The following is a 92,187-nucleotide window of genomic DNA, read 5'->3' as shown; positions in this document are numbered from 1 at the left end:
GTTTGTGACGCGTCAAGAGCCATAAGGCTTGAACAGAGTGAAAGCCAGCGTCTTTAGGCGCTGGCTAGCTTTATGGGCTTATAGCCCTGGTTCAAACCACCCGTTTGACGGGTGGTTTTGATTTAAGTCAATAGACTGAGCAAAACGCCCTTTAAATGAGTTATAGCTTCTAGGCTCCTGACTGCAACACTTTTACCAGCTAATGATGTTATTACCATAGGATAGTATGACTTTTTCCAATCATTAGCATAGACGAAGAAACTTCGGTCGTCTTATAATGCTCTTATGAAAGCTAGGAAAGGAGTGCCTATGAAAAGAATTTATTTGATGAGACATGGTGAGACCCTTTTTAACACTCAACATCGAGTACAAGGTTGGTGTGATTCTCCCTTGACGGCGCTTGGGATTGAGCAAGCTCAAATGGCGGCAAAATGGTTTAATAGGAGGGAGATTGCCTGTGATGCTCTCTATGCCTCTACTCAGGAGCGAGCACGAGACACGGCTGCTATAGTAGGCCAGAGGGAGGATGTGATTCTCCTGAAAGGTTTGAAAGAGATGAATTTCGGCCAATTCGAGGCCCAGCCTGAGATCTTATTACCCAAGTTCCGAGCAGGAGCCAAGTCTTTTGAGGATTTATTGGTTCCATATGGTGGAGAGGATATTCTATCCGTTGGCAAACGTGTTTTTGAGGCCCTACAAGAAATACTTAATAATGATGGTCATACGGTCTTAGCAGTGAGTCACGGGGCTGCGATGTGGGGATTGATGCAGTACCTAGAGATTTCTTTGCCAGATGGGATATGGTTTGGTAATTGTGCCATTACTGACTTTGTAGTAGAGGGGGACCGTTTTCAGCTGCAAGCCATTATAGATCCGATTTCTGATAAGGAGGTAATCATTTGAAGATATTATATCTAATGCGGCATGGGCAAACACGCTTTAACGTGCAAAAGAGAATACAAGGAGCGTCTGACTCTCCCTTGACGGAATTAGGAATAGAGCAGGCAAAGACAGCAAGACGGTATTTTCAAGGAGCAGGCATGACCTTCGATATGGTATTCTCATCTACCCAAGAGAGAGCCAGCGATACAGCAGAGCTTGTTTCAGGACAGCCCAATATCATTCGTCTAAAGGGACTCAAAGAGATGGATTTTGGTGTTATGGAAGCGCAGCCAGAATACCTTAATCCCCCTCTACATAAGGATGGAACAGGCTATCGTGATGCATTTGTTCATTATGGTGGAGAAGATACTATGGCTGTGCGCAAGCGCATGGTTACGACAGTGACAGAACTCATGGAAGCGCAAGAAGATGGATCAACCATTTTATGTGTCAGCCATGGAGCGGCTATCTCTCAATTCTTTAGAGGGGTTCTGGATGCCCCTCCCTCAATCAAGGGAATGAAAAATTGTGCCATTCTCAAGTTTACCTATGAAAAGGCTAAGTTTGATATGGACTATGTTTATAATCCGGTAGAGGACCAGTTTCTTTACCGAAAGCCCTAGTATCGGTTAGTAGACTGGAGGAGATACTGATCGCTAACCTTCTCTACCTGAATTAGTAATCAATAGAAGGCAGGATTTTTGTCCTAGTCTTTTTTAATAGTCTCAGATCATTTAGAAAACGAACAGAGCTTTCACTTGTATTTAATACTAACTAGTGATATTATAAGTCTAATTAGGAATAAAAAGTTAGTGAAAGCAGCAGTAGCCACTATTTTTTATAGAAAGAGGTAGTCAGATGGGATTATTAAAAAATGGCCATTGGATTGATCAATGGTATGATACGGAGTCTACAGGTGGTCAATTTGTACGTACTAAAACTCAGTTTAGGAATTGGGTGACGGTAGATGGTAGAGCTGGCGTCACAGGTCAATCAGGCTTTAAGGCAGAGTCTGGACGTTATCACCTCTATGTATCTCTGGCTTGCCCGTGGGCCAGTCGAACCCTCATTATGCGTAAGCTAAAAGGATTGGAGCAACATATCAGCCTTTCGGTTGTCCATCCTTTGATGTTGGAAAAGGGCTGGACTTTTCAGGAAGGAGAAGGGGTGATTGCTGATAGTATCAACCATGCTGATTTTCTTTATCAGGTCTACTTGGCTGCTAAACCTGATTATTCAGGGCGCGTGACAGTACCAGTTTTATGGGATAAGAAGACTGAGACAATTGTCAGCAATGAATCAGCAGATATTATCCGCATGTTTAATAGTGCCTTTGATCACATCACTGGTAATACGGAGAATTATTATCCAGCTGACTTGCAGGATCAAATTGATGACATGAATCAATTTATTTATCCTAATATCAATAATGGCGTTTATAAAGCTGGTTTTGCGACGGCTCAGGAAGTTTACGTCTCAGAGGTAGCCAAGCTCTTTGACGCTCTTGATAAGTTGGAGCTCTTACTGGATGAGCAGGACTATCTAGTTGGTAATCAATTCACTGAAGCCGATATTCGTCTCTTTACGACCTTGGTTCGCTTTGACTCAGTTTACTACGGCCATTTCAAGTGTAATCTCAAGCGTCTAGTAGATTATCCTAATCTATGGGATTATACCAAGCGTATCTACCACCTTCCAGGTATCGCTGAGACAGTAAATTTCGATCATATCAAGAAGCATTATTATGGTAGTCACAAAACTATCAATCCAACTGGTATCGTACCATTGGGGCCTGTGATTGATTGGGAAGCCTAGGCTGTTTTATTGACTTTTACTGACCTATACTTTATCATGGGAATATGAAAAGTATTATTCCCAAAAAAGTGTCCAACTACGAGCTCTTCTATGATCTCGTATTTGTTTTTGCGGTGTCAGTTTTGACAGGAATGATGCATGGTGAGGGTGTTCATATAACTCTCCTTAGTTATTTACAGTTTATCATTGCCTTTATCATGTTGATTAAGCTGTGGTTCCATGAAACCATGTACCTTAATAAATATGGGGAACGCGATCTCATGGACATTGTCACCATCATTCTCAATATGTTTGTCATTGGTTATATGGCTAGAGAATTGACGCTGGAATGGCAAAAGACCTATATATCCTTCAATGTTCTCTTTCTCCTGAGCAATGTCTCGGTTCTCATGCAGTATATCCTGAGAGCCAAGCGGATAGGTGGTTTTAGCAAAACCATGATCTATCACATGAAAGACATTGGAGTAGATATGCTCGTTCAGACGATTTGGTTTATCTGGCTGAGCAGGGATTCTCAGATGAGCATTTTATGGTCCTATCTTTTCTATGGCTTGAGTTTCTTATATGTGTATCTGACACGGTCTAAAAAAGAGGAAGACAAGGCTAATTTTCCCCATTTAGTAGAGCGGCTTCAGCTGATTAGTATCATTTACTTTGGCGAAGCTATTATCGCTAGTATCAAGACCTTTGATCTTGATACTCATATGCTGGAAGCTATCCTGAGCTTTGCCATGATTGGGCTGATGTTCATCGCTTATATCACTCAAACAGCCGTCATCATAAATCATCATCAACAGCGCACAGGTCTGAGAATGGTCTATGTCCATATGGTCTTACTTCTCAGTGTCCTCTTTACCACATTGATGATTGAAATGGCAGAACTGCCGCATCATTTCCATGATGCTAAAAATCTAGCTATCTTAGGCTTAGCGATTTTCTACAGTACCTTACAATTCTTATCCTCCTATAATCGTCAGGCAATTTTACTAACACCTAGATGGCTAGGTATTCATCTATTTGTCCTGGGGTTAGCACTGCTTCCCATGATCATTTTTGCACATGCACCGGAGCAACTGTTAATGTTTGGAGTTCTAGCAGGACTAGGACAATTTGCAGTCGTCTGGTATCGCCTTCCATCTTGATAAAAGCTTGAGCTGTTTACTAGTTGTAATAAAAAAATAAGATTCGTTAGAATCTTATTTTTTTATTGATTAAAGCGGTCGGATTGATCCTGACGATAGCTAATCCAGAAATAGATTGGAGTAAAAATCAGCATCAGTCCAAGAAAGAGTGGCAGGGTATGCTGAGTCATAGGGGCTACCTGAATCAATCCATGTAAATAGTAAGAACTAATGAAAAAGCCAAAGATAGAATAGATAATCAGAGCGATCCGAGGCCAGCTCAGAGGCAGGCAGGCCTTAATAACCACCAATAACCCTGTAGCACCAAGAATGTAATAAGAGAGACTAGCCATTTCGCTAGGACTGATCACTCCTGCTAGGCGTAGGCTATGGAAGAGTAGAACACTGATCACCACCAAGAGTGCATTGGGTAACGATAGCCACAGTGATCGCTTGAGGAAATGTTTTTTAACTGGCTGAATATTGCGCTCAAAAGTCAGAACAAAGGGAGGTAAGCCCTCAATAAATTGCCCTTGCAATGTCATCTGTACTTGAATAAATGGAAAAATCAAAAAATATTCTGGTTTTCCGAGCAACATACTTGCGATACAAAATAGACCGATTAAAAAAGAATAGACAGCCTTAATGAGGAAAATAGGTGCGATATGTGCAATGTTATTGACCACACGACGCCCTTCAAAGAGGATTTCTGGGATGTCGTTGAAGTCAGAATCCAGCAGAACCAGATTGGCAATCTGGCGAGTCGCAGGATCCCCTTCAGCCATAACGATAGAGCAGTCAGCTTCTCTCAGAGCCAAAATATCATTAACCCCATCACCAGTCATAGCAGTCGTGTGTCCTTTAGATTTGAGCGTCTCAATCAAGAGCTTTTTTTGATGGGGAGAGACACGGCCAAAGATAGCAGTGTCCTCAGCTAGAGCAACCAAAGTATCATCACTAATCTTAGAGCAATCAACATAGCTGTCATAATCAACAAAACCAGCCTCCTGAGCGATATGAGAGACGGTGATAGGATTATCTCCAGAGATGATCTTGAGTAGTACATCTTGGGAGCGTAGGTAGTCAAGAGTTTCTGCAGCACCCTCCCGAATAGGATCGGTGATCTCAAGCAAGGCTAGGGGTTGGATATCTTCTGGAAGTCCCATATGAGTTTTGTCCAGTTGGTAGGGGCTGTATGACAAAATGAGGACTCGAGAACCGCGGGCCTGAGCTTCATCAATAGCTGGCAGACTGTGATCCAGCAGCATCTCAGGAGCCCCTAGAAAAAGTGAGCCTATACGATCAATCTGGACAGCTCCCCATTTACGGGCACTTGAAAAGGGAATAGAATCCTTTGCTTCATAGTCGTGTGCGATATCTCCGTAGAGATCACGGATGGCACGAGCTGTTGAATTATGATCGTCACTGGTCTGGGTATAAATAGCTAGTAGTTGCTCAAGAGTTTCTTGGTCAAACTGATCTGTCAGGGGTTGCATAGCTTCGACAGTCATCCGTCCTTGCGTGATGGTACCAGTCTTATCCAAGCAGAGGACATCCACCCGAGCTAGGGTCTCAACAGAATACATTTCTTGTACCAGAATATGGTTGAGTCCCAGTTTAATAACAGCAGTCAGTAAGGAAGTGATCGTCAAGAGGGCAATGCCCTTTGGAAGCATTCCTAGCAGAGCTGTTGATGTCGTGACTACTGAGTCCTGTAAAGGCAGCTTGGCCAGTACAAAAGTTTCGACAAAGAGCGCTAAACTAAAGGGAACAATAATCTTACCGGTGAAACCTGCAAGGCGATCCATATTGTAGAGAATGCGTGAAGTAATAGGCTTGTGAGTCTTAGCTTCCAGCATAAGCTGGCTAGCATAGTTCTCCGAGCCGACATGGGTGACCCTAGCATAGACTTGGCCGCTGACCAGATAGCTACCAGAAAGTAGCTGGCTATCCACATCCTTTAAAATAAGATCGCTTTCCCCTGTCAGCATAGCTTCGTTGACCTCAGCAAAGCCAGAGACAACAGTTGCATCACTTGGCACCTGCTCTCCAGCAGATAGGAGTAAAAGATCATCCACCACGATAGCTTCTGGATCAATAGACTGACTCTCACCATCTCTCACCACCTGTACCTGGTCTTTATTCATAAGATTGAGCTTATCAATAGTGCGTCTAGCCCGCCACTCTGTCAGGATACCCGAGGCGCTATTAAGGACGATAATAGCAAAGAAAAAAGTATTAGACCAAGCACCGACAACTGCCAAGGCCAAAAAAATAAGCAAATTGAGGAGATTAAAAGGGGTAAACACATTACGAATAAAAATCTCCCAGTTGCTGGAACTCGTTTTGACTTTGAAAGCGTTCACTTTCTGCTGATCGATACGTTGGTTGACCTCTTGTGTTGTCAGGCCTGAAAGTCTGTTTGTCATGTTTCCATACTAGCATAGTTTTGCCTTTCTTTCAAAATATTACTAAAACTTTTCAGTATTTTGTCCTAGACTATTTTTAGAGAGAAAAAGTGGCTTTTCCATGAAATTATTAGACTGGTGAGGTTGATAGGGTAAGCCATTGACAAATCCTCTCAATTTCCCCATAATAAGAAGACTGATCAGGTCCTTAAGAGCTTGATAGGCAAAGAAAAAATCAGGAAGTTATCATGTCAATTTTAGAAGTAAAAAATCTTAGTCACGGTTTTGGTGACCGTGCGATCTTTGAAAATGTTTCCTTTCGTCTCCTAAAGGGAGAGCATATCGGTTTAGTCGGAGCCAATGGTGAAGGTAAGTCGACATTTATGAATATTGTGACAGGTCACTTGCAGCCAGATGAAGGCAAGGTGGAGTGGTCCAAGTATGTTACTGTCGGTTATCTAGACCAGCATACCCTTCTTGAAGCAGGCATGACTGTTCGTGATGTCTTGCGAAGGGCTTTTGATGACCTATTTAAGACTGAGGAACGGATTAATGCTATCTACATGACCATGGCAGAAGATGGTGCAGATATTGATGGCCTGATGATGGAAGTCGGAGAGCTTCAGGATCGTCTTGAAAGCCGTGACTTCTATACGCTCGATGCTAAGATTGATGAAGTAGCCCGTGCCTTAGGAATTATGGACTTTGGCATGGATAGGGATGTGACGGAGCTATCAGGTGGTCAAAGAACCAAGGTGCTATTAGCCAAACTCCTCCTAGAAAAGCCAGATATCTTGTTGCTGGATGAACCAACCAACTATCTGGATGCTGAGCATATCGAGTGGCTCAAGCGCTATCTACAAAATTATGACAATGCTTTTGTGCTTATCAGCCACGATATTCCTTTCTTAAATGATGTCATCAACCTTGTCTACCATGTCGAAAATTTAGATCTGGTACGCTATGCTGGCGATTATGATAATTTTCAGTCGGTCTATGCCATGAAAAAAGCTCAGTTAGAAGCAGCCTATGAGCGTCAGCAAAAGGAAATTGCTGAGCTTCAGGACTTTGTCAATCGTAATAAAGCCCGTGTTGCTACCCGCAATATGGCTATGTCTCGTCAAAAGAAACTAGAGAAGATGGAAAAGATCGAACTCAAGGCTGAGAAACCAAAACCAAGTTTTGAGTTTAAAAATGCTCGCACGCCCAGTCGGTTTATCTTTCAAACCAAGGAGCTGCAGATCGGTTATGATCGTCCACTGACCAAGCCCCTTAACCTTAGTTTCGAGCGCTCTCAAAAAGTGGCTATCACTGGTGCCAATGGTATTGGAAAGACCACCCTCCTGAAGAGTTTGTTGGGGATCATTCAGCCCATCAGCGGCTCTGTAGAGATAGGTGAGTACATTGAGTTAGGCTATTTTGAGCAAGAAGTCCCAGGGGGCAATCGTCAAACCCCGCTGGAGGCAGTTTGGGATGCCTTTCCTGCTATGAATCAGGCGGAAGTCCGTGCGGCCTTAGCCAGATGTGGGCTGACCTCTAAGCATATCGAAAGCCAAATTCAGGTTTTGTCAGGTGGAGAACAGGCCAAGGTGCGCTTTTGCCTGCTCATGAACCGTGAGCATAATGTGCTTGTCCTAGATGAACCAACCAATCACTTAGACAAGGATGCTAAAGAAGAGCTCAAGCGAGCCCTTAAAGATTATAAGGGCTCTGTCCTTATGGTCTGTCATGAGCCAGACTTTTATGAGGGTTGGACCCAGGTCTGGGACTTTAATGAATTGCTGTAGTTAATAGAATAAGGCTGAGACAAACATTCTCAGCCTTATTTATTTGGTCAGTTTTACTTTCTAGGACAAGTGATTAATCGTGTTTGTTTTCGTCAAATTTTGCACCACGCACGCTCACTTGCATGTTGTTAAGAGTAGCACGTGAGTAAGGGCAGATCGTATGCGCTTTTTCAGCTAATTCTTGTGCTTGAATCGTCGTTTGTCCCTCGATAGCAACCGTGATAGCACCTTGAAGTTTGACATCCAGAGCTGTTCCCTTATTATTGAGCAGTTGGATAGTGACGCTTACTTGTGAACGCCCCTTGATCCCTTCTTGAGCCATAACGCCTTCTAGGGCACTGTTAAAGCAAGCACTGTAACCAAGTGCAAAGAGTTGCTCAGGATTTGTAGCATTTTCAGGCTTATTAGCAGCAGTTGGTGAAGCTACTTTAACCTTATAAGAACCGTCATCAATGTAACTCACACCGTTACGACCACCAGTATTGATTGCAGTTGTTGTATAGATCGTTTGATAATCAGACATCGTCATCCTCCATTTCTATGATAATTGAGACAGAGGTCTCAACGCTTGACAGTCTAAGATTTTAAAGACATTTTAGCAAGTATTTTGTCTGGAAATTGTTCTTGAATCTAAAAGTGCTGGACTAGCAATCTGACGCTGCAAAATTGTCCCATAGTCATATTTTTAGCAAGTATTTATTAGAGATTATTAAACAATAGCAAAGAATTTTGTATTCCTAACTATTAGGTGAGTTCTCTGGTTTTAAATTCTGATATAATAAGCATAATGGAAATAGAAGGCCTGGAGAGTAGCTATGCAGAATAAATTGACTATCAATGATATCGCTAAACTGGCAGGGGTCGCTAAGAGTACCGTATCTAGATATTTAAACGGTGGTAGTGTCAAAGAGTCAACGGCACAGCGCATCCAAAAAATAATGGATGAGTATGATTATGAACCGAACGTCTTTGCACGCTTGAGTGCTAAAAATAGTCATATTATTGGCTTAGTGGTACCCGGTTTTAATTCGGTGACAACGCCACGAATTGTTGAAGTGATTGTGGCTTATCTTAAGAAAAGTGACTATACACCTTTGATGATGCACACGGACCAATCTACTGATGAAGAAATTAAGAGTATTGTTCGTCTCAGTAAAATGAATGTCGATGGCATCATTGTTCTGTCAACTGGGATTACACCACTACATGAGGAGATTGTTAAAACCATTGCTCAACCTGTCTTATTTGTAGGGCAGAGTAATGCCCATCTTCATACGGTTATCAATGATGATTACGCAGCTGGCAGAGCAGTAGGTGAGCTGGTTGGGAAATCAGGAGCCAAGGCTGTTCTTTGTCTATGGGTTGACCCTCATGATATAGCCGTTGGGCAGGTGCGTAAGCAGGGAGTGATAGATGGCTTAAGTGCAAGAGGGGTTTCAGATGTGACATTTGTCTATACAACATTTGACTATGAGGAGGCGATAGACTCCTTGAAGAACTCCCTTGATCCCAAGTGTTTTCCGGATGCTATCATCTGTGCGACAGACCGTCTAGCTCAAGCGGCCTACAAGGTATTACCGGATTACCATATGACCATTGGTCAGGATATTTCCGTCCTAGGTTTTGGAGAGTACGAAACAAGCGCTCTGCTAAATCCGCCTCTAACCTCTGTTAAATTTGACTGGTATAGTACAGGCATTATCAGCGGTGAAAGTATTCTTCAAATGATTCAAGGAAAACCAGTGAGCAATATTCAAGTGATTCCCTTTGAACTATTTGAACGAGCCAGTCTTGTCCAAAAGGAAGGAGGGTGGGACTAAAAGTCCACTACTAATAATATTAACGGGTTTAGGCTTTTGTCTCAAACTCCTTAATTTTAACCACAAACAAAACCGGTTCCAAAAAAATCTAAAAATCTATTGCATTATTTTTATTTGATGGTATAATGAAAGCGTAAACAAAATGGAACCGGTTCCTAAAGTGAAATGGAGGCAATTATGGCTGATTACAAAAAGATGTGTCAAGATATTGAAAAATATGTCGGCGGTCGTCAAAACATTGTGGGTGTCGCCCACTGTGCCACACGTTTGCGTATTGTGCTAAAGGACAATAGCCTGGCGCAAATAGATAAGCTTGAAACAGTGGATCTCGTCAAAGGGGCCTTTGTTGCAGGTGATCAAATTCAGTTGATCATTGGACCTGGTTTGGTCAATGATGTCTATGAAGCTTTTTCTGACTATGTCGGCATCAAGGATATGAATATTTACGATCTAAAGGAAGAGAGTGCTAAGAAAAGTAATATCTTCCAATCGATTATTAAATCCCTTTCCGATGTCTTTGTTGCTATTATCCCTGCTATCTTAGCGGCAGCCTTATTGATGGGAATCACAGGTGTGCTTGGCAATTTTGATATGGTTAAAGAGAATGATACCCTCTATGCCATCAATAGACTGGCCAGCCTAGCAGCCAATGGTATCTTTGCGATTTTACCCATGGTTGTCTGTTATTCAGCCGTTAAACGCTTTGGTGGGAATCCTGTACTTGGTATGGTGGTCGGTGCTATTATGCTGGATTCAACGCTGGCAAATGCCTACTCAGCAGCACAGGGAACGGTTAAGGTGGAAACCATTCACTTATTTGGCCTTCCTATCAATATGATTGGTTTTCAAGGCGGTATTCTAGTCGCTTTGATGATTGGATTTGTGGTGGCTAAGCTCGATATTTTCTTTAATAAGAAAGTTCCAAACTCTATCAAGCTCTTGGTTGCCCCCTTGCTCACTGTCTTTATCTCAACGGTCTTGCTCTTTACCATCGTTGGCCCAGTAGGGCGCCTTTTATCGACTGGTTTGACGAGTGGATTGGTATGGGCAACGTCCCACCTAGGATTTGTAGGCTTTGCCTTGTTTGCAGGTGTTCAACAGCTCCTTGTTATCACTGGTCTGCATCATATCATCGGTGCAGTAGAAGCGCAGTTACTGGCTGACACTGGCCATAACTTTATCAATCCCTTGATGTCTGTGGCTCTGATCGGTCAATCTGGTGCGGTGATCGGCTATCTAGTAACCCATTGGAAAGATACCAAGGTTCGTGAATTAACCTTGCCAAGTTTTGCTTCTACCTTGTTTGGTATTAGTGAACCGGCAATCTTTGGGGTCAATCTTAGATACCGTTATCCACTAATCGGGGGCTGTATTGGAGGAGCGCTAGCAGGTGTCTATGTTTACTTCTCCAAATTGACAGCCCTAGGATTCGGGACAACAGCTGTACCAGGAATTGCCATTGCAGATCCTGCACATAATGGCTATATTAATTATATTATTGCCCACCTGATCGGCTTCGTGGCTGGTTTAGTAGCAACCCTATTGCTCAGTACCATTCACAAAGGCAAGGCGCAAGAAAATCATTAATTAGACTCAAAGACAATCAAAAATAAACTGGCATAAGGCAAGATAAGTCAAGGCCCAATAGTTTTGCTTGTCAAAGCCTATTAACTGAAATGACCAAAGGAATCTGACACTGCTTGTCTCAGATTCTTTGTGTCTATTTGGGAGAAAGACATGTATACCAAACAAGATTATCTAAACGAGTGCAAAGAGTATTCCTATATGAGGGAAAAGGTTAAGAAAGATCCTAATCGGCTTGCCTTCCATCTCATGCCACCAACTGGCTGGCTCAATGACCCCAATGGTTTATTTCAGCATCAAGGAAGAAACCATATCTATTTTCAATACACGCCTTTTAAGGCGAGCTGGGGGATCAAATCGTGGGGGCATTATACGACCAAGGATTGGATTCATTACGTAGAAGAAGAACCCTTCTTGTTTCCTAATACTGAGGATGACCGTGATGGTGCTTACAGTGGCTCAGCCTTCAAAAAAGATGATCAGGTGCATTTTTTCTACACGGGGAATGTCAAACTGCTTGATCAAGAGTATGACTACATCACCAATGGTCGTGAGCAAAATACTATTCATATTCAGAGCCCAGATGGCTATCAGATTGATGTCAAGGAGACAGTACTGAAAAATGAAGACTATCCTACTGATCTTAGTAAGCACGTGAGAGATCCTAAAATTTACCCAGTTGATGACAGCTATGTCATGGTACTCGGAGCAAGGACCCTAGCAGATACCGGCTGTGTGATCTGCTTTAAATCTCATAATTTAAGGGAGTGGTCTTATATTGGCCGCATTGAATCAGATAGCCCCTTGGGTTACATGTGGGAATGCCCTGATTTATTCGAACTGAGCGGTCAAAAGATCCTATCCTTCTGCCCCCAAGGTCTCCCTGCTCAGGAGGAAAAATTTCAAAACGTTTTTCAAAATGGCTATGTCCTGCTGGATGGCTGGCTAGGGGATTATGACTTGTCAGCCTTCAAAGAATTTGATTATGGCTTTGATTTCTATGCCCCTCAGACATTTTTAGATGATAAGGGACGACGTATTTTAATAGCTTGGATGGGAATGCCTGAGGAGTCAGGCTATAGCAACCAACCGACAGTAGAATACGGTTGGATCCATGCCCTAACCATGCCAAGAGAGTTGGTCTACAAGGATCATCATATCTACCAAAAACCTCTAGATGAGTTTAAGCAGCTTAGGCTGGATGAGCATCATTGGGAATTGACATCATTTTCAGGATGGCAGACAGAAGAATCTATTTTTGAAATGCAAGTAACATTTACTGAGAATCCTAAAAGTTTTTCCGTCCAACTGAGAGAAGATGTCAAACTATCTTACAAGGATAATCTTTTGCGGTTAAGTCTTGGCCAGTCTGGATATGGTCGAAATGAGAGAGTTGCAAGAATAGACAATCTGTCTGATTTGGTCATTTATTCAGATACATCCGCTATAGAGATCTTTGTGAATGAAGGATTGCTGACAATGACCAGCCGCCTTTACACGCAATCTTTGCAACACAGCATTGCTCTGGAGAGTGACAGCGATGGCCAAGTGAGTATCTATCCACTAGGCAATTTTAGTTATCAGTAGAGCTTATCCACAGTAAAATAAGAGCTTAGGAATGGTTATCCTAAGCTCTTATTGATTTAAAAGTAGCATAGTTTAGTCTGGAATATATTCAATAATATCCTCTACAGGTGCCTCCAGTGCGAGGCAAAGCGTATCTAGCGTTTTGGTGGTAATGGCCTCTCCCTTTTTCATTCGGTGAATAGTATTAGAGCTGATACCATATTTCACAATGAGTTCATATTCGGTCATTGATTTTTTGAACAAGGTCTTATAAAAAGGCCGATATGAAATCATGTGAATACCTCCCAACTATTGTGATAGGAGTAAGATAACACACTTAATATGTTGACTATAGTCAATTATTTGACTATAATTAAACTTAAAATCCAAACTTAATGATAGTAGAAAAGAGTTTGAGTGGTAGCATACTATACATAAGGAAGTTTATTTATGACGAACAAGGCTAAAAAAGAAAGGTTTAAACAGGAGCTTCTTTCTCATATGAAACGGGAGCGCCTGATACGAAGTTATCAGAAAAAAGCTGAAGAAGGAACCGACTTTATAGGGAGAACAGAGGAGATGTCCCTCAAATTTTTAGAGTTCGTGCGGAGTTTTTCACTCCATATCCTCCCAGAAATGAAAGCCCATAATGACATTGATTTGGCTAAGGAGTTACAGGGATCCTGGCAATCCCTAAAAGAGACTTATATCCTAGCCCATGAGGAAAGGCTAAAGGCGATCGCTTTTGAGGAAAGGGTAGCCACTGACCTAGCAGAAAATGCTCAAAAACAGGTTGATCTGATTAAGAATGCAGGGGTTAACCCCACAGAACTCGAGGAAATCTATCAAGAGCTGACTCAAGCTATCGAAGCTGAGCAAGGAGATACTTACGACGCACAAGGAGAGTCTGTTTGATAGGAAAGCCATTAATCAGGTTACTCACTAGACTTGCTTTGTGGTTCTAGTGAGCACTGGCATGCTGTGGCGAGTCATTAGGATAAAAATAATAAGGAGGTTTTATGGGGAAAAAGTCTAAAATGATATCATCAAGTTTAATAGTAGCAGCTGTTTTGGGAGGAATAGGAGGTACGTTTATAATAGCTAATGCCATTAATAATCATATCCAACTTTCTATCAGAGAGAAAATAGATCAGGAAATTAAAAAAGATGAGACAAGGCAAGCGGAAGAAGAAAAGGCTATAAGGAAAAAACAGTTGTCTTATCTTAAAGATCATGAGCAGGAAATTATAGATTTTGTGAAATTACAGAGCTCTAAAGTAGAGTCGGTTCAAGTAGATTGGACGGATGTACGATGGAGTGAAGGTGGGCTTTTTGAGTCAGAATATTATATTAATGTATATGGTCGTGTCAATAATATTGAGGATTCTGGCTGGGGAGTAGATATTCCGCTTAATGACGATGGAACCGTCAATATGGATGAAATGTTTCTCGGTAATCAAGTTAGAATAGGAGGTAATCCCATTTGAGTAATTGGAAATTAGAGAGGTTTGACAAAAGGGCAATAATGATGTTGTCTTTACCGGTGGTGACAGTTCACACCTAACGTTTTATAAGGAGGCTTTATGAGGAAAAGTGCTAAGGTTACATTAATCAGTTTAGCTACTATAGGAGTTTTAGGAATAGGAGGAGTGATAATGAGTTTAGATAAATATGATGAAGTCAAACGTTTTTTCAACAGTGATGAGCTAGTAGCATCTTCATCACAACAAGAACAAAATGATGAAGAAGCAGTTAAGCAGAAGCAAGTTGCTTATCTAAAGGAACATGAGCAGGAAATTATAGATTTTGTGAAATCACAGAGCTCTAAAGTAGAGTCGGTTCAAGTAGATTGGACGGATGTACGATGGAGTGACAGCGGACTTTTCGAGTCAGAATATTATATTAATGTATATGGTCGTGTCAATAATATTGAGGATTCTGGCTGGGGAGTAGATATTCCGCTTAATGACGATGGAACAGTCAATATGGATGAAATGTCCATGGGAGATTTTATAAGAATAGAAGGTGATCCTGTTTGAGTAATTGGAATTTAGAGGACTTCAATAATATCTACGCTTCCCTAGCAGAATCAGCCTATAGGGATAGACCGAATCGGTTTGTTTATGAACAACTTAGTGATGCGAATCGTAAACGATTAGATTCAGGAAAATCTGTCAGATTTAATTTTTCTCAAGAAGCTAGAGATAAAGATGGCAATCTTACAGAAGGTGGTCAGTACTATGACCCTAATGATCCCAACAACGATGGAATTGTCTATCTCCAGCCTGATCAAGACCATTTGCTGGAGGATGAGGATACGGGCTACAATGCCTATTACTTGTCTGAAAATGAGACCATCAATCAGGATACTCACCACACCTACTTTGTGGTGCGGGGGAATATGGATTATTGTGACCAGCGATAAGGGCAATGGTGGTATTGTCTTCATCGGTGGTGGCAGTTTCCACCTAACATTATTGAAGGAGGTTTTATGAAAAGAAGTACCAAAGTGACATTGGTAAGTTTAGCGACAGTAAGTATTTTAGGAATAGGAGTAGTAATGAGTTTAGATAAATATGATGAGGTCAAACGTTTTTTCAATAGTGATGAGCTAGTAGCATCCTCATCACGACAGGAAGCTAAGCAAGAACAAGATGACGAAGAAGCAGTTAAGAAAAAGCAAGTTGCTTATCTAAAGGAACATGAGCAAGATATGGTAGATTATGTTAAATCACAAAACCCAGAAATAACCACTGTAAAATTTGATTGGGATAGCATAGATGTTGAAACTGCTGGTAATGGAACTCCACAAGGTGGTGGTGAAGTGCTGTTGATTTTTGGTTATGCTAACGATAGTGATTTGACAAACTTTAGTTTAAACTTCTCAGTGGACAAAAACCATATGCCTATACTGGACTCTATAGGGTCTGATAATTTATATGATATTTGATTTCAAATTAGGAAGGAGTATCAATGACTAGCTGGAACTTAGAAAATTTTGACAGTATTTATGCGTCATTAGCACAAAGCGCTTATACTAGACGACCTATTTCATTTTCGGAAAGTGAACTAACTGAAAAACAAAAGAAGGCATTACAAGATGGGAAGTCAGTAAGATTTAACTTTTCTCAAGATGTTAAGAAAGATGGTCAAGTCACCCAAGGTGGTCAGTACTATGATCCTAACGATCCCAACGACGATGGAGTTGTCTATCTCCAGCCTGATCAAGACCGTTTGCTTGAGGATGAGGATACGGGCTACAATGCCTATTACCTGTCTGAAAATGAGACCATCAATCAAGATACCCACCACACCTACTTTGTGGTGCGTGGGAATATGGATTATTGTGACCAGCGGTAAGAGTAATAAATGGTATTGTTTTTATCGGTGGTGACAGCACAGCACCTAATATGAGTAAGGAGGCTTTATGAGGAAAAGTGCTAAGGTTACGTTAATCAGTTTAGCTACTATAGGAATTTTAGGAATAGGAGGAGTAGTAATGAGTTTAGATAAATATGATGAGGTCAAACGTTTTTTCAATAGTGATGAGCTAGTAGCATCCTCATCACAACAGGAAGCCAAGCAAGAACAAGATGATGAAGAAGCAGTTAAGCAGAAGCAATTAGCCTATCTTAAAGAGCATGAGCAGGAAATTGTAGATTTCGTCAAGGCACAGAGCTCTAAAGTAGAGTCTGTTCAAGTAGACTGGACGGATGTACGATGGAGTGATAGCGGACTTTTTGAAACAAGTACTTATATTGGTGTTTATGGCCGTGTCAATAATATTGAGGATTCTGGTTGGGGAGTAGATATCCCTGTTAAGGAAGATGGTACTGTTGATATGGATGGTATGTTTATGCTTCATGATGTAGAAGTAGGAGGTGAACCTGTTTGAGTAACTGGAATGTAGAGAGTTTCGATAATATCCATATCTCTTTAGCAGAATCGGCTTATAGAGATAGACCAGCGAACTTTGCATATGAACAACTCACAGGAGCCCAGAAAAAATCTCTCGATTCTGGAAAATCTGTTAGATTTGATTTTTCTCAAGACGCTAGAGATAAGGATGGTAATCTTACAGAAGGCGGTGGGACAGACCTACCCAATAAGGGTGTTGTCTACCTCCAGCCAGATGAAGGAAAACATACGGTTGAGGAGACGAAGACTGAGAAGGCTCCAGATCCCTATAATGGTTATCAAGAGCGTGAGAGGACCTATGTCACAAACACCTATCAAAAGAGTCTGATGAGCAATGAAAAGACAGGCTACAACGCTTACTATGTGTCTGATACGGAAACGATTAATGAGGACACGCAACAGACTTACTTTGTTGTACGAGGAAGTGATGGCTTTGGGAAACTTGATCCCAAGCACCCTGAAAAATTCAAACACGCAGAAGACTGGGTCAATAATGACGCCGCCTTTGCCCTTAAAGATGCGATTGTGCCTCAGGCCAAGGATGCAACTAAAGGTATGCAGGCCAAGATTGCAGAGTTAAATGAAAAGGCACCCAATGCTGAGATGAGTATCACCGGTCACTCCTTGGGGACCATGGTTTCCATTCAGGGTGCTGCCGGTCTGACGGATAAGGAATTGGAAAAAGTTGATGAAATCGTCCTCTTCAATGGTCCCGATGTGACGAAGAGCTTGGAAAAAGAAGGCTATAGTAAAGAACATATCCAGGCTTTGAGCGATAAGACCACCTACTATGTCAATCCGCTTGATCCTGTCAGTATGCTCAATCGCGATAAAGCCTATGAGGATCAGTTGGGAAAAGTTAATGTCATTGTCCCTATGGAATACACCAGCATGATGGATGGCCATTCCTCCCATGACTTCGGAGCTTATCAGATCGCTGGTAATGGGGAGATTTTAGTAGCTTCAAAAGATTATCACCCAGAGCTGCTGACAGCTGGTCAAGATCTAGCCAAGCTAGAGAAAAATGCGATCAAAGATCTCAAGGAGTACGTATCTGATGGTGTGATTGACATTGTGACTAAAATGACACCGGAAGAATTTAAAGAATTTTTAGGGGCTATTGGGAAATTAGATAGCAAAGACTTGAAGGATAAATCTGAAGCATTTGGGGAAATTGGGGCTAAATTTGGATTGACTTCAATTGATCTCATCAATGTTTATAGGCACCTCGATGAGATAAAAAAGATCATTGAGGATTTCAAAAAGGATTATGAGACATTTGTCCAAGAGACCAAAGAAAAATCCTTGAAATGGTCACGGGATAATATTGATAATATCCAAGCCAAGATCAAAGGGACAGCTGACTATGGTCAGCGGATCTTACTGCGCTCAGAGCTCCTCTATATGGCGACACAGGTAGCCGACGCTGATATTTCAGGCAAAGTGGCTGAGGCTATTGGTCTTATCGCAGGAGCTGAGGCGTCTGCGATCATTCTGATTAAAACCAATCGACTGCTCATCGCCAATATGGGGACGCACTTATCCGACGCAGAAAAAGAGACCTTGATGGAGCCTCTGACCATGGCAGAGCGCTGGGATAATGGCATTAAGGAGCTGGATATCTCCAGTGTTACCCAGTATCAAGCGAATATGTCTCAATTTTCTCAAGGCTTGATCAACTGTGCCCAGTCTCTGATAGCAGTAGATGCCCAAGGAGCTGACGATTTCAATAATTTACCCATGCCCTATCTGTAATGTAAAAAGTGTGAAAACGAAAGGAGTTTTATGAGTAAAGCTGATGAAGCAATAAAAGAGCAAGAACGTGAAGCGATTAGAGCAGCAGTTTCTGGTATCGTAGACAAACTGCATAAGGAAGGTGAAGCCTTACAAAAGAAACTTGATACCTTATCCCAGGAGATGCTGACCTATGCACAAACGACTTATGCGACTAATATCGCTGGCGCTTTAGAAGGTCAGGCAGCAGATGCAGCATCTGGTTACCTCTCCTCTATTCAGAAGCCGGATCTTAGAAATCCTATTAAGTAGGTGTGTCGTTATGGTAGATATGCGAAAATTACAAGCGATTGAGGATCGCTACGATGAGGATCAACGGGCACTGAATCGTAAAATGGAAGAAGCTCAAGATGATTATGACTACTTTCTCCATGAGAGTACTCATCTCAAAGAGCAAGTTTATGACATTTTAGAAGGCGATATTCCTGAGGACTCTATGCGTCATCTAAACCAGATGGAGGTCAATGAGGATTACCAACGCTCAGATTTTCATAGGACAATGGATGAGTTAGAAGAGCAGAAAGCTCAGCTACGCCGTGCTTACGATGATGACGTTGAGGCTGTCTATGAGGAAGCCAGGCAACAAGCTATTAAAGAAGAGATGGCTAAGGAAAAAGAGAAGAAATCTCCTTGGTGAGAGATAGCCTCCCACTGCGATTTTTATCGTCCCACAAACTGTGTGTTGACGAATCATCGCCTTGATCAAATCTCCTAAAAAAGCTAAGATAGAGAAAAAGAGGGACTGGCTTATTTTTTGCCGGTCTATAGGAGGTTTTATGTCAATTTTGGTCATCAATAGTAGCATGAATCGTGAGGGGTTGACAGTGGCTATGGTGCAAGAGCTTCTGGGAGATCGAGCGTTTGAAATACTCCATCTCAATGATTACCGTATAGATCAGCTGGGACAGATATCTGACCAGGATCAACTCGCTACCATCATGGAAAAAATGCATAGCCATGATACGATAATCTTTGCTACACCTATTTATTGGTTTGATATGACAGGATCTTTGAAGCTCTTTTTAGAGCGTCTAGCCGAAGAAAATGACTGGCAAAATCCCAGCTATCCCAACCATAAAGCAGCTGTACTGGCACAGGGCTACGCTCCGGGTGAAAAGGTTCTAAAATTTGTCGAACATATCATTAGTCAGGTGGCAGAACGCCTAGGAATGACTTACCTAGGTATGGTTTCTCAGGCAGAAGAGTATGACAAGTTGCGAGAAAAGCTATAGAAAGAGTGTCCCTTTTTGTCATCTCCTTACCTCTATGTGATTGAGAATTGCTCGGTCTATTTTATTTTCCTCTTTGTTTTTGCTTGACCTTTGATCGGCAAAAAAGCTAAGATAGGATAAGTATCTTATAAGTGAATAAAGGAAGTTTTAGAGGAGATTAGATTACGATGGCAAGAAGGAAGAAGCGAAAGACTAAGTTAAAAACTAAATTTAAAAAAATAGTGACCGCTAATCGTCTCCTTGCAGGGTTAGGACTTATCTTAGTCGCTTTTGTAGTGTGGGTCGGGGTTGAAAATTACCGTGCCCAGAAACGCTTAGATGCCTATGTCAAGGAGCTAAAAACCTATGATTCCACCGATTCGACCAAGGAGTTTATCAAAAGAGTTGCTCCAGTTGCTAAAGATATTGCCGATCACAATGATCTTTACGCTTCTGTCATGATTGCTCAGGCAGTACTGGAATCAGACAGTGGACGCTCGGAGTTGAGTCAAGCTCCTAATTATAATTACTTTGGGATCAAGGGCGACTACAGGGGACAATCAGTCACCATGAAAACCAGTGAGGATGATGGTACGGGCAAACTGTATCAGATCGATGCCCAATTTCGTTCTTATGGCAATCCTGTCAATGCTCTGGAGGATTATGCAGCGCTTCTTCAGCATGAGCGCTACAGCGGTGTGAGAAGATCCCATGCCAAAACCTATCAAGAGGCTACACAATCTCTGACTGGTACCTATGCCACAGATACCAGCTATGGCAGCAAACTCAATGCATTGATCAAGCAGTACAATCTAACCCAATACGATAGATAAGGAAGTATGCGACCTCGCTTAGGCGGTCGTTTTTTTATTGGGATCAATCTTGTAGTAGCCTTTAATCAATGAGAGAGAAAGGGCATTTAGCGTGGCCATTAACTAGCTGGCGGTAGTAAAGCCTAGAACTTGCATCTACAGAGCATCGTGCTATAATGGCAGCAGTTTTACTAAATATAGTAGGGAGAAAAGGAGATAAGTATGACAACAAAAGATATACTGATAGACACCCTCAATCGCTCTGAAGAACGCTTTCTCGACACGCTTGAGCAGATGTCTATAGAAGAAGCTAACCTAATGCCTCAAGATTTGATCAAATCTGTGAACTGGTTGATTTGGCATACAGCGCGTATGCTGGATTTTCAAATTACTGAGCTAAAAGGGGATCAACCGCTTTATTTTAGCGATTGGGAAGCTCGTTTTGATTTAGATCTGCCTAGTGATACCAGAGATTGGATGCATACACCGCAGGAAGCCAGAAAGGTGGTTATTAGGGATCGTCAGCTGCTCTTGGATTATTATCAGAAGGCTATGGACTTGGTGCGTGAATACCTGCTAGAGATTGATGAGACTGATCTAGAGGAGATTATTGATGAGAGTTATCAGCCTCCTGTGACACGTGGTGTGCGTCTGGCTTCAATCATTGATGATGCTATCATGCATTCAGGACAGGCTGTTTATACCAGACGTCTAGTATTGGGCAGATAATCCCCTTTCCTGTCCCACCAGTGATAAGCAAAAAATATAAGAGAAAAAGAGTAGGACAAACTACCAGACCCTTCAGGACTAACGAACGAATGATGGATAGCTGCCCTATTCTTTTTTCTTTGCATTCATTTTCTATTCATTTTTCTCTAGTATCCTAGTCATATACCAGTCGATAATGGTGTTAGAAAAGAGGTGTTTTCAATGTCACAAGATGACGTGAATCAAGAGAAAAATGTTGACCAGCAGCCATCTGATCAAGAAAAAGTGGCTGAATTGGTCTCGCAAAGTCAACAACCCCAAAAGAAAACCTGGTTGGACAAGATTGGCAACCGTCGTGTCTTAGTGCTAGCAGTCTTAGGAATACTGGGGCTAGGCGCCTTAGCCGGTGCTGGCGGCTATTATTTAGCGCATCGAGCAGATCAACTGGAAGATAGAATTGAAGAGACTGCAGAAATCCACCAGCTTGATCAGAAATCTCGTATCGCTCCAAGATCTAAGCAATCCGTATCAACTAAGATTGACATGGCTAAGGCAGCAGAGCTAGCCTTGAAAGAAGCTGGCTCTGGCTATATCACCGATATTGATCTAGAGTCAGACCGTCAGTCCCCTTATTATGAGGTGACTATTCGTCAGGGTCAAAAGGAGATCAGCTATCAGATCAATGCTAATACGAGTAAGATCCTAGCTAGTGAGACAGATTACGACAATGATAACGACGCTGAGGATACTACCAAACCCAAGGCTGAGATGTCCACCCTTTTGAAGGCTGTTAAGGAAAAATATGGGGACGCACAGGTCTTATCTGTTTCTCTGGAGCATAACTCGTCTAACCAGTTGGTATACGAGGTGGAAACTCTGGATGATACGACCCTCACTCAGTCCCAATTTGATGCTGATAAGGCTGAATTTATCAGCGATATTACTCAAAGCTCTGACTTTGATGCTGAGGACTAGTCTATCTGGTAAATCTAGAATAATACTAATGAGTCTGAACTTTTGCCTCAGGCTCTTTTGTGTGTAGGCAAGCCCCTATGGGCAAATCTGCTTTTCACAAAGGGTGTGAAAGTTCCCTGAGCTAAATCGTGTAATATTTTATGGTATAATTAAGAAAGTTAAGCAGAGGGAGAGGAAAATGAAATTACTTATCGTCGAAGATGATCAGGACCTAAGCAATAGTATGGTCAAGCTTTTAAAAGCCAAGGGCTACAGCTCTGATAGGGCCTTTGATGGTCAGCAAGCCTTGGAGTTTGTAGCGGTTACCCAGTACGACCTGATTATTTTAGATATGATGATGCCGGTTATGGATGGTATGTCCTTCTTACAAGAGCTGCGGCGGTCAAATGCGACTCTGCCAGTGCTGATGCTGACCGCTAGGGATGCACTATCCGATAAAATCGCTGGATTGGATGCTGGGGCTGATGACTATCTCGTTAAACCTTTTGAGTTTGATGAGCTCTTAGCCAGAATCCGAGCCATCCTGCGTCGGCGATCTTCTGATATAGCGACCAGCCGTATTCAGCTTGGAGCTGTCGAGATAGACTTGTCCAGCCAGCAAGTCTACCTCAATGAGGTTCCTGTGGATTTGACAGCTAAGGAATATCAGCTCTTTGCCTATCTCGCTCAAAATCAAGGCCAGCTACTGTCAAAAGAGCAGATTCGCGAGCATGTCTGGGATTTTGATTATATGGGAGAATCCAATATCATTGAGGTTTTAATCAAAAATTTGCGTCGCAAACTTGATACCGACCCCAAGGATTCCCTGATCAAGACAAAGAGGGGGGCAGGCTATGTCATTCCTAAGAAATAATAAGCTAAAATTCGGTGCCAATCATAGTATCGTCAAGCGTGTGACACTTTGGTACAGCTTTTTTATCCTGCTCTTGACGGTAGCTATCATGGTCGGCGCTTTCTTTGTCAGCACACGAATCTCTGAGAATGCTGGAGCACGTGAATTTGAAGAGAGTGTCAGGGAGATGGCTGATGCCTATGATCAAGAGTTTGAAACCTATGATGATGGCAATTATTTTGCAGTCTATGACAGGGATGGCAAGCTCCTAAAGGGAAGTTTCCCTGAGGGATTTGACCAGGGGAAGGCACAAAATCAAGGCCCAGAACCAAGGGAGCAAAAGGCTAAAGAGGTCTCCTATATGGTAAAAGACATCCCCATCAAGGGAACAGATAAGTGGATACGGGCTATGCATCCTAAACATCAGATGGATGAAGATCTGGTCACCATGCTGATCGTTCTCTTGATTGGTCTTCCTGTGATGATGTTTTTGGTTCTTGCAGGCGGCTACTTTATTCTGAAGAATGCCTTCAAGCCAGTCAAAGCTATCACCGATACAGCAGAGGCCATCACATCAGAAGCTGACTATAGCAAGCGGGTGCTTGCAGCAGATAAGGGGGATGAATTGACCGATCTAGCTGAGGTAATCAACACCATGCTGGGATCGATTGAGGACTCTTTTCAGCGTGAAAAGCAGCTGACTAATGACGTATCCCACGAATTGCGCACGCCTGTATCTGTCATTCTTTCTGAGAGCGAGTATGGCCAAAGGTATGCAAGCGACTTAGAGGAGTCCAAGGAATCTTTTGGAATTATTCGTCGTCAGGCCTTAGGCATGCGTGATATGGTTGGTAGAATCCTGAGTCTCGCACGCTCAGAAAAAGACGATGTCCTAGAGGTAGAGCAGCTCAATCTCTCAGCATTAGTCAAGCAGATGGTTCAGGACCGCCATAGGCTCTTTGCTGATGCAGCTGTCCATTTGGAGTCATACATCACTGCAGATCTCTATATAGCCGGGGATCCTATCATGATCACCCAATTAATAGACAACCTTCTATCAAATGCCATGAAATTTACCAAAGATGAAGTTGTGGTCACCCTTAATAAACGTGGCAGAAAGCTCTCTCTTGGTGTCGCTGATAATGGCCCAGGTATTCCACAAGATGTGCAAGATAAGATCTGGGATCGTTTTTATCAAGTGGATGGTGCCCGCCATCGCAGTGAATCATCGGGCATTGGTATCGGCTTGACCTTGGTCAAAAAAGTGGCTGATCTCCACCATGCAGATCTCAAACTCCAATCAGTCCCCGATAAAGGCTCGCTGTTTGAAGTCAATTTTGATGAAGTGCTAAGTCAGCCAAAAGATAATGTCTAATAAAGCTGAAAGCTAGATAACCGGGCTTTAGGAGCTCGGTTATTTTTTAGCTTATATTTTTACATAATTTTAATGACACAATAAATTTTAATTAGAATGATTCTAATAATTATTTGGAATGATTCCAATAAAAAGCCCTATTTTAGAATAATATTGACCTGTTCCGAGGGTTTTGTTAGAGTTCTTGTATGATTATAAGTTCAAAAGCCTATCCTAGCAAGAAAAAAGGAATGCTCTTTCTGTTATTGATTCTAGTAATTCTTTCTCTCTGGCTGGGCTCTAGTAACCAGTTCTCTTGGTCGGGATTGCTAAGTGGGAGAGGAGCGGCTCGTCAGATCTTTTTTGAATCTCGTCTACCTAGGACCCTAGCTGTCCTGCTAGCCTCTAGTGCTATGAGTATGGCTGGCCTGCTCATGCAAACGATGACTCAGAATCACTATGCAGCCCCCTCAACTGCAGGCACCGTTCAAGCTGCACAGTTGGGCATGCTAGTAGCTATCCTGATTTTTCCCAAAGCTAGTCTGGGCCAAAAGATGTTCTTTGCTTTTGGGATGGCTATGTTGGCAACACTCTTTTTCATTCGCTTTATTAGACGCTTGACGCTTAAAGAAAAGTGGCAGCTGCCCTTGGTAGGGATTATTTTTGGTGGTATTATCGGAGCTTTGGGGCAGGCTTTAGCCTATCGGTTTAACCTGGTACAGTCCATGACCTCGTGGACCCAAGGATCCTTTACTATGATCCAGCGCAACCAGTACGAATGGCTCTTTTTAAATCTACTTGTCTGGCTTTTGATTTGGTACCTAGCGGAGAATTTTTCGATCATGAGTTTGGGTGAGGATGCCAGTCGTATCTTAGGCCTGCCTTATGAGACCATGGAGACGCTGGGCTTGGTGTTAGTAGCTTTAGCGACAGCTACGACTATGATCACAGTCGGACAACTGCCCTTTATCGGAATAATCATTCCTAATCTTGTTCGACGCTATAAAGGCGATCATCTCAAACATAGTCTTTTTTGGGTCGCGACCAGTGGGACAGTCCTTGTTTTGGCTTGTGATATACTGGCACGTTTAGTGATCAGGCCCTATGAGGTATCCGTCTCCCTAATCCTAGGTATGATTGGAGCGATACTCTTTATCGCCCTGCTTTGGAAAGGAGATACTTATGATGAGCAGTAAGCAAAGAAGGATCATTCTTGGTCTCATGCTGATGCTATCGCTTGTGCTTAGTTTGGCCTATCTCTTTCCTGCAGGGAGCCTTGTCGGCTCCTATCTCCTTAAGCTGCGCTTGAAAAAACTTCTTACTTATCTTCTGGTTGCTATCATAGCTTGCTTTTCGACTATTAGCTTTCAGACAGTCATCGGCAATCGCTTTTTGACCCCAGCTGTTCTGGGTATGGAGAGTTTTTATGTCCTGATCCAATCGGCCTATCTCTTTTTCTATTGGCACTGGGTAGCTCAGGCTCAGCCCAGCAGTCCCCTAGTAGAATTTCTGGTCGTTTTGGGCTTGCAGCTAGTTTTATTTGCCCTTTTGCAGCCCATGATCAAATCTTTACTGTCTAAGGGATTTGGAAAAATACTACTGATTTGCATGGCACTGAGCACGCTTTTTCGCACCAGTGCGACCTATCTCCAAGTTCTCATGGATCCTAATGAGTACGATAAGCTGCAGAGTAAGCTCTTTGCTAGCCTGCAGCATGCGAATACGGATATTTTAGCCTTTGTATTTGTTTTAGTGAGTGGCGTCGTCGTCTTTCTTTTGACCAAGAGTCCACTTTTGAATGTACTTTATCTGGGCAAAACCAATGCCATTTTATTAGGCGTGGATGTTGAGAAGCTCCAGCGTCAAGTGCTGTGGGCAGTTGTGATTTTAACAGCTGCTTCGACAGCCATGGTTGGCCCTATGAGTTTCTTTGGCTTTATGGTGGTGAATTTGATTTACCAAGTCTTCAAGTACTATGAACACGGTTGGCTGTTTATGGCTGGCAGTCTCATAGGCTTTATGATTTTGTTGGTGGGACAAAGTTTGCTAGAGCGTCTACTGAATTATCAGGTGACCTTGTCCATGTTAATTGAGCTTATCGGTGGCGGTGTTTTTCTCTACTTACTTTATAAGGAGCGTTTACGATGATGCAACTTCAAGCGGTTAATAAATCTTATAGACAAGAGCAGGTTTTAAGGGATGTTGATCTCAGCATTGAGCAGGGGCAGTTTACGGCTTTTATCGGTCCCAATGGTGCTGGGAAATCAACCCTTTTAGCCATTATGAGCAGGCTCTTGGCTAAGGATAAGGGGGCAGTGCTGATCAAAGGCAGAGAGCTAGAAGATTGGCCGTCTCAAGCCTTGGCCAAAGAATTGACCATGCTCAAGCAAAAAATCACTATTCAAGCCAAGTTTAGCGTAGAGGAACTGATAGCCTTTGGACGCTTTCCCTATAGCAAGGGACGCCTAAAAGCAGAAGATCAAGCTGCTATTGATCAAGCGATTCATTATATGGAGCTTGGAGACCTGAGATCCCGTCCGATCGATACCCTGTCTGGTGGCCAGCTACAGCGGGTCTATATCGCAATGGTTTTAGCTCAAGATACGGATATTATCCTATTGGATGAACCTCTCAATAATTTAGACATTAAGCAGGAGCTTGGTATGATGACCATTCTACGGCGTTTGGTAGATGAGCTGGGCAAGACTGTGGTTATCGTTATCCATGATATCAATATGGCTAGTCAATTCGTCGATCAGATGGTGGCATTTAAGAATGGGACGGTCTTTTGCCGAGGAACCCCTAATCAGGTTATGACCGAGTCAATTCTTACCCAGCTCTACGATATCCCACTTAGCATTGTTGAAGTAAATGGTAAAAAACTTTGCCTCTATAGTTAATGAAAGGAATCAATCAATGAAAAAACTATTAAGCTTTACCGTCGTCCTCCTAGCTTCACTATTACTAGTAGCTTGTGGACAGGCTAAAAATCAAAAAAATAGCGACAGCCAAATGAAAATTACTGCTGCTAATGGAACGGTAACAGTACCAAAAAATCCTAAAAAGATCGTTGTTTTAGATCTTGGTATGGCAGATACTCTGCGTGAACTTGGCTATGAAAATCGCATCGTTGGGCTTCCTTCCCAGTCCCTGCCTGCTTACCTGAAAGACATGGGAAAAAACAAATCAATCACGTCCGTTGGTAACCTAAAAGAAGTCAATAGTGAAAAGATTGCAGAACTAGAACCTGATTTGATTATTGCCTCAGGACGTACTCAGGGACAACTAAAGGACTTTGAAGAGATTGCTCCGACTGTCTACTTTGAAAGTCAAGCCAATGATTACTGGGTCTCTGTCCAAAAGAATATCAAAACCCTGGCTAGTCTCTTTGGCGATAAAGCAGTGCAGACAGCTAAAACCAAGCTAAATAAAATTGATAAAACGGTGAAGAAGGTTCAATCAGCCAACAAGAACACGGATAAGACGACGCTCATGCTCATGCTCAATGAAGGTAGTCTAGCAGGATTAGGGAAGCAAGGACGTTATGGCTTTGTTTACCAAACCTTAGGCTTTCAGCCGACCAGCCTTGACATCAAAGAATCCCAAGGCGAATCAGGTAAAAAAGATGCTCAAAAGCGGGATTCTGGTAAACAAGGCGGCAGTCATGGTCAAGAGCTTAGTTTTGAGTCTATCTCTCAGGCTAATCCAGATACCATCTTTGTCGTGGATCGCACCCTAGCGATTGGGGGAGATGACACTAAAAATTCAGATGTTTTGGATCAATCACTGATTAAAAATACCAAGGCAGGTAAGAATAACCGGATTATCACCTTGACCTCTGATCTCTGGTACCTCTCAGGCGGCGGTTTGGAATCGACCAAGCTGATGTTTGATGAGCTAGCAGACTATGCCGGATAGATAAACGCTATAAAGCAATCATCGTAGAAGCTCTTCGTCCATTAGCTCAAATGCTCATGGACGTTTTTTGTAGGTCATTCATCTCTGACAGCGCTGGTAAGTAATTTTAGGATGAGTGTTACTAATAACTGACCATGATGGGAAGAAAAATTTTTTACTTCCTCTACACGTTTGATGAGCAGTCATCTGTATCTTAGTCTCTTATTGTTGTATCTTGGTCAATAGGAGCTTTTTTGTCATTGAAGCTATGCTATAATGAGGCAAAGGTGAACTATGAAAGTAACAATAAAACAAGATTTTTCTTATAAGGATCTGGAAATTACTCTGTCTTACAGCCAAAAAGATGAACGAATCACTCGCATTCTACGCTTTTTGGAGACAGTGGATAAACAGTTGCCCTGCCATTTGGATGGAGAGGAATACTTAGTCAATCTATCTGATATTTACTATATAGAGAGCGTTGACAAAAAGACCTTCATCTACCTCAATCAGGCTATCTATCAGTCCGAATCCCGTCTCTATCAGCTGAATGCTGAGCTGGAAGGATATGGCTTTGTCCAAATCAGCAAGTCCTGCCTGCTTAATATCGATCGTCTGGCAAGTATGCGTCCACTCTTTAACAGCCGCATGGAGGCGACTTTAGATAACGGAGAGAAACTGATCGTCAATCGCAGTTATTTACAGGCTGTTAAAGAAGCCTTAAGAGGAGGTGAGTCAAAATGAAAAAATGGTTGGTTAATGTCTTTGCCACGACGGGCGTATCCTTGCTTTTATTAACGCTAGCTGCCTTGTATTTGAAGGCAGAGTGGCTTTTGCTGGTGAGTATTTTTCAGGTCTTTTTTCTGAATGGTGTCATTCAGCTTATTATATTAGTGATCCGTCAGCTAGAGTGGCGTTCTTTTAGGCTACAAGTATTCGTGGAAATGATAACGATTGAAGGACTGATCATAGGACTGGGCTGGCTCTTTCACTGGAATCAGCCCTTGATGCTCATTCTCATTGGATTTGCTGTTTATATGATTTCACAAGTCTTGGATCTCTTTGATCTCAGTCAGGAAGCGCGTGAAATTAATGTATTGATCAAAAACCGTCGTTAATTGAATACGCCTACACTCCTATGAAAAAAGACACACCTTCCTTGAATCTTTAATGATTCATCGTTAGGTTTCCTATTTTTCTTTGGAGCGTTTAACGGCTTTGTATCTTAGTGTAAGGAGGATCTATGTTACCTAAAAGCAAAAAAATCGAGGTAGCAGTCTTGACTATTTACTTGCTCTGCTATGGTTTGCATCTCTTTGACTATTTTATTTTACGGACAGACCAAACCTTCTGGAACGAAGCCTTTGTGCACAAACTATTAGGAATCGCAGTCATCTATGCAGCTCTCAAATTTTTTCAGCTCACTTGGCAGGAGATAGGTTTTAGGCAAGGAGGTTTCCTCAAAAACACTTGGAATGGACTGCTTTTTGGCCTTGTCGTTTTTGTGCTGGCTTATGGTGCGGAAATCCTGTTGCTTGTGAGTCAGGGCACATTTCAAGGATTGGATGTCTATGTTAGTGCTTATGCTGTGGATAAGAACGTTGGCAGAGAAACCGGTCTAATCTTCTTTCTCATCTGCTTTGTAGGAAATGTCATCAATGTCATCATGGAGGAAGGAGCTTTTCGCGGGCTGTTTCAAAAACTTTTTGAGCAGAAATACAGTTTTATAACCGCAGCCGTCTGCTCCTCAACACTTTTTGGCCTGTGGCATTTAGTGGGGCCGCTGCGCAGTTACTTTGATGGAGATATGAATTTTTCAAGTTTTACACTGAATGCGCTGATGCTGGTTGTTACCTCTGCCATGGTAGGATTTAAGTTTGCACTCATGACCAGACTGTCAGGAAGTCTTTATATGGCTATGTCTCATCATTTTACCAATAACTTTTTGATCAATATCGTCCATACCCTATCTGATAGGGGTGCAGATGAGCTGATGTTTGTCAGAATCGCCATTGCACAAATCTTATCTTTTATTTTGGTCTTGCTATGGTATTTACTGGTTAGAAAAAACAGCAGAAAGGAAGTTTCACAGTGAAAATTTTAGTGGTTGGTTTAGGTGTTATTGGGACGAGCTATGCTTATTTGTTTAAAGAAGCAGGTCATGAGGTAGAACATCTTATTAGAAAAAATAGCAGAAGAGCTGGTATCCAAGAGTTAGACATTGAGCTTTTAGACGGCCGAGTTGAAAAAAATGGTGTTCAAAGCAGTGATGTTTATCAGGTAGAGCACTGTTCTAGTAAGGCCTATGATTTCATCTTTGTCAGTGTTCCGTCAGGCGGCCTTGCTTCTATCCTTGAAGGTTTAGAGGCAGATGGTATTTCTGGCACCTTAATTCTAGCCTGCGGCATTTGGGAAGACCGTGCTTATATTGACAATCTGGTGAAGGGGCGTCCTTATATTTTAGGGTATCCAGTTGCTGGCGGCAATATCAGGGACAATAAGCTGACGGCCTGTGTCTTTGATCATTTCATGTTAGAAAGAAAGGAAAAAGCAGCCCTTCCTAATTATGAGCAGTTAGTGCAGATTTTCATGGATTGCCAAATTAAACTGGAACAGCCCTATGATATGCTGGAATGGATTTGGCTGCACATGGCTATCAATGCTGGTGTCATCTCGGTAGCAGTCTGCCATGCCAATCATGAAAATCCAAGTAGAGCTGCTGAGACAATGATGAATTCTGCACAGATACTCTCCCAAGCTATTAAAGCTATCCGTGAGACATCTAAGATAGTAGAGAGTAGAGGTGTAGATTTGAGTCATTATCGCCAAGAACTTCTACCTTATCGCCTACCTACTTGGATGTCAGCACGACTCATGAAGCGTCTGTTTGCGAAAAACCGCCTGAGTAGAGAAATCATGACCCTGCATGACAATCTTCCGGACTTATTTTTTGTTTGTAACTGTCTGTATGACACTGGTAAGTCACACCATGTATCAGCACCAACATTTTATGCTTGCTATGCTGATGGCTGGGCGAAAGTGACTGCCCTTCCTTCTACAAATTAACCGATTCGTCTTAGCCAAAAAAGAAAGCAAGCATAGAGAAATCAATTCTTTTGAATGATTGATTTTTGTCTCACTTTCAACCTATCCCAAATGTGGGATAGTATCAGTTTTTCCTAGGATAGGCTTAGTTTTATGCAGTTTATCGTGTTATACTGTAGAAAAATTTAATGAAGGAGTATAAGATGACAAAGTATCAAGCTTTTCCAGAAGGATTTCTGTGGGGTGGTGCGACAGCAGCCAATCAATGTGAAGGGGCCTATAATGAAGGTGGGCGTGGTCTAGCTAACGTTGATGTAGTACCGATTGGTGAGGATCGTTTCCCTATTATTGCTGGGAAAAAGAAGATGGTTGATTTTGAAGAGGGCTATTTCTATCCAGCCAAGGAGTCTATTGATTTTTACCACCGTTATAAGGAAGATATTGCTCTCTTTGCTGAGATGGGCTTCAAGACTTTTCGTATGTCTATCGGTTGGAGTCGTATTTTCCCTAAGGGAGACGAACTTGAACCAAATGAGGAAGGGCTTCAATTTTACGAAAATGTTTTCAAGGAATGCCACAAATACGGGATTGAACCCTTGGTGACGATCACTCACTTTGACTGCCCGATGTATTTGATCGAGCACTATGGTGGTTGGCGTAATCGCAAGATGATTACCTTTTATGAGCGTCTCTGTCAAACCCTCTTTAAGCGTTACAAGGGCTTGGTCAAGTACTGGCTAACCTTCAATGAGATCAATATGATTCTTCATGCTCCATTTATGGGAGCGGGACTTTACTTTGAGGAAGGCGAAAATGAAGAGCAAGTCAAGTATCAAGCAGCCCACCATGAGCTGGTTGCATCTGCCCTAGCCACCAAGATCGCTCACGAAGTCGATCCTGAAAATAAGGTTGGCTGTATGCTAGCAGCAGGGCAATACTATCCCAACACTGCTAATCCCAAAGATTACTGGAAAGCCATGCAAGATGACCGTGAAAATTACTTCTTTATCGATGTCCAAGCACGAGGTGAGTATCCTAACTATGCTAAGAAGAAATTTGAGCGTCTGAGTCTGTCTATTGAGATGACTCAGGAAGATCTCGACCTCCTCAAGGCTCATACGGTTGATTTTATCTCATTTTCATACTATTCAAGCCGTGTGTCCTCTGCTGATCCTAATCTAGTAGACAAGACAGCAGGTAATATCTTTGCTTCCCTGAAAAATCCTTATCTAGAGTCTTCAGAGTGGGGTTGGCAAATCGATCCTCTAGGCCTCCGTATTACCCTTAATACCATTTGGGATCGTTATCAAAAACCCTTATTCATTGTAGAGAATGGTCTCGGAGCAGTCGATACACCAGATGAAAATGGCCATATCCAAGATGATTATCGTATCGACTATCTGCGTGAACATATTAAAACTATGGGTCAAGCCATCAACGAAGACGGTGTGGAACTTTGGGGCTACACGACTTGGGGTTGCATTGACCTAGTCTCTGCTGGTACAGGTGAAATGAAAAAGCGCTATGGCTTTATCTATGTCGATCGTGATAACAAGGGTCAGGGCACTCTCAAACGCTCTAAGAAAAAATCCTTCCGTTGGTACAAACAAGTCATAGCCAGCAATGGGACTGAACTAGACTGAAATGATTAGAAATAGAGGTTGTTAAAAGGCAACCTCTATTTATCTGTCAAAAGAGCAATACCTAAACTTAGCATCGTCATCTCTTAAGAATGAGCGAGAAAATACAATTAATTAACGAATAAGTATCTCAATACTATATAAAGTATCTAAAAACCAAATTTGGAAAATATAAAATTTGGAAATTTGCTGGGGGAATTCGGTGGAACTATGATAGAATATTAACTAGTAACAATGGAGGTACAAGTATGGCACAGCAAGCAGTAGCTGCCCAGCTATCAACACCAGTGAGGCCAGCAAGTTCTACCAATAGGCGTAAGCCCTTAGTCGTGGCTCTTGTGGTTTTATCTGCTCTATATTGGTTTATTTTCTTAGGCTTTGGTGCTTATCACTATATGAGCGGTCAGGTTGATGGTTACTGGCAGTTGCAGTCATCACAAAACTACGACTATGCAAGAAACAAATGGGAAAAAAATGGAGTCACCAAGGATTATAAACAGATCATGGTGATCAAAAAGCAAGTCAGCAACCTCTATACGGAGCAGGACGACGGTTACTACCCTGTTGGGAGGACACTAAGAAATGGGGATCGGTACAATGCCTTTAGTCATCGAGTCACCAATAATCTTCCTACCAACAAGATAGCCAGTGCGTTCTGGTATAGTGATGATATAGATGAGGATATGATTAGTTCATGGACGTTCGATATCGTTTCTCGTAAATCTTACTATGTCTATAGGGTTTCTGGAGATAAGCTGACAGTGACCGGCTACTATCAGGATGGCACCATTATAGGAAAGACAACCTATAAGAAGATTGACCAGACAAAAGATATCAAATTAAAGTATTAGAGGAGTGACTTATGGCAAAGAGACAGACAAGCACAGGTGCGAGAAGGTATCGTGTCTTGGGTGCACTCATGATAGCCTTAGGAGTAGTGGTCTTAGCGATTGTGATAGCCCTACGCTTCCTAGGCGGGCGTGTTGAAAATGGCTACTGGCAGGAGTTTGATGGCAAAGAGTACAACTATGTTACAGAGAAGTGGGAGAAATTCGACAGTTCCGATGATACCCTTTTCGTGATCAAGGATGGCAGTTTGACCCGTTATGGTCTAGATCAAGATGATAAGGATCAAAAGAAAAAGACTTACACAGCTACCCAGCCTCTAAAGCAAGACCAACGTATTAATCCTTTTACCAGAGAGATTGTCAATAGCTATGCCACTAAAGACTATGCTAAGGAACTAAGAGAGTATTTTGGTAAGCAAGACAGTGACGGGGCATATAATAAGATAAATGAATTGATCGATAACTACGGTACTGTCATAACAACCAAGTATCGCTTGGAAGAAGGGGATCTGATCATCGAGACTTTCGATAACCAAGGCAAAAAAAATTCACAGATCATCTACAAGAAGGTTCCATCAAAATATATCACCCTGAAAGATTATTAGAAATCAATACAGTATCCGAGTACTCATAATGGACTCGGATTTTTTATATATAATGAGCAGGGACACAGGGCGTAGGGAACATTTTTATCGAAAGGACAGAGAGACTATGCTATACTAGACCTATGAAGATTATTAAAGAGATCTATCAGCAACATGCTGAAATGCCCTATATTGCTCCCCAATTTGCAGAGGAGTTGACGAAAAAACCAATCCCTAAACGAAATATGGAGAGAACTTCAGAAGGACTTCTGCCGGGTCACATCATCATGCTGTGGCGGATCGGTTTTGGTACTTATCATACCCAGCACCCTCATCATAAGTATTTTTATACTAGCTATGGTATCGATGCTCAGAAAGAGTTGGAGTGGTTGATTGAGCAAGGCTATGTGCGTATTCAGTCTGCCTTTGAGTCTCTCAGATTTTTATCCGCTGGGGATCTCAAAGATTTTCTAAGAGCTAAAGGAGTCAAAGGACTTTCTAAAATGAAGCGCAGTGAGCTGGATCAAGCCATGCAGACAAGTTTCAAGGAGCAGGACTTAGCAAATTTATATGACCTAAGAGGCTACCAACTGACTGATCAAGGTCAAAAAATGTTAGCCAAACATCAGGAAATCGTCCAGCGTCATCCGCAAAAGAAGTTTTAATAAGCCCTGAATGCTAAGAAGATGGGGCTTTATGATCTGGCATATATATGCTATAATTAAAGCCATATTTCAGATGAAGTTCATCATTAAGAGGAGAGTAATAAAACAATGGATTTAACACGTGAGCAAGTCTTTGTCAATCAATACCACTACGATGCCCGCAATTTAGAATGGGAAAAAGAGCATGGTGAGCCAAAAACCAATGTTGAGGTAACCTTCCAACTAGTGGACAAAAATGCTGAAAAACAAGAGACTCATATCGTTTCTGTTTTGCAGTTTCGTATCGTTCGTGATGAGTTTGTCATTTCTGGTGTCGTGTCTCAGCTGGTCCACATCCAAAATCGCTTGGTCAATGAACCAAAAGAATTTTCACAGCAAGAGGTTCAAGATCTTGCAGGTCCTCTGTTGGATACCTTGCAACGTATGACTTATGAAGTGACTGAAATTGCCTTGGACCGTCCTGGTGTCATGCTGGAATTTTAGAATAAAGTGAGTAATTGGGACATTTCTTTTTTTCTGTATATCTTTTGGCAGAGGTCCAGCAAGTGGTGGATCTCTTTGTCTTAGATAGACTTAGTCACGAAAAAGTGCCCTTTTTTCGTGACTAGGTGCTGGGAAAACAGATTCCATAAGCAATCACTAGTCAAAGAAATAGTGACTGGTTCCCAATCATCAAGAAGGAGGATAATCGCATGCGTATCAAAGTTATTGTAGCTGGTTATAGGGGGCGTATGGGCTCGACAGCTGTAGAAATGGTCAAGAGTGATAGTGAGCTCGAACTGGCAGGATTGCTGGATCCCTTTGCCACAGAAACTGAGGTTGACGGTGTTCCTGTCTATACTGATAAGGCTGATTTGGCAGGACTGGATGCTCAGGTTTGGGTAGATTTTACCACACCAGCTGTAGCTTATGAAAATACCCGCTTTGCCCTTGAGAACGGTTTTGCCCCAGTAGTAGGAACGACAGGTTTTACAGAAGAACAAATCGCTGAGCTCGTGGCGCTTTCACAAAGCAAGGGCTTGGGTGGCTTGATTGCGCCTAACTTCGCAATCGGGGCTATTCTTCTCATGGAGTTTGCAGCCAAGGCCGCAAAATACTTCCCTAACCTAGAGATCATCGAGCTTCACCATGATCAGAAAAAAGATGCACCGAGCGGAACTGCTATTAAGACAGCAGAGTTGATACGTGAGGTTCGTGGATCTAAGCCACAAGGGGCTGCAGATGAGAGTGAGAGTCTCCCTGGCGCACGTGGAGCAGAGTTTGATGGCATGCGTATCCACTCCGTGCGCTTACCAGGATTGGTCGCTCACCAAGAGGTTATCTTTGGCGCTCAAGGTGAAGGTCTGACCCTGCGCCATGATTCCTATGACCGCTCCTCTTTCATGAGTGGTGTCAATCTTGGGATCAAAGAAGTTGTCAAACGCAAGGAACTTGTTTACGGGTTAGAGCAATTACTATGAAATTAAAACAGTTGCCTTCTGAGTTTCAGGAGGCTTTACCAGTATTAGAGAAGATAAAAAAAGCTGGCTTTGAAGCTTATTATGTGGGAGGCTCTGTCCGTGATGCCTTGCTGGAGCGCCCTATTCATGATGTAGACATCGCAACCAGCTCTTATCCCCAAGAGACCAAGAAAATTTTTGACCGGACGGTAGATATTGGGATCGAGCATGGCACAGTTCTCGTGCTTGAAAACGGTGGCGAGTATGAAGTGACCACCTTTCGAACAGAGGATGTCTATGTTGACTTTCGCAGGCCCTCCAGTGTCTCTTTTGTTCGTTCCCTAGAGGAAGATCTTAAGCGCCGAGATTTCACCATCAATGCCTTTGCCCTAGATGAGGATGCTCAGGTGATTGACCTTTTTGATGGTCTGGCAGATTTGAATCAGCGTGTCTTGCGAGCCGTAGGAGTAGCTGAGGAACGCTTTAGTGAGGATGCCCTGCGGATTATGCGGGGCCTACGTTTTGCAGCTGTCCTTGACTTTGATATTGAGGACAAGACTTTTGCTGCTATGGCTTCCCATGCCCCTCTTTTAGAGAAAATTTCGGTAGAGCGGATCTTTATTGAGTTTGACAAGCTACTCCTTGCTCCCTATTGGAAAAAGGGGATCGAGGCTCTGCTAGCAAGCAAGGCTTATCAGTATCTACCAGAGCTAGCAAACGCTAAGGCGGGCTTGACTAACTTTATTGAAAGCTACGGAGATCATATTACTTTTGCAAGCAGCGAACAAGCTTGGGCAGCTCTTCTCTTAGCACTGGGGACAACGCAGGCTGGTCAATTTCTCAAAAAATGGAAGACTTCGACTCAACTCCAGCGAACCGTCAGCCAGATCATAGCTATCTATCAGCTGCGCCTCAAAAACCAGCATGATAAGGAGAGTATCTATCATCACGGTAAAGATTTGGCACAAGTAGCAGAACGTTTGCGTGCCTTCCAAGGACTGTCGACAGATGAAGCACGTATCCAGCAGTTGGATCAAGAGTTGGCTATTCATGATAAGAGTGATATTTTGGTCAATGGCAGTGATCTGATGCAAGCATTAGATCTCAAGCCAGGCCCTATTTTAGGGAACCTGCTAACCGCCATCGAAGCCGCCATTGTCCAAGGAAAACTAAACAATGACAGACAAGCTATTTTGGACTTCGCTAGAGATTACGCTAAGTCACTGTAGATTAGAGAGGATGATAGTGTGAGTGATTTTATTGTCGAAAAATTGACCAAATCCGTTGGGGATAAGACAGTTTTTCGTGACATTTCCTTTATGATACATGATCTGGATCGGGTTGGTCTGATTGGTGTCAATGGAACAGGTAAGACCACCCTTTTAGATGTCATAGCTGATCGGACTGGCTTTGATGGGGACGTCTCCCCCTTTCATAAGGCCAGTGATTATCAGATTGCCTATCTCACCCAGGAGCCAAAGTTTGAAGAGACTAAGACCGTATTAGAAACTGTTTTGGATTCAGATAGACCTGAGGTTGCCTTGATTCGTCGCTATGAAACGCTGATGCTGAACTACAAAGAAGAGGATCAGCTTGAGCTTGAAAAGGTGATGGCTGAGTTAGATCGTCTGGACGCCTGGTCCATTGAGAGTGATATTAAAACGGTATTAACGAAATTAGGGATTAAGGATTTGACAAGACCAGTAAGTCAGCTCTCAGGCGGCTTACGTCGACGTGTTCAGCTGGCTCAAACTCTCTTGGCGGATGCTGATTTGCTCTTGTTAGACGAGCCCACTAACCACCTAGATATTGAGACCATTGCTTGGCTGACCAATTACCTCAAGACAGCTAAGAAGACTGTCTTTTTTATCACCCACGACCGTTACTTTTTGGACAATGTTGCTACCCGTATTTTTGAGTTGGATCGTGCCCGTTTGCTGGAATATCAGGGAAATTATCAGGACTATGTCCGTCTTAAAGCAGAGCAGGATGAGCGTGAAGCGGCTTCTCTCCATAAGAAAAAACAACTTTACAAGCAAGAGCTAGCTTGGATGCGAACCCAACCCCAAGCTAGGGCAACCAAGCAACAGGCCAGGATCAATCGCTTCCACGATCTCAAGACGGATATCAGCTCAACCTCTGGTGAACAAGGCCAAGTAGCTATTAATTTTGAGACCAGTCGGATCGGCAAAAAAGTTCTTAACTTCGATCATGTCAGCTTTGCCTACCCAGATAAAGAGATCTTAAAAGACTTTAATCTCTTAGTTCAAAACAAGGATCGTATTGGTATTATCGGAGACAATGGTGCTGGAAAGTCTACCCTACTAAACCTCATCAATGGGGATCTAGAGCCAACAGCCGGTCAGCTAGACAGAGGTGAAACGGTTCGTATTGGCTATTTTTCCCAGCAAATCAAGGGAATGGATGAGAGCAAACGGGTGATTAATTACCTGCAAGAAGTGGCAGAGGAAGTCAAAACGGCTGTAGGTACTACTAGCATCACAGAGCTGCTTGAGCAGTTTTTATTTCCACGTTCCACCCACGGCACCCAGATTGCCAAGCTCTCAGGAGGAGAGAAAAAGCGTCTCTATCTGCTTAAAATTTTGATTGAAAAGCCTAATGTTCTCTTATTGGATGAACCGACCAATGATCTCGATATTGCAACCTTGACTGTTCTGGAACAATTTTTACAGGATTTTTCTGGCGCCGTCATTACTGTTAGCCATGACCGCTATTTTCTGGACAAAGTAGCTAATAAAATTTTAGCCTTTGAAGATAGCAGTATTCGAGAATTTTACGGCAATTATACAGACTATTTAGATGAGCAGGAGTTCCTGAAACAAGTGGCTGATCAGGCGCAAAAAGCTCAAAAAGCCCCTAAAACTTCCCAGCCCAAGTCCGATAAGAAGCGCATGTCTTATCAAGAAAAGCAGGAGTGGGCAAGGATTGAAGCTGCCATTGCTGAGCTTGAGGAAGGAATTGCAAAGGTCGAAAAAGAAATGCAACACCAAGGCAGTGACTTCACCAAACTGAGCGACCTTCAAAAAGAGCTAGATAATCTAAATGACCAACTGCTAGAAAAATATGAGCGCTATGAGTACTTGAGTGAATTAGAAGGATAGTGTTAAAATACTCGCTTAAAATATAGGTTATAGAGAACAGAAATAAAGATATGATTAAAAAATAAATAGTCTAATACTATATCTGTTTACTGAAATTATAAAATGAAAGGGAGGGATGTTATGAAGCTTATCTGGTCTTACTTAAAGACATACCCCAAATGGCTGATGGGGAACCTTATCGGAGCCTTCTTATTCGTAGTGGTCAATTTGGGCATGCCCACGGTTTTGGCCCGTATGATTGACCAAGGGATTAATCAAAAAGACACCCATGCTCTATATTTCTGGGCTGGGATTATGTTTCTTGTTGTCCTTGCAGGTGTGATTGGACGTGTGACGTTGGCTTATGGAACTAGTAATTTAGCGACCCATATGGTTAAAGACCTGCGCAAAGACATGTATCAAAAGCTGCAGCAGTACTCTCATGAGGAGTACGAGCATATTGGGGTCTCTTCTCTGGTCACAAGGATGACAACAGATGCCTTTGTCCTTATGCAGTTTGCCGAGCAGAGTCTTCGGATCGGTCTAGTTACCCCACTCATGATGATTTCTTCTGTTGTGATGATTCTGATCACGAGTGCCTCCCTAGCTTGGGTCGTTGCCTTTTTCATCCCATTTTTGATAATAACCATTGCTTATGTGGCCATAAAGACTCGTCCGCTGTCGGAAAAGCAGCAGCAAACCCTGGACAAGATCAACCAGTATGTCCGTGAAAATCTCACTGGATTGAGAGTGATACGTGCCTTTGCCCGTGAGCCCTTTCAAGAAGAGCGATTTGACGAGAAAAATAAGCGCTATGCAGAGACCTCCACGCGCCTCTTTACCCTGACTGGTCTAACAGAGCCCATGTTTATCCAGATCATTGTGGCTATGATCATTGCCATTGTCTGGTTCTCGCTCAAGCCCCTGCGTGAGAGTAGTATGCAGATTGGGGATCTAGTGGCCTTTCTGGAATATAGTTTCCATGCCCTGTTTTCTTTCCTTATCTTTGCGAATCTCTTCACCATGTACCCACGCATGGTAGTGTCCAGTCATCGGATTCAGGAGGTCATGGACATGACCATCTCGATTTCTGAGAATCCTGACGGTATAAAAGAGACAGATACTCACGGTTATGTGGTATTTGATCATGTTACCTTTGCCTATCCTGGTGAGACTGAGAGTCCCGTCTTGCACGACATTTCCTTTACAGCCAAACCCGGTCAAACAACAGCCTTTATCGGATCGACCGGCTCTGGTAAATCTTCTTTGGTCAATTTGATTCCTCGTTTTTACGACGTTACCCTGGGAAAAATACTAATCGACGGTATCGATATCAGGGATTATAATCTCACAGCCCTTCGTCAGAAGATTGGTGCGGTTCCGCAAAAGGCGCTGTTATTTACAGGGACCATCGAAGATAATCTCAGATACGGAAATCCTCATGCGACGCAAACTGATTTGGAAGAAGCTGTGCGTGTCGCCCAGGCCCAGGAATTTATAGAGAACACGGAGGAAGGATTAGCAACGCATCTAGCAGAGGGTGGCAGCAACCTTTCAGGTGGTCAGAAGCAGCGTTTAGCGATCGCTCGAGCTATCGTCAAAAAACCAGATGTCTATATTTTTGATGATTCTTTTTCGGCTTTGGATTACCGTACAGATGCCCAGCTTCGTCAGGAACTAAAGAGTGTCACCAAGGATGCCACAGTCCTTATCGTGGCTCAGCGTGTCGGCACGATCATGGATGCCGACCAGATCATCGTTCTCGATGAAGGCGAGATTGTCGGCCGTGGCACCCACGACGAGTTGATGGCTAGTAATGACATCTACCGTGCTATTGCCAACTCCCAGCTCAATCGTGAGCGCCTAACTGAGAAAGGAGAGACTGTACATGACTAATCATTCTGTCTTTGCCCGCCTGTGGACCTATCTCAAACGCTATCGAGTCACCCTCTACCTGGCTATCTTTTTGAAAATCTTAGCGACCATTGCTAGTGTCTTAGAGCCCTTTATCCTTGGTTTGGCTGTGACAGAGCTGACTCATAGTCTAGTCAACGGTCTTGCCATCAATGGTCAAAAAATTGCCTTGTTACTACTCGTTTATGGTATTCGTGGGCTGCTGTCTGAAATCGGTAGTTATGGCTCCAATTACTTCATGACACGAACGGTCCAAAACGCCATTCACGATTTACGCTATGATCTTAGCCATAAGATCAATCATATTCCCGTTTCTTACTTTGATAAGCATCAATTCGGCGATATGCTAGGGCGTTTTACCAATGATGTTGAAACAGTCTCAAATGCCCTGCAGCAGTCCTTTTTGCAGGTTATCAATGCTGTTTTGACCCTGATCATGGTCATTGCCATGGTTCTCTATCTCAATATTCAACTGGCTATTGTCGTTATCCTCAGCATACCATTGACTTATTTTTTGGCTAAATATATGCTGAACAAGTCCCAGCCTTACTTTAAACGTCAGGCTGACGCCCTAGGGGATATGAATGGCTTTGTGCAAGAAAATCTATCTGGTTTTAATATTATCAAGCTCTATGGGCGTGAAGAGCGCTCTGCTCAAGAATTTGCTAGCCTCTTAGATGAGATCCAAGAAGTCGGCTTCAAGGCTAGCTTTCGCTCGGGGCTCATGATGCCTGTTCTCAATGCCATCTCAGACAGTGCCTATCTGATCATAGCAGTCTGGGGTGGGCTCAAGGTCATTGCAGGCAAGCTGACGGTTGGTAACCTCCAAGCCTTTGTCCAGTACCTCTGGCAGATTGGTCAGCCCATCCAGACGCTGACTCAGCTGGCTGGTATGCTCCAGTCGGCCCGATCCTCCCTAGAGCGGATTTTCGCCGTTCTGGATGAAGAAAATGAAGTATCTGATGTGACTGAGCACCTTTCGCATGATTTAACAGGACAGGTTTCCTTTAAGCATGTGGATTTCCAATATGTAGAGGAAAGACCATTGATCAAGGACTTCAATCTTGACGTAGAGCCCGGTCAGATGATTGCCATTGTAGGTCCTACCGGTGCTGGTAAGACGACCTTGATCAATCTACTCATGCGATTTTATGATGTGACCAAGGGTGCCATCACAGTAGATGGTCATGATATCCGTCATCTATCTCGACAAGCCTATCGCCAACAGTTCGGTATGGTACTTCAAGATGCCTGGCTCTATGAAGAAACCATCAAGGACAATCTGAGATTTGCCAAGTTAGATGCGACCGATGAGGACATTATCGCAGCGGCCAAAGCTGCCAATGTCGACCATTTTATCCGTACGCTACCAGGTGGCTATAACATGGAGATGAATCAAGAGTCCAGCAATATTTCACAAGGCCAAAAGCAGCTGCTGACGATTGCGAGAGCCCTGCTGGCAGATCCTAAGATTCTCATTTTAGATGAAGCAACGTCATCCGTTGACACCCGCCTGGAGCTTTTGATCCAAAAAGCCATGAGCCATCTCATGAAAGGACGTACCAGCTTTGTCATTGCTCACCGCCTGTCGACTATTCAAGAAGCCGATAAGATTCTAGTCCTCAAAGAAGGGCAGATCATCGAGCAAGGCAACCACGAGAGTCTCCTTGCCGCTCACGGATTCTATTATGACCTCTACATGAGTCAGTTTGCTGATCAAGATTAGTTAAAATCCCGCTCAAAGCAAGCGGGATTTTATGCTATAATTAAGAAACGACTGGTTATGAGTGATCGCTTCTGCATAGCCTCATCAGTTCTGGTAAGTGATCGATAGACTAGGTGCATTTATAGCGTTAAAAGGAGAAAAAATAAATGATGATCATAACAATTTTAGCCATTATTCTACCGGCTTTACTTGGGATAGCTGGTGCAATGATTGCTATCTATTTTGCCCGTCGCAAGAATAATGTTTACAAAACATTTGCGGCTAGCCATGGCTACGCCTTTGACAAGGCACAGTATTCTGGTTCTTATGTCCAATATGGCGTTGCCAAAAGTAAAGGTGGCTTTAACAAAGATTTGGGTACCAATGTTTTTGTACAGCGTTATGCTAACTTCAGGCACTATCCTTTTGGCAGAGGATTTGGAAAGAAAGTCCTCAATGTCATCTCGGGGCAATTTTCAGGAGAGTCCTTCCTAGCTTACACTTATATGTTTACAGCCAATAGTTGGGAAAACTCAGGAAATGGTGGCATTTTTTGTATTGTCATGGTAGCCACAGCTGTCCCACCGACTGCGCCTCTACCTGACAATGTCTTCTACGAAAATGGCTGTCTAATCGAGTATACCAGTGGCATGCTTGATGTTACTCAGCTACATGCTCACATCACATTTCTCAGTCATCTCAAAAATAACCAATAAAAGATTGCTGTATCATTTTGATCTAGATGAAAGGAGTGCAACTAAATGGCATTAACAGATGAAGACGTTCACAAAGTATCGAAGGCTAAATCTCGTAAAAAATGGCTCTACCTGCTTATTATTGTTCTTGTAATTGGAGGGCTAGTTGGTCGTCATTTTTACCACAAACACAAGCAATCCCAGCTTTATAAACACGCCTTTCTCATGTTAGAACAACAAACAGCCGTCTATATCAAGGACCACTATTCAGGTGTCAGTAAAATTGAGTTTTCACCAATCTTTATAGATGGAAACGGCATTGAAGGAAAAAGTGAGAAAGTTGTACCTGTTATCTATGATAAACATGGTAACAAGGCCTATTTAGGCAAAACTATAGGAAATTTTGGTCCAGCTCCCTATGGTTTTAAGAGTGGTATCTATGCTATGGATTTTGACTATCAAGGAAAAGAAGTAATCTACCTACAAAATGATGTAGATGTGAGTGGACATGCCCATTTGCCGGATAGGGCTAAATTAAAAAAATCAGATAAGATTGATGAGAATATAGAATTGCTGATTGAAGATAACCAACTAAAAGATATTCTTAAGACTGAAGAGGGTAGTCCAAATGCAAAAATCCGGTATAACACAGAGTTGGTATATCATTTTGACCTAGATGAAAGGAGTGCAGACAAATGGCGTTAACAGATGAAGAAATCCAAGGGTTACAAAAACAGAGGAAAGAAAACATAAAACAAGAGGAAGGTTATGTTACTGAAGTTGAGTTAGAAAATGGCAAGAAACAGTACTACCAAATCGTCAATAAAACCAATGCAGGCGACACGACGGAGGCTATCGCCTATGTTCCAGTAGATAATAAAAAGGGTGACAATCCCAACTATGATGAAACCACCATCACGGTTGCCGGTACAGATCCTGGCTTCAATGAATCAACCGCAAATGCAGCTGCCGCGAGAGAAATTATTACACCACAAACTGAGGAGGTTAGAAAATTCTATTCTGAGACTGACAAGAAAGTGGAGAACGAAGGCGGAACAATCTCCAACATGTCTGGTTTTAGTCAATCAGGCCCTGCCGTGGCAAAAATTGCTGCTGAAAATGGCTTGTCTGATGATAAAGCGATTAAAGTGACCAACTTCAATGACTGGGGCGGTGAGGCAGCCATGGAAGATACTGTCAATCCAAGAGGGATTACACCAGAGGAGAAAGAATATCTGGATAAACATGCAACAATCTACAGTGACAGTAAAAATAAAATCACCATGTTTGACGGTGGGCTAGGAAATATTCCTTATGGCAAGGTTAAAGAGTACGAAGGATACAATCACGATCCCTCTGGAGCTAGGATAAAGGGAAATGATTTGAACGTAGCCTACTATGTCAAAAAGAATCAATTTGCCTCAGGCATGACCTATCAACAAGTATTAGCAATAGCTGTCCATAAAGCCAATGGCGATCTGAGCATGGCTGCAGTTTATGTGGCGGATTATTTGGCTGTTTATGGTAATTTTTCGAGTAAAGATAGAACCAAAGACAGTGAGAATACATCCACTTCTTTGGATACCCTAGAAGTATCCTACCTCAAGCAGGGGAAATATGCGGGACTGAAGGATCTGCTTCAGCGTTTCGGTGGTTCTAGTGGTGGTGAGCGTATTATGCTAAAAAAATTACTCCTTTTTGCTAGTGTGAGTCAAGCGACCAGTCAAGTGGATGATCTTTTGCATAAGCTTAGCCACACGACCGACCAGATCAAAGATGAGGTGAGAGAAATTGTGGACTCTAGCCGGGCAAAGGCATACAGTATAGCGACTGAGCTCTCTGACAGTGAGGTTGAAGCTTTGTTAGCAGAAATTGAGTTTGATCAGGTATGGGATGAAGGCATAGAACAAGACAATCTTGCACAAGCAAAAAACTTTGCCCAGAAGGTTGAAGACTTAGTTGAGCAAATCATGAAGGCTGGTGAAGCTATTGAAAGCAGTGACCAAGAGTCCTCTCAAGATATTTATAATTTCAAATCAGATGCCCTGAAACTACTATAAGGAGGATAATATGATTGATACCAGAGATCTAGATAAGTTTAAAGAAAGACTCAAAGAATTGAGAAAAGCTCAAGAAAGAGCCTTGATTAAAGCTATTGTTCAGACGGCTAAAGATAGAGCTTCAGAGAAAGGAGCGGAGCTAGAATCTGAGCTTGATAAGATAGCATCAGAACTAAAGCAGGTTGCCAGCACAAAACTAAAAGTAGGTATCTTGCCATCTTTTGAGGGGTTGGCCGCTAATGCCGCTACAGATCAGGCTTCTTCTCTTACCAAGCCTCAGTTCGATAATCCGATAAGGACTTGAGGAGAAATAGATGGATCAAAAAGAAAAAGAGCGGTTAGAAGAGGCCTACTGGGCTAAGTTACGGGAATTTAATGAAATGGAATGGGATTTGCATGACTTGAAAATAGAAGGACAGAACTTGATGGATGATCATTATGGACATCTTGATGAGTTGCAACGCTTAAGTCCAACTTCTTCTTTAAATCATTACTGGCATGAAGTCAATGATAAGGTTCAAGAGTTTATGAGCCAGCTTCGTTATATGGAGGATGAGTTGGAAGAATCAAGATACCAAACCAAGCGTGATTTCCTAAAGAAGACCGAAAACTATTAAGTTGGTAGCAGATAAGCAGTATTAACTATAAGATTAATTTTTGTTAGGAGTCTACTATATAAATTCTGCCCAATAGCAAACAATAGCAGAAAATCTCCTAAACAATCGGTAGCTGCCTTTGTAGATAAGTCTTTGTCATCAAAAGAGCAGAATATCCGAATGATGGCCACCAGACATTGGAAAAATCTTGACAAAATATTCTGAATATTTATATAATATGATCCGTAATAAAAATTACAATTCAATATATCGGAGGTAAGTGCTATGACAAATGGACAAACATATGTGGACAGTGTCTTTGAAAAGGTTAAAAAATTAAACAGCCATGAACCAGAATTCTTGCAAGCAGTAGAGGAAGTATTCCAGTCTTTGGTACCAGTCTTTGATAAATACCCTAAATACATCGAGGAAAATCTCTTAGAACGCTTGGTTGAGCCAGAGCGCATCGTCTCTTTCCGTGTCCCATGGGTCGACGACCAAGGAAAGGTTCAAGTTAACCGTGGTTTCCGTGTGCAGTTCTCATCTGCCATCGGTCCTTACAAAGGAGGACTTCGTTTCCACCCTTCGGTTAACCAATCCATCATCAAATTCCTAGGATTTGAACAAATCTTTAAAAATTCACTAACTGGTCAACCTATCGGAGGCGGTAAGGGTGGATCTAACTTTGATCCTAAAGGCAAGTCAGATAATGAAATCATGCGGTTTTGCCAAAGCTTCATGACTGAGCTCAGCAAACATATCGGTGCAGACACAGATGTTCCTGCCGGTGATATCGGTGTTGGAGGACGTGAGATCGGCTATCTCTATGGTCAGTACAAACGCCTCCGCAACGAATACACTGGTGTATTGACAGGTAAAGGCTTGACCTGGGGTGGATCACTGGCTCGTACAGAAGCTACTGGTTATGGAGCTGTTTATTTTGCAGAGCAAATGCTCAATGCTCGTGGTGAAAACTTCAACAATAAGACAGCCATCGTTTCTGGTTCTGGTAATGTTGCCATCTACGCAACGCAAAAATTGCAGAGCCTCGGTGCTAAGGTTGTAGCAGTATCTGATTCATCTGGTTACGTTTATGATCCAGAAGGGATTGATGTGGACCTGCTCAAACAAGTCAAAGAAGTGGATCGTGCACGTATTACAGCTTACGCTGATGCACGTCCAAGTGCAAGCTTCACTCCAGCTGGTGGAGAAACGACAATCTGGTCTATTAAGGCAGATCTAGCCTTCCCATGTGCCACTCAAAATGAATTGAGCGAAACAGACGCTGAAACACTTGTAAAAAATGGTGTGATAGCCGTTTCTGAAGGGGCAAATATGCCATCAACGCTGGGTGCCATTGATGTCTTCCTTAAAAATGGGGTATCATTTGGACCTGCCAAGGCTGCCAATGCCGGCGGTGTAGCGGTATCAGCTCTTGAAATGGCTCAAAACAGCGGGCGCACATCATGGAGCTTTGAAGAAGTGGACAGCAAGCTCTACGATATCATGAAAGGCATTTACGAAAATGCTGCAGCAGCAGCTAAAGAGTTTGGGCAAGAAGGTAACTTGGTTGTTGGTGCTAATATCGCCGGATTCCTTAAAGTTGCTGAAGCTATGTCAGCTCAAGGCATCGTCTAAGGGATAGAACGCTATGCCAGCAGATTCATTTTCAGATTTTTGCGAGTAAGGCGAGCATAATCCAGCCACCACCGCCCTGCTAAAAGTGTTAAAAACGCCATTATATAAACCTTTCTAACACTCGGGAATTTTGAGCCCTAGGGCTCAAAATTGAGCTATGAAACTCCGAAGGAGGTTGCTAGCGTCCGACAGCACTTAAGGATGGTGGCGAGCAATACTTTTTCTTCAAGCTGAGAGGCATTTTAGGCCTCTCTTTTTGTATTCTTAAATTAGTTCTCATGGAAACATTATTCTTGACTTTGATTGGAGGAAGGAGTAGTATGATTCTCATGAGAACTAGTTGTTTTCAAGAAAATGTGAGGTGTTTTCATGAAAGATCCTTTTGATACTTTCAGAAACTTCATCAATACTATGGAATCTGCCGTCCAAGATCTGGCTAAGCAATATGGTGTTGAGCACTTGGCGGGCCCTCAAGGCTATACAGTGGTCTATCTGCTGGATCATCAGGAGCAAGAGATTTTTATCAAGGACATCGAGACCAAACTCAATATCTCAAAATCTGTTGCCAGCAACCTGATCAAACGCATGGAGAAAAATCAGTTTATCCAAGTGATCCCCTCAAAGACAGATAAGCGCTATAAGCAAGTGGTTCTGACAGAGCATGGTCGGCAAAAAGCTATAGATATCCAGGCCTTTCACAAGACCCTCAATGCCAAATTGCTGAAAGGGATTGATGAGAAGGATGTTGAAGTTTCTCAAAAAGTTTTTCAAAAAATTAAAGAAAATCTAGAAATTAAGGAGTAGAAGATGTTTAAAATTTTCAAACGTCTCAGCGCCAAGGAATGGAGCATGATTGGGCTCAGTACTGTATTCGTCTGCTTGGCAGTATGGATGGATTTAAAAACACCAGAGTATGTCTCTGATATCACCCGTCTGCTGCAGGAAAAAGGGACAAAGACATCAGATATCATGGAACCAGGTTCCAAGATGCTGCTGTTTTCATTTGGTAGTTTTGTCATGGCTGTCTGTGTTGGTTTTCTAGCTGCCCGTACAGCTGCTGGTTTCACCACCCGTTTGCGCTCGGATATTTTCAATCAAGTAGCTGATTATTCACAAGCTGAGATCAAACAATTTTCAGTGCCAAGTCTCTTGACACGTACCACTAATGATTTGACCCAGTTACAAATCATGGTCACCATAGGGATGCAGGTGGTGACTCGTGGTCCTATCATGGCGGTATGGGCTCTATCTAAAATCTGGGGTAAGAGTGGTGAGTGGACTGGTGCAGTAGGTGTGGCTATTCTGGTCGTTGTGATCATGCTAGCGATCTTGATGTTAGTTGCCTTTCCACGTCAACGCAAGGTCCAATCCTGGACAGATGCCCTCAATGCAACGACCCGAGAGTCATTGACCGGTATCCGTGTGGTCCGTGCCTATAATGCAGAGGACTACCAAGATAAAAAATTCAAAGATGAAAACGCCAATCTGACTAAGCTAAATCTGTTTGTCTACCGCCTCATGTCCTTGATGAACCCAGTCATGACCATGGTTTCAAGTGGTTTGACTCTGTCTATCTACTGGATTGGGGCTAACTTAATCGATGATGTCTCACTGCCTAAGATTGATAAGACAAGTCCTATGGTCATGCAGATGATCAAAGCAGCAAAAGAGGCCATCGATGATCGTGTCAGCATCTTTAGTGACATGGTTGTCTTTTCATCCTATGCCATGCAGGCAGTCTTTGGTTTCCTCATGATGGCAGCTATCTTTATTATCCTGCCACGTGCACTAGTGTCTGCCAAGCGTATCAATGAAGTTCTAGCGCTGGAACCATCTGTCAGCTTTAAAGAAAAGTCTAAAGAAACCAACGGGCAAGTAGGAGAGATTGAAATTCACGACCTGTCCTTCCGTTATAGCAAAAACTCTGCTGATGTGATTGAACATGTCAGCTTCAAGGCTAATAAAGGGCAAACGATCGCCTTTATAGGATCGACTGGTTCTGGTAAATCTACCTTGGTCAATCTGATTGCCCGTTTTTACGATGCTACGGGTGGCTGGATCAAGATTGATGGCGTAGACGTGCGAGATTATACCCACGAAGATCTAAACAACAAGGTCGGCTATATCCCTCAAAAAGCTGTCCTCTTCACAGGTACCATCCGTTCAAATATTCAGTTTGGTAAGAGTGCCCAGGGAGATCTCAGCGATCAAGAGATCTGGGAGGCTTTAGAACTGGCTCAAGCCAAAGATTTTGTTCAAGGGAAAGAAAAGGGTCTGGATACTGAGGTGGCTCAAGGTGGTACCAACTTCTCAGGAGGTCAGCGCCAGCGTTTAGCTATCGCTCGTGCCCTAGCCCGTAAGCCAGAAATTCTGATCTTTGACGATTCTTTCTCAGCTCTGGACTATAAGACAGACCGCATCCTACGTGAGGAGCTCAATAAGCAAACTAAGGATCTGACGAAACTGATTGTTGCCCAACGGATTTCAACCATTATGGATGCCGATCAAATCTTGGTCCTCGATGAAGGTAAAGTTGTCGGGCAAGGTACCCATAAAGAGCTTCTTGCCAATAATTCAGTTTATCAAGAAATCGCCTATTCACAACTATCTAAGGAGGAGTTAGAAAAATGAAAAACAAAAAACAATCTGTGATTCGTAAAATGACTCCTTTTCTTAAGGGATATCGTGCCGTCTTTATTTTAGCCATTATTTTTACGATCGTCTCAAGTACCATTACCGTGATTGGACCGGATCGTCTCAAGGAGATGACAGATACCATCACCAAGGGGCTGACCGGTGAAATCGATATGGATAAAATCACCCAGATAGGAATGACTCTGGCTATCCTCTATGCTATCGGTGCCCTCGTTTCCTATCTGGCTAGCTTTATTGTAGCTACCATGATTCAGCGCTTCGCCCAACGCCTGCGTGACGCTATTTCAGACAAGATCAACCGTATCCCGCTGATGTATTATGATAGCCATTCACAAGGGGATACACTGTCACGAGTGACCAATGATGTTGACCTCTTGACCCAATCCTTCAACCAAAGCTTGGTACAAATGCTGTCATCCATCATCCTTTTGATTGGATCCATTGTCATGATGATCAAGACTAACGGAGTTCTGGCAGCTACAGCCATCATCTCTGTCTTTGCCGGTTTTGCCCTGACGGGGATTATTATCGGTAAGAGTCAGCCCCTCTTTAAGCGTCAGCAAAAAAATCTAGCCGATGTTTCAGGTTATGTCGAAGAAATCTATACCGGTCACAATGTGGTAACGTCTTACAGTGCCCGTGATGAGAGTAAGGAACGCTTTGACGAGCTCAATCAGGAACTCTATACAAGTATGTGGAAGTCCCAGTTTTTCTCAGGGATCATGTTTCCTATGATGAACTTTGTCGGGAACTTTGGCTATGTCATGGTCTGTTTAGTAGGGGCTAAACTAGCACTCGACGGTGACATTACCATGGGGACTATCGTTGCCTTTATGACCTATGTCCGTATCTTTACTCAGCCTATCACACAAATGGCTCAAGGGATCACCCAATTACAATCCGCTAACGCTGCCATGGGTCGTGTCTTTGAGTTCTTAGACGAGGAAGAAATGGAAGTCGAAGAAGCTAAGACCAAACAACTTGATACAGTCAAGGGAGATGTCAGCTTTGATAATGTATCCTTTGGTTACCTACCTGATAAGACGATTATCCACAATTTTTCTGCCCATGCCAAGGCTGGACAAAAGATTGCTATTGTCGGTCCGACAGGTGCTGGTAAAACGACCATTGTCAACCTGCTGATGCGCTTCTATGAAATTAATAGCGGCCGTATCGCTATCGATGGTGTCAATGTTCATGATATGACACGAGCTGAGGTTCATGATGCCTTTTCTATGGTTCTCCAAGATACCTGGTTGTTTGAAGGGACAGTCAAGGAAAACTTGATCTACAATCAAGAACACATCACAGATGAGCAAGTCATAGCAGCTGCCAAAGCAGTCGGTGTCCACCACTATATCAAGACCCTGCCAAATGGCTATGATACTGTTCTTGATGATTCGGTAACCTTGTCTGTAGGTCAAAAGCAACTGATGACCATCGCACGTGCCCTCCTCAAGGATGCCCCACTCTTGATCCTAGATGAGGCAACCTCATCAGTAGATACTCGTACAGAAGAATTGATCCAAAAAGCCATGGACAAACTCATGGAAGGGCGCACTTCCTTTGTCATTGCCCACCGTCTATCTACTATTCGCAATGCTGACCTTATCTTGGTCATGAAGGAAGGTAACATCATTGAGCAGGGAAATCATGATGACCTCATGACACAAAATGGCTTTTACGCAGATCTCTACAATTCACAGTTTGCGAGTGCCTAAGACAATGTCAATCTAGAATAATACTAACGAGTCTGAACTTTTGTTCCAGGCTCGTTTTTAGGTACTCGGTTAGTCTGAAATGGCCGGTTAGCCAGTACTTTTTGAGATTATGTTATAATAAACCCATTATTGCACAAAGGACAAGCAGGTATATGACTGGTATTTACGGAGAGTTCGAACCCCATCTTTGGCAGGTGATGAACCAACTAACACAAGCTATTGAAAAAGAGAGCCGGCAGCAAAAAGAGCGTACTGGTTTCAAACTCTATGAGCATCTCTTGGCACGCATCAAGACTGAAGCTAGTATGGTAGAGAAGTGCCAGCGCAAGGGACTTAGCCCCACAACGCATTCTGCCCTGAAAGTAATCCATGACAGCATTGGTATTCGTGTCATCTGTGGGTTTGTGGATGATATTTACAAAACTGTCCAGCTCCTCAAGTCCCTGCCCAATGTTCAGGTCTATGCTGAAAAAGACTATATCAAGCAGGCTAAACCCAATGGTTATCGCTCCTATCACTTGATTTTAGAAGTAGAGAGTGAGCAGGCGGATGTGGATGGCAATCTGCCAGGCCGTTATTTTGCTGAGATCCAGCTCCGTACCATCGCCCAGGACTCCTGGGCCAGCTTAGAACACCAGATGAAGTATAAGCATCATGTTAAAAATCAAGAGATGATCACCCGAGAACTCAAGCGTTGTGCTGATGAGCTAGCTTCTAGTGATCTATCCATGCAGACGATTCGCAATCTTATACAAGAAAGTGGGGATTAGTGCTATGAAAATTTTACTAGCAGAAGATGAAGAGCAGCTCTCACGTGTCTATCAGGCTGCTTTAGAGCATGAAGGCTATCAGGTTGATCGCGCCCAGAATGGTCAGGTGGCCCTGGACTTAGCCAATGCACACACTTATGATGTGATCATTCTTGACATTATGATGCCGGTAAAGACTGGTTTAGATGCTCTGAGGGAGCTCCGTGCTTCTGGTGATAAGACCCATATCATTATGCTAACCGCCATGAGTGAGATTGATGACCGAGTGACTGGACTGGATGCTGGAGCTGATGAATACCTCAATAAACCCATATCCCTAAAGGAACTCCTAGCCCGATTGCGCTCTATGGAAAGGCGCTTAGATACCTATACAGATAAGGTCTTAGAAGTCGGTTCAGTCAAGCTAAATGTCATGGAGCAAGAATTGAGCGCAACCAACAGCATCCGTCTCTCCAGCAAGGAAACACGCCTGATGGAAATCCTGATGCTAAATAAAGGTAAACATCTTGGAACCCAAGAGATCTTCCAGCAAGTCTGGGCTAAAGATGATAATCCAGAGGTGACCCCGGACTACGTCTATGTCTATATTTCTTATCTGCGTCAAAAGTTGCAGGCCATTCAGTCTGATCTCCAGATCATCGGCGATCAAGATAGTGGCTTCGAACTCGTTCAAACAGGTGATAGCCATGTATGATAAATTACGTCTTCGTATCATCCTTATCGCATCAGTAGCCCTAGCCTTAGCCCTAGGACTATTTTCCAGTGTATTAACCAGCTCTTATAGGCTCACCAATAATCAGCAGGTCGACAATGTTTTACGCCTCTTGGTAGCTAATGATGGGCAACTGACCTATAATTCAAAGACTTCAGAGCGCCTCGGATTTCACTCACCAGACGACCTTTATCAATACCGTTATTTTAGTGTAACGGTTGATAAGCAAGGGAAAATCATCTCCTCGTCCACAGACAATATCCAATCCATTAGTCAAACAGATCAGATAGATTTGGTTGAAGAGATGTTGGAGCGAAATACAGACAAGGGTATGATCCAGTTAGGTGAGGGGAATTTTTCCTATCAAGAAACCCCTGCTGATGATGGTAACAAAACCTTTGTCGTTCTGGATAGTAGCCAGTTTTATGACACGACCAGGCGCTTAACCAGGCTGACCTATTTGATGTCTGTGATCAGTTTCGTCGTCTTTCTAGCTATCTTCACTCTCTTTTCTGGCCGTATCATTCATCCTTTTATCCGGAATATGGAAAAGCAGCGACGCTTTGTTACCAATGCAGGACATGAGCTAAAGACCCCTCTAGCCATTATTCAGGCTAATACAGAATTGCAGGAGCTCATGACTGGAGAGACAGAATGGTCCCAGTCTACCAAGGATCAAATCACTCGCCTGACCAGCTTGATTAATTCCATGGTCGCTCTAGCTAGGCTAGAAGAACAGCCAGATCTCGTTCTATCTCAAATCAATTTTTCAAACCTTGTCCAAGATGCTGCCGAGGATTTCAAAGGTCCCGTGATCAAAGATGGTAAGTTATTTAATATGCAGATAGAACCCAATATCAAGATCAGAGCTGAAGAAAAGTCGATTTTCGAGTTGGTTACTATTCTGGTAGACAATGCCAATAAATATTGTGACCCAGAAGGATCGGTTCAATTAGTCCTCAGCCAACGTGGCCGCAGGCGCAAGCGTGCCCGTCTAGCAGTATCCAATACCTTTAAAGAAGGAAAAAATGTGGATTATAGCAAGTTCTTCGAGCGCTTCTACCGTGAGGATGAATCCCATAGCCATAAACATAAATCAGGCTACGGGATCGGCCTATCTATGGCGCAAAGCATGGTCAAGCTCTTTAAGGGACGCATTTTTGTCAGCTACAAGGATGATACCATCACCTTTAACGTTGACTTTCCCATCGTCTAATCCTAATACCTAACCCAAAAAAGCCCTAGGCTGGCAAAGGGAGGGCGCAATTTCTGTGCTATAATTAAAAAACAAAGAGTAAGGAGATCCTATGAATAAGTCCCAATGGCTAGACTATTTCAGCCAGATCAATAGTCGTCAGCCAAGTCCAGAAGAAATTGACCAAGCTCTTCAAAACGGAGAATTTGTAGAAGAAGTACAAGAACCCGACCAAAGTGGATCAGCTTCCCTGGATGCCGCTTCCTTATCAACTCAGTCTGTTCAACCAGTCTTATTGAATAATAGCCAGAGAGCGTCCTTGCTCCACCCCCCTAGAAAAACTAAAAAGATGACCTGGTTTTTAGTTCTAGGACTTATCCTTTTGGCACTTTTTCTAGGTCTAGGTGGTTACAGCACATATCGCTATACTTCTGCCAATTTAGAAGGGACTTATGAGGTCGTCTATACCAAGGAATATGAGACAAATGATGTCGAAAATTTTGAAAAGCTGTCTGAAAACTCAAGCCGCATCTATGCAACAGTCGATGCCCATAAAGAGATTCAGCTCTTTGATCAAGTCGTCGATGAAGTTGATGATGTCAGCGATGACATTCACAGCGATTATCCCAGCATTGACATCGCCTCTTACTTTAAAACACCTTTAAAGGTCGATCAATGGCACCACAAGATCATAGCTAGTCAAACACCAGCAGCCTACCAAGCTAGCATTCTCAGGGACCTAAAAAAACTGTTTCCTGACATGACCAAGGCAGAACGCCAAAATGAAGCAGAAACCTATGTTGATCCCTTTAAAAATATTAGCGGTAAACAACCTAAACACGTGATAAGCTACGAAAAATCAAGTGATCAAGTCACTGTTCACATCGCTAAAACATCTGGCAAAAAAGTGATGACCCTCAAATTCAAAAAATTGAGCCCAAGCAAAACCGATAAGGTCATCAAACAATATCACAGAGATATTAAAGACTTTGAGAATTATGCCCGCAACAGCACTGCCTATTAATGGGAAGCTATTATTCGCTTGTCACCTGCCACTGACAGAAATTGAAGAGCTATCTAAACGACTAAAAGACCTATCACTGACAAGTGATAGGTCTTTTAACATAAGGTCAGTTACTGACTAAGCCAAACACAAGGATAAGAATGTTAAAATAGCCAGTCCACCTTGTGTTAAGATGATTTTAGGATGAGAGGTCACAGCCCCATAAGCAGCAACCAGAATAATATAAATCATGATGGGCATGAGCATAGATGGATTCCAAATCAGAGCGTAGAAAATACCGAGTCCAATTAAGCCATTGTAGACCCCTTGATTTTTAAAAAGCGTATTTAAGGAAGGGCTAGCCAGCTCTTCTTGAGTCATGCCAAAAACACGTGCTGTCGCAGCAGATGCAGTCGCAAATGTTTCCAAATATAAGATATAAAAGAACTCCAAAGCAACAAGAACAGCCAATACCATACTTAAAATAGTCAAAATAATTCCTCAATTCTAATGAAATACTTACTTATCATAGAACCTCTCAAAAGGAAAGGCAAATAATCTGCTTGCTAGAGAACATGATGCGAAAAATTTCTGGTGAAATTTTTCAGGAGAAATATTATAATGTAGTGCAAAAGGAGATGCTTATGACTAAACCAAACCAAGAAGACCTCAGCGTCAATCAAGAGGACTACAATTTCCATGTTGACATGACTCCAGTATTTTCGACGGGGAAGGGCGTAAACGAAGCAGTTGTTCGCCAGATTTCAGAAAAGAAGCAAGAACCCGCTTGGATGCTAGACTTTCGTCTAAAAGCGCTTAAGGCTTTTGAAAGCATGCCCATGCCTAGCTGGGGTCCAGACCTATCTGAGGTCAATTTCGATGAGATTGTTTACTACCAAAAAGTCTCCGATACACCAGCCCGTGACTGGGATGAGGTTCCTGACAAGGTCAAGGAAACCTTTGAGCGCTTGGGAGTCCCAGAGGCTGAGCAGGCCTACCTAGCAGGAACGGTTGCCCAGTATGAATCAGAAGCAGTCTATCGCAATATGAAGACAGATTTGGAAGAAAAGGGCGTGATTTTTACAGATATCGACTCAGCTCTCCAAGACTATCCAGAGCTTTTTCGCCAGTATTTTGGGACATTAGTGCCACCGACGGATAATAAGCTAGCTGCCCTAAATTCTGCTGTCTGGTCGGGAGGAACCTTTATCTACATTCCCGAAGGGGTTCACGTCGAGGTTCCCCTGCAGCTTTATCTGCGTATCAATAATGAAAACACCGGTCAGTTTGAACGGACTCTGATTGTAGTGGATAAAAATGCTAGCATGCATTATGTCGAAGGCTGCACAGCACCAACCTATACAACTAATAGCCTGCACGCAGCTGTGGTTGAAGTCTTTGCCTTAGAAGGGGCTCATATCCGCTACAGCACCATTCAAAACTGGTCAGATAATGTCTATAACTTAGTAACCAAACGAGCGACTGCCAAGAAAAATGCAACAGTTGAATGGATCGATGGTAACCTAGGCTCCAAGACAACCATGAAATACCCAGCTATCTATCTGGATGGTGAGGGTGCAACAGGCACCATGCTGACCATAGCCTTTGCCAATAAAGGTCAGGATCAGGATACAGGTGCCAAGATGATCCACAATGCCCCGCATACAAGGTCTTCCATCATTTCAAAGTCTATTGCACGGGCAGGTGGTAAGGTCGACTACCGCGGTCAAGTGACCTTTGCTCAGCAGGCCAGCAAATCTCTCAGCCATATCGAGTGTGATACCATCCTTATGGATGACCTCTCCTCATCAGATACCGTACCTTATAATGAAATCCATAACTCCACGGTTAGCCTTGAGCATGAAGCCAAAGTATCAAAGATTTCAGAAGAGCAGCTCTTTTATCTCATGAGCCGTGGTCTAACTGAGCAAGAAGCCACTGAAAAAATTGTCATGGGCTTCATTGAACCATTTGCAAAGGAGCTCCCTATGGAGTACGCTATTGAGCTCAATCGCTTGATCGCCTTTGAAATGGAAGGGTCTATCGGTTAATCCTAATAACGATTTCTTAAAGAAGCTGGCACAAAAGGCCAATAACTGTATCAATCTGATAATCAAGAATAATGCTAAGCAGTCTGGGCAAATTGTCTCAGGCTCTTTTAACTTGGTAATGGTTTCAGTGCAGTATTTCTTGAAAAATACTTGTTAATACAGTACAATAGGTGAGCTTGTGACGAGGATGCTGGGCGAAATAATGAGTTGATGGGAGCACGGAAAATCTATGAAAGAAACTGTTGTGGTACTGCATTTTCATAGTAAATATAGGGCGTATTATGATTTGAGTTTATGGCAGTGGCGAGAGAGTGTTCTAGGATCAGAGTGCCACTTTTCGCTATTTGACAGTTTTGGAGCCAGAGCGACGCTGACTTATAACAGTAATCAGGAAGTCAAACAAATTGGAGTCCTCGTAAAAAATAGGGACTGGTCCTTCAAAACACAGGACTATCATGTAAAACTTCATCAAGGCCAAAGCAAAACAGAAATTTGGATAATAGATGGCGATCCAGAAGTTTATTATTCCCATCAAGCTGCTATTACCAGCCACCACTATAATCACCCTAGACCTAAAGCTTTTGACATGGCCATCAATAGCAAAACCTTTGATAAAAAATGGGGGTTTTCTGGCTGGCTAGGTTACCACTATCAAAAAGAGCAGACCCAGTTTCGACTGTGGGCTCCCACTGCCCAACTAGTGGAAGTAATCCTCTATAGTTCCACCAACCCTGAGTCCAGTGTCAAAAAGGTCATCCCTATGGCAAGAGGAGAAAATTTCCAGCCAGATAACCATAGACTCAATACCTGTGGAGTATGGTTTCTAACCGTTCACGAAGATCTCAATTACCATGCTTACGCTTACCGCATTCACTATAAAAAACGTATTTTCAGAGACAGTCGAGATCCCTACAGTATAGCGGCTACAGCAGATGGCTTACGATCAGTTATCATTTCTAAAAAAGATAGACAACCTAAGGATTTTGCTGTTAATCATGGCGATAGGGCTCCCTGGCGCCTCACTAACCCTAACCAAGCCGTTATTTGTGAACTGCATATCAGAGACTTTACCCAGTCGGAAACATCCGGTATCCCTGAGAATTATCGTGGTACGTTTAAGGGAGCTTATTATAGAGGAAGTCAAAATCCATACGGAGATAAGACCGGCTTGGACTATATCAAGGAGATGGGCTATAGCTATGTTCAACTTCAACCTATCTTTGATCACCACCAAACGATCCTTGATGATGGCAGTTATGCCTATAATTGGGGATATGACCCAGAAAATTACAATGTTCCTGAAGCTAGTTTTTCGACCAATCCAAACGAGCCAGTGACACGAATTATCGAGCTTAAAGAACTCATCCAAGCCTACCATGATGCAGGAATTGGTATTATTATGGATGTTGTCTACAATCACACCTATTCAACAGAAAATTCTCCCTTTCAGTTGACTGTACCGGATTATTATTATCGCATGAACCCTAATGGGAGCTTTCAGGATGGCTCAGGATGTGGCAATGAAACAGCTTCTGAAAAAGAAATGTTTCGAAAATATATGATTGATTCTGTGACTTATTGGATTGAAGAATACGGTATTGACGGCTTTCGATTTGATCTGATGGGCTTACATGATATCGATACCATGAGAGCAATCCGGCAGGCTGTCGATGCCATTGATCCTAACATCCTCCTCTATGGCGAAGGATGGGACATGGGAGTCGGTTTAGCCCCTCAAGATAAAGCTAAAAAGGAGAATGCTTCTCTGCTCCCACGGATTGGATTTTTTAATGATACCATTAGAAATGCTATAAAAGGCGCAGAAGTTTATGGGCATCTAGAAAAGGGTTTTGTATCAGGCGAACCCACAGAAGAAATCCTTGCTAAAGGGTTTTTAGGCAGCGATGAGCTCAACCCTTATCAGACGCCTAGCCAAGTCGTTAACTATGTCGAAGCTCATGATAACTACAATCTCAATGATCTTTTATGGGAGCTTCATCCTTCTGATGAATTGGATCACCACCGTAAGCGTGTGCGATTAGCCACCGTTATCAACCTGACCATGCAAGGAATCTGTTTTATGCAGTTAGGGCAGGAGTTTTTGAGAAGCAAACGCTATCCCACAGGTCCAAAAGGCGAATTGACACAGGCAGATAAAGCGCGTGCCATGAATTCCTACAATGCCCCCGATGAGGTCAATCAGATCGACTGGAAATTGAGAACATTAAATGAGGATATCGTCCAGGATGTTCGTGATGTGATCCATCTTAAAAAAACGAATCCCCATCTTTCCTATCAGTCTTACCAGAGAGTGAGAGAGGATATTTTGATCACCAGTGCTCAGGCAGGAAGTGGTAGAGTAATGATCACATTTAAGGATGACCAATCGTATATGATTTTTGATGCCAATAGAAAAAACTACGAAATCATGCTGACAAATGATGGGAAGAATGGTAGAATTTAGACGTAGGAAGTTTTACTTTTTATTAAGGTAAAACGAACGTTCTTTGAAAAACTAGAGATAATCAAGAGATTGTTTCTAGTTTTATTTTAAAGGACAGATGAAAGCGCTAACACATCTACGGTGAATGCTTGGAGGAAAGCGAGGTGGAGTATCAATGTCTGATGATTCAGAAAATTTTTACAACTGGGGCAGAGGTGAGAGCTTCCATGCCTATGAATTTTTAGGTGCTCATCCTTGTGATGAAAGAGGAAAAGAAGGTTATGTGTTTAGGGTGTATGCGCCTAACGCCCAAAATGTTTCTGTTATTGGTGATTTCACACAATGGCGGGAAAATCCCTTGGAAATGGTTCGCCATGAATCAGGAATTTGGGAGCTTAAAACCAATTTAGCACAGACGGGACAACTTTATAAATATTTGATCACACGTGCTAATGGAGAAGTGGTCGAAAAGTTAGATCCATTCGCCTATTATTTGGAAAAGAGACCAGGGACGGCAGCCTATTTGCGACCTTTCGCTCAGCATCATTGGCATGACGGGCATTGGTTGGCTAGAAGACGACGTCATGGCTTTAGAAAAAGGCCTGTAGCTATTTATGAAGTGCATGCTTCTTCTTGGAGAGATGGGAGGACTTTTAAGGAATTAAAGAACGAGTTGATTCCCTATCTTGTAGAGATGAACTATACCCACGTTGAATTTATGCCAGTGATGGCCCATCCTCTGGGAATGTCGTGGGGTTACCAACTGATGGGGTATTTTGCCCTCGAACATAGTTATGGAACTCCTGAGGAGTTCCAAGATTTTGTAGATGCCTGCCACCAGAATAACATTGGCGTTATAGTAGATTGGGTTCCCGGCCATTTTACACGCAATGATGATGCCTTGGCTTATTTTGATGGGACACCAACCTTTGAGTATCAGGATCCTGATCGTGCCAACAATAGTCGATGGGGCGCCCTAAACTTTGATCTCGGTAAAAAACAAGTCCAATCCTTTCTAATATCATCTGCCTTGTTTTGGCTGGAGCATTATCATATTGATGGCATTCGTGTAGATGCAGTCTCTAACATGATCTACAGAGACTATGATGATGGCCCTTGGACGCTCAATCAATTTGGAGGAAATCGCAACATTGAAGGTTATGATTTTTTGAGAAGGCTGAACGCTATTGTAAAAGACTATCATCCAGACGTTATGATGATAGCAGAGGAATCAACGGCTGATACGCCCATTACGGGAAGTATTGAAGAGGGAGGTCTTGGTTTTGACTACAAGTGGAACCTAGGCTGGATGAATGACACCTTGAAATTTTTTTCAACGGATCCTATTTATCGTAAATATGATTTTAATCTCTTGACCTTTAGCTTTGTTTACTGCTTCAGCGAGCGCTTTATCCTCCCCTTTTCTCATGATGAAGTGGTTCATGGAAAGAAGTCTCTCATGCATAAAATGTGGGGAGATCGCTATAACCAGTTTGCTGGTTTACGCTTGCTATACACTTATCAGTACTGCCATCCTGGCAAGAAATTACTTTTTATGGGATCTGAGTTCGGCCAGTTTTTAGAGTGGAAGTATGACCAAGGATTGGAGTGGTCAAATCTTGCTGAGGAGGATCTGCTCAATGTAAAAATGCAACAGTTTACCAGTGATTTGAACGCTTTTTACAAAAAACAGCGCCCCTTGTGGGAAATTGATGAGAATTATGAGGGACTGGAGATTATAGATGCTGACAATAGAGACCAGTCAGTCCTTTCTTTTATCCGTAAGGACAGTAAGGGGGATAGTTTGGTCTGCATTTTTAATACAACACCAGTAGAATATCGTCATTTTACGATAGGAGTCCCCATCCCTGGACTCTATCAGGAGATCTTTAACACAGAGATGGAAGCCTTCGGTGGTGTATGGAAAGAGCATAATCCCAACACTAAAACCCAGCCTAACCCATGGAAGAATTACCAGCAAACACTCAGTTTTACACTCCCAGCAATGGGAGCAAGTATTTGGAAAATTAAACGTCGTCAAAAACAATAATCTAATCATTATCAAGAGGAGTAAGGTATGAAAAATGAAATGTTGGCACTGATCCTTGCAGGTGGACAAGGAACACGTTTGGGAAAATTAACGCAAAGCATTGCTAAACCAGCTGTGCAATTTGGTGGGCGTTATCGTATTATCGATTTTGCCTTATCCAACTGTGCAAATTCGGGAATTGATAATGTCGGAGTCATTACCCAGTATCAGCCCTTAGTTTTGAACAGTCATATTGGTAATGGCTCTTCTTGGGGGCTGGATGGTATTGACAGTGGTGTTAGCATCTTGCAGCCCTATTCAGCTACAGAAGGGAATCGGTGGTTTTTAGGGACCAGTCATGCTATCTACCAAAATATTGATTATATTGATAGCATAGACCCCGAATACGTTCTAATCCTGTCGGGAGATCATATCTATAAAATGGATTATGACGATATGCTCCAAACGCACAAGGATAATCAGGCCAGTTTGACAGTAGCTGTCATCGATGTTCCCCTCAAAGAAGCTAGCCGCTTCGGTATTATGAATACGGATGTTAATAATCGGATTGTAGAATTTGAAGAAAAACCTGAACATCCCAAATCAACCAAAGCTTCTATGGGGATTTATATCTTTAATTGGCAAGAACTGAGGAAAATGCTACTCGATGCCCAAAAGAATGATATAGAGATGTCAGACTTTGGTAAGCACGTCATTCCAGCTTATCTGGAGCAAGGAGAACCTGTCTATACCTACGACTTTTCTGGTTATTGGAAGGATGTCGGTACCATCGAGTCACTCTGGGAAGCCAATATGGAATATATTGGGGAAGATAACAAGCTGGATAGCCGTAATCGCTCTTGGAAAATTTATTCTAAGAATCTCATTGCACCGCCTAATTTCATCACTGAGATGGCTGAGGTGAATGATAGTCTGGTTGTAGATGGCTGCTATGTAGCTGGACAGGTTGATCACTCCATTCTCTCTACAAATGTTAAAGTGGAAGAAGGTGCTGTCATCAAAGATAGTTTTATTATGAGTGGTGCTACTATCAAAGCCGGTGCAAGGATTACTCGAGCCATCGTTGGTGAAAATGCTGTCATCGGTGAGAATGTTATCATTGATGGTAGCCAAGAAGTAGAAGTCGTCGGTTATAATGAGGTCATTGGAGGTCCAAATGAAGATTGATAAGTATACAGCAATTTTAGGAAATACGATCGGTTATCCGGACATGGGAGAGCTGACAACTAATCGTCCCTTGGCTAGTTTACCATTTGATGGAAAATATCGCCTGCTTGATTTTCAACTGTCCAGTATTGCAAATGCTGGGATTCGTAGTGTCTATGGGATTTTTAGAGGCCAAAATATTCGCTCAGTTTTCGATCATGTACGCTCAGGACGTGAGTGGGGCTTGAATACTTTATTGAGCCACTATTTTCTTGGCTTTTATAATACCGAGGAAAACACCAATGTCGCTGATGCAGACTACTATGGACAGATTTTGACCTATCTCAAACGATCAGATTCCGATCAGACCGTCTACATGTCTTGCGACTTATTGGCTAATATAAATCTAAAACAAGTTCTCCATGTCCATAATGTAATGGATCGTCAGATGAGTGTTGTCTACAAGAAGATGCCTCAAGACGCTATCTCTAAAGATAATGAAATCCTAGACATCGATACCTCTGATACAGTTATTGGAAAGTTGGATCATGATCACAAGCAAGAAACAGCTCCAATGTCTGCAGATATTTATGTTATTAATACACCTTACCTCATCGAAAAAATGGAAGAAGAGGCTAAAAAAGATCATCCTAGGAAGATCCGCTTTTTGCTGCGTGACCTAATTGTTGAATCAGGTGCTTTAGCCTTTGAGCATACAGGCTATCTAGCCAATATTCATTCGATAAAATCTTATTATGATGCCAATATGGATATGTTGGATCCTCAAAAGTTCTACACCCTATTTTATGGCAACCAAAAAGTCTATACCAAAGTAAAAAATGAGGAAGCCACTTATTTTGATACGGATTCGAATGTCAGCAACTCACAGTTTGCTTCTGGATCCATTATAAAAGGGGATGTTAAACACTCTATCATTTCACGTTCCTGCCGTGTTGAGACTGGCTCCAAGGTGACAGACAGCATTGTCTTTCCTAAGGTAAAAATTGAAGCAGGGGCAGTAGTCGAGCATGCTATCATAGATAAGAACGTCATTGTTCCCGCTGGTGTGACAGTAAAAGGAACGGTAGAAAATCCAGTGGTTATCGGTAAAAATCAAGAAATTACGGGAGACATTATTGTATGAAACTACTGTTTATTGCGGCAGAGGGAGCACCTTTTGCCAAAACGGGGGGCTTGGGTGATGTCATAGGAGCTTTGCCTAAATCGCTTGCAAAAAAGGGGCATACCGTTTCTGTCATTCTTCCCTATTATGATTCGGTGGCAGCTAAATTTGATAGTGAAATGGAAGATCTCTTATATTTTTATACCAATGTTGGCTGGCGTCGCCAGTATGTTGGTCTAAAAAAAATCGTCCGTGATGGCGTGTCGTTTTACTTTATTGATAATCAGCAATATTTTTACCGTGGCGCTGTCTATGGCCAGTGGGATGATGGAGAGCGCTTTGCTTACTTCCAATTAGCGGCAATAGAAGCTATTGAGAAGATCGGTGAGATTCCTGATATTGTCCATGTCCATGATTATCATACGGCCATGATTCCTTTTTTGCTCAAGGAAAAATATCATTGGATTCAGGCTTACCAAGACATTAAGACAGTCTTTACCATTCATAATATTGAATTTCAAGGACAGTTCGATCCTGGTATGCTTGGAGATTTGTTTGGTGTAGGTGATGAGCGCTATCTAGATGGAACCTTGCGGTGGAATGATTGCCTCAACTGGATGAAAGCAGCCGTCCTCTATGCAGATCGTGTGACAACTGTCTCTCCTAGCTATGCAAGAGAGATCCAGACACCAGAGTTTGGTAAGGGACTGAGTCAGATTATGATTATGGAGTCCGGCAAGCTATCAGGAATTGTCAATGGAATTGACACTGACTTGTTTGATCCAGAAACAGATCCCCTAATCCCTCATCATTTCTCAATGACAGATTTATCTGGTAAGGTTCAAAATAAAGCAGCCCTTCAAGAACAACTAGGACTCCCTGTTCGCCCAGATGTCCCTATGATAGGCTTGGTATCGCGTTTAACAGATCAAAAGGGATTTGATTTAGTGATTGAGGAGCTCCACCATATTCTTCAAAACGATTTACAGATTGTTTTACTTGGCACTGGTTATCCCCATTATGAAGCTAGCTTATCTTGGTTTGCGAGTGCATTTCCTGATAAGCTATCAGCTAATATTACTTTCAACTTGACCTTAGCTCAGCAAATCTATGCCTCCTGTGACTTTTTCCTGATGCCGTCAGCCTTTGAGCCTTGTGGCCTTTCTCAAATGATGGCTATGCGCTATGGTAGTTTACCGATTGTATCGGAAGTAGGGGGATTGAAAGACACGGTTATTCCCTATAATCGCTATGATAAAACAGGAACGGGATTTAGCTTCGGAGAATTTTCATCTTATTGGATGATCCGCACCATTCAAGCAGCTCTCGATGTGTACTGGAACGCTCCAGAAGATTACAGACAATTACAAAAAAATGCCATGTCATCTGATTTTTCTTGGGATAGTGCTAGTTCAGAGTATGTGACTTTGTATGAACAACTTTCCTGATAGTGTAACGAAACTGGTCATAGGCGTTGATACATCTGCAAGATGACAGTGACTGTGACCCCATTTAAATATGAAAATAAGAGTGCGGGGGAAGTGATAATAAAAAGTGCACAGAAAGCACCTCCCACTCTTATTTTATGCCTGAGTATGTAGGCGAAAGGATGAACAATGCAATTAGAAAATTTAACAAAAGATCAATTTATTCGTGATTTTAAGGATACCTTACATGAGGAGCAGCTGATAAAAGTTCCAGATGCGACGGCTTCAGAAATCTTTACCAGTTTAGCTAAACTCATTCGAAAATACTATGCAGACACTTGGATTTCCAGGAATCAATTGCTATCAGAGAAAAAACAAAAAGTAGCTTATTATTTTTCGATCGAGTTTCTCCCAGGTCGTATGCTAGAAACCAATTTACTGAATTTAGGCATTTTAGACCTGGTCAAAGAGGCCTTCACAGATCTAGACATTGACTTTAGAGACATTGTGGAAGCTGAGCATGATATGGCTTTGGGAAATGGAGGCTTGGGTCGTTTGGCTGCTGCCTTCATGGATTCTCTGGCAACTACAGGCTACCCTGGATTTGGTAATGGGCTGAGGTACAAGTATGGTCTCTTCAAACAGCGTATTGTCGATGGCCATCAGGTGGAAATACCAGACTCTTGGTTTGGCTCTATTGGTAATGTCTGGGAATATCGCAAAGATCACGATGTCGTGGATATCAAGTTGTTTGGGGATGTCTACCTTGAATCTAATGAGGAAGGTCGTCTCATTCCAATTTATCATAATGCACAAATCTTACGGGCAGTTCCTTATGATATTCCTCAGATCGGTTTTGAAAATCAAGTGATCAATAACTTGCGTCTCTGGGATGTTGAAATCCCTGAAGAATACGAATTGCAATACCCAACCTTGGAAGATCGTCGCAAAGTTCAGGATATAACAGCCATACTATACCCTGATGATAGTAATTATGAAGGGAAACGCTTGCGCTTGATTCAAGAATACTTCATGACTAGTGCAGGCCTTCAAACGATTATCAAGAATTATCTTAAACAAGGTCTTCCTCTGGACAAGATCCATGAAAAAGTTTCAGTCCATATCAACGACACCCATCCAGCGGTAGCCCCTGCTGAGTTCATGCGTATCCTTGTGGATGATTATGGTCTTGGATGGAATGCAGCTTGGGAGACGACGGTCAAAACGATGAGCTACACCAATCATACGATTCTGTCAGAAGCTCTAGAAAAATGGGATGCCAATCTTTTCAAAGAAGTGCTGCCACGTGTTTATCAACTAGTCTTAGAAATTGATAATCGCTTTGTTTCAGATTTGGTAAATGATAATAGAGATGCTGGATTGATCGAACGGACCCGCATTGTGAAAGACGGCCAGATTCATATGGCCCACCTAGCGATTATCGGTGGTCACTCAGTCAACGGTGTTGCCAAATTACATACTGAGTTACTAAAAGAAGATACCTTGCATGACTTCTATACACTCTATCCAGAAAAATTCAACAATAAGACAAATGGAATCGTCCCACGTCGATGGACACAGATTGCTGCTCCAGAACTGTCACAAGCTATTGATGAAACCATTGGTAAAGCGTGGCGCAAGGATATTCACCAGCTAGAGACTTTATCAGCCTTTGTTAATGATGAGGACGTTTTGGATAAATTCTACCGAGTCAAAAAGGCGGCTAAAGCCCGTCTTGCAGCCTATATCAAGAAGTCTACAGGTGTAGAAGTTTCAACAGATGCGATTTTTGATGTCCAAGTCAAACGTCTTCATGCCTATAAGCGTCAGCTTCTAAATGTTTTACATATTGTTAAACGCTATTTAGACCTCAAAGATAATCCAGACCTTGACGTCGTTCCTCATGTCTATATCTTCGGTGCCAAGGCTGCTCCAGGTTATCATTTTGCTAAATCTGTTATCAAACTCATCAACGAATTAGCTAATCTTATCAACAACGATGAAAGCATTCAAGGGAAATTAAAACTTGTTTTTCTTGAAAATTATAATGTTAGCCTAGCAGAACTCATCATACCAGCGGCTGATGTTTCCGAACAGATTTCTCTAGCTTCCAAAGAGGCTTCTGGAACTTCAAATATGAAATTCATGATGACAGGAGCGGTGACTCTGGCGACCCTAGATGGTGCCAATATTGAAATCAAAGATGAAGTTGGCGATGATAATATCATTATCTTTGGAATGAATAAAGATGAGGTTTATCGCCATTATGCTAACCATGATTACGATTCACGCAAAATCTATGAAACCAATCCCACAATCAAGCGCCTGCTAGATACTTTAATCAATGGTACTATCCCTAATGCACAGGCTCAAGGTTCTGAGATCTATGAAGCCTTGATCACTTATAACGATGAGTACTTTCTACTGGAAGATTTCGCTTCCTATAGTCAAGCTCAAGAACGCATTGACACCCTCTATCGGGATAAAAAATCTTGGATGCAAATGAGCTTAACCAATATTGCTAAGTCCCATAAATTCACCTCTGATGATACTATTAAAGAGTATGCCGAGGAGATATGGCAATTAGAAAAATAAGATCTTGAGTAAGAATCTATAAAATAAGATAGCAAGGGCTCTAAATCCAGATCAAGTTGGTAAAGATAGTCTAGATAGACTCCCTTGCTTATCGAATCGCTCCTATCCGGTGTTCCTTATAAGCTGAAATCCTAATGTCAGCAGATTTGTGGTAAAAATGGTAAGATAGCCTAAGTTTTAACAGCTTCTAAGGAGGTAACTATGGCCTTTATCAAGGAAAAATTTGAAGATAGCAACATCGAGCGTTTCATGAGCGAGATCAGCGATGAGCTTTTACCCCTGCTCAGTTTTATGACGGATTTGGAGTTACGTTCCTTGCGCTATGAGCTAGCCGAGGCAAGCAGTAGCAGGCGTTCGTATAAGTGCTATCTCTTTGAATCGCCATCCCCTTTCCAAGGCTACGGTCAGTTTGCTTTTCAAGTAGTGTTTCATTATCAGACTAAAGAGATTGAAGTCATCCACCTATCGGGTGTGACTAACTTATCAGCAGCCTTTGATGTCCAGCAGATCATCGAGTTTTTAGCCAAAGATTTTTTTGTAGAATTTTTCTAGCCCATGACCAATAGAGTATGAGACAAGCAAAAAAAGACACATAAACGTTCATCGGTTCATGTGTCTTTTTGCGTGTCTTAATTCTTTTTCTTCATCTCACCTTGTGGATAATAGGTGCCTTCTGGTAGATCGTTGATAAAGACATGGATAGCTTCCTTTGGCGCCTTGGCAACACGTGAGACAACCTCAGTAACTTCACGAGCCAGCTGATCTTTTTGCGCTTGACTGCGCCCTTCAAATAAATCGATTTTAACAAATGGCATTATCGTCCTCCTAAAAGTTCTTAATAATATTTCCACCATTGTACCACGAATTAACCTATAGTGAGAGAAAAATATCATCAGAAATAAGAAAAAGTAGGCGATCTGGGAGACAAGTTAGTTTCTGGATTTCTGCTGAACATTAGAGTGAATTGTGGTAAAATAAAGCGATAACCTTTTAGATTGGAAGATAGGATTTTGGCACAGTTATTTTTTCGCTATGGTACTATGAATTCGGGCAAGTCAATCGAGATTCTCAAAGTTGCCTACAACTATGAGGAGCAGGGCAAGCCCATTGTCCTTATGACCAGCGCCTTAGATACACGTGAAGGCTATGGTTGGGTCGCTAGTCGTATCGGGCTCAAGCGAAAGGCTGTACCAATCTCCAAAGATACGGATATCTATGGCTATATTGATAGCCTACCCACTAAGCCATTTTGTGTTTTGGTAGATGAGGCTCAGTTTTTAACCAAGGGCAATGTCTTTGATTTAGCCCGAGTAGTTGATGAGCTAGATGTCCCTGTCATGTGTTTTGGCCTCAAAAATGATTTTCGCAATCACCTCTTTGAGGGATCCAGAGAACTTTTACTCTTAGCTGACAAGATAGAAGAAATTAAGACCATCTGCCAATACTGCAGCAAAAAAGCCATCATGGTCCTTAGAGTCAAGGATGGCAAGCCAGTATATGAAGGTGAACAAGTTCAAATTGGCGGACATGAGACCTATATCTCAGTCTGTCGAAAGCACTATTATCATCCCGAAATTGACTAAGAAAGGATATAAAAAAATCTCTATGAATATCTACGATCAACTGCAATCGGTAGAAGACCGCTATGAAGAATTGGGTGAACTGCTCAGTGACCCAGATGTCGTTTCTGACACCAAGCGTTTCATGGAGCTGTCACGTGAAGAAGCCAGTACACGTGAAACCGTGACAGTTTACCGAGAATACAAACAGGTTTTACAAACGATCGACGACGCCGAAGACATGATTAAGGATGCCGGAGGTGACCCTGAACTCGAAGAGATGGCCAAGGAAGAACTCAAGGACGCCAAAGTCTCTAAGGAAGAGTACGAAGAGCGCCTGAAAATCTTGCTGCTGCCCAAAGATCCTAATGATGACAAGAATATTATCTTGGAAATCCGTGGTGCAGCTGGAGGTGACGAAGCTCAACTGTTTGCCGGTGACCTTCTGCAAATGTACCAAAAATATGCAGAAAACCAGGGCTGGCGCTTTGAGGTCATGGAAGCCTCTTACAACGGTGTCGGAGGGATCAAAGAGGTCGTCGCCATGGTATCGGGCCAATCCGTCTACTCCAAACTCAAATACGAATCCGGTGCCCACCGTGTGCAGCGGGTTCCAGTGACTGAGAGTCAAGGACGGGTTCATACCTCAACAGCAACCGTTTTGGTCATGCCAGAAGTAGAAGAAGTGGAGTACGATATTGATCCTAAAGACCTACGGGTAGATATCTACCACGCTTCCGGTGCCGGTGGACAAAACGTCAATAAGGTAGCGACAGCCGTCCGCATGGTCCACATCCCAACCGGTATCAAGGTCGAGATGCAAGAAGAGCGAACTCAGCAAAAGAATCGTGACAAGGCTATGAAAATCATCCGTGCACGGGTAGCTGATCACTTTGCCCAGATTGCTCAGGATGAGCAGGATGCCGAACGTAAGTCCACTATTGGGACCGGTGATCGTTCTGAGCGGATCCGCACCTATAATTTCCCGCAAAATCGAGTGACTGACCACCGCATCGGCCTCACCCTGCAAAAGCTGGACAGCATCCTGTCCGGAAAATTGGACGATGTCATCGATGCCTTGGTACTCTACGATCAAACCCAGAAACTAGAAGAGCTGAATAAATGACCTATGCCCAAGTCTTTGCAGCCTATGAGTCGGAACTGCTAGCAGCGCAGGAAGAACCAGAGAGCCTAACCTTTACGTTTAGACATCTCAAAGGGCTTAATATGACGGAATTTGTCTTGCTCTTACGCCAAAAAGTAAGCGAGGCGGATCAGGTTCTGATCGATCAGATTGCCAAGCGTCTGCTTGCCCATGAGCCTGCCCAATATATTATTGGCTATGAAACCTTTCACGACCTAAACTTCAAGGTAGATAAGCGGGTGCTGATACCCCGCCCTGAAACAGCTGAATTGGTTGATTTGGTTTTAGAGGAAAATGCAGGTAGGAGTCTGAGCTTGCTTGATCTTGGGACTGGCAGCGGTGCTATCGCTGTATCTTTAGCACACAGCCGTCCTGACTGGCAGGTGGCAGCTTCTGATATTTCTCGAGATGCTTTGACCTTGGCAGAAGAAAATGCGCACACTAATAAGGTTGCGATAAACTTTGTGCAATCCGATGTCTTTGACCAGATTGAGGGAGCTTTTGATATTATCGTCAGCAACCCGCCCTATATTGCCCAGGCTGATATGGATGAAGTGGGTCTCAATGTCAAGACTTCTGAGCCCCATCTAGCTCTTTTTGCCAAGGAGCAAGGACTGGCTATCTACCGCAGAATTGCTGACAAAGCCAAAGCCCATCTCAACCCTAAGGGTAAAATTTATCTCGAAATCGGCTATAAGCAAGGCCAGGCAGTCTCACAGATATTTAAAGCTGCCTTTCCAGATAAGCGGGTGAGAGTTTTACCCGACCAATTTGGTCAAGATAGAATGGTGGTGGTTGATAATGACTGATAAAGCAGCAGTTGCTAAAATTTTAGCTGCAGGAGGAGCAGTTGTCCTTCCGACTGAAACCGTTTATGGCCTTTTTGCCAAGGCCTTAGACCAGCAAGCCGTTGAGCGTGTCTATGAGTTAAAGCAACGTCCGATTGATAAGGCTATGAACCTCAATGTTGCTAGCTTGGAAGATATTTTAGCCTACAGTAAGGATCAGCCAGCCTATCTAGCTAAGCTCTACCAAGCCTTCCTGCCTGGTCCGCTAACCATTATCCTCAAGGCTAATGATAAGGTTCCAAGCTGGGTCAACTCGGGTCTGTCAACGGTCGGTTTTCGCCTCCCTAATCATCCTCTAACGCAGGAGCTCATTAGGGCCTACGGTCCCTTGATCGGCCCCTCCGCCAATCTGTCCGGTCGAGCGTCTGGCACGGTCTTCGAGGACATTGTCGAGCAGTTAGACCATCAGGTGATAGGAATAGCAGATGATCCAGCCATTCAAGGTTTGGATTCTACGATCTTAGACCTATCAGGCGATAGGGCGACCATTCTTCGCCAAGGGACCATCAGCAAGGAAGCCTTGCTGGAAGCGGTGCCCGAATTAAATTTTTAAAGGAGTAGGAGCTGATGGTGAAAACTTTAGTTTTATAGACACATCAGCTGTTCAGTCTACCAAAAAATGAGGTAATTTTATGATTTTTGATAAAGATGATTACAAGGCCTACGACCCAGAACTCTGGCAGGCTATTCAAGCAGAAGAAGTTCGACAGCAAAACAATATCGAATTGATCGCATCTGAAAATGTGGTCTCAAAAGCAGTCATGGCTGCCCAAGGTTCTGTTTTGACCAATAAATACGCCGAAGGCTACCCAGGAAAGCGTTATTACGGCGGTACTGACTGCGTTGATGTAGCTGAAAATCTTGCCATTGAGCGAGCCAAGGAACTCTTTGGGGCCAAGTTCGCTAATGTCCAGCCTCACTCAGGCAGCCAAGCTAATGCCGCAGCCTATATGGCTTTGATCCAACCCGGAGATACCGTCATGGGAATGGATCTCTCAGCTGGCGGCCACCTCACCCACGGCTCACCCGTCAGCTTTTCAGGTAAGACCTATCATTTTGTCTCTTACAATGTTAGACAAGACACAGAAGAGTTAGATTATCAGGATATTCGCCGTCAGGCGCTGGAGCACTCCCCTAAGCTCATCATGGCTGGAGCTTCAGCCTATTCACGGATTATTGATTTTGCTAAATTTCGTGAGATTGCAGACGAGGTTGGAGCTTACTTAGTTGTCGATATGGCTCATATCGCTGGCTTGGTCGCCTCTGGTCACCATCCCAATCCTGTCCCTTACGCTCATGTGGTCACCTCGACAACCCATAAAACCCTTCGTGGTCCCCGTGGTGGCTTGATCTTGACCAATGATGAAGAAATCGCTAAAAAGATTAACTCAGCTGTCTTTCCAGGACTCCAAGGAGGGCCTCTTGAGCATGTGATTGCAGCTAAAGCAGTTGCCTTTAAGGAAGCCTTGGATCCAGCTTTCAAGGACTACGGCGAGCAGGTTGTCAAAAACGCCAAAGCCATGGTAGACGTCTTTTCAGCCCATCCTAATTTCCGTGTCATCTCTGGTGGAACAGATAACCATGTCTTTTTGGTTGATGTGACCCAGGTCGTAGAAAACGGCAAGGTGGCTCAAGAAATTTTAGAGTCAGTCAACATTACCCTCAACAAAAATGCTATTCCTTATGAAAAACTCTCTCCCTTCAAAACATCTGGTATCCGCATTGGGACACCAGCCATCACCAGTCGTGGCATGGGAATCGCCGAGAGTACCAAGATTGCTGAATTGATGATTCAAGCCTTAGAAAATCACGATGATGCCGCAACCTTGGAACGTATTCGCCAAGATATCCAACTTTTGACCGATAGTTTCCCCCTTTATTAATATGCTAGATTTATACTTAAAAAAAATAATCATCCATCAGTTCAGCCCTGATGATACTGAGCTGCGCTTTGCTGATAAACCGCTGACGCTAACACCCCACTTAGATGAGTATTTCCGCAAAAAGCTAAGCAAGGTTTTTACCGCTGATGCCAAGCGAGGAAGCTTTGAGCCTGAAAATGACTTTATGGCTAACCTCGATACCGACTTTACAGACGCTGCCCGCACAGTCGCCCAGCTCTGGAAGGAGGAGTTCGTCTTCAGTGAAGACCAAAAGACCAATGACTTGGTCTTTATTCAGTTTGATAAGGAAGGCGTTGAGCACTTTGCCTTTTTGCGCTTAGTCTTAAAAGACAGCCTAGCTCATATCCAAGGAGATGCTGAACAACCCTTTAAACTGACGCAAAATAATTTACCTTCAGCAGCTCAGACACCAGATGAAGCCTTGGTCATCAACCGTCAGACCAAGGCCTATTACCTGATTGAAAAGCGCATCAAGCACAACGGCAGCTTTGCTAATTATTTTTCAGAAAATCTGCTCAAGGTTAGCCCCGATCAGTCGGTCAAAAAGTCTATCAATCTCCTGGAAAAAACGGCCAAAAAAGTGGCTGACAACTTTAATCAAGATGATTTTCAATTCCAATCCAAGGTCAAATCAGCAATTTTTCAAAACCTTGAAGAAGATCAAGAACTCTCTCCAGAGAAATTGGCCAACCAGCTCTTTGACGACAATCTAACAGCTCGCTTAACCTTTGTCGACGAGCTAAAAGACCATATGCCAGAGCCGGTGCCAGTGGCTGATGTTGACTATTCACGCCAGTCCAAAAAACTGGAAAATCAAAAACTTTCGCTTTCCAATGGGATTGAGCTCATTGTGCCTAACCAAGTCTATCAGGATGCCGACTCTGTCGAGTTCATCCAGAATGATGACGGTACCTACTCTATCCTCATCAAAAATATTCAGGACATTCAAAATAAATAACTATGTTTAAAAAAATCAGACGTATCATCTATATCATAATAGTGATCCTGCTGATTGCTAAAGGGATCAGCGTCTATCGAGCGGTCAAAAATGTCCTAGCCTACCGTCCTCTGGTCGAAGAGGTCTTAGACGAAGATGACAATACGACCAATGAAGATCTAGTCCTAGCAGTGATCTATACTGAGACCAAGGGACGCTCAAACGATGTCATGCAGTCCAGTGAAAGCTCGACTGGCCAAACAGATACCATCAGTGACAATCGCAAAAGCATCAAACAAGGAACCAAGGTCCTGGATCAAAATCTGCAAGAAGCCCAAGACCATCACACAGATAGCTGGACAGCCATCCAAGCCTATAATTTTGGACAGGCTTATATCCCCTATGTTGCAAAGCACGGTGGTAAAAATACGATCGAGCTTGCTAAGCGCTACTCGAGAGACGTTGTTGCGCCTAGCCTAGGTAATAGCAGTGGGGATACCTATCATTACTACAATATCGTCTCCATCCTTTATGGAGGCGGTAAGCTTTATGTGGATGGCGGCAATCACTATTATGCCAAACAGGTTCAATTCAACCTCTTTTTAATTCGATTGATCGATAAACTCTAAAATTATGAAATCACTATTAAAATATTTCAAGGGGTATGTGGCCAAAAGTGTCCTCGGTCCCCTTTTTAAATTGCTTGAAGCAGCCTTTGAATTGCTGGTTCCCTTGATCATCGCACAGATTGTCGATAAGGCTATCCCCCAAAAAGATACCACTTCCCTATGGCAGATGATCGGCCTCCTTCTTATCTTTGCGCTATTGGGCGTCAGTGTAGCTGTGAGTGCCCAATATTTCTCCTCCCTGGCAGCAGTGGGCTTTACCAAACAGCTGACAAAGGAGCTCTACCAAAAAATCATGCGCCTGCCCAAGGCGAGTCGAGACTACTTGACCACATCAAGCTTATTGACACGCTTAACCAGTGATACCTACCAGATACAGACAGGAATCAATATGTTTTTGCGCCTTTTTTTACGGGCTCCCATCATTGTCTTTGGATCTGTTATCATGGCCTGTACCATTGATCTAGGCCTATCTATCTGGTTTCTAATCCTAGTTGCTGCCCTGAGTCTCATGGTCTATCTCTTGGCTAGATTAGTAAATCCTATCTACCGCCTGATCCGCAAGCAGACTGACCAGCTAGTTAGCTTGACACGCCAGCAGTTAGAAGGGATGAGCGTTATCCGAGCCTTTGGCCAGGAAGATAGGCAAAAGTCCGAATTTTTAGACGCTAACCAAGCCTATACCAACTCTCAACTAAAAGCGAGTTGGCTGACTAGTTTAAACGCTCCCTTGACCTTTCTAATCGTCAATCTAACCCTAGTCATCCTCATCTGGCAGGGAAATCTCGCCATCGCAGACTCAAGCTTAAGTCAGGGAAGTCTGATTGCCTTGGTCAACTACCTGACAGGTATTCTCAATGAACTGCTCAAGCTAGCACTCATGATTACCAATCTCAACCAGAGCTTTATCAGTGCTGGTCGAGTACAGGAGGTCTTTGAGCAAGAGGAGGAAAATTTAGATGGTTTGCTTTGCGTAGAGAGCAGTGCTGAGAGGGACCAGCTCCTCTCTATTCAAGGGGTGAGCTTTACCTACCCGACAGCGGCCAAGCCTTCGCTAAAAGCGCTTGATCTAGAGCTCAATAAGGGACAAACGCTGGGGATTATCGGCGGGACAGGTGCTGGTAAATCCACCCTAGTCGAGCTGCTTTTAGGTCTCTATCACCCCCAAGAAGGCCAGCTTCATCTCTATCAAGAAGGCCAGTCCCCTGAAACCTTGAGACAATGGCGATCTTGGATCAGCCTAGTACCTCAGAAGGCCCAGCTGTTTACGGGAACAATCCGCTCCAATCTCATCTTGGGCCTAGAGCCTGAGCAAGTGACAGATGAGCGACTATGGTGGGCACTAGAGATCGCTCAAGCTAGCGATTTTGTTCAGGAAAAAGAAGGAGGGCTGGATAGTCCTGTGGCAGCTTTCGGCCGCAATTTCTCGGGCGGCCAGCGTCAGCGCCTGACAATCGCCCGTGCAGTATTGCAAGAGCGTCCCGTGCTGATCTTGGATGATTCCACTTCGGCACTCGACTATCTGACAGAGAGCCGTCTGCTTCGTGCCATCAAGCAGGAGCTCAACACCAGCCTGATCCTCATTTCTCAACGCACCAATAGTCTCAAATCGGCTGATAAAATTTTGGTACTGGATAAGGGGCAGCAAGTCGGCTTAGGTAGCCATAAAGAACTCTTAGGCACCTGTCCAATCTACCGAGACATCCATGGATCACAACATCAGAAAGGAGACCAAGTATGAAGGGGCACACGCTTCAACGCCTGATCAGAGACTTTATGCAGCAAAAAGGCTACCTAGCTCTAGCTCTGCTAGGGATCATCTGTCAGGTCGGCTTAACCATTTATCTGCCCGTTTTGATCGGTCGAGCAGTCGACGCTGTTTTGGTGCCCAATAATCATCAGCTCATCTGGCACATCTTAGCCCAGATGCTCCTTGTCATCGTCCTTAATACAATGGTCCAGTATCTCAATCCTCTGATTTACAATAAACTGGTTTACAGCTTTAGCCAGAGTCTGAGAGACCGTGTGATTACCAAGCTGCATCAGCTTCCTATGTCCTATCTTGGCCAGTCGGTAGGGGATTTAGTCAGTCGGGTCACGACAGATGTGGAACAGCTGACGAATGGCTTATTGATGGTCTTCAACCAATTTTTTGTCGGTCTTTTGACCATCGTAGTGACCCTGGTGACCATGGCTGATATCGATTGGATCATGATGGTTCTAGTCTTGCTCTTGACTCCCTTATCGCTCTTTTTATCACGCTTTATCGCTCGCAAATCCTTTAACTTTTTTCAGGATCAAACCAAGGCTAGAGGCAAGCAGACCCAGTTGATTGAAGAAAGTCTCAATCAGGAAAGTTTGATACAGAGCTTCAATGCGCAAGATCAGTTCATCGCTCAATTTCAAAGGACCAATGAGACCTATGCGGATTATTCTCAGAAGGCTATATTTTATTCGTCTTCGGTCAATCCTGCTACCCGTTTCGTCAATGCCTTGATCTATGCCCTCTTAGCAGCAGTAGGGGCCTTGCGGATCATGAACGGTGCCTTTTCTATCGGTCAGCTGACAACCTTTTTAAACTATGTTACCCAGTACACCAAGCCTTTTAATGATATTTCATCGGTCCTAGCCGAACTCCAAGGCGCTCTAGCTTGCGCCCAACGCCTCTATCAGGTCTTGGATCAAGATAGCCTAACAGAGACAGGTGATGAGATTTTAGACAAGGATCACGTCCAAGGCGCCTTTAGCTTTGAGCATGTCTCCTTTGGCTACACGCCCTATAGAAAGTTGATCAAGGATCTCACGGTTCAGATACCCGCTGCCAGCCGAGTCGCTATTGTCGGACCAACTGGAGCAGGAAAATCCACCCTGATCAATCTGCTCATGCGCTTTTATGAGGTTGATAGCGGTGATATAAAGCTCGACGGTGTTTCCATCAAGACCTATACCAGAGCCAGCCTGCGCCAGCAGATCGGTATGGTTCTCCAGGAGACTTGGCTCAAGGAAGCGACCATTCATGATAACATCGCCTTTGGTCATCCAGAAGCCAGTCGTGAGCAAGTCATAGCAGCTGCTAAAGCTGCCAATGCTGACTACTTTATCCGCCAGCTCCCTCACGGCTATGATACCTATCTCGCAGACGCAGGAAGCTCGCTGTCCCAAGGTCAGCGTCAGCTCCTGACCATCGCCCGTATCTTTATTTCTATTCCCAAAATCTTGATCTTGGACGAGGCTACCTCCTCCATCGATACACGCACCGAACAGTTAATTCAAGAGTCTTTTGAAAAGTTGATGACCGGACGCACCAGCTTTATTATCGCCCATCGCCTCTCTACCATCCAGACCGCTGACCTAATCCTAGTCATGGTTGATGGAGATATTGCTGAGCAAGGCACCCATGAAGAACTCATGCGCCAAAAAGGTGTCTACTATGACATGCAAACGGCTCAAAACCAAGCCTAAGGAGAAAAAATATGCAACTAAACGCTATTCATCACGTCGCTATCATCGTCTCGGATTATGAATTGTCCCGTGATTTTTATGTCAACAAACTAGGCTTTAAAATCATCCGAGAAAACCACCGTCCTGAGCGCCACGATTACAAGCTGGATCTCAAGTGCGGCGACATTGAGCTGGAGATCTTTGGGAATAAGACAAATGATCCCGCCTACCAAGCTCCCCCAAAGCGTGTCGGTCAGCCAGAGTACAAGTCGGAAGCAGCCGGTCTGCGCCACCTAGCCTTTCGTGTTCAAAACATTGAAGAAATTATAGCTGAACTCGAAGCTATGGGGATCACCTGCGAGCCCATCCGCCGTGACAGCTTCACCGGTGAGAAGATGACCTTCTTCAAGGATCCAGACGGTCTGCCACTCGAGCTCCACGAATGATCACCAAAAATAGCAGAAATATAATTATGTAAAATCATAAAATTTATACTGATTTTAATTTTTCGCTGCAGTAAACGACCTACTCAATAGAGCTTCCTAGCACTCGTCGAAGACAATTAGATAAAGAAAACGCTCCTAAACTCAGTTTTTAGAGCGTTTTTTCTTCTATGATGAAAGGAAAAGGGGTAAAGATCCAGTTATCCCTTTCTTTTTTGTAATCGCTTTACTATAATGACAGTATAAGAAAGAACAAAGGAGTTAGGAGTTATGAAAAAAATTATCAATCAACCTACCGACGTCGTCACTGAAATGCTAGATGGTATGGTCTTTGCCAATGGTGATCTCATTCACCGTGTGGATGGCTTTGACATCATCGCTCGCAATGCCCCCAAGACAGGTCATGTCGCTATTATTTCTGGCGGTGGCAGCGGGCATGAGCCCTCTCATGCAGGCTTTGTCGGAGAGGGCATGCTCTCAGCAGCTGTCTGCGGGCCCGTCTTTACCTCGCCGACACCCGATCAAGTCCTAGAAGCCATCAAAGAGGCTGATGAGGGAGCAGGTGTCTTCATGGTCATCAAGAACTACTCAGGAGATGTCATGAACTTTGAAATGGCACAAGAACTGGCTGAAATGGAAGGGATCCCTGTCTCCTATGTCGTCGTTGATGATGACATCGCTGTCGAAGACAGTCTCTATACCCAAGGACGCCGTGGTGTCGCTGGAACTGTCCTTGTCCATAAAATTCTAGGCCATGCAGCAAAAAGCGGCAAAAAGCTTGAGGAGATCAAAGAACTTGCTGACCGCTTGGTACCTAATATTCACACGATTGGCCTGGCCCTAAGCGGGGCAACAGTACCTGAAGTCGGTCAACCGGGCTTCGAGCTAGCAGATGACGAAATCGAATACGGCATAGGCATCCACGGAGAGCCGGGTTACAAGCGTGAACAGATGAAGCCATCTGCCGATCTAGCCAAAGAATTGGTAAGCAAACTGGCAGCCTCATTCCAACCAAAAGCAGGTGAAAAATACGCTGTCCTCATCAATGGTATGGGCGCAACACCCCTGATGGAACTTTATATCTTTGCCAATGACCTAGCTAAACTTCTGGCAGAAGAAAAGATAACAGTCGCTTATAAAAAATTAGGCAATCTGATGACCTCTATCGACATGGCAGGCTTGTCCCTGACCTTACTGCGTCTAGAAGACGAGACCTGGCTGGATGCCCTAGAAGCACCTGTGACAACTATTGCCTGGTAAGGAGACAGATATGAATACAGAACAAGCGATTAGATGGATGTCATTGTTCAATGACAAGATTCAAGCCAATAAAGATTACCTATCCCAGCTAGATACACCAATCGGTGATGGTGATCACGGAGGCAATATGGCAAGAGGTATGGCGGCAGTCATGGAAAATCTAGAGAGCCAAGCCCTAGCCAGCCCAGCAGATGTCTTTAAAGTCGTCTCCATGCAGCTACTCAGCAAGGTCGGTGGTGCTTCAGGCCCCCTTTACGGCTCAGCCTTTATGGGCTTTACCAAATCCTTTCAGACTAGTGACTCCGTGGCCGATGCTGTTGCAGCAGGATTGGACATGATCCAAAAGCGTGGGAAAGCAGCAGTTGGTGAAAAAACCATGGTTGACATTTGGACAAAGGTCTTAGAAGACTTGCGTGCCAACCAGCTCACACTGGATAAGATCCACCAGTATGTAGAGGCTTCTGCCGACATCAGAGCAACCAAGGGACGTGCCTCCTATCTGGGTGAGCGTTCCCTTGGCCATATCGATCCCGGTACTTGCTCATCTGGCTACCTTTTTGAAGCTTTGATGGAAGTAGGTGACTAGTATGGCACAAGCAGGAGTGGTTATCGTCTCCCATTCAAAACATATCGCCCAAGGCCTTCTTGATCTCATCGATGAAGTCGCCAGCTATGTCGCAATCACTGCTATCGGAGGCACAGAGGACGGCGGTATCGGTACCAGCTTTGACCAAGTCCAAAAGGTCATCAGCAGCAACCCTAAAGACGAACTCTTTGCCTTTTTTGATCTTGGCAGTGCCAAGATGAACCTCGAGATGGTCGCTGATTTTTCAGAAAAAACCATTCATATCGCCCCTGTCCCTATCGTCGAAGGGGCTTACACAGCCGCAGCCCTCTTACAGGCTGGCGCAGATACAGACAGTATCTTAGAGCAGCTAGCCGACCTACAGATTAAAAAGTAATCTTACACAAGCTGGTAAAACGTCATATACAAAAACGCTTCAAATCCTAGTGATTGGAGCGTTTTTAGCTGCTTCTTTTAACCTTTATATCCCTTATGATTTATGACTTCCTTAACCTTCCCTATGCTATAATGATAAGGTTAGTACAATGTTAGAAAGTGATACCCATGGCAATAAAAGTGACAAATGAACTGGTGATTGAGGAGCAGCTGATTGAGCGATTGATTACAGGTGAGAGCCAATGGAGCCTGCGTGAGGACCTGCGCACAGAAGAAGACCTCTGGGATAATTTCTTTGCCAAGCTGGAGCAAAATAATACAGCTGCTCTCAACGGCCATCCCCTGACCGATCAGGAAAAGGAGCAAATCAAGGGACAGCTGGATTTTACCAGCTATTACGAGGCAGCCAAATGGCTGGTCGGTGAAAATGGGATTGCCAAGGTCGATCTCCAGCGTGAGGACGCCGCTTTAGACAATGCCCGCCTCTCGGTTATCTGGCGTGACAATGTCGCAGGCGGCAGATCGTCCTACGAAGTTGTCCATCAAGTCGTCCGCAATCGCTCAAACGAGCTTGAGCGTGACCGCAGAACAGACGTCAGTCTGCTGATCAACGGCCTCCCGCTCATCCATATCGAGCTCAAGAGTGCCAGTCATTCGACAGATGAAGCCTTCAACCAGATCCAGAAATACGACCGTGAAGGAAAATTCCGTGGCATTTTTTCAAGCATCCAAATGTTTGTCATCTCCAATAAAACCCATACCCGCTATATTGCAGCCGCCAAGGCTGACAAGCTCAATCGGAAATTTCTCACCAAGTGGGTGGACGACAAAAATCAGCCGGTCGAAGACCTCTTTGCTTTCACAAAGGAAGTCCTCTCGATTCCCCGTGCCCACCAGATGGTCATGCAGTATTCGGTCATCGATGATGATAAGAAGGCCTTGATCTTACTGCGCCCCTACCAGATCCATGCCATCGAGGCGGTTCAGGAAGCCAGCAAGAAGCAGGAGTCCGGCTATGTCTGGCATACCACAGGTTCTGGAAAGACCCTGACCTCTTACAAGGTAGCCCGCAACCTCCTGCAGATCCCTTCCATCAAAAAGACCATCTTTGTGGTGGATCGCCGTGACCTAGATCAGCAGACGACTTCTAGCTTTCTGTCCTATGCCGCCAATGATGTCATTGATATTGACGAGACCGACAGCACCCACGATCTGGTCAAGCGCCTGATCGGCAATGACAAGCGTGTGGTGGTGACCACCATCCAGAAGCTCTCCACCCTTATGCGCAAGATTGAGGAAGGCCGCTACAGCAAGGATGCCCAGAAAATCAAGCAGCTCAAGGTCGCTTTCGTGGTCGATGAGTGCCATCGGGCGGTCACACCTCAAGCCCATCAGGCCATCTCACGCTTCTTTGTCCATGCCCTCTGGTACGGCTTCACAGGGACACCTATCTTTGGCGAAAATAAACGCCAGCAGTTGGGCAATCTAGCGCAAACAACCGAAGAACTCTACGGCCGCAAGCTCCACGAGTATACGGTCAAGGAGGCCATTCACGATGGCGCCGTCCTAGGCTTCAAAGTCGACTACAAAAGCACCTTGCTCCTTGATGAAGGGGCTGATGAAAAGGCTATCCCAGACCAAGCCTATGAAAACGAAGAGCACATGCTGCAGGTCCTCGATACCATCATCAACCACTCCAAGGGGCCGCTCGGTTTTAAAAACGGGGTCGGCAAGACCTACAATGCTATCCTGACCGTTAAGTCTATCCCCATGGCGCAGAAGTACTACGACCTTATCCAGCGGATCAAAAAGGGAGAAACGACCCTCAAGATTAGCGAGTCCATCAAGCGTGTCCTTCCAGACTTTCCCAAGGTCGCCATCACCTACTCAGTCACTGAAAATGAAGAGGACTCCCACTCAAATCAGGAGAAGATGCAAGCATCCTTGAGCGATTACAATAAAGAGTTTGGCAGCCACTTCACCATGGCCGACCTGCGCAGCTACAATACCGACGTCAACAACCGCCTCGCCCGCAAGAAGGACAAGTACCTCTTTCGAGCCGAGCAGCTGGATCTGGTCATCGTGGTCAATCGTCTCCTGACTGGCTTTGATGCGCCCTGCCTGTCCACCCTCTTTATCGACCGCAAGCCCATGCAGCCTCAGGATCTGATTCAGGCTTTTAGCCGGACCAATCGGATCTTTGATAAGAATAAACGCCACGGTCAGATCATCACCTTTCAGGCACCAAATAGCTTTAAAGCAGCCGTCGATAATGCCCTCCAGCTCTACTCAAACGGCGGTCAGACCAGCGTCCTAGCCCCAGACTGGGAGGAAGAAAAGGCTAATTTTGACGTCAAGCTGGCAGCCTTTCGCCAGCTAACGACTGACGAGCCCAGTCTAGGGATCTATCCAGAGCAAGCCACTACCCAAGAGCTCAAAGTCTTTGCCAAGGCCTTTCAGGAGTTTGATAAGTGTCTCGCCTCCCTCCAAGTCTACCAAGAGTATAATGAGGCAGAGATCTATGCTGAGTATGGCCTCAGCACAGACCAGCTAGAGACCTATATGGGCGTCTATCAAAATGTCCTAGCTGAGCTCAAGCATCGGCGTGAAGAAGAGGTGGAAGAAGAGGAGCCGATCAACTATCTCTACGAGATCGAGTCTGTCCATGTCGATGAGATCAACTACGAGTATATCCTCTCCCTCATCCAAGCCCTGATCCCGCAGGAAGGCCAAGAAGCAGCTGACCTCTCAAACAAGGACTTAGCCGCTATCGATGACTATATCGCCAATCTCGCCAAAACCAACAGCAGCCTGGCTAAGGTCATGTTCACCCTCTGGCATCAGATCAAGAGGGATCCCCAAAGCTACCGTGGGCAATCCCTGAGTGCTGTCTTAGATGAGATGGTCGCAGAGGTCATCCAAGGCCATGTCACAGATTTAGCCAAGAAATGGTATATCGGCGAGGACGAACTCAGCTACCTCGTCAGCCACTACCAAAAAGGCCGTAAAAAACAAGAAGGCGAAAGCCAGCTAGCAGCCAGCCAACGCTACCAAGACTACAAAGCCCAAGTCGCAGAACCCCTCAACCCCCTCCTCTACAAAAAGAACATCAAAAGGGACTACACCAACCTCATCGAAAACATCATAGAACCGTTGAGGTTGAGGAGGTAAACTCAAGATACAGAGCCGTTAAGCGATGCAAAGCAAAATAGGAACCATGACGAAGACATCTTGTGTCTAGGAAATGGTTATCTTTTTGCACAGCATCGTAGGCGAGTTCAGTTCAGATATATTGATTTTAGGAAGGTGACGCCGTGTGCTGGCACACAAGGAAGCTTATCTAAATCCCGAGCTTTTAGCCCGTGTTCAATTAGTAAGATACAAAGAGATAATAAAAGGTAATATAAACAATGATTCCTAAAAAAATAACTTGGGGTAATTTTAATGCTTTACACACTAATGTAGCAGATACTTTTGAACAGTTATGTAGAATCTTATTTAAAAGAAAATTTCTTGATGATGTTTCTACCCTAACATCAAGCCCCAACCATCCTGGTGTTGAAGCAGAACCAATTGATAGTTCAAAACTTGGGAAAAGAATTGCTTTTCAAGCAAAGTATTTTGAGAATAAAGTGGATTATTCTCAAATTCAAAAATCTGTAGAGAAGACTGTAAAAAACTACGCTGATAAATTGGATACATTTTATCTTTACTGCAATAAAGATATATCGTTAAAAAGTAAAGGATATATAAAAATAAATAAAACCCTTGCAGAAGCTAATATTGAATTTAAGGTTATTAGCAATAATGAAATTATTACACAAGTCATAGAGCATCTTGATTTACAGTCTTTCTTTTTTGGAAACCACATAATAACAAGAGACTGGTTTGAAGAATATAATCAACAATCGTTTGATTCCCTAGGTACCAGATATAATCCAAAGTTTAATGTGGAAACAAAAACAGATGAAAAAATTCAACTCTTTACAAGAAGTCAAAGTGCTATTGATAGAATTAACGCTAAAAAGACAGAACTTATTAATGATTTAGATACTCTTTACAGTTTAGGGAGTAACTTAATTTCTAACGTTAAGGAATGTATTAATAGCTTAGCAGATATAACAGTTGAAAATATAGATGAGTGCGTAAGCTGGAATACTAAAGTTAATCAAGCTTTGAAATCGGAAATTGAAAAGCTTTCCGCAATGAAGGACAATTTAGAAAATAAAATAGAATCAGATGAAGCTCTCTCTCAAGGTGAACGAAATAAAATATACAACAAAATGCGTGATATTACTAGACTGTTAGATTATCTATACTGGTTTGGTTGTTCAGAGGAAGAAGCATCACTGATTAATGAAAAAATTCTTGTTGTTACAGGTGAAGCTGGTATGGGGAAAACTCAGCTATTTGCAACAGCTGTAAAAGAGACAATGGACAGTGGAGGCTACGCCCTTCTTTTATTGGGACATCATTATTTATCTAGTAGCGACATTTCCGCACAAATTATTGAGAGATTTGGATTTCATTATGCAATTCATGAGTTTTTAGATATTTTAGATACTCTTGGAGAGATTGAAAACAAATATATTTACATTTTTATTGATGCGATAAATGAGACGACAAATCGAAGCGTATGGCAAAACGGATTAACAAGAATTATTTCAGAATTAAAGAAACGAAAATATATTAAACTTATACTGTCTGTAAGGACTGGATATGAAAAACTCGTTTTTGAAGAAAATATAATCAGGCAGTTAGAAGATAGGAAAATTTTAAGCACCAAGCACACTGGTTTTCAAGAAAAGTCTGTTATAGCAACGAAAGAATTCTTAAACTTCTATAATATTCCATTTTCACCATCTGATTTGTTAAATTACGAAATGGGAAATCCACTATTTTTAACTCTGTTTTGTAAAACGTATAATGGTGAGGAATTAAATCTTTTTCAGATGTTTGAGCGTTTTATAACTATAGTTGATAATGAGATTCAGAAAGCTTTGAATATTTCTGATTCAGGAACGATATTGAAAGATTTATTATTAGAGATTGCTAGAAAACAGCTTGAAAATAATGGTAATAATTATCTTAATAAAAAAGATCTTCTTCAGATGGAATTTTGGTTAGATCATGGCATTGTTAATAAACAATTTTTCATTTCTAATCTTCTCAAATCAGGTATAATTAATGACTATATTCGTCAGAACAATGAAGTTTATTCTTTTGGATACAATTTATTAGAAGATTATCTCAAAGCTAAAGTTATTATGGAATTTTCTTCTGATAAGGAAAAATTGAAAATGTACCTTGAAAATAATCTATTAAGGATTGAAGATGGAGAAATCAAAAACAATTACAATATTGATGTCTTTTTATTTGTATGTTGTTTTTATTTTGAGAAATTTAATGAAGATTGTATTGATTTAATTGAAAAGGTCACAGATAAGTATAACAGGTATGACTTAGCTACTAGATATATAAAAAGTTTTTCTTGGCGTCCTGTAAATACCTTAAATCAAGCTATCTTTAGGGATATTGTTAATCAATATCCTACGCATAGTTCTGATGTCTTTAGAGTATTAATAGAAAATAGTAGCAAGGCAAAGAGTCCGATCAATGCCGAATTTTTACATGAAATTCTTTTTTATAAAAAACTTAATGAGCGCGATAGCTTTTGGATTCCGTTTATTAATAATTTAACTTATGATGAGGAAAGGATTTATCAATTAATCTGCCTATTTGATAGGGGCGAAAAAATTGATAATATGTCTAAAGAAAAAAGTAAGTTATTATTGATACTTTTCACGTGGCTATTGGCTTCTTCAAATAGGAAACTACGAGATATAACTTCTAAGGCAATAGTTGAATTACTAAAAATAAACTTTGACCTTTGTGAGTATCTTTTAAGAAAATTTGAAAACGTAAATGACCCTTACATCATTCAGAGGCTATACGGAGTTATCTTTGGTGCATGTACAAAGAGAAACCAAACGTATGAAAATGAATTTCAATCTTTAGCTAATTTTGTTTATTCAAGTATATTTGATAAGGAGTTTGTTTATCCAGATATCTTGCTTAGGGATTATGCTAGATTGATTATTGAAAGGTTTTTATTTGAATTTTCGAGTAAGAAGACTGAAATAGAATACTCAAAGATAATACCTCCATATAAATCTATACCAATTCCTACTGTTTCTCCTGATCACTATAACTCTCATGTTGAAAGTGATGGGCTAGGGTGGATCGACAAGTCTATGAGACCTGAAGGGGTTGGAATTTATGGAGATTTTGGAAGGTACATTTTCCAGTCTGCATTAAGTAATTTTGAAGATATTGATGTAAAAATTTTATACCACTACGCAATGCAGTATATTAGAGATGTACTAGGATATTCTAATGATTTATTTGCTGAGTATGATACTTTGCGTGGACACCCTCATGATAGAGAAAGAAGCCATACAATTGAGAGAATAGGCAAAAAATATCAATGGATTGCATTCTATAATATCTTAGCTAGAATCTCAGACAGTCATAAATTAAAAGTTTGGGACGATTATGATGGAGGGTATAAAGGAGCTTGGGAACCCTACGTTAGAGACTTTGATCCAACTCTAAATTATCATTCTATGAAGCCCCTAGGTATACTTCCCCAATTTAATAGCGAAGTCAAAGAGAACTTTATCGAGGAAAGAACTATTGGTAAGAAACAAATACAAGAATGGATTTCCCAAAAACCAAATCTACTTGATATGCCATTATCATACAGAGACAGTGATGGTGTAGAATGGATTTTGCTATATCAGCATAAGGAATTAAAAAATAATAAATATACCATAAATACAGAACCTTTGGGTTTTAAAGAAGGTTCTCAGCAAATATGGCGAATCGTTCAAGCATACTTTGTAAAAAATAGTGAATTCCAAGAACTTAAAAATAATCTTAGTACAACGAAATTTTGGGGAAGAATATTTCCAGAAGGGGGCTCCTTCTATCAATTTTTCAATAGAGAGTATGCTTGGTCTCCAAGTGTTCAAGATGTATTAGGAGATTACTGGTCCGAGTATAAGGTTGAGACTGGTGAGGAAATTACTAAACGGGAAACGGTTTCTGATTTAGAGTTTACCGATGATGAAATTGTGATAAAAAAAACGGAGAAAGACATAGTTGTCAAACTTGAAAAAGTTCTTGCACAAATAATGCCTGCCTATGTTCACTTTACTTGGGGAGCAGAGTACGATGCCTCTAAAGAAGAAACAATAAATGTTAGTATCCCTTGTCCTAAGTTAGTAAACGATCTGAATCTAAACCAGCAAGAATATGATGGCTATTTCTTTAGTGAAACTGGAAACTTAGTCGCATTTGATGGTGAAATTGCTGATGTTATTAACGGTCTAGTTATCAGAAAAGATTATTTAACTAAGTTTTTAGAGGATAACGATTTAAATATGTTTTGGACTTGTATTGGAGAAAAGCAATATTTTGAAAAGTATCCTAACCAGCAATCGTATAGTACATGGAATGGTTTTTACTGGATGGAAAATGAATCTATTAAGGGCGAAACTAAACTAGACAGAGTAGAATAAAGGTGAAAATATGAAGGAAAAATTTATTTCAAATAAAAAGTTTTTAGGAAATGTAATAAGTGAACAAGGAATACTATGCCCGAACTGCAATATAGTCGCAATACAAAGATATCAAAGTTATCCAGTTTCGTTGCAGTTTCAAACAGATTTAAATACTGGAAATGACGAAATTTATTTTCATCAATTAATAATTTCAAAATGCGATTCTTGTAGCAAAGAATCAATATGGTTAAAAAGAGCCACTAATAGATTTTCTGTATTTAATGATGAAAAAAATTGGAAGAATATCACTTTTGAACGTCTCCTTTATCCTGATAACAATATAGATGCTCCTAAAGCAAATTCTGATATGCCAATTTCAGTCGGAGAAATTTATGATGAATCTGCCGCAATTCTCGATAAGTCACCGAGAGCCTCTGCAGCCATGGCTCGACTTGCTATTGAACAACTAATGATTGAACTAGATGTTAGAGGGAAAACTTTAGATTCTAAAATTGCAACACTAGTTGAACAAGGCTTACCATCAGAAATTCAGATGATGTTAGATAGTGTGAGAGTTATTGGTAATAATGCAGTACACCCTGGAGAAATTGATCTTTCAGATAACAAAGAGTTAGCCATTTCACTTTTGAAATTCATAAATTTGATAGTGGATAACCAAATTACTCAGAAAAAGAGAATAAAAGAAGTGTACAATTTATTACCTGAGTCTAATAGAAAAGCTATTGAAAAACGGGATAGTTAGTTTAAGATCACTTTGAAACTTAAACTTGGATAAGGGATAAAATAAAAGGTTGAATGAAAATGGATAATAGCACTCCTAGGCTTAGGTTCAAAAATTTTGACAATCAATGGTCTACTGGAATATTAAAAGATCACGCTAATTTTAAAAAGGGAAATGGATATACAAAAAATGATTTAGATAATAGCGGTTTTCCAATCCTCCTATATGGGCAACTGTACACAAATTACCAAACAATCGTCACATCAGTTTCTACTTTTGTAAACTCAATTAAAAAGAATTCTATTGTGAGTACAGGGGGTGAAGTAGTCGTCCCTGCATCAGGAGAATCTTCCGAAGAAATTTCAAGAGCGTCTGTAATTCAGAAAGAAGGAATTATTTTAGGAGGAGACTTAAATATTATTGAACCTCACGCTTCAGATATTGATTCTGTTTTTCTAACTCTAACGATTTCCAATGGTTCTCAGAAAAGAGAGCTAGTTAAAAGAGCACAAGGAAAATCTATTGTTCATATTAGAAATAGTGATTTAGAAAAAGTAGAATTGATTTTCCCTTCCCTCCCCGAACAGTCTGCTATCGGGTCGCTTTTCCAGACGCTTGATGAGCTCTTGTCTGCCTATAAGGATAATTTGGCCAACTATCAAGCCTTTAAGGCGACCATGCTGTCCAAGATGTTTCCAAAGGCAGGACAGACCACCCCTGAAATCCGCTTAGATGGATTTGATGGCGAGTGGGAGGAGACAACAGTCGCAAAATTGACGAAGCAAACTTTTGGTGGCGGAACACCTAAAACAAGTGTCGAGGAATACTGGGGTGGAAATCTGAACTGGATTCAATCGTCTGACTTGATAGAGCACGAACTTCAATTATCGACTACTAATAAAACTATCACTGAACAAGGACTAAAGGAATCAGCTGCTAAATTGGTACCTAAAGATTCTATTGCTATTGTGACACGGGTTGGTGTTGGAAAATTAGCTTTGGTCCCATTTGAATTTTCAACAAGCCAAGATTTTCTATCAATAAGTGATTTGACTGTGGATAAATATTTTGCGCTATATGTACTCTATAGACTTCTGCAAAAAGAAAAAGATAATGTACAAGGAACATCTATCAAAGGAATTACTAAAGATGACTTGCTACATCGAAAAATAGCAATCACCAGCAATACTGCAGAGCAACGAGCTTTAGGAAAGTTTTTCTTGAACTTAGATGACCTAATTTCTTCTTATCAAGAAAAAATTGAGCAGCTTGAAACGTTGAAGAAGAAGCTGTTACAAGATATGTTTGTCTAGGAAATCAGGGAACAGATGGATTTTGAAAAATATATGAGAGAATTCCTAGTCTACATCTAAAAAATGAATGAGCTAAAAGCATTATTATGAGATAATAAAGAGACATTAGTAAACCTTTATCCCCCTTAGAAAGGAGCAC

General features: G+C 42.7%; 85 protein-coding genes and 1 pseudogene. 81 read left to right on the top strand and 5 right to left on the bottom strand.

Annotated features, from left to right (window positions below):
• Positions 1 to 309 precede the first annotated feature (309 nt).
• From AC4HAJ_RS06160 to AC4HAJ_RS06145, 4 genes are all read left to right on the top strand, one after another.
• Entirely contained in the window at positions 310 to 903 is a 594-nt protein-coding gene (locus tag AC4HAJ_RS06160) for a histidine phosphatase family protein (RefSeq protein ID WP_491079285.1), read from the top strand.
• Positions 904 to 917: 14 nt separating this feature from the next.
• The gene (locus AC4HAJ_RS06155) at positions 918 to 1,505 is read left to right on the top strand and encodes a histidine phosphatase family protein (protein WP_491079290.1); all 588 of its coding nucleotides are present in this window, start codon (positions 918 to 920) and stop codon (positions 1,503 to 1,505) included.
• Positions 1,506 to 1,740: 235 nt separating this feature from the next.
• Positions 1,741 to 2,697 (top strand): glutathione S-transferase family protein, encoded by a 957-nt coding sequence (locus AC4HAJ_RS06150; protein ID WP_491079284.1) that lies wholly within the window; start codon positions 1,741 to 1,743, stop codon positions 2,695 to 2,697.
• A 44-nt stretch (positions 2,698 to 2,741) separates the two neighbouring features.
• The gene (locus tag AC4HAJ_RS06145; RefSeq protein ID WP_491079283.1) at positions 2,742 to 3,839 is read left to right on the top strand and encodes a low temperature requirement protein A; all 1,098 of its coding nucleotides are present in this window, start codon (positions 2,742 to 2,744) and stop codon (positions 3,837 to 3,839) included.
• A 62-nt stretch (positions 3,840 to 3,901) separates the two neighbouring features.
• Here AC4HAJ_RS06145 and AC4HAJ_RS06140 read toward each other — a convergent pair whose 3' ends face one another.
• A complete protein-coding gene (locus AC4HAJ_RS06140; protein WP_491079282.1) occupies positions 3,902 to 6,247 on the bottom strand; it encodes an HAD-IC family P-type ATPase in 2,346 nt (781 codons plus the stop codon).
• Between the two features lie 227 nt (positions 6,248 to 6,474).
• Between AC4HAJ_RS06140 and AC4HAJ_RS06135 the strand changes: the two genes are divergently transcribed.
• The gene (locus tag AC4HAJ_RS06135) at positions 6,475 to 8,013 is read left to right on the top strand and encodes an ABC-F family ATP-binding cassette domain-containing protein (protein ID WP_491079281.1); all 1,539 of its coding nucleotides are present in this window, start codon (positions 6,475 to 6,477) and stop codon (positions 8,011 to 8,013) included.
• A 73-nt stretch (positions 8,014 to 8,086) separates the two neighbouring features.
• Here AC4HAJ_RS06135 and AC4HAJ_RS06130 read toward each other — a convergent pair whose 3' ends face one another.
• Positions 8,087 to 8,536, bottom strand: a complete 450-nt coding sequence (locus AC4HAJ_RS06130) for an Ohr family peroxiredoxin (protein ID WP_491079280.1) — start codon at positions 8,534 to 8,536, stop codon at positions 8,087 to 8,089.
• Between the two features lie 289 nt (positions 8,537 to 8,825).
• Here AC4HAJ_RS06130 and AC4HAJ_RS06125 point away from each other — a divergent pair.
• From AC4HAJ_RS06125 to AC4HAJ_RS06110, 4 genes and pseudogenes are all read left to right on the top strand, one after another.
• Positions 8,826 to 8,966 (top strand): annotated as a pseudogene (locus tag AC4HAJ_RS06125) (LacI family DNA-binding transcriptional regulator); the annotation flags it as partial.
• Positions 8,952 to 9,833: a trehalose repressor gene (locus AC4HAJ_RS06120; protein WP_491079289.1), complete on the top strand. Its 882-nt coding sequence runs from the start codon at positions 8,952 to 8,954 to the stop codon at positions 9,831 to 9,833. The pseudogene AC4HAJ_RS06125 and the gene AC4HAJ_RS06120, both read left to right, overlap by 15 nt.
• Before the next feature lie 177 nt (positions 9,834 to 10,010).
• Positions 10,011 to 11,420, top strand: a complete 1,410-nt coding sequence (locus tag AC4HAJ_RS06115; protein WP_491079279.1) for a PTS transporter subunit EIIC — start codon at positions 10,011 to 10,013, stop codon at positions 11,418 to 11,420.
• Between the two features lie 150 nt (positions 11,421 to 11,570).
• Positions 11,571 to 13,004, top strand: a complete 1,434-nt coding sequence (locus tag AC4HAJ_RS06110; RefSeq protein WP_491079278.1) for a glycoside hydrolase family 32 protein — start codon at positions 11,571 to 11,573, stop codon at positions 13,002 to 13,004.
• 72 nt (positions 13,005 to 13,076) lie between these two features.
• Here AC4HAJ_RS06110 and AC4HAJ_RS06105 read toward each other — a convergent pair whose 3' ends face one another.
• On the bottom strand, positions 13,077 to 13,277 hold the full coding sequence (locus tag AC4HAJ_RS06105; RefSeq protein ID WP_491079277.1) for a helix-turn-helix domain-containing protein: 201 nt from the start codon (positions 13,275 to 13,277) through the stop codon (positions 13,077 to 13,079).
• Between the two features lie 156 nt (positions 13,278 to 13,433).
• On the opposite strand from AC4HAJ_RS06105, the gene AC4HAJ_RS06100 reads away from it, so the two are divergent.
• The 47 genes from AC4HAJ_RS06100 (at position 13,434) to AC4HAJ_RS05870 (ending at position 56,491) form a co-directional block, all read left to right on the top strand.
• The gene (locus AC4HAJ_RS06100) at positions 13,434 to 13,898 is read left to right on the top strand and encodes a hypothetical protein (protein ID WP_491079276.1); all 465 of its coding nucleotides are present in this window, start codon (positions 13,434 to 13,436) and stop codon (positions 13,896 to 13,898) included.
• Between the two features lie 104 nt (positions 13,899 to 14,002).
• Complete coding sequence (locus AC4HAJ_RS06095) at positions 14,003 to 14,470, top strand: hypothetical protein (protein WP_491079275.1); 468 nt, start codon at positions 14,003 to 14,005, stop codon at positions 14,468 to 14,470.
• Positions 14,471 to 14,566: 96 nt separating this feature from the next.
• Complete coding sequence (locus tag AC4HAJ_RS06090; protein ID WP_491079274.1) at positions 14,567 to 15,022, top strand: hypothetical protein; 456 nt, start codon at positions 14,567 to 14,569, stop codon at positions 15,020 to 15,022.
• Entirely contained in the window at positions 15,019 to 15,408 is a 390-nt protein-coding gene (locus AC4HAJ_RS06085; RefSeq protein ID WP_491079273.1) for a hypothetical protein, read from the top strand. The genes AC4HAJ_RS06090 and AC4HAJ_RS06085 overlap by 4 nt, the downstream gene beginning before the upstream one ends.
• Positions 15,409 to 15,474: 66 nt before the next feature.
• Positions 15,475 to 15,933, top strand: a complete 459-nt coding sequence (locus tag AC4HAJ_RS06080) for a hypothetical protein (protein WP_491079272.1) — start codon at positions 15,475 to 15,477, stop codon at positions 15,931 to 15,933.
• Between the two features lie 23 nt (positions 15,934 to 15,956).
• The gene (locus tag AC4HAJ_RS06075; RefSeq protein WP_491079271.1) at positions 15,957 to 16,343 is read left to right on the top strand and encodes a hypothetical protein; all 387 of its coding nucleotides are present in this window, start codon (positions 15,957 to 15,959) and stop codon (positions 16,341 to 16,343) included.
• A gap of 67 nt (positions 16,344 to 16,410) precedes the next feature.
• Complete coding sequence (locus AC4HAJ_RS06070) at positions 16,411 to 16,878, top strand: hypothetical protein (protein ID WP_491079270.1); 468 nt, start codon at positions 16,411 to 16,413, stop codon at positions 16,876 to 16,878.
• The gene (locus tag AC4HAJ_RS06065; RefSeq protein WP_491079269.1) at positions 16,875 to 18,656 is read left to right on the top strand and encodes a cutinase family protein; all 1,782 of its coding nucleotides are present in this window, start codon (positions 16,875 to 16,877) and stop codon (positions 18,654 to 18,656) included. Before AC4HAJ_RS06070 ends, AC4HAJ_RS06065 begins: the two co-directional genes overlap by 4 nt.
• Before the next feature lie 30 nt (positions 18,657 to 18,686).
• Positions 18,687 to 18,947: a hypothetical protein gene (locus AC4HAJ_RS06060; protein WP_491079268.1), complete on the top strand. Its 261-nt coding sequence runs from the start codon at positions 18,687 to 18,689 to the stop codon at positions 18,945 to 18,947.
• A gap of 10 nt (positions 18,948 to 18,957) precedes the next feature.
• Positions 18,958 to 19,332 (top strand): hypothetical protein, encoded by a 375-nt coding sequence (locus AC4HAJ_RS06055; protein ID WP_491079267.1) that lies wholly within the window; start codon positions 18,958 to 18,960, stop codon positions 19,330 to 19,332.
• 139 nt (positions 19,333 to 19,471) lie between these two features.
• Entirely contained in the window at positions 19,472 to 19,927 is a 456-nt protein-coding gene (locus AC4HAJ_RS06050; RefSeq protein WP_491079266.1) for a flavodoxin family protein, read from the top strand.
• Positions 19,928 to 20,094: 167 nt separating this feature from the next.
• Entirely contained in the window at positions 20,095 to 20,739 is a 645-nt protein-coding gene (locus tag AC4HAJ_RS06045) for a glucosaminidase domain-containing protein (protein WP_491079265.1), read from the top strand.
• Between the two features lie 201 nt (positions 20,740 to 20,940).
• The gene (locus tag AC4HAJ_RS06040) at positions 20,941 to 21,447 is read left to right on the top strand and encodes a DinB family protein (protein WP_491079264.1); all 507 of its coding nucleotides are present in this window, start codon (positions 20,941 to 20,943) and stop codon (positions 21,445 to 21,447) included.
• A gap of 201 nt (positions 21,448 to 21,648) precedes the next feature.
• Positions 21,649 to 22,401, top strand: coding sequence for a PepSY domain-containing protein (locus AC4HAJ_RS06035; protein ID WP_491079263.1), 753 nt, complete (start codon positions 21,649 to 21,651; stop codon positions 22,399 to 22,401).
• A gap of 178 nt (positions 22,402 to 22,579) precedes the next feature.
• Positions 22,580 to 23,254, top strand: a complete 675-nt coding sequence (locus AC4HAJ_RS06030; RefSeq protein WP_491079262.1) for a response regulator transcription factor — start codon at positions 22,580 to 22,582, stop codon at positions 23,252 to 23,254.
• Positions 23,235 to 24,608 carry a HAMP domain-containing sensor histidine kinase gene (locus tag AC4HAJ_RS06025; protein WP_491079261.1) on the top strand — a complete coding sequence of 458 codons (1,374 nt, stop codon included), beginning with the start codon at positions 23,235 to 23,237 and terminating at the stop codon, positions 24,606 to 24,608. Before AC4HAJ_RS06030 ends, AC4HAJ_RS06025 begins: the two co-directional genes overlap by 20 nt.
• Positions 24,609 to 24,796: 188 nt before the next feature.
• Positions 24,797 to 25,783 (top strand): ABC transporter permease, encoded by a 987-nt coding sequence (locus AC4HAJ_RS06020; RefSeq protein WP_491079260.1) that lies wholly within the window; start codon positions 24,797 to 24,799, stop codon positions 25,781 to 25,783.
• Positions 25,770 to 26,735, top strand: a complete 966-nt coding sequence (locus AC4HAJ_RS06015) for an iron chelate uptake ABC transporter family permease subunit (protein WP_491079259.1) — start codon at positions 25,770 to 25,772, stop codon at positions 26,733 to 26,735. Before AC4HAJ_RS06020 ends, AC4HAJ_RS06015 begins: the two co-directional genes overlap by 14 nt.
• Complete coding sequence (locus tag AC4HAJ_RS06010) at positions 26,735 to 27,487, top strand: iron ABC transporter ATP-binding protein (RefSeq protein ID WP_491079288.1); 753 nt, start codon at positions 26,735 to 26,737, stop codon at positions 27,485 to 27,487. The genes AC4HAJ_RS06015 and AC4HAJ_RS06010 overlap by 1 nt, the downstream gene beginning before the upstream one ends.
• Positions 27,488 to 27,503: 16 nt before the next feature.
• Positions 27,504 to 28,505 carry a siderophore ABC transporter substrate-binding protein gene (locus AC4HAJ_RS06005; protein ID WP_491079258.1) on the top strand — a complete coding sequence of 334 codons (1,002 nt, stop codon included), beginning with the start codon at positions 27,504 to 27,506 and terminating at the stop codon, positions 28,503 to 28,505.
• Positions 28,506 to 28,778: 273 nt separating this feature from the next.
• Positions 28,779 to 29,228, top strand: coding sequence for a LytTR family DNA-binding domain-containing protein (locus tag AC4HAJ_RS06000; protein ID WP_491079257.1), 450 nt, complete (start codon positions 28,779 to 28,781; stop codon positions 29,226 to 29,228).
• Positions 29,225 to 29,602 (top strand): hypothetical protein, encoded by a 378-nt coding sequence (locus AC4HAJ_RS05995; RefSeq protein ID WP_491079256.1) that lies wholly within the window; start codon positions 29,225 to 29,227, stop codon positions 29,600 to 29,602. The genes AC4HAJ_RS06000 and AC4HAJ_RS05995 overlap by 4 nt, the downstream gene beginning before the upstream one ends.
• 125 nt (positions 29,603 to 29,727) lie before the next feature.
• Positions 29,728 to 30,579, top strand: a complete 852-nt coding sequence (locus AC4HAJ_RS05990) for a CPBP family intramembrane glutamic endopeptidase (protein ID WP_491079255.1) — start codon at positions 29,728 to 29,730, stop codon at positions 30,577 to 30,579.
• Positions 30,576 to 31,550 (top strand): ketopantoate reductase family protein, encoded by a 975-nt coding sequence (locus AC4HAJ_RS05985; RefSeq protein WP_491079254.1) that lies wholly within the window; start codon positions 30,576 to 30,578, stop codon positions 31,548 to 31,550. Before AC4HAJ_RS05990 ends, AC4HAJ_RS05985 begins: the two co-directional genes overlap by 4 nt.
• Before the next feature lie 182 nt (positions 31,551 to 31,732).
• On the top strand, positions 31,733 to 33,172 hold the full coding sequence (locus AC4HAJ_RS05980; protein ID WP_491079253.1) for a 6-phospho-beta-glucosidase: 1,440 nt from the start codon (positions 31,733 to 31,735) through the stop codon (positions 33,170 to 33,172).
• Between the two features lie 245 nt (positions 33,173 to 33,417).
• A complete protein-coding gene (locus AC4HAJ_RS05975; protein WP_491079252.1) occupies positions 33,418 to 34,020 on the top strand; it encodes a hypothetical protein in 603 nt (200 codons plus the stop codon).
• A gap of 11 nt (positions 34,021 to 34,031) precedes the next feature.
• On the top strand, positions 34,032 to 34,622 hold the full coding sequence (locus tag AC4HAJ_RS05970; RefSeq protein WP_491079251.1) for a hypothetical protein: 591 nt from the start codon (positions 34,032 to 34,034) through the stop codon (positions 34,620 to 34,622).
• A gap of 122 nt (positions 34,623 to 34,744) precedes the next feature.
• A complete protein-coding gene (locus AC4HAJ_RS05965; protein ID WP_491079250.1) occupies positions 34,745 to 35,266 on the top strand; it encodes a hypothetical protein in 522 nt (173 codons plus the stop codon).
• Positions 35,267 to 35,374: 108 nt separating this feature from the next.
• Positions 35,375 to 35,749: a DUF1149 family protein gene (locus tag AC4HAJ_RS05960; RefSeq protein WP_491079249.1), complete on the top strand. Its 375-nt coding sequence runs from the start codon at positions 35,375 to 35,377 to the stop codon at positions 35,747 to 35,749.
• 209 nt (positions 35,750 to 35,958) lie between these two features.
• Positions 35,959 to 36,726, top strand: coding sequence for a 4-hydroxy-tetrahydrodipicolinate reductase (gene dapB, locus AC4HAJ_RS05955; RefSeq protein ID WP_491079248.1), 768 nt, complete (start codon positions 35,959 to 35,961; stop codon positions 36,724 to 36,726).
• Positions 36,723 to 37,934, top strand: coding sequence for a CCA tRNA nucleotidyltransferase (locus AC4HAJ_RS05950; protein WP_491079247.1), 1,212 nt, complete (start codon positions 36,723 to 36,725; stop codon positions 37,932 to 37,934). The genes dapB and AC4HAJ_RS05950 overlap by 4 nt, the downstream gene beginning before the upstream one ends.
• Before the next feature lie 18 nt (positions 37,935 to 37,952).
• Complete coding sequence (locus tag AC4HAJ_RS05945; RefSeq protein ID WP_491079246.1) at positions 37,953 to 39,827, top strand: ABC-F family ATP-binding cassette domain-containing protein; 1,875 nt, start codon at positions 37,953 to 37,955, stop codon at positions 39,825 to 39,827.
• 120 nt (positions 39,828 to 39,947) lie between these two features.
• Complete coding sequence (locus AC4HAJ_RS05940) at positions 39,948 to 41,702, top strand: ABC transporter ATP-binding protein (protein ID WP_491079245.1); 1,755 nt, start codon at positions 39,948 to 39,950, stop codon at positions 41,700 to 41,702.
• Positions 41,695 to 43,446 (top strand): ABC transporter ATP-binding protein, encoded by a 1,752-nt coding sequence (locus AC4HAJ_RS05935; protein WP_491079244.1) that lies wholly within the window; start codon positions 41,695 to 41,697, stop codon positions 43,444 to 43,446. Before AC4HAJ_RS05940 ends, AC4HAJ_RS05935 begins: the two co-directional genes overlap by 8 nt.
• Positions 43,447 to 43,592: 146 nt before the next feature.
• Entirely contained in the window at positions 43,593 to 44,141 is a 549-nt protein-coding gene (locus AC4HAJ_RS05930) for a hypothetical protein (protein ID WP_491079243.1), read from the top strand.
• 45 nt (positions 44,142 to 44,186) lie between these two features.
• On the top strand, positions 44,187 to 44,825 hold the full coding sequence (locus tag AC4HAJ_RS05925) for a hypothetical protein (RefSeq protein ID WP_491079242.1): 639 nt from the start codon (positions 44,187 to 44,189) through the stop codon (positions 44,823 to 44,825).
• A complete protein-coding gene (locus AC4HAJ_RS05920) occupies positions 44,816 to 46,180 on the top strand; it encodes a hypothetical protein (RefSeq protein WP_491079241.1) in 1,365 nt (454 codons plus the stop codon). Before AC4HAJ_RS05925 ends, AC4HAJ_RS05920 begins: the two co-directional genes overlap by 10 nt.
• Before the next feature lie 10 nt (positions 46,181 to 46,190).
• Entirely contained in the window at positions 46,191 to 46,484 is a 294-nt protein-coding gene (locus tag AC4HAJ_RS05915; RefSeq protein WP_491079240.1) for a hypothetical protein, read from the top strand.
• 10 nt (positions 46,485 to 46,494) lie between these two features.
• Complete coding sequence (locus tag AC4HAJ_RS05910; protein WP_491079239.1) at positions 46,495 to 46,797, top strand: hypothetical protein; 303 nt, start codon at positions 46,495 to 46,497, stop codon at positions 46,795 to 46,797.
• A gap of 264 nt (positions 46,798 to 47,061) precedes the next feature.
• On the top strand, positions 47,062 to 48,414 hold the full coding sequence (gdhA, locus tag AC4HAJ_RS05905) for an NADP-specific glutamate dehydrogenase (RefSeq protein WP_491079238.1): 1,353 nt from the start codon (positions 47,062 to 47,064) through the stop codon (positions 48,412 to 48,414).
• Between the two features lie 369 nt (positions 48,415 to 48,783).
• The gene (locus AC4HAJ_RS05900) at positions 48,784 to 49,218 is read left to right on the top strand and encodes a MarR family winged helix-turn-helix transcriptional regulator (protein ID WP_491079237.1); all 435 of its coding nucleotides are present in this window, start codon (positions 48,784 to 48,786) and stop codon (positions 49,216 to 49,218) included.
• Positions 49,219 to 49,221: 3 nt separating this feature from the next.
• A complete protein-coding gene (locus AC4HAJ_RS05895) occupies positions 49,222 to 51,045 on the top strand; it encodes an ABC transporter ATP-binding protein (protein WP_491079236.1) in 1,824 nt (607 codons plus the stop codon).
• Complete coding sequence (locus AC4HAJ_RS05890) at positions 51,042 to 52,790, top strand: ABC transporter ATP-binding protein (protein WP_491079235.1); 1,749 nt, start codon at positions 51,042 to 51,044, stop codon at positions 52,788 to 52,790. The genes AC4HAJ_RS05895 and AC4HAJ_RS05890 overlap by 4 nt, the downstream gene beginning before the upstream one ends.
• A gap of 152 nt (positions 52,791 to 52,942) precedes the next feature.
• A complete protein-coding gene (locus tag AC4HAJ_RS05885) occupies positions 52,943 to 53,560 on the top strand; it encodes a GTP pyrophosphokinase (RefSeq protein ID WP_491079234.1) in 618 nt (205 codons plus the stop codon).
• A 4-nt stretch (positions 53,561 to 53,564) separates the two neighbouring features.
• Positions 53,565 to 54,254: a response regulator transcription factor gene (locus AC4HAJ_RS05880; RefSeq protein WP_491079233.1), complete on the top strand. Its 690-nt coding sequence runs from the start codon at positions 53,565 to 53,567 to the stop codon at positions 54,252 to 54,254.
• Positions 54,247 to 55,488, top strand: a complete 1,242-nt coding sequence (locus AC4HAJ_RS05875; protein ID WP_491079232.1) for a sensor histidine kinase — start codon at positions 54,247 to 54,249, stop codon at positions 55,486 to 55,488. Before AC4HAJ_RS05880 ends, AC4HAJ_RS05875 begins: the two co-directional genes overlap by 8 nt.
• Positions 55,489 to 55,579: 91 nt before the next feature.
• Positions 55,580 to 56,491, top strand: coding sequence for a hypothetical protein (locus AC4HAJ_RS05870; protein WP_491079231.1), 912 nt, complete (start codon positions 55,580 to 55,582; stop codon positions 56,489 to 56,491).
• Between the two features lie 117 nt (positions 56,492 to 56,608).
• On the opposite strand, the gene AC4HAJ_RS05865 is transcribed toward AC4HAJ_RS05870, so the two are convergent.
• Positions 56,609 to 56,962, bottom strand: a complete 354-nt coding sequence (locus AC4HAJ_RS05865) for a DUF1304 domain-containing protein (RefSeq protein ID WP_491079230.1) — start codon at positions 56,960 to 56,962, stop codon at positions 56,609 to 56,611.
• Between the two features lie 152 nt (positions 56,963 to 57,114).
• On the opposite strand from AC4HAJ_RS05865, the gene sufB reads away from it, so the two are divergent.
• The 8 genes from sufB (at position 57,115) to AC4HAJ_RS05825 (ending at position 69,857) form a co-directional block, all read left to right on the top strand.
• A complete protein-coding gene (gene sufB / locus AC4HAJ_RS05860; RefSeq protein ID WP_491079229.1) occupies positions 57,115 to 58,521 on the top strand; it encodes a Fe-S cluster assembly protein SufB in 1,407 nt (468 codons plus the stop codon).
• Positions 58,522 to 58,750: 229 nt separating this feature from the next.
• Positions 58,751 to 60,985, top strand: a complete 2,235-nt coding sequence (gene pulA, locus AC4HAJ_RS05855; protein ID WP_491079228.1) for a type I pullulanase — start codon at positions 58,751 to 58,753, stop codon at positions 60,983 to 60,985.
• Between the two features lie 154 nt (positions 60,986 to 61,139).
• Positions 61,140 to 63,014: a 1,4-alpha-glucan branching protein GlgB gene (gene glgB / locus AC4HAJ_RS05850; RefSeq protein ID WP_491079227.1), complete on the top strand. Its 1,875-nt coding sequence runs from the start codon at positions 61,140 to 61,142 to the stop codon at positions 63,012 to 63,014.
• 27 nt (positions 63,015 to 63,041) lie between these two features.
• Positions 63,042 to 64,181 carry a glucose-1-phosphate adenylyltransferase gene (locus tag AC4HAJ_RS05845; RefSeq protein ID WP_491079226.1) on the top strand — a complete coding sequence of 380 codons (1,140 nt, stop codon included), beginning with the start codon at positions 63,042 to 63,044 and terminating at the stop codon, positions 64,179 to 64,181.
• The gene (gene glgD / locus AC4HAJ_RS05840) at positions 64,171 to 65,304 is read left to right on the top strand and encodes a glucose-1-phosphate adenylyltransferase subunit GlgD (protein ID WP_491079225.1); all 1,134 of its coding nucleotides are present in this window, start codon (positions 64,171 to 64,173) and stop codon (positions 65,302 to 65,304) included. Before AC4HAJ_RS05845 ends, glgD begins: the two co-directional genes overlap by 11 nt.
• A complete protein-coding gene (gene glgA, locus AC4HAJ_RS05835) occupies positions 65,301 to 66,731 on the top strand; it encodes a glycogen synthase GlgA (RefSeq protein WP_491079224.1) in 1,431 nt (476 codons plus the stop codon). Before glgD ends, glgA begins: the two co-directional genes overlap by 4 nt.
• A gap of 168 nt (positions 66,732 to 66,899) precedes the next feature.
• Positions 66,900 to 69,305: a glycogen/starch/alpha-glucan phosphorylase gene (locus tag AC4HAJ_RS05830; RefSeq protein ID WP_491079223.1), complete on the top strand. Its 2,406-nt coding sequence runs from the start codon at positions 66,900 to 66,902 to the stop codon at positions 69,303 to 69,305.
• 201 nt (positions 69,306 to 69,506) lie between these two features.
• Positions 69,507 to 69,857 carry a hypothetical protein gene (locus AC4HAJ_RS05825; RefSeq protein WP_491079222.1) on the top strand — a complete coding sequence of 117 codons (351 nt, stop codon included), beginning with the start codon at positions 69,507 to 69,509 and terminating at the stop codon, positions 69,855 to 69,857.
• A gap of 77 nt (positions 69,858 to 69,934) precedes the next feature.
• On the opposite strand, the gene AC4HAJ_RS05820 is transcribed toward AC4HAJ_RS05825, so the two are convergent.
• On the bottom strand, positions 69,935 to 70,120 hold the full coding sequence (locus AC4HAJ_RS05820) for a 4-oxalocrotonate tautomerase (RefSeq protein ID WP_491079221.1): 186 nt from the start codon (positions 70,118 to 70,120) through the stop codon (positions 69,935 to 69,937).
• A 195-nt stretch (positions 70,121 to 70,315) separates the two neighbouring features.
• Here AC4HAJ_RS05820 and AC4HAJ_RS05815 point away from each other — a divergent pair, with 195 nt between their 5' ends.
• The 17 genes from AC4HAJ_RS05815 (at position 70,316) to AC4HAJ_RS05735 (ending at position 92,048) form a co-directional block, all read left to right on the top strand.
• On the top strand, positions 70,316 to 70,888 hold the full coding sequence (locus AC4HAJ_RS05815; protein ID WP_491079220.1) for a thymidine kinase: 573 nt from the start codon (positions 70,316 to 70,318) through the stop codon (positions 70,886 to 70,888).
• A 22-nt stretch (positions 70,889 to 70,910) separates the two neighbouring features.
• The gene (gene prfA, locus AC4HAJ_RS05810; protein WP_491079219.1) at positions 70,911 to 71,990 is read left to right on the top strand and encodes a peptide chain release factor 1; all 1,080 of its coding nucleotides are present in this window, start codon (positions 70,911 to 70,913) and stop codon (positions 71,988 to 71,990) included.
• A complete protein-coding gene (prmC, locus tag AC4HAJ_RS05805) occupies positions 71,987 to 72,817 on the top strand; it encodes a peptide chain release factor N(5)-glutamine methyltransferase (RefSeq protein WP_491079218.1) in 831 nt (276 codons plus the stop codon). The genes prfA and prmC overlap by 4 nt, the downstream gene beginning before the upstream one ends.
• Positions 72,810 to 73,409 (top strand): L-threonylcarbamoyladenylate synthase, encoded by a 600-nt coding sequence (locus AC4HAJ_RS05800; protein ID WP_491079217.1) that lies wholly within the window; start codon positions 72,810 to 72,812, stop codon positions 73,407 to 73,409. The genes prmC and AC4HAJ_RS05800 overlap by 8 nt, the downstream gene beginning before the upstream one ends.
• Before the next feature lie 79 nt (positions 73,410 to 73,488).
• Complete coding sequence (gene glyA, locus AC4HAJ_RS05795; RefSeq protein WP_491079216.1) at positions 73,489 to 74,739, top strand: serine hydroxymethyltransferase; 1,251 nt, start codon at positions 73,489 to 73,491, stop codon at positions 74,737 to 74,739.
• 1 nt (position 74,740) lies between these two features.
• Positions 74,741 to 75,718 carry a nucleoid-associated protein gene (locus tag AC4HAJ_RS05790; protein WP_491079215.1) on the top strand — a complete coding sequence of 326 codons (978 nt, stop codon included), beginning with the start codon at positions 74,741 to 74,743 and terminating at the stop codon, positions 75,716 to 75,718.
• 2 nt (positions 75,719 to 75,720) lie between these two features.
• The gene (locus tag AC4HAJ_RS05785; protein ID WP_491079214.1) at positions 75,721 to 76,326 is read left to right on the top strand and encodes a lysozyme family protein; all 606 of its coding nucleotides are present in this window, start codon (positions 75,721 to 75,723) and stop codon (positions 76,324 to 76,326) included.
• Positions 76,327 to 76,330: 4 nt separating this feature from the next.
• Positions 76,331 to 78,064, top strand: a complete 1,734-nt coding sequence (locus AC4HAJ_RS05780) for an ABC transporter ATP-binding protein (protein WP_491079213.1) — start codon at positions 76,331 to 76,333, stop codon at positions 78,062 to 78,064.
• Positions 78,061 to 79,785 (top strand): ABC transporter ATP-binding protein, encoded by a 1,725-nt coding sequence (locus AC4HAJ_RS05775; RefSeq protein WP_491079212.1) that lies wholly within the window; start codon positions 78,061 to 78,063, stop codon positions 79,783 to 79,785. The genes AC4HAJ_RS05780 and AC4HAJ_RS05775 overlap by 4 nt, the downstream gene beginning before the upstream one ends.
• An 11-nt stretch (positions 79,786 to 79,796) precedes the next feature.
• A complete protein-coding gene (gloA2, locus tag AC4HAJ_RS05770; RefSeq protein WP_491079211.1) occupies positions 79,797 to 80,210 on the top strand; it encodes an SMU1112c/YaeR family gloxylase I-like metalloprotein in 414 nt (137 codons plus the stop codon).
• Positions 80,211 to 80,477: 267 nt separating this feature from the next.
• The gene (gene dhaK, locus AC4HAJ_RS05765; protein ID WP_491079210.1) at positions 80,478 to 81,467 is read left to right on the top strand and encodes a dihydroxyacetone kinase subunit DhaK; all 990 of its coding nucleotides are present in this window, start codon (positions 80,478 to 80,480) and stop codon (positions 81,465 to 81,467) included.
• Positions 81,468 to 81,477: 10 nt separating this feature from the next.
• Entirely contained in the window at positions 81,478 to 82,053 is a 576-nt protein-coding gene (dhaL, locus tag AC4HAJ_RS05760) for a dihydroxyacetone kinase subunit DhaL (RefSeq protein ID WP_491079209.1), read from the top strand.
• A 1-nt stretch (position 82,054) separates the two neighbouring features.
• Positions 82,055 to 82,429 (top strand): dihydroxyacetone kinase phosphoryl donor subunit DhaM, encoded by a 375-nt coding sequence (gene dhaM, locus AC4HAJ_RS05755; protein WP_491079208.1) that lies wholly within the window; start codon positions 82,055 to 82,057, stop codon positions 82,427 to 82,429.
• Between the two features lie 167 nt (positions 82,430 to 82,596).
• On the top strand, positions 82,597 to 85,599 hold the full coding sequence (locus AC4HAJ_RS05750; RefSeq protein ID WP_491079207.1) for a type I restriction endonuclease subunit R: 3,003 nt from the start codon (positions 82,597 to 82,599) through the stop codon (positions 85,597 to 85,599).
• A gap of 239 nt (positions 85,600 to 85,838) precedes the next feature.
• Positions 85,839 to 90,011 (top strand): NACHT domain-containing protein, encoded by a 4,173-nt coding sequence (locus AC4HAJ_RS05745; protein WP_491079206.1) that lies wholly within the window; start codon positions 85,839 to 85,841, stop codon positions 90,009 to 90,011.
• 10 nt (positions 90,012 to 90,021) lie between these two features.
• A complete protein-coding gene (locus tag AC4HAJ_RS05740) occupies positions 90,022 to 90,756 on the top strand; it encodes a DUF4145 domain-containing protein (RefSeq protein WP_491079205.1) in 735 nt (244 codons plus the stop codon).
• Positions 90,757 to 90,809: 53 nt separating this feature from the next.
• A complete protein-coding gene (locus AC4HAJ_RS05735) occupies positions 90,810 to 92,048 on the top strand; it encodes a restriction endonuclease subunit S (protein WP_491079204.1) in 1,239 nt (412 codons plus the stop codon).
• The last annotated feature ends 139 nt before the right edge of the window (positions 92,049 to 92,187 follow it).

It is taken from the genome of Streptococcus sp. ALY_211, from assembly GCF_058314555.1.
This window is presented reverse-complemented; position numbering and strand designations above follow the sequence as displayed.

Coding starts and splice junctions, on each gene's coding strand:
- AC4HAJ_RS06120 (WP_491079289.1), top strand. CDS start 8,952: ATGGATGAGTATGATTATGAACCGAACGTCTTTGCACGCTTGAGTGCT.
- pulA (WP_491079228.1), top strand. CDS start 58,751: ATGAAAGAAACTGTTGTGGTACTGCATTTTCATAGTAAATATAGGGCG.
- AC4HAJ_RS05750 (WP_491079207.1), top strand. CDS start 82,597: ATGGCAATAAAAGTGACAAATGAACTGGTGATTGAGGAGCAGCTGATT.
- AC4HAJ_RS06140 (WP_491079282.1), bottom strand. CDS start 6,247: ATGACAAACAGACTTTCAGGCCTGACAACACAAGAGGTCAACCAACGT.
- AC4HAJ_RS05780 (WP_491079213.1), top strand. CDS start 76,331: ATGAAATCACTATTAAAATATTTCAAGGGGTATGTGGCCAAAAGTGTC.
- AC4HAJ_RS05915 (WP_491079240.1), top strand. CDS start 46,191: ATGATTGATACCAGAGATCTAGATAAGTTTAAAGAAAGACTCAAAGAA.
- sufB (WP_491079229.1), top strand. CDS start 57,115: ATGACTAAACCAAACCAAGAAGACCTCAGCGTCAATCAAGAGGACTAC.
- AC4HAJ_RS06135 (WP_491079281.1), top strand. CDS start 6,475: ATGTCAATTTTAGAAGTAAAAAATCTTAGTCACGGTTTTGGTGACCGT.
- AC4HAJ_RS06110 (WP_491079278.1), top strand. CDS start 11,571: ATGTATACCAAACAAGATTATCTAAACGAGTGCAAAGAGTATTCCTAT.
- AC4HAJ_RS06040 (WP_491079264.1), top strand. CDS start 20,941: ATGACAACAAAAGATATACTGATAGACACCCTCAATCGCTCTGAAGAA.
- AC4HAJ_RS05940 (WP_491079245.1), top strand. CDS start 39,948: ATGAAGCTTATCTGGTCTTACTTAAAGACATACCCCAAATGGCTGATG.
- AC4HAJ_RS05975 (WP_491079252.1), top strand. CDS start 33,418: ATGGCACAGCAAGCAGTAGCTGCCCAGCTATCAACACCAGTGAGGCCA.
- AC4HAJ_RS05875 (WP_491079232.1), top strand. CDS start 54,247: ATGTATGATAAATTACGTCTTCGTATCATCCTTATCGCATCAGTAGCC.
- dhaK (WP_491079210.1), top strand. CDS start 80,478: ATGAAAAAAATTATCAATCAACCTACCGACGTCGTCACTGAAATGCTA.
- AC4HAJ_RS06045 (WP_491079265.1), top strand. CDS start 20,095: ATGGCAAGAAGGAAGAAGCGAAAGACTAAGTTAAAAACTAAATTTAAA.
- AC4HAJ_RS06020 (WP_491079260.1), top strand. CDS start 24,797: ATGATTATAAGTTCAAAAGCCTATCCTAGCAAGAAAAAAGGAATGCTC.
- AC4HAJ_RS06100 (WP_491079276.1), top strand. CDS start 13,434: ATGACGAACAAGGCTAAAAAAGAAAGGTTTAAACAGGAGCTTCTTTCT.
- AC4HAJ_RS06055 (WP_491079267.1), top strand. CDS start 18,958: ATGGTAGATATGCGAAAATTACAAGCGATTGAGGATCGCTACGATGAG.
- AC4HAJ_RS05870 (WP_491079231.1), top strand. CDS start 55,580: ATGAATAAGTCCCAATGGCTAGACTATTTCAGCCAGATCAATAGTCGT.
- AC4HAJ_RS06025 (WP_491079261.1), top strand. CDS start 23,235: ATGTCATTCCTAAGAAATAATAAGCTAAAATTCGGTGCCAATCATAGT.
- AC4HAJ_RS05965 (WP_491079250.1), top strand. CDS start 34,745: ATGAAGATTATTAAAGAGATCTATCAGCAACATGCTGAAATGCCCTAT.
- AC4HAJ_RS05775 (WP_491079212.1), top strand. CDS start 78,061: ATGAAGGGGCACACGCTTCAACGCCTGATCAGAGACTTTATGCAGCAA.
- AC4HAJ_RS05830 (WP_491079223.1), top strand. CDS start 66,900: ATGCAATTAGAAAATTTAACAAAAGATCAATTTATTCGTGATTTTAAG.
- AC4HAJ_RS06060 (WP_491079268.1), top strand. CDS start 18,687: ATGAGTAAAGCTGATGAAGCAATAAAAGAGCAAGAACGTGAAGCGATT.
- AC4HAJ_RS05745 (WP_491079206.1), top strand. CDS start 85,839: ATGATTCCTAAAAAAATAACTTGGGGTAATTTTAATGCTTTACACACT.
- glgD (WP_491079225.1), top strand. CDS start 64,171: ATGAAGATTGATAAGTATACAGCAATTTTAGGAAATACGATCGGTTAT.
- AC4HAJ_RS05785 (WP_491079214.1), top strand. CDS start 75,721: ATGTTTAAAAAAATCAGACGTATCATCTATATCATAATAGTGATCCTG.
- AC4HAJ_RS05960 (WP_491079249.1), top strand. CDS start 35,375: ATGGATTTAACACGTGAGCAAGTCTTTGTCAATCAATACCACTACGAT.
- AC4HAJ_RS05990 (WP_491079255.1), top strand. CDS start 29,728: ATGTTACCTAAAAGCAAAAAAATCGAGGTAGCAGTCTTGACTATTTAC.
- gdhA (WP_491079238.1), top strand. CDS start 47,062: ATGACAAATGGACAAACATATGTGGACAGTGTCTTTGAAAAGGTTAAA.
- AC4HAJ_RS05880 (WP_491079233.1), top strand. CDS start 53,565: ATGAAAATTTTACTAGCAGAAGATGAAGAGCAGCTCTCACGTGTCTAT.
- glgA (WP_491079224.1), top strand. CDS start 65,301: ATGAAACTACTGTTTATTGCGGCAGAGGGAGCACCTTTTGCCAAAACG.
- AC4HAJ_RS05900 (WP_491079237.1), top strand. CDS start 48,784: ATGAAAGATCCTTTTGATACTTTCAGAAACTTCATCAATACTATGGAA.
- AC4HAJ_RS06030 (WP_491079262.1), top strand. CDS start 22,580: ATGAAATTACTTATCGTCGAAGATGATCAGGACCTAAGCAATAGTATG.
- AC4HAJ_RS05925 (WP_491079242.1), top strand. CDS start 44,187: ATGGCATTAACAGATGAAGACGTTCACAAAGTATCGAAGGCTAAATCT.
- AC4HAJ_RS05885 (WP_491079234.1), top strand. CDS start 52,943: ATGACTGGTATTTACGGAGAGTTCGAACCCCATCTTTGGCAGGTGATG.
- dhaM (WP_491079208.1), top strand. CDS start 82,055: ATGGCACAAGCAGGAGTGGTTATCGTCTCCCATTCAAAACATATCGCC.
- AC4HAJ_RS06160 (WP_491079285.1), top strand. CDS start 310: ATGAAAAGAATTTATTTGATGAGACATGGTGAGACCCTTTTTAACACT.
- AC4HAJ_RS05930 (WP_491079243.1), top strand. CDS start 43,593: ATGATGATCATAACAATTTTAGCCATTATTCTACCGGCTTTACTTGGG.
- AC4HAJ_RS06095 (WP_491079275.1), top strand. CDS start 14,003: ATGGGGAAAAAGTCTAAAATGATATCATCAAGTTTAATAGTAGCAGCT.
- AC4HAJ_RS06070 (WP_491079270.1), top strand. CDS start 16,411: ATGAGGAAAAGTGCTAAGGTTACGTTAATCAGTTTAGCTACTATAGGA.
- AC4HAJ_RS05910 (WP_491079239.1), top strand. CDS start 46,495: ATGGATCAAAAAGAAAAAGAGCGGTTAGAAGAGGCCTACTGGGCTAAG.
- AC4HAJ_RS05980 (WP_491079253.1), top strand. CDS start 31,733: ATGACAAAGTATCAAGCTTTTCCAGAAGGATTTCTGTGGGGTGGTGCG.
- AC4HAJ_RS05740 (WP_491079205.1), top strand. CDS start 90,022: ATGAAGGAAAAATTTATTTCAAATAAAAAGTTTTTAGGAAATGTAATA.
- AC4HAJ_RS05935 (WP_491079244.1), top strand. CDS start 41,695: ATGACTAATCATTCTGTCTTTGCCCGCCTGTGGACCTATCTCAAACGC.
- prmC (WP_491079218.1), top strand. CDS start 71,987: ATGACCTATGCCCAAGTCTTTGCAGCCTATGAGTCGGAACTGCTAGCA.
- AC4HAJ_RS06050 (WP_491079266.1), top strand. CDS start 19,472: ATGTCAATTTTGGTCATCAATAGTAGCATGAATCGTGAGGGGTTGACA.
- AC4HAJ_RS06005 (WP_491079258.1), top strand. CDS start 27,504: ATGAAAAAACTATTAAGCTTTACCGTCGTCCTCCTAGCTTCACTATTA.
- AC4HAJ_RS05950 (WP_491079247.1), top strand. CDS start 36,723: ATGAAATTAAAACAGTTGCCTTCTGAGTTTCAGGAGGCTTTACCAGTA.
- AC4HAJ_RS06155 (WP_491079290.1), top strand. CDS start 918: ATGCGGCATGGGCAAACACGCTTTAACGTGCAAAAGAGAATACAAGGA.
- AC4HAJ_RS06145 (WP_491079283.1), top strand. CDS start 2,742: ATGAAAAGTATTATTCCCAAAAAAGTGTCCAACTACGAGCTCTTCTAT.
- AC4HAJ_RS05890 (WP_491079235.1), top strand. CDS start 51,042: ATGAAAAACAAAAAACAATCTGTGATTCGTAAAATGACTCCTTTTCTT.
- AC4HAJ_RS05820 (WP_491079221.1), bottom strand. CDS start 70,120: ATGCCATTTGTTAAAATCGATTTATTTGAAGGGCGCAGTCAAGCGCAA.
- AC4HAJ_RS05825 (WP_491079222.1), top strand. CDS start 69,507: ATGGCCTTTATCAAGGAAAAATTTGAAGATAGCAACATCGAGCGTTTC.
- gloA2 (WP_491079211.1), top strand. CDS start 79,797: ATGCAACTAAACGCTATTCATCACGTCGCTATCATCGTCTCGGATTAT.
- AC4HAJ_RS06090 (WP_491079274.1), top strand. CDS start 14,567: ATGAGGAAAAGTGCTAAGGTTACATTAATCAGTTTAGCTACTATAGGA.
- AC4HAJ_RS06075 (WP_491079271.1), top strand. CDS start 15,957: ATGACTAGCTGGAACTTAGAAAATTTTGACAGTATTTATGCGTCATTA.
- glyA (WP_491079216.1), top strand. CDS start 73,489: ATGATTTTTGATAAAGATGATTACAAGGCCTACGACCCAGAACTCTGG.
- AC4HAJ_RS05800 (WP_491079217.1), top strand. CDS start 72,810: ATGACTGATAAAGCAGCAGTTGCTAAAATTTTAGCTGCAGGAGGAGCA.
- AC4HAJ_RS05920 (WP_491079241.1), top strand. CDS start 44,816: ATGGCGTTAACAGATGAAGAAATCCAAGGGTTACAAAAACAGAGGAAA.
- AC4HAJ_RS05790 (WP_491079215.1), top strand. CDS start 74,741: ATGCTAGATTTATACTTAAAAAAAATAATCATCCATCAGTTCAGCCCT.
- AC4HAJ_RS05970 (WP_491079251.1), top strand. CDS start 34,032: ATGGCAAAGAGACAGACAAGCACAGGTGCGAGAAGGTATCGTGTCTTG.
- AC4HAJ_RS05845 (WP_491079226.1), top strand. CDS start 63,042: ATGAAAAATGAAATGTTGGCACTGATCCTTGCAGGTGGACAAGGAACA.
- AC4HAJ_RS05995 (WP_491079256.1), top strand. CDS start 29,225: ATGAAAAAATGGTTGGTTAATGTCTTTGCCACGACGGGCGTATCCTTG.
- AC4HAJ_RS05735 (WP_491079204.1), top strand. CDS start 90,810: ATGAAAATGGATAATAGCACTCCTAGGCTTAGGTTCAAAAATTTTGAC.
- AC4HAJ_RS06105 (WP_491079277.1), bottom strand. CDS start 13,277: ATGATTTCATATCGGCCTTTTTATAAGACCTTGTTCAAAAAATCAATG.
- AC4HAJ_RS06130 (WP_491079280.1), bottom strand. CDS start 8,536: ATGTCTGATTATCAAACGATCTATACAACAACTGCAATCAATACTGGT.
- AC4HAJ_RS06015 (WP_491079259.1), top strand. CDS start 25,770: ATGATGAGCAGTAAGCAAAGAAGGATCATTCTTGGTCTCATGCTGATG.
- glgB (WP_491079227.1), top strand. CDS start 61,140: ATGTCTGATGATTCAGAAAATTTTTACAACTGGGGCAGAGGTGAGAGC.
- AC4HAJ_RS06150 (WP_491079284.1), top strand. CDS start 1,741: ATGGGATTATTAAAAAATGGCCATTGGATTGATCAATGGTATGATACG.
- AC4HAJ_RS06010 (WP_491079288.1), top strand. CDS start 26,735: ATGCAACTTCAAGCGGTTAATAAATCTTATAGACAAGAGCAGGTTTTA.
- AC4HAJ_RS06080 (WP_491079272.1), top strand. CDS start 15,475: ATGAAAAGAAGTACCAAAGTGACATTGGTAAGTTTAGCGACAGTAAGT.
- dhaL (WP_491079209.1), top strand. CDS start 81,478: ATGAATACAGAACAAGCGATTAGATGGATGTCATTGTTCAATGACAAG.
- AC4HAJ_RS06115 (WP_491079279.1), top strand. CDS start 10,011: ATGGCTGATTACAAAAAGATGTGTCAAGATATTGAAAAATATGTCGGC.
- prfA (WP_491079219.1), top strand. CDS start 70,911: ATGAATATCTACGATCAACTGCAATCGGTAGAAGACCGCTATGAAGAA.
- AC4HAJ_RS06000 (WP_491079257.1), top strand. CDS start 28,779: ATGAAAGTAACAATAAAACAAGATTTTTCTTATAAGGATCTGGAAATT.
- AC4HAJ_RS05895 (WP_491079236.1), top strand. CDS start 49,222: ATGTTTAAAATTTTCAAACGTCTCAGCGCCAAGGAATGGAGCATGATT.
- dapB (WP_491079248.1), top strand. CDS start 35,959: ATGCGTATCAAAGTTATTGTAGCTGGTTATAGGGGGCGTATGGGCTCG.
- AC4HAJ_RS06035 (WP_491079263.1), top strand. CDS start 21,649: ATGTCACAAGATGACGTGAATCAAGAGAAAAATGTTGACCAGCAGCCA.